The organism is Arthrobacter sp. Soil_C_49 (assembly GCF_057656635.1).
On record NZ_JBDGJZ010000005.1, the window covers coordinates 56702 to 168278 of the forward strand.

The 111577-nt window shown below is 66.0% G+C and carries 105 protein-coding genes, 5 tRNA genes, 1 other RNA gene and 1 riboswitch (2 of these 112 cut by a window edge); of the genes, 36 read left to right on the plus strand and 75 right to left on the minus strand.

Features of this window, described 5'->3' with window-relative positions; translation table 11 throughout:
• Positions 1-173 carry the 5' end (the start) of an Rne/Rng family ribonuclease gene (locus AC3A4Z_RS10155; RefSeq protein WP_498711474.1) on the minus strand. 3244 nt of this gene lie to the left of the window's left edge, so the window shows 173 of its 3417 coding nt (coding positions 1-173); it begins with the start codon at positions 171-173; the stop codon falls past the left edge of the window.
• A gap of 453 nt (positions 174-626) precedes the next feature.
• Here AC3A4Z_RS10155 and AC3A4Z_RS10160 point away from each other — a divergent pair, with 453 nt between their 5' ends.
• Positions 627-1310 (plus strand): vitamin K epoxide reductase family protein, encoded by a 684-nt coding sequence (locus tag AC3A4Z_RS10160; RefSeq protein ID WP_498711475.1) that lies wholly within the window; start codon positions 627-629, stop codon positions 1308-1310.
• 58 nt (positions 1311-1368) lie between these two features.
• Here AC3A4Z_RS10160 and ndk read toward each other — a convergent pair whose 3' ends face one another.
• The 4 genes from ndk to ileS are packed head-to-tail and all read right to left on the minus strand — an operon-like array spanning position 1369 to position 6996.
• The gene (ndk, locus tag AC3A4Z_RS10165) at positions 1369-1788 is read right to left on the minus strand and encodes a nucleoside-diphosphate kinase (protein ID WP_498711476.1); all 420 of its coding nucleotides are present in this window, start codon (positions 1786-1788) and stop codon (positions 1369-1371) included.
• A 54-nt stretch (positions 1789-1842) separates the two neighbouring features.
• Complete coding sequence (locus tag AC3A4Z_RS10170; RefSeq protein WP_498711477.1) at positions 1843-2310, minus strand: DUF4233 domain-containing protein; 468 nt, start codon at positions 2308-2310, stop codon at positions 1843-1845.
• 3 nt (positions 2311-2313) lie between these two features.
• Positions 2314-3669, minus strand: a complete 1356-nt coding sequence (locus AC3A4Z_RS10175; protein ID WP_498711478.1) for a bifunctional folylpolyglutamate synthase/dihydrofolate synthase — start codon at positions 3667-3669, stop codon at positions 2314-2316.
• A gap of 3 nt (positions 3670-3672) precedes the next feature.
• The gene (ileS, locus tag AC3A4Z_RS10180) at positions 3673-6996 is read right to left on the minus strand and encodes an isoleucine--tRNA ligase (RefSeq protein ID WP_498711479.1); all 3324 of its coding nucleotides are present in this window, start codon (positions 6994-6996) and stop codon (positions 3673-3675) included.
• 325 nt (positions 6997-7321) lie between these two features.
• Between ileS and AC3A4Z_RS10185 the strand changes: the two genes are divergently transcribed.
• Complete coding sequence (locus tag AC3A4Z_RS10185; RefSeq protein WP_498711480.1) at positions 7322-8389, plus strand: endonuclease/exonuclease/phosphatase family protein; 1068 nt, start codon at positions 7322-7324, stop codon at positions 8387-8389.
• A gap of 21 nt (positions 8390-8410) precedes the next feature.
• Here AC3A4Z_RS10185 and AC3A4Z_RS10190 read toward each other — a convergent pair whose 3' ends face one another.
• Positions 8411-9169: an SDR family NAD(P)-dependent oxidoreductase gene (locus AC3A4Z_RS10190; protein WP_493968833.1), complete on the minus strand. Its 759-nt coding sequence runs from the start codon at positions 9167-9169 to the stop codon at positions 8411-8413.
• 117 nt (positions 9170-9286) lie between these two features.
• Here AC3A4Z_RS10190 and valS point away from each other — a divergent pair, with 117 nt between their 5' ends.
• The gene (valS, locus tag AC3A4Z_RS10195) at positions 9287-11908 is read left to right on the plus strand and encodes a valine--tRNA ligase (RefSeq protein ID WP_498711481.1); all 2622 of its coding nucleotides are present in this window, start codon (positions 9287-9289) and stop codon (positions 11906-11908) included.
• 364 nt (positions 11909-12272) lie between these two features.
• Here valS and AC3A4Z_RS10200 read toward each other — a convergent pair whose 3' ends face one another.
• The 6 genes from AC3A4Z_RS10200 to AC3A4Z_RS10225 form a co-directional block, all read right to left on the minus strand.
• The gene (locus tag AC3A4Z_RS10200) at positions 12273-12887 is read right to left on the minus strand and encodes a mycothiol-dependent nitroreductase Rv2466c family protein (RefSeq protein ID WP_493968831.1); all 615 of its coding nucleotides are present in this window, start codon (positions 12885-12887) and stop codon (positions 12273-12275) included.
• A gap of 70 nt (positions 12888-12957) precedes the next feature.
• Positions 12958-14238 (minus strand): ATP-dependent Clp protease ATP-binding subunit ClpX, encoded by a 1281-nt coding sequence (gene clpX, locus AC3A4Z_RS10205; protein WP_050054794.1) that lies wholly within the window; start codon positions 14236-14238, stop codon positions 12958-12960.
• Positions 14239-14413: 175 nt separating this feature from the next.
• On the minus strand, positions 14414-15073 hold the full coding sequence (locus AC3A4Z_RS10210; RefSeq protein WP_013601337.1) for an ATP-dependent Clp protease proteolytic subunit: 660 nt from the start codon (positions 15071-15073) through the stop codon (positions 14414-14416).
• A gap of 36 nt (positions 15074-15109) precedes the next feature.
• Positions 15110-15739: an ATP-dependent Clp protease proteolytic subunit gene (locus AC3A4Z_RS10215; RefSeq protein ID WP_050054828.1), complete on the minus strand. Its 630-nt coding sequence runs from the start codon at positions 15737-15739 to the stop codon at positions 15110-15112.
• Between the two features lie 247 nt (positions 15740-15986).
• Positions 15987-17396, minus strand: coding sequence for a trigger factor (gene tig, locus AC3A4Z_RS10220; RefSeq protein ID WP_498711482.1), 1410 nt, complete (start codon positions 17394-17396; stop codon positions 15987-15989).
• Positions 17397-17477: 81 nt separating this feature from the next.
• Positions 17478-17552 (minus strand) — tRNA-Pro (locus tag AC3A4Z_RS10225).
• A 156-nt stretch (positions 17553-17708) separates the two neighbouring features.
• Between AC3A4Z_RS10225 and AC3A4Z_RS10230 the strand changes: the two genes are divergently transcribed.
• Positions 17709-17782 (plus strand) — tRNA-Gly (locus AC3A4Z_RS10230).
• A gap of 93 nt (positions 17783-17875) precedes the next feature.
• On the opposite strand, the gene AC3A4Z_RS10235 is transcribed toward AC3A4Z_RS10230, so the two are convergent.
• The 3 genes from AC3A4Z_RS10235 to AC3A4Z_RS10245 form a co-directional block, all read right to left on the minus strand.
• Positions 17876-18853, minus strand: a complete 978-nt coding sequence (locus tag AC3A4Z_RS10235; RefSeq protein ID WP_498711483.1) for an Fpg/Nei family DNA glycosylase — start codon at positions 18851-18853, stop codon at positions 17876-17878.
• A complete protein-coding gene (locus AC3A4Z_RS10240) occupies positions 18853-19347 on the minus strand; it encodes a ribose-5-phosphate isomerase (protein ID WP_493968828.1) in 495 nt (164 codons plus the stop codon). The genes AC3A4Z_RS10235 and AC3A4Z_RS10240 overlap by 1 nt, the downstream gene beginning before the upstream one ends.
• Positions 19348-19425: 78 nt before the next feature.
• Complete coding sequence (locus tag AC3A4Z_RS10245) at positions 19426-20439, minus strand: hypothetical protein (RefSeq protein WP_498711484.1); 1014 nt, start codon at positions 20437-20439, stop codon at positions 19426-19428.
• A gap of 168 nt (positions 20440-20607) precedes the next feature.
• Here AC3A4Z_RS10245 and pepN point away from each other — a divergent pair, with 168 nt between their 5' ends.
• The gene (gene pepN / locus AC3A4Z_RS10250; protein WP_498711620.1) at positions 20608-23184 is read left to right on the plus strand and encodes an aminopeptidase N; all 2577 of its coding nucleotides are present in this window, start codon (positions 20608-20610) and stop codon (positions 23182-23184) included.
• Complete coding sequence (locus AC3A4Z_RS10255; RefSeq protein ID WP_498711485.1) at positions 23181-23654, plus strand: OsmC family protein; 474 nt, start codon at positions 23181-23183, stop codon at positions 23652-23654. Before pepN ends, AC3A4Z_RS10255 begins: the two co-directional genes overlap by 4 nt.
• A 47-nt stretch (positions 23655-23701) precedes the next feature.
• On the opposite strand, the gene AC3A4Z_RS10260 is transcribed toward AC3A4Z_RS10255, so the two are convergent.
• Complete coding sequence (locus AC3A4Z_RS10260) at positions 23702-24694, minus strand: Rossmann-fold NAD(P)-binding domain-containing protein (RefSeq protein WP_498711486.1); 993 nt, start codon at positions 24692-24694, stop codon at positions 23702-23704.
• 119 nt (positions 24695-24813) lie between these two features.
• Here AC3A4Z_RS10260 and AC3A4Z_RS10265 point away from each other — a divergent pair, with 119 nt between their 5' ends.
• Positions 24814-25503 (plus strand): mechanosensitive ion channel domain-containing protein, encoded by a 690-nt coding sequence (locus AC3A4Z_RS10265; protein ID WP_493968820.1) that lies wholly within the window; start codon positions 24814-24816, stop codon positions 25501-25503.
• A 2-nt stretch (positions 25504-25505) separates the two neighbouring features.
• Positions 25506-25958: a globin gene (locus tag AC3A4Z_RS10270; RefSeq protein ID WP_498711487.1), complete on the plus strand. Its 453-nt coding sequence runs from the start codon at positions 25506-25508 to the stop codon at positions 25956-25958.
• Positions 25959-25985: 27 nt separating this feature from the next.
• Here the strand turns inward: AC3A4Z_RS10270 and AC3A4Z_RS10275 are convergent, their stop codons facing one another.
• Positions 25986-26645 (minus strand): DUF8185 domain-containing protein, encoded by a 660-nt coding sequence (locus AC3A4Z_RS10275; protein WP_498711488.1) that lies wholly within the window; start codon positions 26643-26645, stop codon positions 25986-25988.
• Positions 26646-26708: 63 nt separating this feature from the next.
• Between AC3A4Z_RS10275 and AC3A4Z_RS10280 the strand changes: the two genes are divergently transcribed.
• Complete coding sequence (locus AC3A4Z_RS10280; protein WP_493968817.1) at positions 26709-27689, plus strand: acyl-CoA thioesterase domain-containing protein; 981 nt, start codon at positions 26709-26711, stop codon at positions 27687-27689.
• A gap of 96 nt (positions 27690-27785) precedes the next feature.
• On the opposite strand, the gene ettA is transcribed toward AC3A4Z_RS10280, so the two are convergent.
• From ettA to AC3A4Z_RS10295, 3 genes are all read right to left on the minus strand, one after another.
• Entirely contained in the window at positions 27786-29468 is a 1683-nt protein-coding gene (gene ettA, locus AC3A4Z_RS10285) for an energy-dependent translational throttle protein EttA (protein WP_102975820.1), read from the minus strand.
• 53 nt (positions 29469-29521) lie between these two features.
• Positions 29522-30103, minus strand: coding sequence for a DUF6993 domain-containing protein (locus tag AC3A4Z_RS10290; RefSeq protein ID WP_498711489.1), 582 nt, complete (start codon positions 30101-30103; stop codon positions 29522-29524).
• Between the two features lie 141 nt (positions 30104-30244).
• Entirely contained in the window at positions 30245-30802 is a 558-nt protein-coding gene (locus AC3A4Z_RS10295) for a single-stranded DNA-binding protein (protein ID WP_498711490.1), read from the minus strand.
• Positions 30803-31013: 211 nt separating this feature from the next.
• On the opposite strand from AC3A4Z_RS10295, the gene AC3A4Z_RS10300 reads away from it, so the two are divergent.
• A tRNA-Arg gene (locus AC3A4Z_RS10300) sits at positions 31014-31086 on the plus strand.
• Between the two features lie 110 nt (positions 31087-31196).
• On the opposite strand, the gene AC3A4Z_RS10305 is transcribed toward AC3A4Z_RS10300, so the two are convergent.
• Positions 31197-31319: a hypothetical protein gene (locus AC3A4Z_RS10305; RefSeq protein WP_498711491.1), complete on the minus strand. Its 123-nt coding sequence runs from the start codon at positions 31317-31319 to the stop codon at positions 31197-31199.
• A gap of 79 nt (positions 31320-31398) precedes the next feature.
• Positions 31399-32574, minus strand: a complete 1176-nt coding sequence (locus AC3A4Z_RS10310) for an ROK family protein (protein WP_498711621.1) — start codon at positions 32572-32574, stop codon at positions 31399-31401.
• Between the two features lie 192 nt (positions 32575-32766).
• Between AC3A4Z_RS10310 and xylA the strand changes: the two genes are divergently transcribed.
• A complete protein-coding gene (xylA, locus tag AC3A4Z_RS10315; RefSeq protein ID WP_091422790.1) occupies positions 32767-33954 on the plus strand; it encodes a xylose isomerase in 1188 nt (395 codons plus the stop codon).
• Positions 33955-33956: 2 nt separating this feature from the next.
• Entirely contained in the window at positions 33957-35375 is a 1419-nt protein-coding gene (gene xylB / locus AC3A4Z_RS10320) for a xylulokinase (protein WP_498711492.1), read from the plus strand.
• Between the two features lie 126 nt (positions 35376-35501).
• Here the strand turns inward: xylB and AC3A4Z_RS10325 are convergent, their stop codons facing one another.
• From AC3A4Z_RS10325 to AC3A4Z_RS10335, 3 genes are read right to left on the minus strand one after another with little or no spacing between them, the layout of a single operon-like run.
• The gene (locus AC3A4Z_RS10325; RefSeq protein ID WP_498711493.1) at positions 35502-36341 is read right to left on the minus strand and encodes a sugar phosphate isomerase/epimerase family protein; all 840 of its coding nucleotides are present in this window, start codon (positions 36339-36341) and stop codon (positions 35502-35504) included.
• Positions 36338-37552 carry a dihydrodipicolinate synthase family protein gene (locus tag AC3A4Z_RS10330; RefSeq protein ID WP_498711494.1) on the minus strand — a complete coding sequence of 405 codons (1215 nt, stop codon included), beginning with the start codon at positions 37550-37552 and terminating at the stop codon, positions 36338-36340. Before AC3A4Z_RS10330 ends, AC3A4Z_RS10325 begins: the two co-directional genes overlap by 4 nt.
• Positions 37552-38721, minus strand: coding sequence for a Gfo/Idh/MocA family protein (locus AC3A4Z_RS10335; RefSeq protein ID WP_142064365.1), 1170 nt, complete (start codon positions 38719-38721; stop codon positions 37552-37554). Before AC3A4Z_RS10335 ends, AC3A4Z_RS10330 begins: the two co-directional genes overlap by 1 nt.
• Positions 38722-38892: 171 nt before the next feature.
• Between AC3A4Z_RS10335 and AC3A4Z_RS10340 the strand changes: the two genes are divergently transcribed.
• From AC3A4Z_RS10340 to AC3A4Z_RS10350, 3 genes are read left to right on the plus strand one after another with little or no spacing between them, the layout of a single operon-like run.
• Complete coding sequence (locus AC3A4Z_RS10340; RefSeq protein WP_498711495.1) at positions 38893-40026, plus strand: LacI family DNA-binding transcriptional regulator; 1134 nt, start codon at positions 38893-38895, stop codon at positions 40024-40026.
• A complete protein-coding gene (locus AC3A4Z_RS10345; protein WP_498711496.1) occupies positions 40023-40763 on the plus strand; it encodes an alpha/beta hydrolase in 741 nt (246 codons plus the stop codon). Before AC3A4Z_RS10340 ends, AC3A4Z_RS10345 begins: the two co-directional genes overlap by 4 nt.
• A 40-nt stretch (positions 40764-40803) precedes the next feature.
• A complete protein-coding gene (locus AC3A4Z_RS10350; RefSeq protein ID WP_498711497.1) occupies positions 40804-41487 on the plus strand; it encodes a DNA alkylation repair protein in 684 nt (227 codons plus the stop codon).
• Here AC3A4Z_RS10350 and mptB read toward each other — a convergent pair.
• Complete coding sequence (mptB, locus tag AC3A4Z_RS10355) at positions 41480-43036, minus strand: polyprenol phosphomannose-dependent alpha 1,6 mannosyltransferase MptB (RefSeq protein WP_493968807.1); 1557 nt, start codon at positions 43034-43036, stop codon at positions 41480-41482. The genes AC3A4Z_RS10350 and mptB overlap by 8 nt on opposite strands.
• 153 nt (positions 43037-43189) lie before the next feature.
• Between mptB and orn the strand changes: the two genes are divergently transcribed.
• The 3 genes from orn to def all read left to right on the plus strand — a co-directional run bounded on the left by orn (position 43190) and on the right by def (position 44687).
• A complete protein-coding gene (orn, locus tag AC3A4Z_RS10360; protein WP_498711498.1) occupies positions 43190-43819 on the plus strand; it encodes an oligoribonuclease in 630 nt (209 codons plus the stop codon).
• A 129-nt stretch (positions 43820-43948) separates the two neighbouring features.
• Positions 43949-44021: transfer RNA gene (locus AC3A4Z_RS10365), tRNA-His, on the plus strand.
• A 93-nt stretch (positions 44022-44114) separates the two neighbouring features.
• Positions 44115-44687 (plus strand): peptide deformylase, encoded by a 573-nt coding sequence (def, locus tag AC3A4Z_RS10370; protein ID WP_498711499.1) that lies wholly within the window; start codon positions 44115-44117, stop codon positions 44685-44687.
• Positions 44688-44756: 69 nt separating this feature from the next.
• Here the strand turns inward: def and AC3A4Z_RS10375 are convergent, their stop codons facing one another.
• The 5 genes from AC3A4Z_RS10375 to rnpB all read right to left on the minus strand — a co-directional run bounded on the left by AC3A4Z_RS10375 (position 44757) and on the right by rnpB (position 48665).
• The gene (locus tag AC3A4Z_RS10375) at positions 44757-45554 is read right to left on the minus strand and encodes an HNH endonuclease family protein (RefSeq protein ID WP_498711500.1); all 798 of its coding nucleotides are present in this window, start codon (positions 45552-45554) and stop codon (positions 44757-44759) included.
• A 112-nt stretch (positions 45555-45666) separates the two neighbouring features.
• A complete protein-coding gene (locus AC3A4Z_RS10380) occupies positions 45667-45876 on the minus strand; it encodes a hypothetical protein (protein ID WP_050054769.1) in 210 nt (69 codons plus the stop codon).
• 77 nt (positions 45877-45953) lie between these two features.
• Positions 45954-47432: a glyceraldehyde-3-phosphate dehydrogenase gene (locus AC3A4Z_RS10385; RefSeq protein ID WP_142064385.1), complete on the minus strand. Its 1479-nt coding sequence runs from the start codon at positions 47430-47432 to the stop codon at positions 45954-45956.
• A gap of 253 nt (positions 47433-47685) precedes the next feature.
• On the minus strand, positions 47686-48228 hold the full coding sequence (locus AC3A4Z_RS10390; protein WP_498711501.1) for a TspO/MBR family protein: 543 nt from the start codon (positions 48226-48228) through the stop codon (positions 47686-47688).
• Positions 48229-48273: 45 nt separating this feature from the next.
• An RNA gene (rnpB, locus tag AC3A4Z_RS10395) (RNase P RNA component class A) lies at positions 48274-48665 on the minus strand.
• 55 nt (positions 48666-48720) lie between these two features.
• Between rnpB and AC3A4Z_RS10400 the strand changes: the two genes are divergently transcribed.
• A complete protein-coding gene (locus tag AC3A4Z_RS10400; RefSeq protein ID WP_498711502.1) occupies positions 48721-49485 on the plus strand; it encodes a YaaA family protein in 765 nt (254 codons plus the stop codon).
• Positions 49486-49519: 34 nt separating this feature from the next.
• On the opposite strand, the gene AC3A4Z_RS10405 is transcribed toward AC3A4Z_RS10400, so the two are convergent.
• Complete coding sequence (locus tag AC3A4Z_RS10405) at positions 49520-50257, minus strand: zinc ribbon domain-containing protein (RefSeq protein WP_498711503.1); 738 nt, start codon at positions 50255-50257, stop codon at positions 49520-49522.
• 100 nt (positions 50258-50357) lie between these two features.
• Positions 50358-51296: a Nif3-like dinuclear metal center hexameric protein gene (locus tag AC3A4Z_RS10410; protein WP_498711504.1), complete on the minus strand. Its 939-nt coding sequence runs from the start codon at positions 51294-51296 to the stop codon at positions 50358-50360.
• Positions 51297-51397: 101 nt separating this feature from the next.
• Between AC3A4Z_RS10410 and msrA the strand changes: the two genes are divergently transcribed.
• The 3 genes from msrA (at position 51398) to epsC (ending at position 53548) form a co-directional block, all read left to right on the plus strand.
• Positions 51398-51922 (plus strand): peptide-methionine (S)-S-oxide reductase MsrA, encoded by a 525-nt coding sequence (gene msrA, locus AC3A4Z_RS10415; protein ID WP_498711505.1) that lies wholly within the window; start codon positions 51398-51400, stop codon positions 51920-51922.
• 65 nt (positions 51923-51987) lie between these two features.
• Entirely contained in the window at positions 51988-52923 is a 936-nt protein-coding gene (gene cysK, locus AC3A4Z_RS10420) for a cysteine synthase A (protein WP_091422743.1), read from the plus strand.
• A 40-nt stretch (positions 52924-52963) separates the two neighbouring features.
• Positions 52964-53548, plus strand: coding sequence for a serine O-acetyltransferase EpsC (gene epsC, locus AC3A4Z_RS10425; protein ID WP_493958004.1), 585 nt, complete (start codon positions 52964-52966; stop codon positions 53546-53548).
• A 151-nt stretch (positions 53549-53699) separates the two neighbouring features.
• Here epsC and gnd read toward each other — a convergent pair whose 3' ends face one another.
• The gene (gnd, locus tag AC3A4Z_RS10430) at positions 53700-55136 is read right to left on the minus strand and encodes an NADP-dependent phosphogluconate dehydrogenase (RefSeq protein WP_493968799.1); all 1437 of its coding nucleotides are present in this window, start codon (positions 55134-55136) and stop codon (positions 53700-53702) included.
• Positions 55137-55335: 199 nt separating this feature from the next.
• Between gnd and AC3A4Z_RS10435 the strand changes: the two genes are divergently transcribed.
• Both AC3A4Z_RS10435 and AC3A4Z_RS10440 read left to right on the plus strand, forming a co-directional pair.
• A complete protein-coding gene (locus tag AC3A4Z_RS10435) occupies positions 55336-56061 on the plus strand; it encodes a FadR/GntR family transcriptional regulator (protein ID WP_050054759.1) in 726 nt (241 codons plus the stop codon).
• 125 nt (positions 56062-56186) lie between these two features.
• Entirely contained in the window at positions 56187-57239 is a 1053-nt protein-coding gene (locus tag AC3A4Z_RS10440) for a D-2-hydroxyacid dehydrogenase (RefSeq protein WP_498711506.1), read from the plus strand.
• Positions 57240-57309: 70 nt separating this feature from the next.
• Here the strand turns inward: AC3A4Z_RS10440 and AC3A4Z_RS10445 are convergent, their stop codons facing one another.
• The 7 genes from AC3A4Z_RS10445 to AC3A4Z_RS10475 form a co-directional block, all read right to left on the minus strand.
• Positions 57310-58656 carry an MFS transporter gene (locus AC3A4Z_RS10445; RefSeq protein WP_498711507.1) on the minus strand — a complete coding sequence of 449 codons (1347 nt, stop codon included), beginning with the start codon at positions 58654-58656 and terminating at the stop codon, positions 57310-57312.
• Between the two features lie 149 nt (positions 58657-58805).
• Positions 58806-59603 (minus strand): IclR family transcriptional regulator domain-containing protein, encoded by a 798-nt coding sequence (locus AC3A4Z_RS10450; RefSeq protein ID WP_493968797.1) that lies wholly within the window; start codon positions 59601-59603, stop codon positions 58806-58808.
• 285 nt (positions 59604-59888) lie between these two features.
• Positions 59889-60179, minus strand: a complete 291-nt coding sequence (locus AC3A4Z_RS10455; RefSeq protein ID WP_498711508.1) for a hypothetical protein — start codon at positions 60177-60179, stop codon at positions 59889-59891.
• A gap of 102 nt (positions 60180-60281) precedes the next feature.
• Positions 60282-60354 (minus strand) — tRNA-Val (locus AC3A4Z_RS10460).
• A 109-nt stretch (positions 60355-60463) separates the two neighbouring features.
• Entirely contained in the window at positions 60464-61384 is a 921-nt protein-coding gene (locus AC3A4Z_RS10465) for a Sir2 family NAD-dependent protein deacetylase (RefSeq protein WP_498711509.1), read from the minus strand.
• Positions 61385-61390: 6 nt separating this feature from the next.
• On the minus strand, positions 61391-61885 hold the full coding sequence (locus AC3A4Z_RS10470; RefSeq protein WP_493968794.1) for a redoxin domain-containing protein: 495 nt from the start codon (positions 61883-61885) through the stop codon (positions 61391-61393).
• Entirely contained in the window at positions 61882-62301 is a 420-nt protein-coding gene (locus tag AC3A4Z_RS10475; RefSeq protein ID WP_493969278.1) for a DUF3052 family protein, read from the minus strand. The genes AC3A4Z_RS10470 and AC3A4Z_RS10475 overlap by 4 nt, the downstream gene beginning before the upstream one ends.
• A gap of 425 nt (positions 62302-62726) precedes the next feature.
• Here AC3A4Z_RS10475 and aceE point away from each other — a divergent pair, with 425 nt between their 5' ends.
• The 6 genes from aceE to AC3A4Z_RS10505 all read left to right on the plus strand — a co-directional run bounded on the left by aceE (position 62727) and on the right by AC3A4Z_RS10505 (position 70725).
• The gene (gene aceE, locus AC3A4Z_RS10480; RefSeq protein ID WP_498711510.1) at positions 62727-65468 is read left to right on the plus strand and encodes a pyruvate dehydrogenase (acetyl-transferring), homodimeric type; all 2742 of its coding nucleotides are present in this window, start codon (positions 62727-62729) and stop codon (positions 65466-65468) included.
• Between the two features lie 212 nt (positions 65469-65680).
• Positions 65681-66925 carry a helix-turn-helix domain-containing protein gene (locus AC3A4Z_RS10485; RefSeq protein WP_493970204.1) on the plus strand — a complete coding sequence of 415 codons (1245 nt, stop codon included), beginning with the start codon at positions 65681-65683 and terminating at the stop codon, positions 66923-66925.
• A gap of 88 nt (positions 66926-67013) precedes the next feature.
• Positions 67014-67943 carry an ACP S-malonyltransferase gene (locus AC3A4Z_RS10490; protein WP_498711511.1) on the plus strand — a complete coding sequence of 310 codons (930 nt, stop codon included), beginning with the start codon at positions 67014-67016 and terminating at the stop codon, positions 67941-67943.
• The gene (locus AC3A4Z_RS10495; RefSeq protein WP_498711512.1) at positions 67940-69001 is read left to right on the plus strand and encodes a beta-ketoacyl-ACP synthase III; all 1062 of its coding nucleotides are present in this window, start codon (positions 67940-67942) and stop codon (positions 68999-69001) included. The genes AC3A4Z_RS10490 and AC3A4Z_RS10495 overlap by 4 nt, the downstream gene beginning before the upstream one ends.
• Before the next feature lie 81 nt (positions 69002-69082).
• Positions 69083-69328, plus strand: a complete 246-nt coding sequence (locus AC3A4Z_RS10500; protein WP_009359314.1) for an acyl carrier protein — start codon at positions 69083-69085, stop codon at positions 69326-69328.
• Positions 69329-69489: 161 nt separating this feature from the next.
• Positions 69490-70725 carry a beta-ketoacyl-[acyl-carrier-protein] synthase family protein gene (locus tag AC3A4Z_RS10505; RefSeq protein WP_498711513.1) on the plus strand — a complete coding sequence of 412 codons (1236 nt, stop codon included), beginning with the start codon at positions 69490-69492 and terminating at the stop codon, positions 70723-70725.
• A gap of 138 nt (positions 70726-70863) precedes the next feature.
• Here the strand turns inward: AC3A4Z_RS10505 and AC3A4Z_RS10510 are convergent, their stop codons facing one another.
• From AC3A4Z_RS10510 to AC3A4Z_RS10590, 17 genes are all read right to left on the minus strand, one after another.
• Positions 70864-71367, minus strand: coding sequence for a DUF3145 domain-containing protein (locus AC3A4Z_RS10510; RefSeq protein ID WP_041652118.1), 504 nt, complete (start codon positions 71365-71367; stop codon positions 70864-70866).
• Between the two features lie 256 nt (positions 71368-71623).
• The gene (locus AC3A4Z_RS10515; protein WP_498711514.1) at positions 71624-72550 is read right to left on the minus strand and encodes a tyrosine recombinase XerC; all 927 of its coding nucleotides are present in this window, start codon (positions 72548-72550) and stop codon (positions 71624-71626) included.
• A gap of 54 nt (positions 72551-72604) precedes the next feature.
• Positions 72605-73804: a DNA-processing protein DprA gene (gene dprA / locus AC3A4Z_RS10520; protein ID WP_498711516.1), complete on the minus strand. Its 1200-nt coding sequence runs from the start codon at positions 73802-73804 to the stop codon at positions 72605-72607.
• Positions 73801-75345: a YifB family Mg chelatase-like AAA ATPase gene (locus AC3A4Z_RS10525; protein ID WP_498711517.1), complete on the minus strand. Its 1545-nt coding sequence runs from the start codon at positions 75343-75345 to the stop codon at positions 73801-73803. The genes dprA and AC3A4Z_RS10525 overlap by 4 nt, the downstream gene beginning before the upstream one ends.
• Positions 75346-75702 (minus strand): YraN family protein, encoded by a 357-nt coding sequence (locus AC3A4Z_RS10530; protein WP_050054746.1) that lies wholly within the window; start codon positions 75700-75702, stop codon positions 75346-75348. It abuts the gene before it with no gap.
• 123 nt (positions 75703-75825) lie between these two features.
• Positions 75826-76152 carry a DUF2469 domain-containing protein gene (locus AC3A4Z_RS10535; protein WP_050054745.1) on the minus strand — a complete coding sequence of 109 codons (327 nt, stop codon included), beginning with the start codon at positions 76150-76152 and terminating at the stop codon, positions 75826-75828.
• Positions 76153-76245: 93 nt separating this feature from the next.
• Positions 76246-77079 (minus strand): ribonuclease HII, encoded by an 834-nt coding sequence (gene rnhB / locus AC3A4Z_RS10540; RefSeq protein WP_498711518.1) that lies wholly within the window; start codon positions 77077-77079, stop codon positions 76246-76248.
• Positions 77080-77081: 2 nt separating this feature from the next.
• Positions 77082-77906, minus strand: a complete 825-nt coding sequence (gene lepB / locus AC3A4Z_RS10545) for a signal peptidase I (RefSeq protein WP_498711519.1) — start codon at positions 77904-77906, stop codon at positions 77082-77084.
• Positions 77907-78584 carry a signal peptidase I gene (gene lepB, locus AC3A4Z_RS10550; RefSeq protein WP_498711520.1) on the minus strand — a complete coding sequence of 226 codons (678 nt, stop codon included), beginning with the start codon at positions 78582-78584 and terminating at the stop codon, positions 77907-77909.
• Positions 78585-78667: 83 nt separating this feature from the next.
• Entirely contained in the window at positions 78668-79027 is a 360-nt protein-coding gene (gene rplS, locus AC3A4Z_RS10555; protein ID WP_050054723.1) for a 50S ribosomal protein L19, read from the minus strand.
• Positions 79028-79276: 249 nt separating this feature from the next.
• Positions 79277-80089, minus strand: coding sequence for a tRNA (guanosine(37)-N1)-methyltransferase TrmD (gene trmD, locus AC3A4Z_RS10560; protein ID WP_498711521.1), 813 nt, complete (start codon positions 80087-80089; stop codon positions 79277-79279).
• Positions 80090-80635: a ribosome maturation factor RimM gene (rimM, locus tag AC3A4Z_RS10565; RefSeq protein WP_498711522.1), complete on the minus strand. Its 546-nt coding sequence runs from the start codon at positions 80633-80635 to the stop codon at positions 80090-80092.
• Between the two features lie 113 nt (positions 80636-80748).
• Positions 80749-80991: an RNA-binding protein gene (locus AC3A4Z_RS10570; RefSeq protein ID WP_013601399.1), complete on the minus strand. Its 243-nt coding sequence runs from the start codon at positions 80989-80991 to the stop codon at positions 80749-80751.
• A gap of 1 nt (position 80992) precedes the next feature.
• Positions 80993-81415: a 30S ribosomal protein S16 gene (gene rpsP / locus AC3A4Z_RS10575; protein WP_104998279.1), complete on the minus strand. Its 423-nt coding sequence runs from the start codon at positions 81413-81415 to the stop codon at positions 80993-80995.
• A 195-nt stretch (positions 81416-81610) separates the two neighbouring features.
• Positions 81611-82051, minus strand: a complete 441-nt coding sequence (locus AC3A4Z_RS10580; RefSeq protein WP_498711622.1) for a hypothetical protein — start codon at positions 82049-82051, stop codon at positions 81611-81613.
• Positions 82052-82192: 141 nt separating this feature from the next.
• Positions 82193-83068, minus strand: a complete 876-nt coding sequence (locus tag AC3A4Z_RS10585) for a VOC family protein (protein WP_498711523.1) — start codon at positions 83066-83068, stop codon at positions 82193-82195.
• A 106-nt stretch (positions 83069-83174) separates the two neighbouring features.
• Entirely contained in the window at positions 83175-84257 is a 1083-nt protein-coding gene (locus tag AC3A4Z_RS10590; RefSeq protein WP_498711524.1) for an amidohydrolase family protein, read from the minus strand.
• Positions 84258-84337: 80 nt separating this feature from the next.
• A riboswitch (TPP riboswitch) is annotated at positions 84338-84445 on the plus strand.
• Here AC3A4Z_RS10590 and thiC point away from each other — a divergent pair.
• Positions 84440-86266 (plus strand): phosphomethylpyrimidine synthase ThiC, encoded by a 1827-nt coding sequence (thiC, locus tag AC3A4Z_RS10595; RefSeq protein ID WP_498711525.1) that lies wholly within the window; start codon positions 84440-84442, stop codon positions 86264-86266. Its footprint overlaps the riboswitch before it by 6 nt.
• A 4-nt stretch (positions 86267-86270) precedes the next feature.
• On the opposite strand, the gene AC3A4Z_RS10600 is transcribed toward thiC, so the two are convergent.
• Positions 86271-87005: an alpha/beta hydrolase gene (locus tag AC3A4Z_RS10600; protein WP_498711526.1), complete on the minus strand. Its 735-nt coding sequence runs from the start codon at positions 87003-87005 to the stop codon at positions 86271-86273.
• Positions 87006-87121: 116 nt separating this feature from the next.
• The gene (gene ffh / locus AC3A4Z_RS10605) at positions 87122-88723 is read right to left on the minus strand and encodes a signal recognition particle protein (RefSeq protein WP_498711527.1); all 1602 of its coding nucleotides are present in this window, start codon (positions 88721-88723) and stop codon (positions 87122-87124) included.
• Positions 88724-88806: 83 nt separating this feature from the next.
• Between ffh and AC3A4Z_RS10610 the strand changes: the two genes are divergently transcribed.
• Complete coding sequence (locus AC3A4Z_RS10610; RefSeq protein WP_498711528.1) at positions 88807-90210, plus strand: glucose-6-phosphate dehydrogenase; 1404 nt, start codon at positions 88807-88809, stop codon at positions 90208-90210.
• Positions 90211-90326: 116 nt separating this feature from the next.
• Here the strand turns inward: AC3A4Z_RS10610 and AC3A4Z_RS10615 are convergent, their stop codons facing one another.
• Both AC3A4Z_RS10615 and AC3A4Z_RS10620 read right to left on the minus strand, forming a co-directional pair.
• Positions 90327-90665, minus strand: a complete 339-nt coding sequence (locus AC3A4Z_RS10615; RefSeq protein ID WP_015937412.1) for a P-II family nitrogen regulator — start codon at positions 90663-90665, stop codon at positions 90327-90329.
• Positions 90662-92020 carry an ammonium transporter gene (locus AC3A4Z_RS10620; protein ID WP_493970185.1) on the minus strand — a complete coding sequence of 453 codons (1359 nt, stop codon included), beginning with the start codon at positions 92018-92020 and terminating at the stop codon, positions 90662-90664. Before AC3A4Z_RS10620 ends, AC3A4Z_RS10615 begins: the two co-directional genes overlap by 4 nt.
• A 226-nt stretch (positions 92021-92246) precedes the next feature.
• Here AC3A4Z_RS10620 and AC3A4Z_RS10625 point away from each other — a divergent pair, with 226 nt between their 5' ends.
• Positions 92247-93488, plus strand: coding sequence for an MFS transporter (locus AC3A4Z_RS10625; RefSeq protein WP_498711529.1), 1242 nt, complete (start codon positions 92247-92249; stop codon positions 93486-93488).
• A 15-nt stretch (positions 93489-93503) separates the two neighbouring features.
• Here the strand turns inward: AC3A4Z_RS10625 and ftsY are convergent, their stop codons facing one another.
• From ftsY to coaD, 9 genes are all read right to left on the minus strand, one after another.
• The gene (gene ftsY / locus AC3A4Z_RS10630) at positions 93504-94709 is read right to left on the minus strand and encodes a signal recognition particle-docking protein FtsY (RefSeq protein ID WP_493970183.1); all 1206 of its coding nucleotides are present in this window, start codon (positions 94707-94709) and stop codon (positions 93504-93506) included.
• A gap of 72 nt (positions 94710-94781) precedes the next feature.
• Entirely contained in the window at positions 94782-98369 is a 3588-nt protein-coding gene (gene smc / locus AC3A4Z_RS10635) for a chromosome segregation protein SMC (RefSeq protein ID WP_498711530.1), read from the minus strand.
• Between the two features lie 134 nt (positions 98370-98503).
• Positions 98504-99601, minus strand: a complete 1098-nt coding sequence (locus AC3A4Z_RS10640; RefSeq protein WP_498711531.1) for a TolB-like translocation protein — start codon at positions 99599-99601, stop codon at positions 98504-98506.
• A gap of 11 nt (positions 99602-99612) precedes the next feature.
• Positions 99613-100896, minus strand: a complete 1284-nt coding sequence (locus AC3A4Z_RS10645; protein WP_498711532.1) for an MFS transporter — start codon at positions 100894-100896, stop codon at positions 99613-99615.
• 131 nt (positions 100897-101027) lie between these two features.
• The gene (gene mutM, locus AC3A4Z_RS10650; RefSeq protein WP_498711533.1) at positions 101028-101996 is read right to left on the minus strand and encodes a bifunctional DNA-formamidopyrimidine glycosylase/DNA-(apurinic or apyrimidinic site) lyase; all 969 of its coding nucleotides are present in this window, start codon (positions 101994-101996) and stop codon (positions 101028-101030) included.
• Between the two features lie 5 nt (positions 101997-102001).
• Positions 102002-102730, minus strand: a complete 729-nt coding sequence (rnc, locus tag AC3A4Z_RS10655; protein WP_493970178.1) for a ribonuclease III — start codon at positions 102728-102730, stop codon at positions 102002-102004.
• Positions 102731-102751: 21 nt separating this feature from the next.
• A complete protein-coding gene (rpmF, locus tag AC3A4Z_RS10660; RefSeq protein WP_009356569.1) occupies positions 102752-102955 on the minus strand; it encodes a 50S ribosomal protein L32 in 204 nt (67 codons plus the stop codon).
• A gap of 36 nt (positions 102956-102991) precedes the next feature.
• A complete protein-coding gene (locus AC3A4Z_RS10665; RefSeq protein WP_083435371.1) occupies positions 102992-103516 on the minus strand; it encodes a YceD family protein in 525 nt (174 codons plus the stop codon).
• A 123-nt stretch (positions 103517-103639) separates the two neighbouring features.
• On the minus strand, positions 103640-104140 hold the full coding sequence (coaD, locus tag AC3A4Z_RS10670) for a pantetheine-phosphate adenylyltransferase (protein ID WP_493970177.1): 501 nt from the start codon (positions 104138-104140) through the stop codon (positions 103640-103642).
• A gap of 43 nt (positions 104141-104183) precedes the next feature.
• On the opposite strand from coaD, the gene AC3A4Z_RS10675 reads away from it, so the two are divergent.
• Both AC3A4Z_RS10675 and AC3A4Z_RS10680 read left to right on the plus strand, forming a co-directional pair.
• Entirely contained in the window at positions 104184-105413 is a 1230-nt protein-coding gene (locus AC3A4Z_RS10675) for an aminotransferase class I/II-fold pyridoxal phosphate-dependent enzyme (protein ID WP_498711534.1), read from the plus strand.
• Positions 105413-106201 carry a spermidine synthase gene (locus AC3A4Z_RS10680; protein ID WP_498711535.1) on the plus strand — a complete coding sequence of 263 codons (789 nt, stop codon included), beginning with the start codon at positions 105413-105415 and terminating at the stop codon, positions 106199-106201. Before AC3A4Z_RS10675 ends, AC3A4Z_RS10680 begins: the two co-directional genes overlap by 1 nt.
• A 23-nt stretch (positions 106202-106224) precedes the next feature.
• On the opposite strand, the gene rsmD is transcribed toward AC3A4Z_RS10680, so the two are convergent.
• The 4 genes from rsmD to thiL are packed head-to-tail and all read right to left on the minus strand — an operon-like array spanning position 106225 to position 111206.
• Positions 106225-106857, minus strand: a complete 633-nt coding sequence (rsmD, locus tag AC3A4Z_RS10685; RefSeq protein WP_498711536.1) for a 16S rRNA (guanine(966)-N(2))-methyltransferase RsmD — start codon at positions 106855-106857, stop codon at positions 106225-106227.
• Positions 106858-106896: 39 nt separating this feature from the next.
• A complete protein-coding gene (locus tag AC3A4Z_RS10690) occupies positions 106897-109161 on the minus strand; it encodes an ATP-dependent DNA helicase RecG (RefSeq protein ID WP_498711537.1) in 2265 nt (754 codons plus the stop codon).
• Positions 109151-110137 (minus strand): DAK2 domain-containing protein, encoded by a 987-nt coding sequence (locus AC3A4Z_RS10695; protein ID WP_498711538.1) that lies wholly within the window; start codon positions 110135-110137, stop codon positions 109151-109153. The genes AC3A4Z_RS10690 and AC3A4Z_RS10695 overlap by 11 nt, the downstream gene beginning before the upstream one ends.
• A gap of 22 nt (positions 110138-110159) precedes the next feature.
• Entirely contained in the window at positions 110160-111206 is a 1047-nt protein-coding gene (gene thiL / locus AC3A4Z_RS10700) for a thiamine-phosphate kinase (protein WP_498711539.1), read from the minus strand.
• 91 nt (positions 111207-111297) lie between these two features.
• Between thiL and AC3A4Z_RS10705 the strand changes: the two genes are divergently transcribed.
• On the plus strand, positions 111298-111577 hold the 5' portion of the coding sequence (locus tag AC3A4Z_RS10705; protein ID WP_498711540.1) for a DUF3515 domain-containing protein. 224 nt of this gene lie beyond the right edge of the window; only the first 280 of its 504 coding nucleotides appear in the window; it begins with the start codon at positions 111298-111300; the stop codon falls past the right edge of the window.

Below are 111577 nucleotides of genomic sequence, written 5' to 3' on the forward strand. Positions count from 1 at the left end.
TTGGCCTCGGGAGCGTCGGCTTCTCCGGCATCAGGGACCGGGATCAGGGCGTCATCGGCTTTGGGTGCCGCTTTCCGCCGGGTCCTGGTGGCTTTCTTGGGCGGGGCCTCGGCCTCTGCGGCCTCCGTGGCCGGTGCGTCCTCGTTAACGGCTGGAACTTGTTCATTATCCATATGTGGCAACACTCCTGCCCCTGACGTACCGCCACATCCGGCACCCATTGGGGCACATATTGTCAAAACCCGCAGGCATTGACAGAAGTCAAGTGGATACCCCCAGGTTCGCACCGGCAGTGGGGTGCGGCAGCCCGTGGGGGCCGGCAGGATGTTCTAAAAACCCGTTGTTCTACATGCCACAACCAGGTGCCGCCCAATGGAGTCGCGGGAGACCGCCTCGGTGGAACCGATGCCTGCCCTGCTCATCATTGGCGGTCTTGGGAACAAACCACCGGACCGGAGTCCGAATGTGGTTCGGCTTCCAGCCACGTTCATTCTCTCACACCCGGAGTAAATCGCTGCGGAAGCCGGGCGTGCGCCGTCGGCCCGGGCCCGGCGCCTGGAAGGCCCTTCCAGCCTCCGGCGTTACAATCAGGGCAAGGAGCACCGGATGAAAAGGACGCCACAGCCATGCCCAGCATCTCCCCCCTCAGCGGTACCCCTGCGCCGGAACGGAGCCTGGCCCAGGACAGCGGCCCCGCTGCCCGGACAGCGGGAACTGTTCCGCCCATGACCCGGAACCGGCCCTTCGGCTGGCTGCTGGTGATCACGGGGATCATCGGCTGGCTCGCCTCCGGAACCCTTGTCCTGGAAAAACTCGAGGTCCTGAAGGACCCCAACCACGTCACCGTGTGCGACGTAAACCCGTGGATCTCCTGCGGCCAGGTGATGCAGACATGGCAGAGTTCCCTGTTTGGCTTCCCCAACATGTTCATCGGCATCGTCGCTTTCGCCATCATCATCACGGTAGGCATGGCCCTGCTCGCCGGGGCAACGTTCGCCCGCTGGTACTGGCTGGGGCTCCAGGCAGGCGTCACCCTTGGCTTCGCTTTCGTGGTGTGGCTGTGGTCCCAGGCCCTCTATGACATCCACGTACTGTGCCCGTTCTGCATGATCGTGTGGGCCGCCATGATTCCGCTCTTTGTCTGGGTGACCATCCGGAACATCACCGCCGGGGTGATCCCGGTGCCCGCGAACGCAGCCCGGGTCCTGGGCGACTCCGGCTGGATCATCACCGCGCTGCTCTACGTGGCCGTCATCGCCACCATCTTCTTCGCCTTCATCCAGGTCTTCGCGGGAACCTCCGGGTTCTAAGCCACACGCAAAAGCCCCCGTTTCACGAAACGGGGGCTTTTGTTTGCGCTGCGGGCTGTCAGCCCTGGAACCAGATCTTGATTTCACGCTCGGCGGAGTCCGTGGAATCGGAGCCGTGCACCAGGTTCTGCTGGACCTTCACGCCCCAGTCGCGGCCGAAGTCGCCACGGATGGTGCCGGGGGCTGCGGTGGTGGGGTCGGTGGTGCCGGCGAGGGAGCGGAAACCCTCAATGACGCGGTGGCCCTCAAAGATGGCTGCCACTACCGGGCCGCTGAGCATAAATTCCACCAGGGGCTCGTAGAAGGGCTTGCCCACGTGCTCCTCGTAGTGCTGTTCGAGCAGTTCGCGGGTGGCGTCCACCTTCTTCAGCTCCGCCAGGGTGTAGCCCTTGGCTTCGATCCGGGCCAGGATGGCGCCGGTCAGGTTGCGGGCGACGCCGTCGGGCTTAATCAGGACGAGGGTGCGCTCAATAGTCACAACTGCTCCAATGCGTTGGTATGGGTTTCGGGGACAAGTCTACGGGGACCGGCGTCAGGTGGACTGGGGCTGCTGGTCCGGCCCGGCGGCCTGGTCCGGATGGGTTGCTTCCCATTCGGCCTGTTCGCGGGCACGCTGGCCGGCTTCCCGGTCCAGCCGGATGCCTGTGCGGATTCCGTACCACCAGGCAAGGGCGAACAGTGCTCCTACCAGGAACATGGCCGGCTCGAAGATGCCGGTGAGGATCAGGACGAGCTGCAGGATCCAGCCCAGGCCGACGCCCCAGGGCTTGCTGAGGAAGGCGCAAGCCACGATCATCACCACGCTCAGGGTGATGCCCACGCCCAGGATCAGGGCCGGGGGAAATTCCCCGCGGCGCAGTCCAAACACCGCCAGGGTGGCGAAGAACATCACGAATGCTTCCAGCAGCAGCACGGTGGACGCGAACATAACCTTCGTGGAGCGGCGCTTCTTGGGCATCCCCGGCCGCCACTCACGCTGGGCCTTGGTCAGTTTGGCCACGGCCTACGCCTCCGTCTTTCCGAGCAGGATCCGGGCTTCAGCCACCAGCGTGATGGAACCGGTCACCAACACGGCGCCGGACAGGTCATCGTTGGCTTCCGCGCGTTCCACGGCCCATTCCAGGGCGTCGTCGAGCTTCTCGGCGACGTGCACGTTGTCCTCGCCGAAGCCAAGGTCAATGGCCAGTTCAGCCAGTTCGGCCGCCGGAACCGCCCGCGGGGAATTCGACTGCGTGAAGCAGTATTCCTCCGCCAGGCCGCCCAGGGATTCCTTGAGCTGGCGGAGTACCTCCTCGGCGTCTTTTTCCTTCAAGACCCCCACCACCGGAACGAGGCGGGTGAACGTGAAAGCCTCCTGCAGGGCCGCCGCGGACGCTTTGATGCCGTCCGGATTGTGGGCGGCGTCCACCACGATGGTGGGTGCCGTGCGGACCACTTCGAGCCGGCCGGGTGAGGTGGCCGCGGCGAACCCTTCCTGCAGCACGTCGAAGCCGAGTTCCTTTCCGCCGAAGAAGGCCTCCAGGGCTGCCACCGCTACGGCCGCGTTCTGTGCCTGGTGGGCTCCGTGCAGCGGCACGAGAAGGTCCGGGTAACGGCCCGCGATGCCCTGGATGCTGACCATCTGGCCGCCCACGGCCACGGTCCGCGACTCGACGCCGAACTCCACCCCTTCGAACTTGAAGGGAACGCCGACGTCCTTGGCCTTCTCGAGCAGGACTTGCGCCGCGTCAAGGGGCTGGGCGGCGCTGATGAGGTAGCCGCCGGGCTTGATGATCCCGGCCTTTTCGTGGGCGATGTCTTCGGTGGTGTCACCCAGCAGGTCCGTGTGGTCCAGGGAGATGGGCGTGACCACCGAAACCTGTCCGTCCCCCACATTGGTGGCGTCCGTGATGCCGCCGAGTCCCACTTCGATGACCGCCACGTTGACGGGCTGGTCGGCGAAGATGGCGAAGCCGAGGATCGTGAGGCATTCGAAATACGTCAGCCGGGGCTGCCCCTCAGCCTCGAGTTCCGAGTCCACAATCTGCAGGTAGGGCCGGATCTCGTCCCAGATCCGCACGAAGGTCTCATCCGAAACCGGGTGGCCGTCGATGCTGATCCGTTCGGTGACCTTGGACAGGTGCGGGCTGGTGTACCGGCCGGTGCTCAGGCCGTGGGCCCGCAACACCGATTCGATCATGCGGGCCGTGGAGGTCTTGCCGTTGGTCCCGGTCACGTGGATGATCGGGTACGCCTTGTTGGGCTCCCCCAGCACATCCATCGCCCGGAACAGCGGGGCAAGCCGCGGCTCCATCTTGTTTTCCGGCGCCCGGCCGAGCAGCTCGGCGTAGACGCTCTCTACGGAAAATTCGTCAGTCATGGATCAGGCCTCTACTTTTTCGACGGCGACAACCGGTTCGGCGGCGTCCGTTGGTTCTGCCGTGAGGTCCACGGTGAGGGTCTCGCCTTTTACCAGGTCCGCGTTGGCCAGCAGGGCGTCGACGACGTTCTGCCGGGCGCTGACGGAGGTCCGGATCCGGTCGCTGACATTCAGTCCGGCGTCCTTGCGTGCCTGCTGGATGGACCTGACCATGTCCCGGGCCAGGCCTTCGGCCTCCAGCTCGGGGGTGACCTCGGTGTTGAGCACAACGAAGCCGCCGCCGGGGAGGACCGCCACGGAGGCGGACCCGCCGTCGTTCTCTGCCACCACTGTTTCCAGCGTGTATTCCTGCGGTTCCAGCTGGAGCCCGCCCGCGGTGACTACACCGGCGTCGGAGACTGACCAGTCACCGGATTTGGAGCCCTTGATGGCGGCCTGGACGTTCTTGCCCAGGCGCGGACCTGCGGCGCGTGCGTTGACCACGAGTTTCTGCTGGATCCCGAACTCCTCAGGGGAGGCCGTGGCGGCGTCCAGGAGGCGGACCGAGCGGAGGTTGAGTTCGTCCGCGACGACGGCGGCGAAGCCACCCAGCGCATCGGCGCCCGGTGCCACCACGGTCAGTTCCTGCAGGGGCAGGCGCACGCGCAGGTTCGCTGCCTTCCGCAGGGAGGAGCCCGTGGAACAGATCTGCTGGACCTTGTCCATGGCCTGTACCAAATCCGGGTTTGCCGGGAACAGGTCCGCTTCGGGCCAGTCGGCCAGGTGCACGGAGCGGCCGCCGGTGAGGCCGCGCCAGATTTCCTCGGACACCAGGGGCAGGAGGGACGCCGCCACCCGGGTGACCGTCTCCAGCGCGGTGAACAGAGCGTCGAAGGCGTCCCGGTCCTCGTCGAAGAACCGCTGCCGGCTCCGGCGGACGTACCAGTTGGTGAGCATGTCCAGGTAGCTGCGCAGTTCATCGCAGGCGCCGGAGATGTCGTAGGTGTCCAGCTGCTCCGTCATGTTCCGGACCAGCTCGCCGGTGTTGGCAAGCAGGTACTGGTCCAGCGTGTCCGCATAGCCGTCATAGCGCAGCGTGGCGTCGTAGCCGGCGCCGCCGTTGGCAGCATTCGTGTAGAGCGTGAAGAAGCTGTACACGTTCCACAGCGGCAGGATGACCTGGCGGACGCCGTCGCGGATGCCCTGCTCGGTGACCACCAGGTTGCCGCCGCGCAGGATGGGGCTGGACATCAGGAACCAGCGCATGGCGTCGGAGCCGTCGCGGTCCAGCACCTCGGAAACATCCGGGTAGTTGCGCAGGCTCTTGGACATCTTCTGCCCGTCCGAGCCGAGCACGATGCCGTGGCTGATCACATTGCGGAAGGCGGGCCGGTCAAACAGGGCCGTGGAGAGGATGTGCAGCATGTAGAACCAGCCGCGGGTCTGGCCGATGTACTCCACGATGAAGTCGGCGGGGTTGTGCGTATCGAACCAGGCTTCGTTCTGGAACGGGTAGTGCACCTGGCCGTAAGGCATGGAGCCCGAGTCGAACCAGACGTCGAGCACGTCCTCCACGCGGCGCATCACCGACTGGCCCTCTTCCGGGGTGCGGGGATCGTCCGGGTTGGGCCTGGTGAGTTCATCGATGAAGGGGCGGTGCAGGTCCACCTGGCCGTCGTTGTTCAGCGGCAGCCGGCCGAAGTCCGCCTCGATCTCCGCGAGCGAGCCGTAGACATCGGTGCGGGGGTATTCGGGATCGCTGGACTGCCAGACGGGGATGGGGCTGCCCCAGTAGCGGTTGCGGCTGATGGACCAGTCACGGGCGTTTTCCAGCCACTTGCCGAACTGGCCGTCCTTGACGTTGCCCGGGATCCAGTTGATCTCCTGGTTCAGTTCGGACATCCGGTCCTTGAACTTGGTGACTTCCACGTACCAGGAGGACACGGCGCGGTAGATCAGCGGGTTGCGGCAGCGCCAGCAGTGCGGGTAGCTGTGCTCGTAGCTGGCCTGGCGGACCAGGCGGCCCTGGGCGCGCAGTACCTGGGTGATGGGCTTGTTGGCCTCGAAGACCTGCAGCCCCACGATGTCGTGCAGGTCGCCGTGCTTGAACAGCGGCAGGAACCTGGCGCCCTCGTCCACGGAGAGGATCACCGGGATGCCGGCTTCCTCGCAGACCTTCTGGTCGTCTTCACCGTAGGCGGGAGCCTGGTGGACGATGCCGGTGCCGTCGGTGGTGGTGACGTAGTCGGCCACGAGGATCCGCCAGGCGTTCTCCATGCCGTATTTTTCGTTGTCGCTGAAGTCCTGCCACAGCGGCTGGTAGGCCAGGCCTTCCAGCTCGGTGCCGGTGTGGGTGGAGACGACGGCGGCCTGCGCGGCATCGAAATCGTCGTACCCGAGGTCCTTGGCGTAGCTGGCCAGCAGGTCGGCGGCCAGCAGGAAGCTGCCGCTGACCGGGGCATCCGGGGAGGCGGCCTTGATGCCGTTGGGTCCGGCCGGGAGCACGGCGTAGGTGATGGCAGGCCCGACGGCGAGCGCGGCGTTCGTCGGCAGGGTCCAGGGCGTGGTGGTCCAGGCGAGGGCCTGGACACCGGCCAGCTGCCGGGACAGTTCCGACTCCCCGGCAAGCAGGGGGAAGGTCACCGTGACGGTCTGGTCCTGGCGGTTCTTGTAGACGTCGTCATCCATGCGCAGCTCATGGTTGGACAGCGGCGTCTCGTCCTTCCAGCAGTAGGGCAGCACGCGGTAGCCGTTGTAGGTCAGTCCCTTTTCGTGCAGCTGCTTGAATGCCCAGAGGACAGACTCCATGTACTCGACGTTGAGGGTCTTGTAGTCGTTGTCGAAGTCCACCCAGCGTGCCTGGCGGGTGACATAGTTGCGCCATTCGTCGGCGTACTTCATCACGGAAGCGCGGCAGGCGTCGTTGAACTTGTCGATGCCCATGGCTTCGATCTGGGTCTTGTCCGTCATGCCGAGCTGCTTCATGGCTTCCAGCTCCGCGGGCAGGCCATGGGTGTCCCAGCCGAAGCGGCGCTCCACACGCTTGCCGCGCTGGGTCTGGTAGCGGCCCACGAGGTCCTTGGCGTACCCCGTCAGCAGGTGGCCATAGTGCGGCAGGCCGTTGGCGAACGGCGGGCCGTCGTAGAACACGAACTCGTTACTGCCCGGTTCCCCGCCGGGGGCGTCGGCGCTGCGCTGGTCGATGCTGGCCTGGAAGGTGCCGTCCTGGTCCCAGTACTTGAGGATGCGCTCTTCGATTTCCGGGAACCTCACGGAGGCGGACACGCCTGTGCGCTGGCCGGAGGAGGTGCCATTGGCGGAGGCTGAGGCCTTGGGGTAATACGTCATTCTCGACATCCTGGGTTGAGCTTGGCGAACTGCCGGCTTGCGCCTTTCGTTCCGTTCAGGATGCGAGGACGGCTGCCGTGTTGTCCTCCCGGACTCCACGCCCACCGCGGTACCACCTCACTTACCGGCGCTGCCGGCTCCCTGGGGAACCGTCCTGCTCCGGCCGCTCATTGACTGCTGTGACGGGCTTACCCGTCCGGTTCTACTGGCGCCGTCCGCACGTGCGGCGGTTGGCGTGTTCTTCCGGAAGCTCGCCGGTGATAGCCGGGTCATAGCCGTACCCGAGTCTACTATTTCCACGGCCCGGCCACCAATAATGGAGCGTATGCAGAAGAACCGGGCCGGACAGCGTGGCGGAGGGCATTCACGCCGCGGTTCCTGGTGGCTGGTGATGGCTGCCGTGCTGTCCGTGCCGGGTGCGGTCCTGGTGGCGCTTCGCCTGGTTCCCTGGGACATCGGGACCCCCTGGATCCAGCTTTTGTCCTTCTTTCCTGCGGCGCTGATGACGACGGCGGCCGCGCTGGCTGGCGCCGTCGTGGCGGTCTGTCTCCGTCCCGGCACCGCACGGTCACTGGTGGCCGCGCTGGCTGCGGCAGTGCTCGTGGTCCAGTTCGGCCTGGTGCTGGAACGGATCATCCCTGCTGCCGGGACACACAATCCGCAGTCCGCAGCCGTGCCGGCCCGTCAACCGGCCAAGAACGCACTGCCCGGGAAACAGACGCTTACAGTGATGGCGGTGAACGTGGGTTCCACGGGCATCGACGCAGCGGCCCTGCTGGCGGAGGTGAAAAGCCGGAGCGTCGACGTACTGGCCCTGCCCGAGCTTGCCCCGCAGGGACTGGAGGAGCTGGACAACGCCGGCCTGGCATCCGTGCTTCCTGGCCGGGCCCTGGACGTGGACTGGGCCGGCACCGGAAGCGCACTGTTCGCGCGGTTTCCGCTGGAGCAGGCTGAACGGGTGCCCGGTTCGGTGTTTTACCAGAGCCGGGCCGTGGGTGTGATCCCGGGGTCCTCCGCAGGAGTCCAGCTGACCGCGGTCCATATCGACTCCCCCCGGCCGGGTCATACCCCCATGTGGCGGGCGGAACTGCGGCAGCTGGGGGAACTGTGGCGGGCCGCGCCGGAACGTGAACCCGCTATCCTGCTCGGGGACTTCAACGCGAGCGCGGACCACCGCGAATTCCGGGACCTGCTCGCCCGGGGACTGACCGATGCGGCACAGACCGCCGGCAAGGGCCTGACCCCCACGTGGCCGGCGAATTCGCCGGTGCCCGCCTTCGCAGCCCTGGACCATGTGCTGGTCAGCCAGGGAATAGAGGTGACGGACTTCGACGTCGTGACCCTGCCCGGAACCGACCACGCCGCGGTAGTGGCCCGCCTGGCACTTCCCTGAAAGCGGGCTCTGCCGTGAAAGTCAGCCCTTGCGGATCAGCTTGTGGTTGGCGGCCTGCGCCACCGGGCGGATCACAATCTGGTCCAGGTTCACGTGGTGCGGGGCATTGACGGCGTACCGGACCACGTCCGCCACGTCGTCGGCGGTGAGCGGTTTTTCCACTCCCTGGTACACCTTTTGGGCGGCCTGCCGGTCACCAAGCCTGTTCAGCGCGAATTCCTCCGTGTAGACCAGCCCGGGAGCCACCTCGATGACCCGGACGTTGTTTTCGGCTTCCTCCAGCCGCAGCGCCCCGGTCATGGCGTGCTGGGCGAACTTGGCCGCGTTGTAGCCGCCCCCGCCTTCATAGGCTGCCAGACCCGCGGTGGAGGTCAGGTTCAGCACGGTCCCCTCGCCGTGGGCGCGGAGCATGGGCAGGAACGCCCGGGTGAGCTTCATGGTGCCCAGCACATTGACCCGGTACATCCATTCCCAGTCCTCGGTGCTGGCCCCGCCCACGGTATCGGCGCCCCGCGCGCCGCCGGCAATGTTGATCAGCGTGTCGATGCCCCCCGCTTCGGTGACCCGGGCAAGGAGCCGGGACACGTCGTCGTCCGCGGAAATATCGGCGGGAATTCCGACGGCGCCGGTCTCGGCTTCCAGCGCGGCGAGCCGCTCCGCGCGGCGGGCCACGGCAAAAACTGTCCAGCCTTCCGCCGCCAGGGCGCGGACGGTTGCCTCGCCGATTCCGCTGCTCGCGCCGGTCACCAAAGCTGCTTTTTTCTGGAAGTCCGAAGTCATGGCACCACACTAACCTTCCCTGCCGCGAGACCACCCCGGCGTGTTTCCCCGGATGAACGGACGCTTCCAGCCTGCTGCCGGGCAGTCGGACACGCGTGGCCATGAAACAATTGGCAGATGGCTGAAGACAAACAGGGTACAGACACGCCCAATACCGCCCCCATCAACGTTCCGGACAAGCCGGCCCTCGAAGGCCTCGAAGCTGCCTTGACGCAGCGCTGGCTTGCCGAGGGGACCTACAAGTTCAACCCGGACACCACCCGGGAGCAGGTCTACTCGATCGACACTCCCCCGCCCACCGCCTCCGGATCGCTGCATGTAGGACACATGTTCTCCTACACGCAGACCGACGTGCTGGCCCGCTACCAGCGCATGACCGGCAAAAACGTCTTCTACCCGATGGGCTGGGACGACAACGGCCTGCCCACCGAACGCCGGGTGCAGAACTACTACGGTGTGCGCTGCGACCCTGCCATCCCGTACAACCCGGACTACCGTCCCCCGGCACAGCCTGCCAAGAACCAGCGGGATTTCGACGTGGTCTCCCGCCGGAACTTCATCGAGCTGTGCGAAGAGCTGGCTGTCGAGGACGAGAAGGTCTTCGAGAACCTTTTCCAGACGCTTGGCCTGTCCGTGGACTGGGAACTGACGTACCGCACCATCGACGACAACTCCAGGGCGGTGTCGCAGCGCGCGTTCCTTGCCAACCTGGCCGCCGGTGACGCCTACATGGCCGAGGCGCCCACCCTCTGGGACGTAACGTTCCGAACCGCGGTGGCCCAGGCCGAGCTCGAGGACCGTGAGGTGCCCGGCGCCTACTACCGCTACCCGTTCTTCACCGAGGACGGCGAGCGGATCTACATCGAGACCACGCGTCCCGAACTGCTGGCCGCCTGCGCCGCCCTGGTGGCGAACCCCGACGACGAACGGTACCAGCCGCTGTTCGGCAAGAAGGTCACGTCCCCCGTTTTCGGCGTCGAGGTTGAAGTCAAGGCCCACCCGCTCGCCAAGGCCGACAAGGGCTCCGGCATTGCCATGGTGTGTACCTTCGGCGACCTGACCGACGTCACCTGGTGGCGCGAACTTCAGCTGCCCACCCGCGCCATCGTGGGCCGGGACGGCAGGATCGTCAGCGAGGCGCCCGAGTGGATCACCACGGACATCGGCCGTGAAGCCTTCGCTGCCATTGCGGGCAAGACCGTCTTCAGCGCCAAGGAGGAGGTGGTGAAGCTCCTCACCGCCGCCGACCTGCTGGACGGCGAGCCGAAGAAGATCATGCACCCCGTGAACTTTTACGAAAAGGGCGACAAGCCCCTCGAGGTTGTCACGTCCCGCCAGTGGTATATCCGCAACGGCGGCAGGGACGAGGACCGCCGCGAGCGGCTCATCGCCCGCGGCCAGGAGATCGACTTCCACCCCGCTTTCATGCGCTCGCGCTACGAGAACTGGATCTCCGGCCTGAACGGTGACTGGCTGGTATCGCGTCAGCGCTTCTTCGGTGTGCCCATCCCGGTCTGGTACCCGCTGGACGCCGACGGCAACCCGGACTACGACTCCCCCATTGTGCCCTCGGATGAGCAGCTCCCCGTTGACCCGGCGGCGGACGCCGCTCCGGGCTTCGACGAGGCGCAGCGCGATGTCCCCAACGGGTTCACCGGCGACGCCGACATCCTGGACACCTGGGCCACGTCCTCACTGACGCCGAACATCGTGGGCGGCTGGAAGCGCGACGAGGAACTCTTCGCCAAGGTGTTCCCGTTTGATGTCCGCCCGCAGGGCCACGACATCATCCGGACCTGGCTCTTCTCCTCGGTGGTCCGTGCCGATGCCCTGGAGAACAGCGCGCCGTGGAAGCATGCCGCCATTTCCGGCTGGATCCTGGACCCGGACCGCAAGAAGATGTCCAAGTCCAAGGGCAACGTGGTGGTGCCCACCGATGTGCTGGAGGAATACGGCTCCGACGCTGTCCGCTACTGGGCCGCCTCGGCGAAGCTCGGGGCAGATACTGCCTACGAGATCGCACAGATGAAGATCGGCCGGCGCCTGGCCATCAAGCTGCTGAACGCCTCGAAGTTCGTGCTGAACCTCGGCGCCACCGAGGCTTCGGTGCTGTCCGGTGACCTCTCGGTGCTGTCCAATCCGCTGGACCGCGCAGTCCTCGCCCAGCTCGCCGAGGTTGTGGCGCAGTCCACCAAGGCGTTCGAGAACTACGACTACGCCCGGGCACTGCAGATCACCGAAAGCTTCTTCTGGCAGTTCACCGACGACTACGTGGAACTCATCAAGGACCGGGCCTACGGCGCCGCCGGCGAAGCCGAACAGGCTTCCGTCCTCGCAGCACTGGCCACCAGCCTGGATACCCTGCTGCGGCTGTTCGCACCGTTCCTGCCCTTCGCCACCGAAGAGGTCTGGGGCTGGTGGCGGAACGGTTCGGTCCACCGCGCCCAGTGGCCCGCCCCGCTGGATGTACCGGGCGGCGACACCACCATGCTCGCCACCGTGGGTGTTGCCCTCAGCGGCGTCCGCAAGGCCAAGTCCGAGGCCAAGGTCAAGCAGCGCACGGAGGTCCTGTCCGCCACCATCACGGCGTCGGAGGCCCTGACCACGCAACTGAAGGCGGGCCTCGCGGACCTGAAAGCGGCGTCGAACGCCCGCGAGATCACGCTCGTGGTGGGGGACGGCGAACTGACCGTCAGCGACGTGGCCCTGGCCGCCACCGAAGAGCCCGCACAGGCCTAAACAGGCAGCGCCCTGTTTCAGGGCGCTGCCTGTTTCAGGGCAAAGGGGAAGCCCCATCAGCGTTTTGCCGTTGGTGGGGCTTCGACTTTTCGGCCATCCGGTGACGTCTTTGATGGTCTGGCAAGATCCTAGGAAATTTCAGGTCTTCCTACCTCGTCACTGGTAGCTTGTATCCGGCTTTGCCGATGGCTGCGTCAAATACATATCACTGAATCTTCGGTTCCTGCGTCCCTCTTCTTTCGAAGGGGGTAAGAACCATCATTGTCCTGCCGGTCCGGATGCGCAAGAGCCCCGGCGGAACTACAAGCGAGTAGTTCTACCGGGGCTCTTCGGCTTTCCTGCCGGAGGGCCGGCACGCTGTGGTTCAGCTGAACTCAGGGCGTTCTGTGCGGCTGCGCTTCAACTCGAAGAAGTGCGGATAGGAGGCCAGGGCCGTGGTGGCGTCCCACAGCTTGCCGGCCTCTTCCCCGCGCGGGATCCGTGTGAGGACGGGGCCGAAGAAGGCGGTTCCGTTGAAGGCCACCACGGGTGTTCCCACATCCTGGCCCACCAGCGAGATGCCTTCCTCGTGGCTGGCACGCAACTTCTCGTCGAAGGCGTCGGTGGTGGCCGCTTCAGCCAGCGAGGCGGGGAGGCCGCACTCGGCAAGGGCCTTGGTGATGACCAGGGCCCGGTCCTTCTCACCGCGCTCGTGGATCAGGGTGCCCATGGCGTCATAAAGGGCCTTCACCGTTTCCTGGCCGTGTTCCTGCTGTGCCGCGATGATTACGCGGACCATGCCCCAGGCGTTGTCCATGGACTCGCGGTAGGCGGGTTCCAGGTCGCGGCCCTCGTTGAGGACGGCAAGGCTCATTACGTGCCACACCGTTTCGATGTCGCGGACGTCCTCCACTTCACCGATCCAGCGCGAGGTGATCCAGGCGAACGGGCACAGCGGGTCAAACCAGAAATCGGCCTTGTTCCGTGCAGTCTCAGTCATAGGGGTTGCTCCTAGGTGCAGGCGGCTGCGCAGGGGGCAGCCGCGTCTGACGGTGTGTTGCGGAAGGTTTTCAGGCAGACTTGCGCCGCTTGGTGACGTGCGGGATGACGGTGGGCTCCGCCCCGCGGAGAACCACGTCCTCGGTGATCACCACGCTGGCCACGTCTTCGCGGCTGGGGAGATCGAACATCACCGGGAGAAGGACTTCCTCCATGATGGCCCGCAGGCCCCGGGCACCGGTGCCGCGCTCCAGCGCCTGCTCCGCAATGGCGTCGAGGGCGGTGTCGTCAAAGACCAGTTCCACGCCGTCGATCTGGAACATCTTCTGGTACTGCTTCACCAGGGCGTTCTTGGGTGTGGAGAGGATCTGGATCAACGCGTCCCGGTCCAGGTTGGACACGGTGGTGATCACGGGGAGCCGGCCGATAAATTCCGGGATGAGCCCGAACTTCAGCAGGTCCTCCGGCATCACTTCGCCGTAGGAGTCGATCTTTTTGCTGGCCTCGTTGAGGGGCGCGCCGAAGCCGATCCCCTTCCGGCCGGACCTGGAACCGATGATCTCCTCGAGGCCGGCGAAGGCACCGGCCACGATGAACAGGACGTTGGTGGTGTCGATCTGGATGAATTCCTGGTGCGGGTGCTTCCGGCCGCCCTGGGGCGGGACGGAGGCAACAGTGCCTTCCAGGATTTTCAGGAGCGCCTGCTGGACGCCCTCACCCGAGACGTCGCGGGTGATGGACGGGTTTTCGCTCTTGCGGGAAATCTTGTCGATCTCGTCGATGTAGATAATGCCTTGTTCGGCCTTCTTGACGTCGTAGTCCGCGGCCTGGATGAGCTTGAGCAGGATGTTCTCCACATCCTCGCCCACGTACCCGGCCTCGGTCAGGGCCGTTGCATCGGCCACGGCGAACGGAACGTTCAGGCGGCGGGCCAGTGTCTGGGCCAGGTAGGTCTTTCCGCAGCCGGTGGGACCGATGAGGAGGATGTTGGACTTGGCGATTTCGACGTCGTCGTGGTGGCCGCCCTCGGCCAGGCTTCCCGACTTGGGTGCGTGGCCTGCCTGGATCCGCTTGTAGTGGTTGTAGACGGCCACAGCGAGGGAGCGCTTGGCCGGCTCCTGGCCGATGACGTATTCCTGCAGGAAGTCGAAGATCTCCCGCGGCTTGGGCAGTTCGAAGCTGCCCAGATCGGCAACTTCGGCAAGTTCCTCTTCGATGATTTCGTTGCAAAGCTCAATGCACTCATCACAGATGTAGACACCGGGCCCGGCAATGAGCTTGCGCACCTGCTTCTGGCTCTTTCCGCAGAAAGAGCACTTCAGCAGATCCGTGCTCTCGCCAATCCGAGCCATATGTGAACCCCTTAGTATCTTGCTGCCAGGCAGCCTTGCACCGTTGCTGGAATCTCCACCAGCCTGCGTGGGCCGGTTGTGACAACATCCACTCTAGGTCACATTCGCTTCCGAGGGTGGAAGGAAAAGGCCGGTGGAGCCAAATGATTGGCGCCACCGGCGCTTTACTTTACCGCTACCTGGTAATTGCCTGCGGTTTGATCTTGCGGGAATCCAGGACCTGGTCGATCAGGCCGTACACCTGGGCTTCTTCCGCGGTCAGGATCTTGTCACGCTCGATGTCATTGTTGACCTGCTCGGACGTCCGTCCCGAGTGGTGAGCCAGGGTGTCCTCAAGCCAGGACCGCATACGCATGACCTCGGCGGCCTGGATCTCAAGGTCGGAGGCCTGGCCGCCCTGGCCGCCGGAGAGCGCCGGCTGGTGGATCAGGACACGTGCGTTCGGCAGCGCCAGGCGTTTGCCGGGCGTACCGGCAGCCAGCAGGACAGCCGCGGCACTGGCCGCCTGACCGAGGCAGACCGTCTGGATCTCCGGGCGGATGTACTGCATGGTGTCGTAGATCGCCGTCATGGCAGTGAAGGAACCGCCCGGTGAGTTGATGTAGAGGGTGATGTCACGGTCCGGGTCCGTCGATTCCAGCACCAGCAGCTGCGCCATGATGTCGTCAGCGGAGGCGTCGTCCACCTGGACGCCGAGGAAGATGATGCGGTCCTCGAAGAGCTTGGTGTACGGGTCCTGGCGCTTGAAGCCGTAGGGCGTGCGCTCCTCGAACTGGGGCAGGACGTAGCGGCTGGACGGAAGATTACCGGCGGACCACCCGAAGTTGTAGTTCATTTTTATTGCTCCTGATCTGAGTGTTCTTGTGCCGGTCTAGTTCGCGGAGGGGGTCTCGCCCGTGGCGCCGTTGCTGTTCGAAGTTCCGCCGCCGCCGGCAACCGAGCCGGCGTGGGCGGCGATCTTGTCGAAGAAGCCGTATTCAAGGGCTTCGGTGGCCGTGAACCACTTGTCACGGTCGTTGTCCTTGAGGATGGTGTCCACGGTCTGGCCGGTCTGTTCAGCCGTCAGCTCCGCCATAACCTTCTTCATGTGCAGGATGAGCTCCGCCTGGATCTTGATGTCCGAGGCGGTGCCGCCGATGCCGCCGGAGGGCTGGTGCATCAGGACGCGTGCGTTGGGGGTGGCGTAGCGCTTGCCCTTGGTGCCCGAGGAGAGCAGGAACTGCCCCATCGAGGCGGCGAGGCCGGTGGCGACGGTGACGACGTCGTTCGGGATGAACTGCATGGTGTCGTAGATGGCCATGCCTGCGGTGACTGAGCCGCCCGGGGAGTTGATGTAAAGGTAGATGTCCTTTTCCGGGTTCTCGGCGGACAGGAGCAGCAGCTGCGAGCAGATGGCGTTGGCGTTCTCGTCACGCACCTCTGAGCCCAGCCAGATGATCCGCTCCTTGAGGAGGCGGTTGTAGATGTAGTTGTCCTGGGCTGCAGGATCGACAGTTGCCATCCGGGGGGCCTCTGAGTGCTGTGACATGTGTACTTACCTCTCACTGGTGACGGTGACATCACTGAAAATCTCTACTTGGACACTAACCGGTTTCACCGACGTTTTGTTCGCGTGCCGTGGGCTGTTCGCTGACGGCGCACGATCGGCAGGCCCCCGGAGGGAGATGCTGTGGGGCTACGCCGGCGCAAAGCAAACGGCCCCCGGATCCTGGGATCCGGGGGCCGTTCAATCATGATTTACAGCGCGGCTAGGCTTTGGCCTCTGCCTTGTCTTCCTCGCCGGCAGCCTCGGGTGCTTCAGCTGCTGCTTCCCCGGCCTCCACTGCGGGAGCTTCCTCTGCCTCTGCGGCGGGAGCTTCCTCTTCGCCGCCGGGGCGGACGAAGTCGCTGAGGTCAACGGTGTTGCCTTCAGTGTCGGTTACCGTGGCCTGGCCAAGGACAACAGCCAGGGCCTTGCGGCGGCGTACCTCTGAGACCATCATGGGGACCTGGCCGCTCTGATCGATGATCTGGGCGAACTGGTTGGGGTCCATGCCGTACTGGCTGGCCGTGCTGACGATGTAGTCGATCAGCTCGTTCTGGCTGACGTTGACTTCTTCCTTCTCCGCGATGGCGTCAAGGATGATTTCGTTCTGGAAGGCGCGGGCGGTGTTGGCGCGGACCTCTTCACGGTGTTCCTCGGTGTCGTGCTCGCCTTCACCGTGGCCGTTGCCCTCCTTGAAGTGGGCTTCGAGCTGCTCTTCGACGACGGAGTCCGGAACCGGAACCTCCACCAGCTCAACGAGCTTGTCCAGGACCTTGTCGCGGGCCTCGACGCCCTGCTCAACAACCTTGGAATCGGCGGCCTGCTTGGCGAGGTCCTCGCGGAGCTCGGCAAGGGTGTCGAATTCGGAAGCGAGCTGGGCGAAGTCGTCGTCCGCCTCGGGGAGTTCGCGCTCCTTGACGGCCTTCACGACCACCTTGACCTGGGCTGCTTCACCGGCGTGGTCGCCACCAACCAGCGTGGTGTTGAAGATGGCGTCTTCGTCGGCGCTCAGGCCGGTGACGGCTTCGTCGAGGCCTTCGAGCATGGTGCCGGCACCAACCTGGTAGGACAGGCCGGCAGCGGAGTCAACGTCTTCGCCGTCGATGCTGGCGGTGATGTCGATGGTGAGGAAGTCACCGTCAGCAGCGGGACGGTCAACCGGCTTCAGCGTGCCGAAGCGGCCGCGCAGTTCGTCCAGGGCCTTGTCCACGTCCTCGTCGGAGGACTGCGCAGCGGCAACCTCGACCTGGATGCCGGCGTAGTCCGGAAGCTCGATCTCGGGGCGGACGTCAACCTCGGCGGCGAACTTCAGGCCACCGTCAGTGGCGGAGGGGTCCGGAACCTCAGTGATCTCCACCTCGGGACGGCTCAGGGGGCGGATGCCGGATTCCTGAACGGCAGCCTGGTACCAGCCGTTAAGGCCTTCGTTGATGGCCGTCTCCAGGACGTAGCCGCGGCCGACGCGCTGGTCGATGAGCTTTGCGGGGACCTTGCCCTTACGGAAGCCAGGGACCTGGATCTGCGAAGCAACGGTCTTGTAGGCCGAGTCGATGCTGGGCTTCAATTCCTCAAAGGGGACCTCAACATTGAGCTTGACCCGCGTGGGGGTGAGGTTCTCGACAGCGCTCTTCACGGTCTAAGTACTCCTGGGATTGTGGGATGGGTTTCTGCAAACGCAATGTTTTGTCCAGGCCGAGAGGTCCGGGCCGCAGAGTCGGGGTGACAGGATTTGAACCTGCGACTTCCTGCTCCCAAAGCAGGCGCTCTAGCCAAGCTGAGCTACACCCCGTAAGTGCACAGGCAAGTCTACGGTGATACGCGCCGTCTTTGCACATTTGACACGTAGCCCATGGATTAGGTTTAGTTATATCCGGCTTGAACAGCCAGCCCGAAGTTCCCACCTTCCAATGCCTGCAGTACTAGGCTTGGAGATGGATCTTCCTTCGGGGACGTAGCTTAATGGTAAAGCCTCAGTCTTCCAAACTGATTACGCGGGTTCGATTCCCGTCGTCCCCTCCAGGATGAAAGGCCCCTCTCCCGAGGGGCCTTTCGCGTTAAGCCGCAGACACAGTGGGGCGTTCCGGCACTCCCCTGAAACGGGCGTGGCCGTGCCTAGGACGACTGCTGGCAGTACGGGCACCAGTAGAGCTTCCGGCCCACCAGTTCTGCCATCAGTACCGTGGTCCGGCAGACACGGCAGGGCAGCCCGTGACGTTTGTAGACAAAATGGGCGTCCTCACGGGACGGGTACGTTTCGGTCCTGACGACGGCGGGACTTGCCGCAGCCGGCTTCGCCACCGGGGTGCGCGCATTGGCTTTCCCGTTGGCACCTGTTCCGTTGCCCGTCCAGTACCGCGGCGTGGTGGTGATGATCCGGCCGTCGGCCACGCCGTCGTTCATCACGGAGACGACGTCGCGCCACAGCTTGCGTGCCTCGGTGTCCGGAACGTCGGCGCCCGGCAGCCAGGGGTCCAGCCGCCGCCGGAAGAGGACTTCGGCGCGGTACACATTTCCCACGCCGGCAATGACTTTCTGGTCCATCAGCAGCGCGGCCAGCGGTGTTGTGCGGCTTTGCAGGTTGGCGGCAAACCGGCCGGCGTCTCCCCGCCGGTTCCGCAGCGGGTCCGGACCCAGGCGGCGGAGCACGGCTTCTGCCTCCGCGGCGGTGATGGTTTCGCAGGTGGTGGCCCCGCGCAGGTCCGCCCAGCCGTTGGTGCCCACCAGCCGGACACGCACTGCTCCAACAGGCTCGGGGGGACCCGCGTAGGGGCGGCCGCCGTCGCCGTCGTCGAAGCTCTCCTGCTCCCCCACCCGGCGCGGCGCTCCGATGCTTGATGACCCGGCAAAGGTGCTGTCCCCGCCGAAGCTCCACGCTCCGTAGAGGCCCAGGTGGACGTGCAGCACCAAGGAGTGGTCAAAGTGCAGGAACAGGTGCTTCCCGTGGGAATCCGCGGCAACAAGGACATGCCCGTCAAGGAGCGCCGCTCCCCCGGCGAACCGGCCCTGCGGACTGGAGACTGCCAGCCGCTGGCCGCCGAAGACGTCCGAGAACTGCCGCGCCAGGCGCCGGAGTGTATGCCCTTCCGGCACTACTCGATGACCTCACCGGTTGTTTCGTAGGCGGCGATCTTGCCGATGCGGCGCACGTGCCGCTCATCGTTGCTGAACGGCTCGGCCAGGAATGCCTCGATCAGCTCCGTTGCTTCCTCCACGGTGTGCTGGCGGCCGCCCACGGCCACAACGTTGGCGTCATTGTGCTCGCGGGCCAGGGTGGCCGTCGAGTGGTTCCAGGCCAGGGCCGCGCGCACACCCTTCACTTTGTTGGCAGCAATCTGCTCGCCGTTTCCGGATCCGCCCAGCACGATGCCCAGGGCATGGATGCCGGCCTGCTGGTCCGCGACCACGGCCAGTGCGGCATTGATGCAGAACGACGGGTAGTCATCCTGGGCGTCGTAGACCTTGGGACCGTGGTCCACCACCTCATACCCCTTGGCAGTCAGGTGGGTGACGAGGTGGGCGCTGAGTTCCATGCCTGCGTGGTCGGTGGCGATGTGGACCCGCGGGAAGGCAGGGGAAGAAGTCACGAGCAGAATCCGTTCGGTGGGCGCTGGCGGCCGGCACGGACGGTGCAGGCCGGGGTCAGGACAACACGGACAAGGATACTAGGACTCAGGCTGGCCTGCCGCGGATTCTCCGCCGCCCCGCGCCCTCGCCGCGACCCTGGTCAGGACCTCGGCCAGCCGTGCGGCCGAGTCCTGGCTCCCGCCGCTTACCGCGAGCCGCTGCCCGTTGGTCTTCTTAACGACGACGGCGGGGCCGCTGCTGACGAGCATGGCCGCGGTTCCGCTGTGGTGCCGGTAGCCCCACCCGCCGAAGTCGGCAGCGCGGATGTCGGCCGCGCTGGCTGCGGAAATCGCCCCCGCGGGCACGTCCATCACCGGCACCACGCCGGCCAGCAGCACCCGGAGGCCTCGCCGGTCCGCTTTAATCCGGGCAAACAGGAACGCAGCGCCAATAACTGCCAGGACCACAAGCAGGGCTCCAAGCCACGGCACGGCAATGGCGATCAGCGCGGCAGGGAACAACGAAGCGATACCGATCATCACAAAGACGGAGCTGCGGGCATGGACCCAGAGACGGATGCTGTCCCGTGACAGGTCCGGATCCAGTTCCCTGGCAATGGCCAGCTGCAGGGCCCGGTCGTCATCGGGCGACCATTGCTGGTCCGCTTTGTAGACCATGGCGATGGTCACACCCAACGACACGGCGGCCCCGCTGCCCAGCGCGAGCACGGTCATGTCCACCCTGGATTCCCGGGCGTCTGCCAGCCCGGTCTGGCCGATCAGCCCGGCAGCAAGGGCGCTGGTGAGAAAGAGCGTCAGGAACAGTCCGGCCCCCATCATGATCCGCCGCATCATGACCGGCCGCCTGACCGGAAGGGCCTGGGACAGCACCAGCCAGCCGGCAGCCACAATCATCAACGCCCCGCCCGTGACGTAGGCGGCGAAGGGCGCGAAGGAGGCACCGCCGTCGGCCGTCCACCGGATGGCGAGCGGCTCAGGAAGGTCCGGCCGAATCAGGAAGGCGGTCACCACGAAGGCGACCGCGACCATCACCGGGAACCCCGCGACGAAACGCAGGGCCCTGGTGTCCACCGACTCCATGAACTTGCCCATGTTTAAACGCTACTCCCGACGCCCGCCGCTGACTTCCCACTTCCCTGACGTACCCACTGTGAGCCGCGCTACTTGTAGCCGCGAAGGAATGCAAGAATGAACGAATGTCCCGCTGGGCACCGCCAGCGGGCAGCCGCCAATCTTTCGAAAGGCCCCACTTTGCCTGGTTTGAACCTGACGCGCGCTGAAGCCAGCGGGCGTGCCGAACTGATCACCGTCGAGTCCTACGATGTCAGCCTGGACCTGACCCGGGGCGGGAAGGTCTTCGGCAGCACCACCACGGTGAAGTTCAGTGCCAGGTCCGGGTCCTCCACTTTCATTGACGCGGTCACCTCTGCCGTCCACAGCGTCACGCTCAACGGCCGCGGCCTTGACCCTTCCGCGGTCTCCGACGGCGTGCGGATCCAGCTTCCGGAGCTGGCGGAGCACAATGAACTCACGGTGGTTGCGGATGCCCCGTACATGAACACCGGCGAGGGACTGCACCGCTTCGTGGACCCGGTGGACAACGAGGTCTACCTGTACACGCAGTTCGAAGTTCCCGATTCGCGGCGGATGTTCGCCGTGTTCGAGCAGCCGGACCTGAAGGCCACCTTCGCCTTCACCGTGACGGCCCCTTCGCACTGGGACGTCATCTCCAACTCCCCCACCCCCGCACCGGTGGAGACCACGCCCGGGGAGGACGGCGGTGCCCGGTCCGTCTGGTCGTTCTCCCCCACCCCGCGGCTGTCCTCCTATGTCACGGCCCTGATCGCCGGTCCGTACCAGTCCGTGCGCAGCGAGGTCACCAGCTCCGACGGGCGGGTGATCCCGTTGGGGGTTTTTGCGCGGAAGTCGCTGATGCAGTACCTGGATGCAGAGAACATTTTTGAGCTGACCCGTCAGGGCTTCGGATTCTTTGAAGCGCAGTTCGGCTGCCCTTACCCGTTCGAGAAGTATGACCAGCTGTTCGTCCCGGAGTTCAACGCCGGCGCGATGGAAAATGCCGGCGCCGTCACCATCCTCGAGGGCTACGTCTTCCGCAGCAAGGTGACCGGTGCCCAGATTGAACGCCGTGCCATCACCGTGCTGCACGAGCTCGCGCACATGTGGTTCGGCGACCTCGTAACTATGCGCTGGTGGAACGATCTGTGGCTCAACGAGTCCTTCGCGGAGTACATGTCCCACCTTGCCGCCGTCGAGGCCACCTCGTTCACCAGCGCCTGGACCACCTTCGCCTCCGTGGAAAAGTCGTGGGCCTACCGCCAGGACCAGCTGCCCACCACGCATCCCATTTTCGCCGAGATCAACGATCTCCAGGACGTCGAGGTGAACTTCGACGGCATCACGTACGCGAAGGGCGCTTCCGTGCTCCGCCAGCTGGTGGCGTGGGTTGGGCCGGAGCAGTTTATGGCCGGCGTGCGGGAGTACTTTGCCAAGCACTCCTGGCAGAACACTGAGCTGGGCGACCTCCTGGTGGAGCTGGAGAAGGCCAGCGGACGCGACCTCGATGTGTGGGGACGGCAATGGCTTGAGACAGCCGGGGTCAACACCCTCAAACCGGAGCTGGAGGTGGACGGCGAGGGCAAGCTCACCTCCTTCGCCATTGTGCAGTCCGCCGTTGAAGAGTGGCCCACCATCCGTCCGCACCGGCTGGCCGTGGGGTTCTACAACCTCACTGGCGGCAAGCTGGAGCGGGTGCACCGCGAGGAGCTTGATGTCGACGGCGAACGAACCGAAGTGCCCGCGCTGGCGGGCCTGGCCCAGCCGGACCTCATCCTCGTCAATGACGACGACCTCGCCTACGCCAAGGTGCGGCTGGACGAAAAGTCGCTGGCCACCGCCACCGCGCACCTGAAGGACTTCAGCCACAGCCTGCCGCGTACCCTCGTGTGGAACTCTGCGTGGGACGCCGCCCGCGACGGCGAGACCCCGGCCCGGCGGTACGTGGAGCTGATCCTGGCCAACGTGGCTGCCGAGTCGGATTCCTCGGTGATCCTGGTCCAGCTGCGCCAGCTGGCCACCACCCTGAATTTCTATGTGGCCGAGGAGCACCGGCAGGCGACTGCAGTGGCTGCCGCGGACAAGCTGTGGGAGCTGGCCGCCGAAGTGCCGGGCGGCTCCGACGCCCAGCTGCAGTTCGTGAAGTCCTTTGCGCTGCTGGCCTCCAGCGGTCCCCAGCTGGACCAGGTTGCGGGCCTCCTCGACGGCTCGCTCGTCCTGGACGGCCTGACCGTTGACCAGGACCTGCGGTGGGAGCTGGTCACGTCACTCGTGGCCGGCGGCCGGCTGGGCCAGGACGGCATCGACGCCGAGCTCGAACGGGACAACACCTCGAGCGGGCAAAATGCAGCGGCCCAGGCGAAGGCCGCCGTCCCCACGCCGGAGGCCAAAGCTGCGGCCTGGGAATCGATCGTGGAGAAGGGCGAGCTGTCCAACGCCCTTCAGGGCTCGGCGGTCAACGGCTTCATGCGGGTCCTGGACCGGTCCCTGCTGGAACCGTACGCCGAGAAGTATTTCCGGGCGGTACCGGGGATCATGGAGACCCGGACGCACGCACTGGCCCAGCAGATCGTCGTCGGGCTCTACCCCTCCCTGCTGACCACCCAGGCCATCGTGGACCGGACGGACGGCTTCCTGGCGTCGCTTCCGCCCGAAAGCGCCGCGCTGCGGCGGCTCATGCTGGAAAACCGCGACGGCGTTGCCCGGGCCTTGCGCGCCCGTGCGGCTGACGTCCTTCCCGGCGAAGCAGTTCCTGCAGTATGAGCCTCAGTGAGCACCGCTACGCCCTGACGGTCCAGTGGACCGGGAATCTGGGCGAGGGCACGTCGTCCTACCGCGGCTACTCCCGGGACCACGACGTGCTCATCCCCGGCCTGCCGGTCATCAAGGGCTCGGCTGATCCCACCTTCCACGGGGATCGGGAGCGCTACAACCCTGAACAGCTGCTCCTGGCCGCCCTGGCCCAGTGCCACATGCTCTCCTACCTGCACGTGGCCGTGAAGCACGGCGTGGTGGTGACCGACTACCGCGACGACGCCTCCGGGCTGCTGCGCCTGAACCGGGACGGCAGCGGGCAGTTCGAAAGTGTCACGCTGCGCCCGAAGGTGACGGTTGCGGACGGGAGCCAGGCGGACCTCGCCGCCCGGCTGCACCACGAAGCGAACCAGGTCTGCTTCATCGCCCGCAGCGTGAACTTCCCCGTGGAACACGCGCCGGAGACGTTGGTTGGCTGAGCCGACCCCCTGGCTTTGGCGGTCTCCTGCCTGAGCGGCCTCCTCGCTTAGGCAGTCTCCCGCAGGGCGCCGAGCAGGCGCCCCTCTGTTTCCGGTGACAGCCCGGCCTTCCGGGGCCTGTCCAGTCCGCGTTCACGTTCGTCGGCCAACGTGTCGGCCAGTGTCTCCTGCCAGGGCCGGAGCCGCAGGCCGGCGTCAACCGCCGCCTGGTTACTGCGGGCCATAAAGCCCTCATGCCCCGGCGGGAGCCAGAGCGGCAGGGAATCCGGGCCCGCCCAGTAGCCCACGCCCTGGTCCGCCAGCCAGTCCACCGGAGCGGGCACCACGTCGCCGGCGTGGCCTGCTGCCTGCCGCGCGGCGTCGAAGTACCGGCCGAAGGGGACTTGATCTCCCAGCGCATTCATAGCGCCGGTGACGCCCCGCTCCGCTGCCAGCAGGAGCCAGGCCGCGAGATCCCGGACGTCGATTACCTGCGTCGGGGCGCTGTCGATTGCCGGCACAAGGACGGGGTTCCCGTCCCTGGCAAAACGCGCAGGCCAGTAGCCGTAACGGTCCGAACCGTCCCCCGGGCCGCCAATGAGGCCAGCCCGGCAAAGATGGGCTTTGCCGCCGGCGGCCCGAAGCGTTGCCTCCTCAATCGCGACTTTCGACTCGCCGTAGTTTTCGGGTGTGGAAGGCGTACCCCGGCCAAGCGCGGGAAGCAGAGCGGAATCCTCCCCCGCGCCGGGAACGGAAGCATCAGCATAGACGGAGCAGCTGGAGACGAATGTCCAGTGCGCTGCCCGCTGGGCGAGGGCCTCCAGGGCCTCCGAGGCCGGCACCGGATCACGGGCGACCTCGATGACCGCGTCCCAGTCGCCTGTGGCTCCGGCATACGCCTCCCCGCCCGTTGAACGGTCGGCTTTCAACCAGGCCGCTCCACGCGGCGGCCCGGCCACGGATCCGCGGGCCAAGCACGTGACATCATGCCCGGCCGCCACAGCCTGGCGGGCGATTTCTGCGGACAGGAAGGCGGTTCCGCCAAGGACAAGAATGCGCATGCCGCCACGGTACGGCGCTAGGGTTGAAGGAGAACAGAGCCTTCCGCGCCGGGCTTAACCGGTGCGCGGCATCCGCATCCCGGCTGCAGCCGGGGAACCCCCAGGAGTTTTTCCCCCTTATGGTCAGCACGTTGTCGCTTCTTCCCCCCGCCGCCAGTGATCCGGACGGTATCAACATCACCGGCATCGTGATCAGCCTCGGCGTGGGCGTCACGGTGTGGCTGGCTGCCACCTTCGTCATTTCCCGCATCACCCGGCAAGTGGCTTCCGGCAGCAGCCTCTTCAAGAAGCCCACCTTCAAATGGGTGGCGCCCGCGCTGCGGGCCCTGGACCACGAACGGCGGGTACAGCGCGCCGAAACCATCGGATCCCTATTGAACAGCGTGGTGGGCGTGCTGGTAGTGATCATTACCGGCATGTACGTGCTGCAGAACCTGGACATCAACATCGCACCGCTGCTCACCAGCGTGGGCATCCTGGGTGTGGCCATCGGTTTCGGCGCCCAGCAGCTGATCCGCGACTTCCTGGCCGGAATTTTTATTACCATTGAAGACCAGTACGGCATCGGCGACGTGATTGAGACCAGCGAGGTTGTTGGTGTGGTGGAGTCCATGGGCCTGCGCATCACCCGGGTACGCTCCGACGACGGCGCCATCTGGTACCTCCGCAACGGCGAGATCCTCCGCGTCGGCAACCGGTCCCAGGGCAACTACGTGCCCTTGCACGAGTCACCCGACGGGACCACGGACCAGGGCAGCGACCACGGCGCCGCCGAAACCAAGAAGACTGAGCAGAAAGCCGGAGAGTAGCGATGACCACCCCCATCGAACCCCAGCGCCCGCGCCAGCTGATGCAGAACGATCCGTTCAGCCAGCCCGGCTACACCGATAACTTCTATGACGCCGTCGGCGGCCACGAAACGTTCGTGAAGCTGATCGATGTCTTCTACGACGGCGTGGCAGCAGATCCGCTGCTGCGCCCCATGTACCCGGAAGAGGACCTGGCGCCGGCCAAGCGCCGTTTCCTGATGTTTCTTGAGCAGTATTGGGGCGGTCCCACCACGTACGGGGAAGAGCGCGGCCATCCCCGGCTCCGCATGCGCCACATGCCGTTCCAGGTGACTCCCGAAGCCAAGGACCGCTGGCTGTTCCACATGCGGGCAGCCGTGGACGCACTCGAACTGCCGCCGCTGTATGAAGGAACCCTGTGGGACTACATGGAGCGTGCCGCCCTGTCGATGGTGAACAGCCCGGCCGGGCAGTGAGCCGCGGCCGCTAAAAGAGTTTTGCTCTTAGAGCAGTCCGCTTCCCGTCCGCGCCAGGACATGCCCGCGCGGACCGCTCAGCCGGAACCAGCGCCCCGTGCGGTAGAGCTTCTGGTCGCCGTCGCCAAGGAAACCAAGGGCCAGCGCCGCGAAAGCAGCCCCTGCCGGCAGTCCTGTTTCATCGAGTTCCCGGCCCCAGACGGCGGCCCGGGCGTTGTTGACGATCAGCGCGCCGGGTTTGTCCGGCACAATTCCCGCCACTTCCGCGATGCCGGCCTCAGCGGCCTTGCGGAGGACGGCGTCGCTGCGGGGCCCCATCAGCTCCCACCCACTCCTGGGAGCGCCCACCCCGGTCCAGGACTCGGTGACGGTGGACGGCGGAACCGGCAGCTCGACGTCGTCCTCCCCCGCCCTGGCAAGGCGGTCCAGCACTGCGGCCAGGGGAACGGTAACGTCGGTGCCGGACGGTTCCGCCAGTGCCATGGTGCGCAGCCCCAGGATGGTGGGAGTCGCTTCACCGAGCACGCGCGGCCGCAGCACGCAGACGTATGCGGCGAGAACGGAACCTGCCGCCTGAAGCCGGATGGCGCCGTCGTCGATTGCTTTTGCCCGCGTGGCGAAGGTCTTCAAATCAGCGAGGTCGCGGGGGTCGGCGAAACGGAAGGACGAGGTGAGTAGATCAGACACACCAAGAACACTACCGGCTGGACCTTTGTTGAGCAGTGCCGGGGTGCCGTCTAGAGTCAAACCATGACTGAAGCCGACGCCGGACTCCTCGCCCTCCCCAGCGAAGACCCCACCCTTTCGCTCATTTCCCTGCTCGACCTTGGAGAGCTTGAGGGTGCCCGCACGGATGAGGACATCTTCCTGGGCCCGTCCCAGCAGCAGCCGCACCACCGGGTGTTCGGCGGGCAGGTGCTGGCTCAGTCACTCATCGCCGCCATCAGGACCGTGGCCGCGGACCGTTTTGTGCATTCGATGCACGGCTACTTCCTGCGCCCCGGGGATGCGAACAAGCCCATTACCTTCGGTGTCCAGCGCCTCCGGGACGGCAGGTCCTTCTCGGCCCGCCGCGTGCATGCCTACCAGGAAGGCGTTCCCATCCTGTCGATGATCGCTTCATTCCAGGGCGAGGACGAAGGCATTGAGCACGAATCCGTGATGCCCGGCGGGATTCCTGATCCGGAATCGCTGCCCACCACAGCTGACCTGCTGGGCAAGTTTGACCACCCTGTAGCGCGGCACTGGGCGTATGAACGGCCCTTCGACATCCGGCACGTTGATCCGCCGCTGTATGTGTCGGCAAAGGGCGAGCGGGAAGCACGCAACGCCGTGTGGATGAAGACCTTCGGCCCTATGCCGGACAACCCCAACCTGCACCGCGCGGCGCTGGCCTACGCGAGCGACTACACCCTGCTGGAGTCCATCCTGCGGCGGCACGGCCTGAGCTGGATCACCCCGGGGATGAATGTCGCCAGCCTCGACCACGCCATGTGGTGGCACCGCCCGGCACGGGTGGACGAATGGCTGCTGTATGTGCAGGAATCCCCCAGCGCGCAGGGTGCCCGCGGGCTCGCCACCGGCAAGATCTTCAACCAGGCGGGCCAGCACGTGGCGTCGGTGGCCCAGGAAGGGATGGTCCGCGTGCCCACCGACCTGAAGAACAAAGTGGTGGGTGCCTTCCAGTCCAAAGTCATGGAGCACCAGATCCGCAAGGCGGCCAAGGAGTAGCTCCTGGCTTGTTTGCGCCTGTTACCGGGGGCAGAACGCCAACAGGCCGGCACCCTTCCGGGTGCCGGCCTGTTGTTTTTCGCCTTACCGCGGCTTCTAGTCGCGGGTGAGGCGGCGGTGCGTGACGCGGTGCGGTTTGGCCGCATCCGGGCCGAGCCGCTCCACCTTGTTCTCCTCGTAGGATTCGAAGTTGCCCTCGAACCAGTACCACTTGGAGGGGTTCTCCTCGTCACCTTCGTACGCGAGGATGTGGGTGGCCACCCGGTCCAGGAACCACCGGTCGTGCGAGACCACCACGGCGCAGCCCGGGAACTCCAGCAGCGCGTTTTCAAGGCTGCTGAGGGTTTCGACGTCGAGGTCGTTGGTGGGCTCATCGAGGAGGAGCAGGTTGCCGCCCTGCTTGAGGGTGAGGGCGAGGTTCAGTCGGTTGCGCTCACCGCCGGAGAGCACGCCGGCCTTCTTCTGCTGGTCAGGGCCCTTGAAGCCAAAAGCGGCAACGTAGGCACGGGACGGCATTTCGACGTGGCCCACCTGGATGAAGTCCAGGCCGTCCGACACAACTTCCCACAGCGTCTTATTGGGGTCGATGCCCCCACGGCTCTGGTCAGCGTATGAGATCTTGACCGAATCGCCGATCTTCAGGTCACCGCCGTCAAGCGGTTCCAGTCCCACGATGGTCTTGAAAAGCGTGGTCTTGCCGACACCGTTGGGGCCGATGACGCCCACGATGCCGTTGCGGGGCAGGCTGAAGGACAGGCCGTCGATCAGGGTCCTGTCTTCGAAGCCCTTCTGCAGGTTCTTGGCCTCAAGCACCAGGCCGCCCAGGCGCGGTCCCGGCGGGATCTGGATCTCTTCGAAGTCCAGCTTGCGGGTCCGGTCAGCCTCGGCAGCCATTTCCTCGTACCGTGCCAGGCGGGCTTTGGACTTGGTCTGGCGGCCCTTCGCGTTGGACCGCACCCACTCGAGTTCCTCGGAAAGACGCTTGGCCTGCTTGGCGTCCTTCTTGCCCTGGATCTCCAGGCGGGCGCGCTTCTTCTCCAGGTAGGTGGAGTAGTTGCCCTCGTACGGGTAGAGGTGGCCGCGGTCCACCTCGGCGATCCATTCAGCCACGTGGTCCAGGAAGTAACGGTCGTGGGTGACGGCCAGGACGGCGCCGGCGTAGGAGGAGAGGTGCTGTTCGAGCCACAGCACGCTTTCAGCGTCCAGGTGGTTGGTGGGCTCGTCCAGGAGCAGCAGGTCCGGCTTCTGCAGGAGCAGCTTGCACAGGGCTACGCGGCGGCGCTCACCACCGGAGAGGTTGGTGACGTCGGCGTCGGCCGGCGGGCAGCGGAGCGCGTCCATGGCCTGTTCCAGCTGGGAGTCCAGGTCCCAGGCGTCGGCAGCGTCTATGGCTTCCTGCAGCTGGCCCATTTCCTCAAGGAGGGTGTCGTAGTCAGCATCGGGGCTGGCCATTTCCTCGGAAATTTCGTTGAAGCGCTGGATCTTGCCGTAGATCTCGCCCACGCCCTCCTGGACGTTGCCCAGGACGGTTTTTTCTTCGTTCAGGGGTGGCTCCTGGAGCAGGATGCCCACCGAGTAGCCGGGGCTGAGCCGGGCCTCACCGTTGGAGGGGGTGTCCAGTCCGGCCATGATCTTCAGGATGGTGGACTTACCGGCACCGTTCGGGCCCACAACACCGATCTTGGCGCCGGGAAAGAAGGACATGCTTACGTCGTCAAGAATGAGTTTTTCGCCAACGGCTTTTCGGGCCTTGGTCATTGTGTAGATAAATTCCGCCATGGTTCCAAATCTAGTGGGTCAGGGGGCATATCTCACATTCGGTGCAGCAACGGTCAGGAGCCTACAAAGCACTTGCCGCTGGCGAGTACCTGCAGGACTGTTACCGTGACTGCGCCGTCCCGGACCTGGCCGATGACGCAGTCCTTTCCTTGAAGCACGGCCGCTTCGATCGCATCGGCTTCGAGGCCGGTGGGGGTACGGCTCTGCGATACCTGCAACGCCGCCGGCGCAATTCCCGCCCCGGTAAGGGCGTCCGTCACCTGGGCTGTGGCCGGCTTCGGTGAGGCCGCAGCCAGCCGCCCCAGCGCATCGGTCACGGTCTTTGTCACCGTTTCGGTAGCTGCGGCCTCCGCTGCCGCGGTGGTGGATGCCCCGGAAGCTCCCGGTTCCGCGGCTGGGCTTTCAGTTGCTGCCGGGCCTGCACCGGCTGATGCCGTGGGTGCTGCCGCGGTAGCCTGCTCCGATGCGCCCGGCTGCAGCTGCGGTGTTCCGCCAACACAGCCCGATAAACCCGCCATCATCGCTGCGGCCGCCGCTGCAATGGACAGATAGCGTGCGGCGGTGGGCCAGACAGCTTTGCGATGGGCAGCTGCACCGGCTGGGGTCTTCTGCCGGTGGTCAGGGGTAAGCCGCATGGTGCCATTCTGCCACGCCTCCAAAGGCCAGCTTTCCGCCCCGGGTTTCATGACCTTGGCGGACAGGGGTGCAGCCGGGGGGTGCTGCGACCCTGTCCGCCAAGGAGCCTGGGGAGCCGAGGGGCGTTGACAGGGGCATCCTCAAACCGGGGAGTCGGCGAGCTCCCCCGTTTCCAGGTCGAGGGCCAGCAGGTCGCCGTTGGCGTCCTCGACATAGGCGGCAGCCGAATCTCCGCCGTCACCGGCGTCATCGCTGTCTTCCGGTTCGTCGAAAGGGCCTTCCGGCCCGGCCTGGCGGCTGGCGTCAAGGGGTGGCTCCGGTTCCACGAGCGAGAGGAGCGGCTTCTTGGAGGACCGGGTGAAGTTGGCCGTCCCCAACGTGAGGTCATGCCCAACGGCGTCAGCATCGATGGTGTGCGAGTAATAGACCCGTCCATCCCTTTCCCAGCTGCGGATCCTCAGTGTGCCCACCACGATGACGGGCTGGCCTTTCCGGATGCTGCAGCCCATGTTGCCGGCCAGATGGCGGTAACCCTGGACGGTGAACCAGTTGGTGTGGCCATCCACCCACTGGCCGTCCTTGTCACGCCGACGCGAGTTGGAAGCGATCCGGAATTCGGCGGTGGCCACTCCCCCCGGTGTTGTGCCGCTGGTGATGTCGGTGGCAACAAAGCCCTTGATGGTTATGGTGTCGTTCATCTCTACGTCCTGTCTCCAATGATTCTGCCCTAGCAGGCAAGACCAGCATGGGCTTCCCGCAATCGGCCGGCGAGGCAGGCGGCCGCCTATGTGCAAAACCCCGGCCTGCGGCTGCCTGTGGAGGATGAGTGGGTGCCACGCACAACAATGACGGCGCCCGGACGGCGGGCAATGTAAACTTTTTGAGGCGCCGGAATTCGCCTCCGGAACTGCCTCAGTAGCTCAGGGGATAGAGCAGCGGCCTTCTAATCCGCCGGTCGGGGGTTCGATTCCCTCCTGGGGCACACAGAAGAGCGGTCCTGACCAGCGAATACGCTGGTCAGGACCGCCTTGTTTTGCGTTCGGCCCAGCCGACTATGTACCGCCCGAATCATGTCCGGATGCGGTGGCGGACTTAATCCCGTTGAGTGGCAGCGTCGTCCTCATCTTCGTCGCCTGGGTCGTCGTGGACCTTTCTCGGGATCTTGCCCTCAACGTCGGCGGGAACAGGCGGATCCTTCTCGTCATCAGCAGACATGGCGCCAAGTCTAGAGGCCGGGGACACAAAGCGGCGGCACAGCAGCCCCAGGTGATGGCGCAACCACGGGTTGCGGGCCCTACGACTGCAGCTGGTGGGGCGCTTCCACCAGCGAACGGACCACACTTCCGGCGGCGCCCAGAAGCGCCGCGCCCTCCCCTACGGCTGCAGTGGTGATGTGTTCCGGCTGGATCTTTCCCGGTGCGTATTTGGCCAGGCTTTCCACCAGCGACGGCCGCAGCCACCGTTCCAGGACAGCGAAGTGGCCCCCGAGCACTACCGCCCCGATGTTCACCACCCGGGCCGTCGAAGCAACTGCCACCGCGAGCGCCCGTCCTGCACGTTCTACGGCCCGTAACGCATCGGACTCCTCCCCGGCGAGAGCCGCTACCAGCGCGGACATGCTCTCCGACCTCGTCCCGGCCTTGCCTGCGATACCGGCGGCGGAGAAGATGGCATCCTGGCCGGCGACGGTTTCCAGGCAGCCCGTTCCCCCGCACGAGCAGGGGCTGCCCCCGGGGTCGACCACAATATGGCCCACTTCGCCGGCGTGGCCCTCCGGGCCAGTGAAAAGCTCCGATCTGATGACCAGTCCGCCACCTACACCCACCTCACCAGACACGTAGAGGAAGTCATGCCGTCCGGCGGGGCCGCGGGCCAGTTCGGCAAGGGCAGCAGCATTGGCTTCGTTGAAGAGGGTGATCCCCAGGGGCAGTCGGGGCATCAGGCGGCCCAGGTGGAGTTTGATGTCCTGCCAGCCCAGGTTGGGTGCCGCGATGACAATGGAGTTGCCGGCGTCAACAAGGCCTGGAACGGCAAGTCCCCCGCCGAGGAGCTCCACGCCCTTTTCCATTGCCGCCGTCCGCACCTCGGCGGCAAGGTCAGCGAGCGCAGCCATTACCGGCGCGCTTTCACTGTCCCGGTTGTCGCGCTCCCGGACCTCCTGCACCAGCACGGCACCGGAAAGATCCGTCACGCCCGCCGCAATGTAATCCACGTTGATTTCCATCCCGATCACGCCGCGGGCCGGGTTCAGCTCCAGCCCCACTCCCGGCCGGCCGCGCTCCCCCTGGGGGTTGAGCCCAATTTCCCGCAGGATGCCGGCGTCGAGAAGGTCCAGGACGATGCTGGACACGGAAGCCTTGGTCAGGCCCGTAGATGCGGCTATCTGCGCCCGTGTCAGATGGAATCCGGGGGGCGACTGCGCCACCCTGCCGAGGACCAGGGCGAGGTTGCTCCTGCGCACGTCGCCCATGTTTCCCGGCGCCCCGGCGTCGGACAGGGCAGGTGCTGGTGCCGTGTTCGCCACGCCCGCCTCCTCCGAAAAAACCGGGCCTTCCGAACCTGCCCGCTGCTATTGACCCTAGCCTAATGCCGCCTATATAGTTCAAGCGATAAACTAAGTGGCCGGGAAAGACCGCGCCACGACTGACTGCAAGGACGCATGATGACTCTTTCCCCCACCCCTGCTGATAAGTTCACTTTTGGTCTTTGGACTGTGGGCTGGACCGGTGCAGACCCGTTCGGGGTCGCTACCCGGGCGGCCCTGGATCCGGTGGAGGCGGTGCACCGGCTGGCTGAGCTTGGCGCGTACGGCATCACCTTCCATGACAACGACCTGGTGCCGTTTGATGCCACCGCCTCGGAGCGGGAGCTGATCCTGAAGAACTTCAAGGCTGCCCTGGCCGAGACGGGCCTGAAGGTGCCGATGGTGACCACCAACCTGTTCAGCCACCCGGTGTTCAAGGACGGCGGCTTCACCTCCAACGACCGCTCCATCCGACGCTTCGCGCTGTCCAAGGTGCTGCGCAATATCGATTCCGCCGCGGAGTTCGGCGCCGAGACGTTTGTGATGTGGGGCGGGCGTGAGGGCAGCGAATACGACGGTTCCAAGGACCTGGCCGCCGCGCTGGACCGGATGAAGGAAGGCGTGGACACCGCCGCGGCCTACATCAAGGACAAGGGCTACAACCTGCGGATCGCACTTGAGCCCAAGCCGAACGAGCCCCGCGGCGATATCTTCCTGCCCACCGTGGGCCACGGCCTGGCGTTCATCGCCCAGCTCGAACACGGCGACATTGTGGGCCTGAACCCCGAAACCGGGCACGAGCAGATGGCCGGGCTGAACTTCACCCACGGCATCGCCCAGGCCCTGTGGGCCGGCAAGCTGTTCCATATCGACCTCAACGGCCAGCGCGGCATCAAGTACGACCAGGACCTCGTCTTCGGCCACGGCGATTTGACCAGCGCGTTCTTCACGGTGGACCTGCTCGAAAACGGCTTCCCCAACGGCGGCCCCCGCTACGAGGGCCCGCGCCACTTCGATTACAAGCCCTCCCGCACCGACGGCTACGACGGCGTCTGGGAATCAGCCAAAGCCAACATGGCCACCTACCTGCTCCTCAAAGAACGCGCCCTGGCCTTCCGCGCCGACCCCGAAGTCCAGGCCGCCCTCGCGGCCTCCGGCGTCGGCGAACTCGCAGAACCCACCCTGGCCGCCGGCGAAACCACGGCCGACCTGCTCAACGACGCCGCAGCGTTCGAGGACTTCGACGCCGACAAGGCCGCCGAACGCTCCTTCGCGTTCGTCCGCCTCAACCAGCTCGCCATCGAACACCTCCTCAACGCCCGCTGACCATGGCGCTGGTAGCAGGAATCGACAGCTCCACCCAGTCCTGCAAAGTGGTGATCCGCGATGCGGATACGGGGGCACTGGTCCGCCAGGGCAGGGCCAGCCATCCGGATGGCACTGAAGTCCACCCCGATCACTGGTGGGACGCCCTGCAGGAAGCGATAGAGCAGGCGGGCGGGCTGACCGACGTGGCCGCGGTCTCCGTGGGCGGGCAGCAGCACGGCATGGTCTGCCTGGACCGGGACGGCCGCGTCATCCGCCCGGCCCTGCTCTGGAACGACACACGCAGTGCCGCCGCGGCCGAAGACCTGATCAGGTCCGCAGGCGACGGCGACACTGCCGCCGGCGCGCGCTACTGGGCCGGTGCCACAGGCACCGTCCCGGTGGCTTCGCTGACGCTGACCAAGCTGCACTGGCTGGCCGCTAATGAGCCGGAGAACGCGGCGAAAGTGGCCGCGGTGTGCCTGCCGCATGACTGGCTGACGTGGCGGCTGCACGGACACGGTCCGGATAGTGGTCCGGGCAATCTTGAGGCCCTGGCCACCGACCGTTCCGACGCGTCCGGCACCGGCTACTATTCAACGGCGGCCGGCACGTACCTGCCTGAGGTCCTGGAGTCTTCCCTGGGGCACGTTCCGCTGCTGCCCGAGGTGCTGGGTCCGCTGGAGGTCGCAGGCAAGACTGCGGACGGTGCCCTCCTGGCAGCGGGAGCCGGGGATAACGCGGCGGCGGCGCTGGGTGTGGGTGCCGGCGTCGGGGATGTGGTGATGTCCCTGGGGACGTCGGGAACGGTCTTTGCCGTCTCGGACACTCCCGCCGCCGACCAGTCGGGACTGGTGGCAGGGTTTGCTGATGCTTCCGGGCATTACCTGCCGCTCGTGTGCACCCTCAATGCCACCCGCATTTTTGACGCCACCGCGGCCCTGCTCGGCGTCAGCCTCGACGGGTTCAACGAGCTGGCGTTGTCCGCGGAAGCCGGCGCCGGGGGCCTTACCCTCGTGCCCTATTTCGACGGCGAACGCACTCCGAACCTGCCGGACGCCACCGGTTCCCTGCATGGCATCACCCGCGCCAACTACACGCCGGCGAACCTGGCGCTTGCCGCCGTCGAGGGCGTGGTCTGCTCCCTGGCGGATGGGCTGGCCGCCCTGCAGCAGCAAGGCGTGGAGGCACGGCGGATCATCCTCGTGGGCGGCGGGGCACAGTCCGCCGCCGTCCAGTCGGCGGCGGCCCGGCTGCTGGGAATCAGCATCACCGTTCCCCGACCCGGCGAATACGTGGCCGACGGCGCAGCCCGCCAGGCCGCCGCGGCGCTCACCGGACAATTTCCGCAGTGGGCGCTGGACGCCGTCGACCTTCCTCCCGGAAAGGACGACGGCGGGGTGCTGGCACGTTACCGCCGGTACGCCGGCATGTCCGCCTAGTACCTGCAGACAACCGGAAACGGAAGGACCCGGACCGCGAGCGCGGTCCGGGTCTTTTCGTTTGGGGCGCAGGCTCCTGGCAGCCATGTTGGGAAAGCGTGGCAGGAGCCCGCGGTCTATCTCAGGTCAGGCGAACGGGAGTACAAGCTCCGCGTAGCGCTCCTTGACTGTGGCCAGGACAGTGTTGCCGTCCGTGTCCCAGATGCCCTGATTGAAGATCTCGACTTCGATGTCCCCGGTATAACCTGCATCGCGCACCCAGGTGCCGATGGTGGCGAAGTCCACCACGCCGTCGCCCATGTACCCGCGGGACAGCAGCGGATCGGCGGCGATGGGCATGTTGAAGTCGCACACCTGGTAGGAGGCGATGCGGTTTTCCCGGCCCGCGCGCTCAATCTGCGCTTTCAGCTCGGGATCCCACCAGACATGGAAGGTGTCCACGGCGACGCCCACCGTGGAGGCGTCGAACGGCGCTGCAAGGTCCAGCGCCTGCCCCAGGGTGGAGATCAGGGCACGGTCCGCAGCGTACATCGGGTGCAGCGGCTCCAGGACCAGGCGGACGCTGTGTTCCTCGGCGAAGGGAACGAGGTCCGCGAGGCGGTCCGCAACGCGCTGGCGTGCTGCCACCACGTCCTTCTCCCCCGGCGCCAGGCCGCCCACCACCAGGAACAGTTCTTTGGTGTCCAGCGCAACGGCTTCGAGGATGGCGGCCCGGTTGTCGGCCAGGGCAGCCGCCTGCCCCTCGGCGTCGGGTGCGGTGAGGAACCCGCCGCGGCACAAGGACGAGACCCGGAGTCCGGCATCCTTGATCAGACGCGCGGCCTTGTCCAGGCCGGCTTCCTCCACCCGGTCCCGCCAGGGGCCGATCGAGGGAATGCCGGCGTTGACGCAGCCTTCAACGACCTGGGCGAGCGTCCACTTCTTGGTGGTGGCGCTGTTGATGGAGAGGCGCGAGAAGTCGCTCACACGCCCACCCCGTTGATCCGCAGGTAATCGGACATCCGGAAGGCAGCCAGTGCCGGATCCCGCAGGAGTCCGGCCTGGTCCGCCAGTTCGAAGGTCTTGGCCAGGTGGCAGACGGAGCGGCCGGAGTGCAGGCCGCCCACCATCTGGAAGCCGGGCTGCTTGCCGTTGAGCCAGGACATAAACGCAATCCCGGTCTTGTAGTAGAACGTGGGGGCGCTGAAGATGTGCTTGCCCAGCTCGCGGGTGGAGTCGAGGATCTCGCGGGCCTTGACGGCGTTGCCGGCGTCGTAGTTCTGCAGGGCCACCGACGCGGCGGGGTAGATCGCCGCGAAGATGCCCAGCAGGGCGTCGGAGTGGTGGCTGCCGTCGCCGTCGATCAGTTCGGGGTAGTTGAAGTCGTCGCCGGTGTAGAGGCGGACGCCTTCGGGGAGGGCGGCTCGGAGGGCCACCTCGTGGCTGGCGTCGAGCAGCGAGACTTTGACGCCGTCCACCTTGGCCGCGTTGTCCTTGATGAGGCCAAGGAAGGTGTCCGTGGCGGTTGCTACATGGTCCGAGCCCCAGTAGCCGGCCAGGGCGGGATCGAACATGGTGCCCAGCCAGTGCAGGATCACCGGCTGCTCCACCTCCTGCAACAGGGTGGAGTACACGTTCAGGTAGTCTTCCGGGCCGCGGGCGACCTTGGCCAGTGCGCGCGAGGCCATGATGATGACTTTGGGTCCGGCTTCGCTGATGACGGCGATCTGCTCACGGTATGCCTCGAGGACTGCTTTGAGGCCGGCCTCGCCCGCGGGCAGGGAGTCGATGTCCAGCTGGTCCGTGCCGGCGCCGCAAGATACGAGGTCACGGACCGACTTGCCGGCCGTTGCTGCGTTGCCGGACGAAACCACCGAGGCGGCCTCTACTCCGGTGCGCTTGATGAGCTGCTGGGTGGCTGCCCAGTCAAGGCCCATGCCGCGCTGGGCGGTGTCCATGGCGTCGGCAACGCCCAGTCCGTAGGACCAGAGCTCGTGGCGGTAGGCCATGGTGGCATCCCAGTCGAGGCGGGCGGGGGCACCGGGGGTGTTGTCCGCCAGGACCTCGGGGATGACGTGCGCGGCGGCGTAAGCGCGGCGGGCGGTCAGCGGTGCGGCGGGGCGCGCCCATGTGGTGCCGCCCTGCAGGCGGTACTCCCTGGTGCCGCCGTCGTGGGAGGGAAGAATGAGTGAGGTCATTAGAGGGTGATCTCCGGGATGTCGATGGTGCGGCGTTCGTCGTTGGACTGCAGGCCGAGCTCGGCAAGCTGGACGCCGCGGGCTGCGGACAGCAGGCCGAAGCGGTGTTCGCGGCCGGCCACGACGTCGCGGAGGAACTCTTCCCACTGGAGCTTGAAGCCGTTGTCCAGCTCAGCGTTGGCGGGCACTTCCTGCCACTGGTCGCGGAAGGATTCGGTGACCGGAAGGTCCGGGTTCCAGACCGGCTTCGGGGTGTGGGCGCGCTGCTGGGCGACGCACTTGTTCAGGCCGGCGACGGCGGAGCCATGCGTGCCGTCCACCTGGAATTCCACGAGCTCGTCGCGGTAGACGCGGACGGCCCAGGAGGAGTTGATCTGGCCGACGACGTCGTCGCCGCCGGGGGTCTCAAGCTCGAAGATGCCGTAGGAGGCGTCGTCGGCCGTGGCCTTGTACTCCTTGCCGGCTTCGTCCCAGCGGGCGGGGATGTGGGTGGCGGTCTTGGCGTTGACGCTCTTGACCTTGCCGATGATGCCTTCGAGGACGTAGTTCCAGTGGCAGAACATGTCCGTGGTCATTCCGCCGCCGTCTTCCTTGCGGTAGTTCCAGGACGGGCGCTGGGCGGCCTGGATGTCGCCCTCGAAGACCCAGTAGCCGAATTCGCCGCGGATGGAGAGGATGCGGCCGAAGAAGCCTTCGTCCACCAGCCGGCGGAGCTTGACCAGGCCGGGCAGGTACAGCTTGTCGTGGACAACGCCGGCGGTGACTCCGGCTTCCTTGCCGATGCGGGCCAGCTCAATGGCTTCCTCGAGAGTTTCGGCCGTGGGCTTTTCGGTGAAGATGTGCTTGCCGGCCTGCATGGCCTTCTTGAGGGTGGCGGCGCGGAGGCTGGTCATGGAGGCGTCGAAAACGACGTCGACCGTGGGGTCGTTGATCACGGCGTCCAGGTCGGTGCTCCACTCCGAGACTTTGTGCTTTTCGGCCAGTTCGCGGATCTTGGCTTCGTTGCGGCCCACCAGGATGGGCTCAACCTGGATGCGGGTGCCGTCCTCCAGGGTGAAGCCGCCGGCGTCCCGGATGGGGAGGATGGAGCGCAGCAGATGCTGGCGGTAACCCATCCGGCCGGTGATGCCGTTCATGGCGATGCGGATTGTTTTTGTCTCGAAGCCCATAAGTCCTCCACGGTGAGTGAGCAGTTGTTCTCAAGCTGATTGGGAAAGCGCATTCCCTCTACGTCAATGATGCACCTCCGGAGTCTCATTGGCAAGCGCTTTCCAGCGGAGGCTCAAAACTGCCATAATGTGATTACGCCTATTGACCAACAAAGCCGATCAGGAGACGCTGTGGCTGCAAGTACCCTTACCGAGGTGGCGCGGCTGGCCGGAGTGTCTCCTGCCACCGCGAGCCGGGTCCTCAATGGTTCCGCGCGAAAGCCCGGGCAGGACATTGCGGACCGGGTCCGCCAGGCTGCGGACTCGCTGGGATACATTCCCAACGCGCAGGCCCAGGGCTTGGCTAAGTCCAGCTCGGGGCTGATCGGACTGATCGTCCACGACATCGCCGACCCGTACTTTGCCGCCATCGCCCGCGGCGTCCAGGAAGCCGCGCGTGAGCAGCGGAAGATGGTGCTGCTCGCCACCACGGGCGGAGCCCCGGCTGAGGAGAAGGAAGCAGTTGCGGCTTTCGCAGCGCGCCGTGCTGATTCAATCGTGATTGCAGGCTCCCGCTCTTCGCAGCCGGAAAACCAGGAAGGCAACGCGGAACTGGCGGCTGAACTGGACCGGTACTGCCGGAACGGCGGCCGGGTAGCGGTGGTGGGCCACCCTGTGGTGGGCGCGACAGCACCGGAGGGCTACCACGTGCTGGCCGTACCAAACCAGGAACTCGCGGCAGCGCTGGCGGGCAAACTCGCCTCAGGCCGGGACGGTGATTTTGTGATCATCGGCGGACCGGAGGGACTCTTCACCTCCGACGACCGGATCCGCGGCTTCCAGGAAGGCCTGGCAGCCGCCGGACGCAAACCGGCGGATATCTTCCGCACAGCATTCAACCGTGCCGGCGGCTACGAAGCCGGCCTCAAGCTGGCTGACCTGATCAAGGCCCGGCAGGCAAAGGACGGGAAGGGAGCTGCCGGCAGCAAGCTCTGCATCTTTGCCGTCAATGACGTGATGGCCATCGGCGCCACGGCCGCCCTCCGTTCGCAGGGACTCCGGATCCCGCGCGATGCCACCATCGCCGGCTTTGACGACATCGAGACTCTCCGCGATTTCCGTCCCGCGCTGTCGACGGTGCGCCTCCCCCTGGAAGAGATCGGACGCCAGGCCACCCGCGCCACGGCTCCCGGCGCGGCCGGTGCCCGCGAGGACACTACCGGCGAAGACGGTGCCGGTTCCGGGCAGGCAGGGCCCGACGGCGGGCGGCAGCAGGCCATCACCGGCGAAGTCACGCTGCGGCGCAGCACGGAGACGGCCGCATGACGGTGGCGCTGCAGCTGACCGCCGTGCCCTCCCGGGCAGGCGGATCCGGGAACAGGCCGGCCGTCCTGGTCCTCCCCGGCGGCGGCTACGGCCGCCAGGCAGACCACGAGGCGGAGCCCGTCGCCGAATGGCTGGCAGGGCTGGGCATCCACGCCTTCGTCCTGCGTTACCGCGTCGCCCCGGACCGGCATCCGGCGCCGCTTGAGGATGCCAAGCAGGCAATGCTCCGGATCCGGGGCGGTTCCCACGGGCTGTCGGTGGACCCCCGGCGCGTGGGCGTGCTCGGGTTTTCCGCCGGCGGGCACCTCGCAGCGACACTGTCCACGGCAGTGGCCACCGGCAGCGCCGAACTGGACGTCCCGGCGGCAGTCCCGGACCTGACGGTGCTCTGCTATCCGGTGGTGTCCTATACCCAAGCCGTACACCAGGGCTCCGTGGACAACCTCCTGGGCGAGTCGCCGTCGGCAGACCTCCTGACCGAACTGTCCGCTGAGCTGCAGGTCACCACCGAAACGCCGCCCGCGTTCGTCTGGCATACGGCAGATGATGCCGCTGTGCCCGTCAGCCACAGCCTGGGCTACACCGCGGCCCTGCTCAACGCCGGTGTCCCCGCCGAATTGCACGTCTTCCCCGAGGGCCGCCACGGGCTGGGCCTGGCGGACGAGCAACCTGGAGCGGACCAGTGGCCCGCCCTCTGCGCCGGCTGGCTGGACCGCGCAGGCTGGACCCAGGCTTAGCCCGCCTCATCAGGAACAGAGCCGTGGCTAGAGTTGCAGCATGGTGAACCGGGAACTCGTTGACCTCATCCGCAGCGAACTCCGCGGCCACGCTGATCCCGTACGTGCCGCGGGTGCGCAGGCGTACATGAAATCGGCCATGCCCTCGCTCGGCGTCCGCGTGCCGGAGGTGCGCCGGCTGAGCGCTGCGGCTGCTCGCCGCCACCCCTTCGCGTCCGCGGACCAGCTCCGGGCAACGGTCCTGGAATTGTGGCGTACCGCCGGATTCCGGGAGGAGCGGTATGCCGCCATTGACCTGACGGCGGGCAGGCTGGTGGCCGCGGATCTGCAGATGCTCCCGGTTTACGAGGAGATCATCCGCCAAGGGGCGTGGTGGGATTTTGCGGACGGCGTGGCCGGCCGGATCTGTGCTCTGTTGCAGGCCCACCGGCCGGAAATGACGGCCGTTATTCTGGGCTGGAGCACAGACCCCGACTTCTGGATCAGGCGCGCCTCCCTCACAGCGCAGCTCAAAGCCAAGGCCGGCACCGATCCCGAACTCCTCCGCCGCGTCATCGAAGCTAACCTGGCGGACCCCGAATTTTTTATCCGGAAAGCGATCGGCTGGGCCTTGCGGGAATACGCCAAGACCGCGCCGCAGTGGGTGACGGACTTTGTGGCCGGACACGAGGGAAGCCTCAGCCCGCTGTCCCGCCGTGAGGCACTGAAGAACCTGGCTAAATGACAGGCCGTTCGAGCACCGGATCGCCGGTCTTCCGGAAGAGGGTCCGGGTGCGGGGATCCCAGAAGATGAGGTAGAGGCCGAACAGCAGCCCGGTGACGGCAGCAGCAACCCGGGCCAGGGCAAGCGCCAGCCCAAGGTCCGCCGTCTGAAGATAGGGGAAGACTTCCAGCTGGTCGGAAATGGCGTAGATCATAAAGAACGAGACCACAAAGTAGAGGGCCTTGACCTGCCAGTCGTTCCGGATGCCGGTGACGGCGAACAGCGGAATAAGCCACACCACGTACCAGGACTGGATCATGGGTGCGAGGACCACGATCGCGGCAAACGCAAGGGTGAGGCGCCGGATCAGGCGGTCATGCTCTCCCCGGAAAATCTGCCAGGCGACCACGCCCACCGCCAGCAGCTTCCCGGCGTCGAACACCCAGTCCGCGAGGACCAACCCGTCCAGCCCGAAGGCGTTGGCCAGGGAGGCCACCACCATGCCGATCAGGCCGACCGGCGCGTACCAGATGTAGATGCTGCCCGGGGCGGACAGCCCGTTGATCCAGCCAAAGCCGAACCCGTTCACCAGGCTCATCAGCACCAGGATCCCCAGGCTCAGGCCTGCCGTCAGCCCCCAGAAGGCGAACTTCCGCAGCCACCCGGCGTTTTTCCCTGCCCAGAGGAGTCCAATGAAGGGCAGGAAAACGATGGTGATGGGCTTGACGGCGATGGACAGCGTCACGAGGACAATGCCGCGGACCACCCGGCGGGTGGCGGAGTAGTAGAGGCCTGCCAGGGCCAGCCCGATCATCAGGGCATCGTTGTGGACGCTGGCAATGAAGTTGGTCAGGAACAGCGGGTTGGCCGCCGTCAGCCAAAGGGCCCGGTTCGGATTGACTCCGTGCAGCTCGGCGAGTTTGGGTACATAGATCACGCACAGCACCACGCCGGCCAGCGCCACCAACCTGAACAGCATCACGCTGGCTTCAGGCTGGACATTGGTGGACCACACCACAAACTGTTCAATCCACAGGAACAGCTGGCCATAGGGAACGGGGGCTTCGGTCCACATTTTGTCCGCGCCCAGCTGGAAGTAATTGGAAAGTGCCGAGATGCCGTTCTCGTAGGGGTTGAAGCCCTCCACCATCAGGCGGCCCTGCCCGATATAGGCGTACACGTCCCTGCTGAACAGCGGGACGCTGAACATCATGGGCAGCCCCCAGGCCACCACGGCCATCAGTGTCGCCTGCCGCGCCTGGTCGCCCCAGACCCGGATGCGCTGGCCAAGCCGCAGCCACGCGCGGACCAGGAGCATCCCGCCCACCGCCAGCAGGATGATGGACAGCGCAACGCCGGCAGCTTCGGCCCGCATCCAGATGAACAGCGGCATCCTGCGGAGTTCGGAAACGGGGGCCAGCCAGCCCACTCCCAGCGACCCGATCATCATGAACAGCGAGCCCACGAATCCGGCGAGGAGCGGAGAGCGGGGATTATCGACGTCGGCCCCGTCTGCCGGAGCAGATTCCGCGGCCGCAAGCTCCCCCGCTGCAGGCACAGGCGCCGTCATCTCAGGATGGTCCAATCTTTTGCGTTTGCGCGATTCTGCCCGGCGGGCTGCATGGCCGGCACAAGCGGGTTACAACGACAGCAAGTGGTCCCGCCGCGTACCGAAATCCTAGCACCGGCAGGCACTGCGGAGGTGTAACGGTAGGCTGGTCCGGTGCCTATATCTAACGAACGAATCGTCTGGATCGACTGCGAAATGACCGGCCTGGACATCAAAAACGATGCCCTGATCGAGGTTGCCGCACTGGTCACCGATTCGGAACTGAACATCCTCGGCGACGGCGTGGACGTCGTGATCAAACCGGATGACACCGCCCTGGCCCAGATGAACGACTTCGTCCGGGACATGCACACCAAATCCGGCCTGCTCAAGGAACTGCCCCACGGCATCACCATGGCGGAAGCCGAGGCTGCGGTGATGGAATACATCTCCAAGTGGGTGCCGGATCCCCGCAAGGCCCCGCTGGGCGGCAACTCGGTGGGAACGGACCGCGTCTTCCTGTCCCGCGATATGCCGGCCGTGGTGGAGCACCTGCACTACCGCGTGATCGACGTCAGCACCATCAAGGAACTGTCCCGCCGCTGGTTCGCCAGGGCCTACTTCCAGTCACCGGCCAAAAAGGGCGGCCACCGGGCCCTGGGTGACATCAAGGATTCCATTGACGAACTGCGCTACTACCGCGAAGCGGTCTTCGTGCCGACACCCGGTCCGGACAGCGCCACGGCCCAGCGGATCGCGAAGCGCATCACCGGTTCCGCGGACGGGCAGCAGGAAGAAGCGTAATCTGCGCCACGTTTGCCGGAAATTTCGGTGAAATCGGCAAAAGTGGACGAAGCACCCCTGAAGAGCAGGTAAACTATTTGAGTTGCCTTTCCAGAGAGCCGGTTGGCCGGTAAATCTGCAGGGCGCATGGTGGGCTTAGCTCAGTTGGCAGAGCGCCTGGTTGTGGTCCAGGAGGTCGCGGGTTCAACCCCCGTAGCTCACCCTCACAGTAAGGAGGCCGTACCGGATATCCGGTGCGGCCTCCTTTGTTTTGCATCAATTGCTTCTGCACTGGATACCGCCGGAGGACCGCGAGATGACTGTTCTGCCAATCACCGTCTGGGGAGAGCCCGTACTTCACCGCAGGGCAGCCGAAGTTGAAGTCTTCGACGACGAGCTGCGGACCCTGATTGCGGACATGTTCGAAACCAATGATGCCGCCAACGGCGTGGGCCTTGCCGCCCCGCAGGTGGGCGTCGGCAAGAGGATCTTCGTGTACAAGTACGCCAATGACGACGGCGCGCCGCCCACCGGCGTGCTGGTGAACCCCGTCCTGACGTTGTCTAAGATCTCCGGCGCCGTCCCTGATCCGGACGAGGAGGAAGAAGGCTGCCTGTCCTTCCCCGGCCCGGTGTATCCCCTCAAACGGGCCGAATGGGCGCGCGTTGAGGGTTTTGACGGCTACGGCCAGCCAGTGAAATTTGAGGCCACGGGCTGGTTCGCCCGGGTCATCCAGCACGAGTATGACCACCTGGACGGGAAGCTGTACGTCAACCGCCTCATGGACCGCTATGCGCGCAAGGCGCTGAAGCAGGCCAAGAAGAGCGGCTGGGGAGTTCCCGGGCTGACATGGATGCCGGGTGTGGACCCGGATCCCTTCGGGCATTAGGCACGACGGCGGGAGGCCGCCTTGCCTCGTTTACCCGCCCCCGGGGACGGTCGGGAATGCTGCCCGGGCCTAGCGGGCTGACACCGTACGCTGTTCGGGGCAGGACCCGAGGACGCGCTTCATCGCTTCCTTCTCCGCTTCCGTGACCCAGAGCCCATAGGCTGCCTTGACGGAGATCTGGCGTGCTACATAGTGGCAGCGGATCGAGCTGTTTTTCGGCAGCCAGGTGGCGGCGTCGCCCGCGCTCTTCTGCTGGTTCGCCGGGCCGTCGGCTGCGATGAGGTTAAGCGGATCATTGGCCAGGCTCTGCCGCTGGGAGGCCGTCAGCCCTTGGGCGCCCTTTTGCCACGCGTCCCCCAGTGCCACCACGTGGTCAATCTGGACCGCACGGCTGCTGTCGGAGCCACGCCGGAAGTCCACGAACTGCCCTGTATACGGCTCTTGGAAGGAGCCTGCTGCCACCCGGCACTTGGAGCCGTCGACGAAGACCACGCCTGCCAGGTCGCGCCGAAGGATGTCATTGCGGGTATCGCAGCCGTTCCGGTCAACGTCCTGCCAGGCCTGGCCGAACGCTTCGCGGTTGTACGAGTTCTTGGCGGCACGTCCTTTGACGGCCAGGCCGTCCAGGGCGGAGAGTGCGGTGCCTTCGGGCACGGCATGCACCGGCACTACGGGTTTCATCCAGGCCGGATCAAACACCGGCGCCTCGGCGGGCCCGGACGCGGCCGGCTCCGCTACGGCGAACTGGCCGGCGGTAAAGAACCAGAGCAGGGCTGCGAGGACTGAGACCGCAGCCAGGGCGAGAACTGCCCATGCCTGCCGGGAACGACGGCGGGCACGCCGGTAGGCGGACCAGCTTACGGTCATCGGGCTTCGGCCCGTCCGGTACGCTCATGCACCAGACGAGCCTAGGACACCCGCCCGCCGTCCCTGCAGATATCCACACTGTGGAGGGCGGGTGCAAGGTCGCACCGGCCGGTTACTGCTCCCGCATCACCCGCCGGAGGTCCTCCTCGGCAATGGCCAGGAGACCCTCAAGCTGCCGCACCCGGTCCGCGCTGACGTCGCCGGTGGCGTGACCCGCGCGGGCACCCTCCAGCAGCCGTACGGCTTCTTTGTGGTTGGCCTTGGCCACATCCAGGGCGTGTTCCAGGGTGGTTTCGTGCTCAAGCGTCGATTCTTTATCCATGGCACAAGTGTGGTCCCGTTTCCCGGCTGATTCCAGCGAATCAGCCGGGAAATCCCTGGAGACCCGGGCAGTTGTGCCTAGACGGCGATTGCCGCCAGGGCCGAGGCAGTTTCCTTGGCCGGGAAGGAGGGCGGGTTGACCCCGGCCATTTCCTCCATCACGCGGACCACCTGGCAGCTGTAACCGAACTCGTTGTCGTACCAGACGTAGAGCACCAGGTTCTTCTCGTTCGAGATGGTGGCAAGGCCATCCACGATGCCCGCACGGCGGGAACCGACGAAGTCCGTGGAAACAACCTCGGGCGAGTCGATGTAGTCGATCTGCTTGCGCAGGTCCGAGTGCAGCGACATCTCCCGCAGGTATTCGTTGACCTCGTCCTTGGTGGTTCCGTTTTCCAGGCTCAGGTTCAGGATGGCCAGCGAAACGTCCGGGGTGGGGACGCGGATGGAGCTGCCGGTGAGCTTGCCCAGCAGTTCGGGCAGGGCCTTGGCCACGGCCTTGGCTGCGCCGGTCTCGGTGATCACCATGTTCAGCGCGGCCGAGCGTCCGCGCCGGTCGCCCTTGTGGAAGTTGTCGATCAGGTTCTGGTCATTGGTGAAGGAGTGGACGGTCTCGACATGGCCGTGGACCACGCCGAACTTGTCGTTGATAGCCTTCAGGACCGGGGTGATGGCGTTCGTGGTGCAGGAGGCTGCGGACACAATCTGGTCCGTGTCCTCGATAGTGCGGTGGTTGATGCCGTGGACGATGTTCTTCAGTTCGCCCTTGCCCGGGGCGGTCAGCAGCACCCGCGCCACGCCCTTGCTCTGCAGGTGCTGGGACAGGCCTTCGGCGTCGCGCCAGCGGCCGGTGTTGTCCACCACGAGCGCGTTGTTGATGCCGTAGGCGGTGTAGTCGATGGTGGCGGGGTTGTCTGAGTAGATGACCTGGACCTGGACGCCGTTGGCGGTGATGGTGTTGGCTGCCTCGTCCACGCGGATGGTGCCTTCGAAGGAGCCGTGGACGGAGTCGCGGCGCAGCAGGCTGGCGCGCTTGGACAGGTCGTTGTCCGAGCCTCTGCGGACCACGATGGCCCGCAGCCGGAGGCCGTGGCCGCCGCCCGCCTTTTCGATCAGGAGGCGGGCCAGGAGGCGGCCGATGCGGCCGAAGCCGTAGAGCACAACGTCGGTGCTGGTGCGGTCGTCGCCGCCGCGCTTGCCCACAATCTCGGCCAGCTCTTCGCGAAGGAACTCCTCCAGGGTGGCGTCGCCGCCTTCTTCCTTAAACTTCTGGTTCAGCCGGGCGATGTCGATCGCCGCCGCACCCAGCTCCAGCCCCGCCAGGGTGTTCAACAGCGGAGCCGTCTCCTCCAGCAGCAGTTCGTCCTTGCTCATCCTGCGCGCGAAGCGGTGCGCCTTAAGGATGTTCATGGTGGACTTATTGATCAGGCTGCGACCGTGGATGCTGGTAACCACGTTGTTTTCGCGGTACAGCCGGCCGATCACCGGAATCATGGCCTCGGCGAGGGCCTCGCGGCCCATCCACGTATCAAGACAAGAATCTGAAGTCTGGCTCACAGAAATACCTTCCTCGGTTCAGCCGCGTACGTCCTCGTACACGGATGTCGGCCACCTGATGGTGTCCAGGGGCGCCGGCACCTGCGGGGTTGTTCCCCAGGCGCCTGGATCATATGCAAAAGAAAACCGCCGGCTGCAAACGCAACTTTCGGCGGAAGAACTCCTGCGTCCGCTATCCATTCTAATTTGGCAGACCGCCCGCGGGCGGCTCAAGCCGCGTGAAATCACTCACACAGGACTTGAGGTGTGCCGCTCAATTGTGCAGGGCCGAATAGAGGTTGAGGCTTGCGGAGAAGACCACCCACGACAGATAAGGCAGCACCAGCAGCCCCGCCCAGGTATGGACCGGGCCGGCGTCCATCACCAGCAGCGCCAGGACACATGCCAGGGCAAAGATGACGGCGAAGGCGAGCCACAGGGCAACGGAACCGAGCATGGGGTACATGGCGAAGAACATAAACGGCCAGGCCAGGTTCAGCAGCAACTGCAGTCCGTAGGACCGCAGGAGGCGGCCGGCCAGGGCTCCCTTGCGCCACACCAGCCATCCGGACAGGCCGATGCAGGCATACAGTCCGATCCACACGGTACGGAACATCCATCCGGCAGGCATCCACGGCGCCTTCGTTGAACTGGCGAACCAGCCGTTGGAGTGCAGGATGATCGGGACGGAAGCGAGCATGCAGACAGCAAACGAGAGGGACAGGAACCCGGCCAGCGCCAGCACTTGCCTGCCGGTTGAAGGGCCGGGCCGTCCGGTTGCTGCGGAGGCGGATTGTCCATCAGTATTCGCGGGCACGGTTCAGCATCCCCAACACAGCTTCCAAGGTCAAACCGGACTAAGTGGATGGGTTGACCGATACGCCGGGTTCTGTGCTCCCGCCCCGTTGCCGGTGCGGGAGTAGCGGCCATCCATCTACGAACGCCGTTGCCGGCGCCCTCCAGCGGCCTACCCGGACACTCGGGCGAGCAGCCCTCGAACGTGCCCTGTCTGGCCTTGCTCCGGGTGGGGTTTACCTAGCCTTCCCGGTCACCCGGGAAGCTGGTGGTCTCTTACACCACCGTTTCACCCTTGCCTGTTTCGTGCCGCTTTCAAACCGGCGCGACCCAGGCGGTCTGTTTTCTGTGGCACTGGCCTGCGGGTTACCCCGAGTGGGCGTTACCCACCACCCTGCTCTATGGAGCCCGGACGTTCCTCGAGCCACTTTCGTGACGCGCGGCCGCCTGGTCAACCCATCCGGTTCCAGTCTACCGGCGACGGGTTGCTTTCCTGCGCCGGTAGGATCGGACGGTGCTGATTCTGCTGCCCCCTTCCGAAGGCAAGACACCGGCGGTCCGCGGATCCGCCGTCGACTGGCCTTCCCTCAGCTTCCCGCAACTGAACACCTACCGCGCCAAAGTGCTGGACGCGCTCGGTACGGTAAGCGCCCACGAGGACGCCCTCGCGCTGCTGGGCGTCGGAGCGTCACTGAAGGACGACGTCGAGCGCAACACCCGGCTCCACGCGGAACCGGCCGCACCCGCCCACCGCATCTACTCCGGGGTGCTGTACGACGCCCTGGGCTACAAAAGCCTCACCGCGGCGCAGCGGCGCAAGGCGGACGAAGCGGTACTGGTGATTTCCGCACTGTGGGGCGCCATCCGCTTCGGCGACAGTGTGCCCGCCTACCGGCTGTCCATGGGCACTGCCCTGCCCGACGTCGGCCGCCTCGCCTCGTTCTGGAAGCCGCAGCTCTCCGAGGCGCTGGCGGAGTCCGCCGCCGGGCACCTGCTGGTGGACTGCCGGTCCAGTACCTATGCAGCGGCTTGGGCTCCCCCGGCCGCCCAAACGGTCATGGTCAATGTCTTCACCGAGGTCGACGGAGTCCGGAAGGTGGTCAGCCATTTCGCCAAGCACACCCGGGGCGAACTGGCCCGGCACCTGCTGGTGCGGCGGGGCAAGGCGCCCGCGATGCCGTCGGACCTCCTGAAGGCAGCCCGCGAAAAGTGGGAGGCCGAACTGGTGGAGGGTTCGGCACGGAAACCGCACGCGCTGAACATCATCCTGCCGGGCTGACTCCCCCCGCCTCCCCAGCCGGGTAGCGCCTGGGTCAGGCCCATTCCTCCGAACGGACCAGGATGGCGCCGGAGTCCGGGCAAAAGACTATGTCGTCGGCCGCCGCGGCCTTGATCTCGGCGAGGTCGCCGGGGCTCAGCTTCATTCCCGAAGCCTCGGACGTGCCGTGGAAGAGCCGGGCCGCGCCAACACCACGCTTGGCCAGAGTCTTTTCGTAAACGGCGAGCATTCCCGCGTCGATCCCGGCCGCGAATTCGGCGCGACGGCTCCGCAGGCCGGCAGCTTCCGCCTCCACCTCAACCAGCTCGGCATCGAGCTCAGCCCGGATACCGCCGAACGACCCCTGGATGTCGTCCACGATGGCCTGCTGTGCCGCCTGCTTGGCGCGCAGCGAGTCGAGCCGCTCGAGGACTTCGAGTTCCACGTCCTCAAGGTCCGAGCGGCGCTTGTTGAGGGAGGCGATGTCCTTCTGCAGGGCAACGAGGTCCTTGGACAGGCCCGTGCCGCTGTTCAGCCTGGCCTCGTCCCTTTCGATGCGGGAGGCAACCTGTTCCACATCCGCCTCGGCGCGCTTCAGTTCAGCCTCGGCGTCGTGCACGGCCACCTTGGCGGCGCCCAGCTCACCGTTGGCAACGGAAAGGGCGGCTTCAAGATCCTTGATCCGCGGATCGTTCTCCAGTGTGCGGCGGCGGTTTGACAGCGACTTGAGCCGGGCGTCCAGCGCCTGCAGCTCAAGCAACTTCAACTGTTCCGCCGGTGCTGCCTTCGCCACTGTTACCTCCGATTGATCCCTTCCGGCCGGAGCCGGGCACCGTACCGGCGCTTCCTAGACTCTAGCGCCTGGCAGCTCCCCTCGCGCCGCCTGGTCCGGCTCAGCCCGGAGTCAGGATGAAGTCCCAGGGATCACTGTTGGTGGTGCTGACCTGGATCTCCACCTCATGTCCCTGGTCAGCGAGCACGTTGCCCAGGGCTGCAGCCGCGGCAGGCAGCCACAACCACTCGCTGGCGAAATGCGAGACGTCCACCAGGTAGGGCCGGCCGTTCAGTGCAGCCTCGCGGGCCTCCGACGCCGGGTGGTGGCGCAGGTCCGCAGTGACGTAAACGTCCGCGTTGCTGGCGCGCACCTCGTTGAACAGTGAGTCCCCGGCACCGCCGCAGACGGCAATCCGCCGCACCAGGCCGTCCTTGTCACCTGAAACGCGTACTCCCCCGGCCACCGAGGGCAGGATCCCGAAGACCCGGGCCGCGAAATCACCCAGGGTCATGGCATCCGCCAGGTCCCCCACACGGCCGATCCCTTCTTCCGGCAGGCCGTTGGCGGCAACGGTGAGCGGGGCCACGTCCTGCAGACCCAAGGCGTCCGCGAGGACATCGGAAACGCCGCCGACGGCGGAATCACCGTTGGTATGGACGGTGAGGAGTGCGGTGCCGGACTCGATGAGCCGGTGGATGGCGCGGCCTTTGGGCGTGGTGGCGGCCACCGTGGTGACACCCTTCAGCAGCAGTGGATGGTGGGTGATCAGGAGCTCTGCACCCCATGCCACGGCCTCTTCGATGACTTCCAGGGTGGGATCCACGGCAAACATGACGCGCGTGACCGGCGCGGCTGGGTGCCCTGCCACCAGGCCCACCTCGTCCCAGTTTTCCGCCAGGGACTCCGGCCACAGTTCCTCCACCGCCAGGAGCAGTTCAGCCAAGGTGGGAGCCTGGGGCTGCCCGGCCACTGCCTCCCCGCCGGAAGGGGCGCCGCCGTCGAGCTTTTCGCCGTCGCGTTTCTCCTGGCCGGTAACGTCAGTGTCCACAGGTTCCATAGTCTTAGTTTTACCCCATCACACCGTCCGGGCTCCGCCTTTGACGCATACCTGCGGGATGGCCGGGGAATCATCCGGGGCCGCCAACCATTGAAGAGGTCATGAAAACTTTTGTTTTAGGCGGAGGCTGCTTCTGGTGCCTTGACGCCGTCTACCGGAAGACCAGGGGCGTCAGCGCCGTCGTATCCGGCTACACGGGGGGCCACGATCCAAACCCGGACTACTACTCGGTCTGCAACGGCACCACCGGACATGCCGAAGTGGTGGCAGTGACGTTCGACGAGGACATCATCCCCGCGGAAGTCATCCTGGATATGTTCTTTGCCCTGCACGACCCCACTACCCTCAACCGCCAGGGGTACGACGTGGGGACGCAGTACCGGTCATCCATGTTCTACGAAACCACCGAAGAGAAGATCCTGTTCGAGGAAGCCATCGAACGCAACCAGGCTTTGTGGGCGAATCCCATCGTCACCGAAGTCAGCCGGCTCCCGCGGTTTTACGTTGCCGAGGAGTTCCACCAGAACTACTACGCCAAGCATCCGGAGCAGGGGTACTGCCAGGTGATCATCAACCCCAAGCTCGCAAAGGCCAGGAAATATTACTCTGCATGGCTTAACGCTTAGCGGGTGTTACGCGGCCTCGTTAGGCTGACCTCAGTATTCACCCCTAACCAGATAGGCGTATCTACATGGCACGGATTTATGACGACGTGACGCAGCTCGTCGGCGGGACCCCGCTGGTCAAGCTCAACCGGCTCAGCGAGGGGCTGGATGCCACCGTTGCCGTCAAGCTCGAGTTCTACAACCCGGCTAACAGCGTGAAGGACCGCATCGGTGTGGCCATCGTGGACGCAGCAGAGAAGTCCGGTGCCCTGAAGCCCGGCGGAACCATCGTGGAAGGCACCTCCGGCAACACGGGCATCGCCCTGGCCATGGTGGGCGCTGCCCGCGGCTACAAGGTCATCCTCACCATGCCGGAGACCATGTCCACCGAGCGCCGTGTCATGCTGCGTGCCTTTGGTGCCGAGATTGTGCTGACCCCGGGTTCCGAGGGCATGCGCGGTGCCGTGGAGAAGGCCCAGGAAATTGTGGCCAACACCGAGAACTCCATCTGGGCCCAGCAGTTCGCCAACGAGGCCAACCCGGAAATCCACCGCACCACCACGGCCGAGGAAATCTGGGCCGACACCGAAGGCCAGGTTGACATCTTCGTCGCGGGCATCGGCACCGGCGGAACCGTCACCGGCGTCGGCCAGGTCCTGAAGGAACGCAAGCCCGGCGTGCAGATCGTTGCGATCGAACCCAAGGACTCCGCCATCCTCAACGGCGGCGCTCCCGGCCCGCACAAGATCCAGGGCATCGGCGCCAACTTTGTGCCCGAAATCCTGGACACCAACGTCTACGACGAGGTCCTGGACGCCACCCTCGAGGACTCCGTCCGCGTCGCCCGCGAGCTCGGCGTCAAGGAAGGCATCCTGGGCGGCATCTCCTCCGGCGCCATCGTCTGGGGCGCCCTGGAACTGGCCAAGCGCCCGGAGAACGCGGGCAAGCTGATCGTTGCAGTGGTCTGCGACTTCGGCGAGCGTTACATCTCCACTGTGCTGTATGACGACATCCGCGGCTGATTAGAGCCGCCCTCCGCCCGTTTCCTGTAGAAAGAACTTTGTGGGCTTTTTCGCAAGACTGAAGGAAGACCTCGACGCCGCCCGGTCCCACGACCCGGCGGCGCGAGGTTCTTTTGAGAACTTTTTCGCTTATTCCGGCCTCCACGCCATCTGGATCCACCGGCTGACGCACCGCCTGTGGCAGAATCCGGCGCTCCGGTTCCCGGCCCGCCTCCTGTCCCAGCTGGGCCGGTCCTGGACCGGTATCGAGATCCATCCCGGCGCCACCATAGGCCGCAGGTTCTTCATCGACCACGGCATGGGCGTGGTGATCGGCGAGACCGCGGAGATCGGCGAGGACGTGATGATCTACCACGGCGTGACGCTGGGCGGCCGCTCCCTGGCCAAGATCAAACGGCACCCCACCATCGGGGACCGCGTCACCATCGGCGCCGGGGCCAAGATCCTGGGGCCGATCACCATCGGCCGCGACAGTGCCGTTGGTGCCAACGCGGTGGTGGTTAAGGACGCGCCGCCCGAATCGATTGTGACCGGTATCCCTGCCAAGTGGCGCCACCGGGACGCCCAGCGGGAAACCAAGCCCGCCGTGGACCCGGCGGAATACGACATCGAATACCGCATCTAGGCCCGATTCGGCCAACCCGGCAAAAGGCCCGGGCCTGCTGCCAATGCGGCAGCGGTCCCGGGCCTTTTGTGTTGTCGCCGCAGAGAAAACGGCCGGCAGTTCCCGAAAGAATCCCGGGACCTGCCGGCCGTTCGCTTGCGCGGCGCGGACGTTAGTGCGTGTCCACTGCTTCGATTTCGGACTTGTCCTCGCCCCAGAGGGTGTGGAACGTGCCCTCGGCGTCAACACGGCCGTAAGTGTGGGCACCGAAGAGGTCGCGCTGGCCCTGGATCAGGGCGGCGGCAACGCGCTTGCGGCGCAGGCCGTCGTAGTAGGCAAGCGAGGAGGAGAACACCGGAACCGGGATGCCCAGCTGGACGGCGGTGGCAACAACACGGCGCCAGGCGGGCAGTGCGTCGGCGATGGCTTTGGTGAAGGCCGGGGCGAACAGCAGGTTCGCGGGCTTCTCGTCAGCAGCGTAGGCCTTGGTGATGTCCTTGAGCAGTTCGGCGCGGATGATGCAGCCGGCGCGCCACAGGGAAGCGATTTCGTCCAGCTTCAGGTCCCAGCCGTATTCCTTGGCGGCGGAGGTGAGCATGTCCAGGCCCTGGGCGTAGGAGACCAGCTTGGAGGCGTACAGTGCCTGCCGGACGTCCTCAACGAAGGTCTCCGGGATTTCCACGGATGCTTCGTTGCCGGCCAGCAGTTCCTGGCCGAGCTTGCGCTGGCCCGCCTGGGAAGACAGGGCGCGGGCGAACACGGATTCGGCGATGCCGGAGACAGGAGAGCCGAGTTCCAGTGCGGAGATGACCGTCCAGCGGCCGGTTCCCTTCTGGCCCGCGGCGTCCACCACGACGTCGACGAAGGGCTTGCCGGTCTTGGCGTCAACGTGGCCCAGGACCTCGGCGGAGATTTCGATCAGGAAGGAGGACAGCTCGCCCTTGTTCCACTCGGTGAAGATCTTGGACTGCTCGGCCGGCTCGATGCCTGCACCGGAGCGCAGCAGGTCGAAGGCTTCGCCGATGACCTGCATGTCGGCGTATTCGATGCCGTTGTGCACCATTTTGACGAAGTGGCCGGCGCCGTCGGTTCCCACCCAGGCGCAGCACGGTTCGCCGTCCACCTTGGCGGAGATCTTTTCCAGCAGCGGGCCGAGGGCCTTGTAGGACTCCTTGGAACCGCCGGGCATGATGGACGGGCCGTTCAGTGCGCCTTCCTCGCCGCCGGATACGCCGACGCCTACAAAGTGCAGGTCCTTCTTGGCCAGCGCGGCTTCGCGGCGGCGGGTGTCCTCGTAGTGGGAGTTGCCGGCGTCGATGATGATGTCACCGGCTTCCAGCAGCGGCTCCAGCTGTTCGATGACGGAGTCAACGGGCTTGCCGGCCTTGACCATGATCAGCACACGGCGGGGCTTCTCCAGGGAGTCCACGAGCTCCTGCAGGGTTTCGGTCCGGACGAAGTCACCCTCGGAGCCGTACCGTTCGAGCAGGGCGTCGGTTTTCTCCACTGACCGGTTGTGTAGTGCGACCGTGAAGCCGTTCCGTGCGAGGTTGCGGGCCAGGTTGGCACCCATGACGGCAAGGCCGGTGACACCGATGTGTGCAGACATCAAAACTCCAATTCATACTGTGCGATGGATGTGCAGGGGCTCCCTTGGCGGAAGCACAGTTGCAGACCGGGGGTCTGAATAAAGCATATATATTCGGGCGGTCACAAAAAAGTAACGCCCACCTATTGGAACCCTTTGTGTCTTCGCCCGTCCACCAGAAAAGGCAGTCCGGGCGGGCAGTCCCACTAGGCTTGATTCCATGACCACCAGCCTGCACCACCGTGCCATCGAGAATCTTGGCACCCGTATTGTCTCGGGCAACCTGCCCGCGGGACACGTGATGCTGGCCGAGCAGCTGGAGGTTGAACTGAAGGTTTCGCGGTCCGTCATCCGCGAGGCGGTGCGTGTCCTGCAGTCCTTGGGCCTGGTGGAAACCACCAAGCGGGTAGGCATCAGGGTGCTGCCGCCCAGCCGCTGGAATCCTTTTGACCCGCAGGTCATCCGGTGGCGCCTGGCCAGTGACGCCCGCGGGGCCCAGCTGCGTTCACTGGCTGAGCTGCGCGCCGCCGTCGAACCCGCGGCCGCGGAGCTCGCCGCCCAGAACGCGCCGGCACCGCTGCGCCTCGAGCTGGTGGACGTTGCCTATGCAATGCGCGACGCCGGGCACAACGGTGAGGTGCCACGCTTCCTGGAGCTGGACATCCAGTTCCATTCCCTGCTGCTCTCCGGCTCCGGCAATGAGATGTTCGCCAACCTGATGGGCCAGGTGGCCGAGACATTGACGGGACGCACGGTTCATGGGCTCATGCCGGACCACCCGCACGAGGCTGCCCTGCAGTGGCACGTTGATGTGGCAGAGGCCATTTCCCGTGGGGACAGCGCGGCGGCACGCGACGCCTCCGACCGGATCATGCGCAGGACCATGTCCCAGATGTCGGATACGTGGACGGAGCAGCCGCGGGTCTTTATCCCCGTGCGGCGCTGACCAAGCGGGAGTGGCACGGGTCCATCAGCCCCAGGCCGGCGAAGCCTTCCGTTCGTTCCGCATGCGTCGGCCTCCCGGGGCAAGAGTTGTTCACTATCCTTGCCTCTATTCAGTATGATGAACAGATGACCTCTCCCCTTACTGTGGCCATTGCCGTCCCGCTCGAAGCTGAGCTGGTGGACCGCATCCGCGCCGTCGACCCTTCCGTCACCGTTCTGTACGAGCCCGAACTGCTGCCGCCGGAGCGGTACCCTGCCGACCACGCCGGTGATCCTGCATTCCAGCGGTCGCCGGAGCAGGAGGAACGCTACTGGGCCATGGTCAACCAGGCACAGGTCCTTTACGGCATGCCCAACGAAAGCCCCGCGGGCCTTGCCCGCGTTGCACGCGAAAACCCGCACCTCCAGTGGGTGCACGCCATGGCGGCGGGAGCCGGCGGGGCAGTCAAGGCCTCCGGACTCGATCAGGAAATGCTCCAGAAGTTTAAAGTGACCACCTCCGCCGGAGTCCACGCCCTTCCGCTGGCCGAATTCGCCACAATGGGAATCCTCAACGGCTTCAAGCGCACTGCGGAGCTGGTTCGCGACCAGGGAGCCAAACTCTGGCCTGAGCTGCGCACCCCCACCCGGCTGGTGAGTGGTTCCACGCTGGTAGTCGCCGGCCTCGGCGAGATCGGTATGGAAACAGCCCGCCTTGCGCGCGCCCTCGGCATGAAAGTCAGCGGCACCAAACGAACGGTGGAACGGCTGGAAGGGATCGACGAGGTTGCCACCAATGACAGTCTCCCGGCCCTCCTGGCCACGGCAGATGCCGTGGTCAACACACTGCCGGGGACGCCCTACACGGAAAAACTCTTTGACCGCGGGGTTTTTGCCGCCATGAAGCCGGGCACCGTGTTCGTCAACGTGGGCAGGGGAACCGTGGTGGATGAGGAAGCCCTGCTCGAAGCACTGGACAGCGGCCAGGTCTCCTACGCCTGCCTGGACGTCTTCGCAGTGGAGCCGCTCCCCCAGGACAGCCCGCTCTGGAGCCACCCCAATGTGCTGGTCTCGCCGCACACATCCGCCCTCAGCGCAGCGGAAAACCGCCTGATCGCCGAACGGTTCTGCGGCAACCTCCGTATCTTCCTCGAGGGCGGCGAACTCCCCCACCTCGTGGACACGGTGCACTTCTACTAAACCTGGCCGGACGCACGAAAGGGCGGCTTACCCACCGGGGAAGCCGCCCTCTTTGTGTGGAAAGCCTGGCCTAGCTGGCGTCCTCCACCAGCACCAGGTCCCGGCCCACGGTTTCGGGAGTGAAGAATGTGGCCACAAAGGAGATCGAGGCCAGCACCAGGGAGTAGATGGCGGGAACCAGCCATGAGTGGTTGGTGGCGGCCAGGAGGGCCACACCGATCATGGGGGCAAAACCTCCGGCCAGCACGGCGGAGAGTTCCCGGCTCAGCGCAACGCCGGTGAACCGGTGCTGGGAGCCGAACAGTTCCGGCAGCAGGGCGCACTGGGGGCCGAGCATTGACTGCACGCCCAGGGCAATGCCCACCACCATCACCACCCAGACGAGGGTGACGTTGCCCAAGGTCACCAGGTAGAACGCCGGAAGCGCGATAACCGCCTGGAACAGGGCGCCGTACCTATAAACGGGGACGCGGCCAAAACGGTCGGAGAGGGCACCGAACGTGACCACCATGACCGCGGCAAAAGCGGCAGCGATCAGCAGGCCCGTGGGGCCGATGAACTTGTCGCCAGCGAAGACGCCGGCAGGCATGCTGATGAACGACACCAGGAGGGCGGAGTAGATGGAGGAGTTACCGTTCTCGCCCATCCGCAGGCCAATGCCCACCAGGACGTTCTTCTTTGAGTGCTTCCAGATCTGGCCCACCGGGTTCTTCACCACGGCCTTGTGCTTCTCCAGCTCCTGGAAGACCGGGGTCTCCTTCAGGCGGAGGCGGATAAAGACGGCGATCACAATCAGGATGAAGCTCGCCAGGAAGGGCACCCGCCACAGCCAGCCCTGCAGGACGGACTTGTCCGCCAGCGCCATCAGGGCAAAGGTGCCGGCCCCCAGGAGCGTGCCCAGCTGGATGCCGACGAACGGCAGGGAAGCGAAGAACCCGCGACGCCGGCGCGGGGCGACTTCGGAGATCAGCGTGGTGGCTCCGGCCTGCTCGGCGCCAGCCCCGAGGCCCTGGATGATGCGCAGGGTTACCAGGAGGACCGCGCCCAGCATGCCCGCCTGCTCGAACGTGGGCAGCAGTCCGATGGCGAAGCTCGCCATGCCCATGAGGCCCATCGTGAGGATCAGGACCATCTTCCGTCCAAACCTGTCGCCGATGTAACCGAAGACCACACCGCCGAACGGCCGGGCGGCGAAGCCCACGCCATAGGTGGCAAAGGAGGCTATGACGGCCCCGCTCTCGCCCAGCGGGGCGAAAAACAGCGGCCCGAAGATCAGCGCGGAAGCCAGGCCGTAAATGTAAAAGTCGTAGTACTCCAGTGCGGAGCCGACGGAACTGGCAAGAGTTGCCCTTCGCAGCTGGTCCGGTTCGACGACGGCGCCGTCCGCGGCCTGCGGTGCTTTAGTACGAGTTGTCACAAGAACTCCCTCATCACACTCCAGGCCCCCGTTGGCCTGGTGGGTCAGCGACGGCACGTGTTGTGCCGATCACTATATTGAACAGAGTACAGTAAGTTGAACAGCGAGCAAATGCACCGGGCAGATTCTTTTGTGCCGACTCCCGGCCTTCAGCCCATGGGATTACCGAGGGACCGGGCCAGCTCCCGGAGTTCCTTGACCATCTGGGACCCCTGCTCTTCGGTGTAGGTTGCCTTCAACGCTGTTACGGAAAGGCCCAGGCTGGGACCGTGGGCACCCCTGGTGGGCACGGACACTCCAAGGCACACCACGCCCGTGGTGGATTCCTCGTCCTCGAAGGCGTAGCCCTGCTCGCGGATGATCCGCAGCTGGGACTTGAGCTCCGCTCCGGTCCGGAGGGACTTTGGCGTCATAACAGGCAGCTCGGCGTCGTCGGGGAACATGGTGTCGAGGTCGTGGTCACGCAGCCGGGCGATCAAGGCCTTGCCCACCGCGCACAGCGAGACCGGCATCTTGTCGCCGATGTTGGACGTCAGCCTGACGGCCGGGTGGCCCTCGTAGCGGGCAAGGTAAATGACGTTCGTTCCATCCAGCATGGCAATCCGGACGGTTTCCCTGGACAGGGTGGGAGCCTGTTCGCAGTACCGGTAGAACTCCTGCACCTCATCCAGCCGGCTCAGGTAGGCCGCGCCGAGTTCCACGAGCTTGCGGCCCAGGGTGAACTCGGCGCCCTGCCGGCTGATGAGGCGGGCCTCCTCGAGCGCCAGCAGGAGGTTGGACGTGGAGGACTTGGGGATTCCCAGTTCGCGGGCGAGATCACTGAGGGTCAGCCTCCCGCCCGCCGATGCGGCGAGGGCGTCCAGCACGGCGGCTGCACGGGTGACGGCGGGCGCCGGTGAGGCGCTTCCCAGGCCGTCAGAGGATCGGGAGTTGCGGGAATCGGCCATGATTCTCCTTATATAGGCGCCTGCGGGGGCTGTTCATTCTGCTGAACACTAACCATCATAATGGCTCAGATCCCCAGGGGCCGCGGCCTTCCACCGCCTCCCCTGGGATGCTTCGACACACTTTCCGGACAGCTTCGTGTTTCCGGCAGTTCACGGTATATTCATCTCAGGCCCTCCACCGCGGCATCCCCCAATAGTCGCGGTGGAGGGTTTTCCAATGCCCGTGGCCCGGCAGAAGCCTCCCGCAGGGACTTGCGGCCGCAGGCCAACGGGCCGGAACCGCTATCAGGCGGCGTCCGCGACGGACTCCCGCAGCCGCCATCCGCCGCCAAGGCCATCCCGCTCCAGCAGCATGGTTGTCAGGGCAGAGCCGCTGTTGCCTCCGAGCCTTACCTGGACCTGGAAGACCTCCACGTCCACGCGGCTTAGGCCTTTGGGCATCCTCCGGTTGACTTCCCACCAGTTAACGCGCTCGAACCACCGCACTGGCTCGGCACCCACGGCCCATACCCTCCCGTTGCTGATGACTGCCGTTGGCATGCCGTTGCTTTCCGTCCGCACCATCACATGTTCCATACCTGAAAGCTATGTCCGGGCACCGACATTTCCCGACGGGTCCGCGGGAACGAAAAAACCCTGTTGTTTCCGCCGTGGGGCGGAAACAACAGGGTTTCCAAGTGGGTCCTACCGGGATCGAACCGATGACATCCACGGTGTAAACGTGGCGCTCTACCAGCTGAGCTAAAGACCCGAAGCTGTTGAATCCGGCGCTTCAGCGCCGCAACCAACGAACATAGACTCTACCCGACCCATGCCTCCAAACGCGAATCGGCGCTGCATCCGAGCGTCCCGGTCCCGCCTTAGAGCGGCGGAAGCCCGGCGGCAAGCCAGGCCAGGGATTCGCTGACACCCGCCTCCAGTTTGATGGTGGCCTTGTCGTCACCCCGGGTGTCCCCACGGTTGATGATAATCACGGGCTTTCCATCCTTGGCGGCGTGCCGGACGAAACGCAGCCCGCTCATCACCGTCAGCGACGAACCTGCGGCTACCAGGGCGTCCGCGTCGTCGACCATCCGGTATGACCGTTCAACCCGGTCCTTGGGTACGTTCTCGCCAAAGTAGACAAAGTCGGGTTTGAGGGTTCCGCCGCAGGCAGGGCAGACCGCAACAACAAAGCTGCTGATCAGCTCCTGGTCCTCGACAGTGGCATCCGCGTCCGGGGCCATCTCCACCAGGCCCGCCTCCTCGGCGCGGGACAGGAAATCCGGGTTAAGCTCCTCCAGCACTCCTGCCAGGAGGCGCCTGGAGTAGGTGCGGCGGCACGCCAGGCACACCACCTGGTCATACCTGCCATGCAGGTCCACCACGTTCACGCTGCCCGCGACCTCATGCAGCCGGTCAACGTTCTGGGTGATCAGCCCGGTGAGGTAGCCGCGCCGCTCCAGTTCGGCAGCAGCATAATGGCCCTGGTTCGGATCGGCATGGCGCAGATGGGACCAGCCGATGTGGTTCCGGGCCCAGTAGCGCTGGCGGTTGGCCGGGTCCTTGACGAACTCCTGGTAGGTCATGGGTCTACGGGGCGGCGATCCCGGCCCGCGGTAGTCCGGGATCCCCGAGTCCGTGCTCAGTCCCGCCCCGGTGAGCAGCGCAAACCGCCTGCCGGCCAGGACGTCCCGGATCCGGAGCAGGATCTCCAGTTCCCCGTCAGAGGGACTGGCTGCAGCCACCGGGGGCATACTGGCAAAGCCTGTCAGCCCTACCCCCGCCCGCTGCTGCGCCATGAAAGCTCAGTCCCGCCCCAGGCCTGCCAGTGCGGCACGGTATTCCTGGAAGTCCCGGGCCTGGCCGCGCGGGTTCACTACCGAATACCGGATCACTCCGGCCGCGTCGATGATGAAGGTGCCCCGTTGGGCCATCCCGCTGTCCGGGTCAAAGACCCCGTAGGCGCGTGCCACCCCACCGTGCGGCCAGAAATCGGCCAGCAGGTCGAAGGTGTAGCCTTCCTGGGCGGCATAAGCACGCAGGCTGAACTTGCTGTCAACGGAGACGGCCAAAACCGTGGCGTCAGCAGCTTCGAACAGCGCCAGGTTGTCCCGTATCTCACAGAGCTCGCCGGTGCAGATGCCCGAAAACGCAAACGGGTAGAAAACCAGGACCACGTTCCCGCCGCGGAAGGATGACAGCCGGACGGGCTCACCGTATTGGTTGGCGAGCTCGAAGTCTGGGGCTTGCCCGCCCAGGGCGGGCACAGCTACTGGGGCAGCGCCAAGCGCTGCCGTCACTTGTTTTTCCTGCTGACCAGGCGGACGGCGCTCCAGTCCTTCGAAACGCCTGCCGAGGTTGTGACGTGCAGGCCGGCTGTCGGGGCAGCTTCCTGGATGTCTGCCGGTGAGACATACCCGTCCCGCCCGGACTTCGGGGTGAGGACCCAGACCACGCCGTTTTCACCCAGGGTGGTCAGCGAATCCATCAGGCTGTCCACCAGGTCCCCGTCACCGTCGCGCCACCAGAAGATGACGGCATCCGCCACGTCGTGATCGTCCTCATCCAGCAACTCGGAACCGGTGAGGTCCTCAATATCGTCACGCAAGTCGAAATCGACGTCATCGTCGTAACCGAACTCCTGAATCAGATCCCCGTTCTTGAAACCCAATTTTTCCGCCACATTTACCGAAGTGGCGGCGTCGGCCTCGCTCACGTGTTCCTCCAATGCCTCATGCATGCTGTGCGCATAGTGATTTCCATTACTCCCAAGCCAACACCCTTTGTGCCTGCGCTTCAAGCTGCAGCCCCCTGAGCTCGGCATATTCTGCGTCACACCGGGACGGGCAGCACGCGTCGCAGCGGCTTTTCGTCACACAACCAGTATGACGGCGAAATACAACAGAGCCGCCCACGCCGCGGCTACGCATCGCGCTGAGGTGAGAGTTAGAGTGGCAGGTGACAACTATGCCTGCGGGGCAACAACCCTGTAACTCCATTGCAGACGTAGGAATGCTAGGACCCTGCCCGGCACACATGACCGGGCTGTTGTAACCGATACGTCGCACACGGCGTATATACGCCGGGCGGTCACCCTGCCCGGCCTGAGTGCGCCTCAATGCGCGCAAAGAGAGGTTGGACGTGGCTGCAGGAGAAGATACCTCCCATATCCTCAGCGGGTTGACTAACCAGCTGCCTGATCGTGATCCGGAAGAGACCGCCGAGTGGGTTGAGTCCCTGGATTCGTTGATCAGGGAACAGGGCACCGAGCGTGCCCAATACATCATGCGGAGCCTGCTGCAGCGCGCGGGTGCGCAGAGCGTGGGCGTGCCGATGGTGACCACCACCGATTACGTGAACACCATCCCGGCGGACCAGGAAGCGCAGTTCCCGGGCAACGAGGAATACGAGCGCCGGTACCGGGCGTACATGCGGTGGAACGCCGCGGTGATGGTCCACCGGTCCCAGCGGCCCAACATCGGGGTAGGCGGGCACATCTCCACCTACGCCGGTGCTGCGACCCTGTACGAGGTGGGCTTCAACCACTTCTTCCGCGGCAAGGACCACCCCGGCGGCGGGGACCAGGTCTTCTTCCAGGGCCACGCCTCCCCCGGCATGTACGCGAGGGCGTTTATGGAAGGCCGGCTCTCCGAGGAGGACCTGGACGGGTTCCGGCAGGAAAAATCCCGCGCCGGCCACGCCCTGTCCTCCTACCCGCACCCGCGGCTGATGCCGCAGTTCTGGGAATTCCCCACCGTGTCCATGGGCATCGGGCCGATGAACGCGATCTACCAGGCCCAGTCCAACCGGTACCTGCACAACCGGGGCCTGAAAGACACCAGTGACCAGCAGGTCTGGGCGTTCCTGGGCGACGGCGAAATGGACGAGCCCGAATCCCGCGGCCTGCTCCAGCTCGCCGCGAACGAGAACCTGGACAACCTGAACTTCGTGATCAACTGCAACCTCCAGCGCCTGGACGGGCCGGTACGCGGCAACGGCAAGATCATGCAGGAACTCGAAGCGTTCTTCCGCGGCGCGGGCTGGAACGTCATCAAGGTCGTCTGGGGCCGGGAATGGGATGACCTGCTGGCCCGCGACACCGACGGGTCACTGGTAAAGATCATGAACGAAACCCCCGACGGGGACTACCAGACCTACAAGGCCGAATCCGGCGGGTTCGTCCGCGAACACTTCTTCGGCAAGGACCCCCGCACCAAAGACCTCGTCGCGGACCTCACCGATGACCAGATCTGGAACCTCAAACGCGGCGGCCACGACTACCGCAAGGTCTACGCCGCCTACAAGGCCGCCACCGAGTTCAAGGGCAAACCCACCGTCATCCTGGCAAAGACCGTCAAGGGCTACGGACTCGGACCCCACTTCGAGGGCCGCAACGCGACCCACCAGATGAAAAAACTCACCCTCGACGACCTCAAGAAGTTCCGCGACCACCTGCGGATCCCGGTCACGGATGAGCAGCTTGAAAAAGACCCGTACCAGCCGCCGTACTACCACCCCGGTACGGACGCTCCGGAAATCCAGTACATGCTGGAACGCCGTGCCGCGCTGGGCGGAGCAGTACCCGAGCGCCGCAGCAAGCACGCCCAGATCACCCTGCCGGACGCCAAGTCCTATGAGGTGGCCAAGCGCGGCTCCGGCAAGCAGCAGGCCGCCACCACCATGGCGTTCGTGCGGTTGCTCAAGGACCTGATGCGGGACAAGGAGTTCGGCAAGCACATCGCCCCGATCATCCCGGATGAGGCACGCACCTTCGGTATGGATGCGTTCTTCCCGACGGCGAAGATCTACAACCCGAAGGGGCAGAACTACCTGTCCGTGGACCGGGACCTGGTCCTGGCCTACAAGGAATCCGCCCAGGGCCAGCTGATCCACCCCGGCATCAACGAAGCCGGCGCCGTGGCAGCGTTCACCGCCGCCGGCACCGCCTACGCCACCCACGGCGTACCCCTGGTCCCGGTCTACGTGTTCTACTCCATGTTCGGCTTCCAGCGCACCGGCGACGCCTTCTGGGCAGCAGCAGACCAAATGGCCCGCGGCTTCATCATCGGCGCCACCGCAGGACGGACCACCCTCACCGGCGAAGGCCTCCAGCACGCCGACGGCCACTCCCCGCTCCTGGCCTCCACCAACCCGGCAGTGGTCACCTACGACCCCGCCTACGGCTACGAAATGGGCCACATCATCCGCGACGGCCTCGAACGGATGTACGGGCCGGACTCGGAAGACCGCAACCTCATGTACTACCTCACCGTGTACAACGAGCCGATCACCCAGCCCGCCGAACCCGAAGAGCTGGACGTCGAAGGCGTCATCAAGGGCATCTATCTGCTCGCCCCGGCAAAGATCGACGGTCCCCGGACCCAGATCCTCGCCTCGGGTGTGTCGGTGCCGTGGGCCCTGGAGGCACAGCAGCTCCTGGCCGATGACTGGGGCGTTTCCGCGGACGTGTGGTCCGTGACCTCCTGGAACGAACTGCGCCGCGACGGCCTCGCCGCCGAAGAGGAAGCCTTCCTCAATCCCGGCCAGCCCGCCCGCGTCCCGTTCGTCACCAAACAGCTCGAAGGCGCCACCGGCCCCGTCGTCGCGGTGTCGGACTACATGAAGGCCGTCCCGGACCAGATCCGCCAGTTCGTGCCCAACGAATTCGCCACCCTCGGCGCCGACGGGTTCGGCTTCTCCGACACCCGCGCCGCAGCCCGCCGCTTCTTCAAGATCGACATCCACTCCATCGTGGTGCGGTCGCTGGAGATGCTGGCGCGCCGCGGTGAAGTTGATCCCCAGGCTCCGGCCAAGGCGATCGACAAGTACCGGCTGCACAATGTGAACGCCGGTACCACCGGCAACGCCGGCGGCGAGGCCTAGCCTTACTGCCCGGTTTTTGGACAGGTACGGGGACACATAGTCGCGGTACCTGTCCGAAAACCTTCAGGCAAGCAAAGAACGACGGCGGCTCCCACCAAATGGCGGGGGCCGCCGTCGTCTGTCCTGCAGGGAACCTGCTGTGACGCACAACTATCCGGATTGTAGCCTTCGCACAAATGGAGCTTGCAGGGCAGGGGCCGTATGCTCAAAGAATGCCAGCACCAGCTACACCGTCCGCGAAGCGCAAACCGTCCCTGCCCGGGGTCACTCCGGAGAAGTCCGAAACCCTGAAGAAACTGCGCGCCAACGTTGGCCAGCTGTCCACCACCACCATGCGGGAGCTGGAAAAATCCCTGCCCTGGTACAGCCGGCTCAGCTCGGATGAACGCTCCGCCCTCGGCATGGTCGCGCAGAACGGGATTGCGGCATTTGTGACCTGGTATGAGCGCCCGAGTTCACCCTCGTGGATCCTCACCGACGTCTTTGGCACCGCGCCCACGGAATTGACCCGCTCCATCAGCCTGCAGAAAGCACTGCAGCTGATCCGGATCGTGGTGGAAGTCGTCGAAGACCAAGTCCCCGTGATCGCCCCCGAAGCTGACCAGCCGTCCCTGCGCGAGGCAGTACTCCGCTACTCCCGCGAGGTGGCCTTCGCCGCCGCTGACGTCTATGCGCGGGCGGCGGAATCCCGCGGTTCCTGGGACACCCGGCTGGAAGCCCTGATCGTGGACGCCATTTTGCGCGGCGAAAACACTGACGCCCTGCGCTCCAGGATCGCCGCGCTGGGCTGGAAAGCACAGGAACGCTTCACCGTGATGGTGGGCAATTCCCCCTCAGAACCAAGCGCCAGTTACGTCAGCGAACTGCGCCGGATGGCAGGCCGGTACGCGGAGGATGCGCTGGTGGGCATCCAGGGCGACCGGCTGATCCTGATCCTCGGCGGGGTGCAGGACCGGGAAACCGCCTACGTGAAGCTCAGCGATATGTTCGCCCCAGGACCCGTCGTGTACGGCCCGGAGGCCAGTTCCCTGCTGGAGGCCAGCGGTTCAGCCCAGTCCGCGTTTGCCGGCCTCACGGCTGCCCGTGCCTGGCCTGCCGCCCCGCGGCCCGTTGCCGCCGATGACCTCCTTCCCGAGCGGGTCATTTCCGGTGACGACGCTGCCCGCCGCTCGCTGGTCAAAAACATTTACCGGCCGCTTTTGGCAGCATCCAACGGGCTGGTGGAAACCCTCGGAACCTACCTGGAACTGGGCCATTCCCTGGAGGCAACGGCCCGGGAACTCTTCGTGCACGCCAACACCGTCAGGTACCGGCTGAAGCGGGTTTGTGACGTCACTGGCTGGGATCCGCTCCTGCCGCGCGAGGCGTTTGTCCTGCAGGCGGCCCTCGTGGTGGGCCGTCTTTCCGCCCCGCCCAAAGCTGCCGCGGAGCGCCACCCGTCCCGGAACCAGCCCTGAGGCGTTGTAGACTTCCTACAACCTGACCCTCTGAGCTTGGTGCGGACAAACACCGCTCAATCACACAGTAATTTGGAAAGCTGGTTACGTGCTTGCAATAGTCTGCCCTGGACAGGGCTCGCAAACCCCGGGTTTTCTGGCCCCCTGGCTGGAACTGCCCCCGGTGGCAGGCCAGCTGGCCGCCCTGAGCGACATCGCAGGCATTGACCTGATCGCGCACGGGACCACCTCGGACGAGGAAACCATCAAGGACACTGCCGTGGCGCAGCCCCTGATTGTTGCCGCCGGCCTCGTCGCCGCCGCGTCCCTCTTCGACGTCGAACTGAACTCCCTGCCGGTCATCCTGGCCGGACACTCCGTTGGTGAAATCACGGCATCGGCTCTTGCCGGAGTCCTCACCGAGCAGGAAGCCATGACCTTCGTCCGCGAGCGTGCCAACAGCATGGCGGCCGCCGCGTCCGTCACTCCCACCGGCATGAGCGCCGTGGTGGGCGGGGACCCGGAAGAGGTCCTGGCCGCCATCAAAGCAGCAGGCGCCACCCCCGCAAACGTCAACGGCGCAGGCCAGACCGTAGCCGCCGGAACCTTCGAGCAGCTCAAGGCCCTGGCGGACAACCCGCCGGCCAAGGCGCGCGTCATTCCGCTGAAGGTGGCCGGCGCTTTCCACACCAGCCACATGTCACCGGCGGTCAGCACCCTCAAAGCCCTGGAGCCGCAGCTGAAGCCGCAGGCACCGAAGGTACCCCTCCTGTCCAATTACGACGGCGGAGAGGTCACCGACGGAGGCGCCGCCGTCGAAAGCCTGATTGCCCAGGTGTCCCGCCCCGTCCGCTGGGACCTCTGCATGGAAGCCCTTGTCCAGCGCGGCGTCACCGGCGTCATCGAGCTGGCTCCCGCCGGCACCCTTGCCGGCCTGGCCAAGCGCGGCATGCCGGGCGTCAAGACCGTTGCGGTCAAGACACCTGATGACCTTTCCGCCGCCCTGGCGCTTTTCGCAGAACTGGAGGGCAACGCGTGAGCGTTCCTACGCTGAAGCAGGCTCCTCTTCAGGAGCACACCCGGATCCTGGGGCTCGGCGCCTACCGCCCTGACGTGATCGTCACCAACGAAGACGTCTGCCAGTGGATCGACTCCTCGGACGAATGGATCCGCCAGCGCACCGGGATCATCACCCGGCACCGCGCCTCCGCTGACGTCAGCGTCATCGACATGGCCGAGGGCGCTGCCCGCGAAGCGATGGAAAAAGCCGGGATCACGGGCTCGGACCTGGGCGCGGTCATCGTCTCCACGGTCACGCACCCGTACGCGACGCCGTCGGCTGCTGCCAGCCTGGCGGACCGCTTGGGCGCCACCCCTGCCCCCGCCTTCGACATCTCGGCCGCCTGCGCCGGCTACTGCTACGGCATCGCCCAGGGTGACGCGCTGGTGCGCTCCGGAACCGCCAAGTACGTGCTCGTGGTCGGCGCCGAAAAGCTTTCGGACGTTATTGATAACCGGGAACGCACCATCTCGTTCCTGCTCGGGGACGGTGCAGGCGCCGTCGTTATTGGCCCCTCCGAGACTCCCGGCATCGCGCCCTCAGTATGGGGCTCGGACGGGAGCAAGTGGGACGCCATCGGCATGACCCGGTCCATGCTGGACGTCCGCGACCTCGGCATGGCTGCCCGGCAGTCCGACTCCACCGGCGACCTCGCCCTGCTTGAAGAGGCCCAGGAGCTCTACCCGACGCTGCGCCAGGACGGCCAGACGGTCTTCCGGTGGGCTGTCTGGGAGATGGCGAAGGTGGCCCAGCAGGCCCTTGAGGCGGCCGGTGTGGCCGCTGAGGACTTGGTGGCTTTTATCCCCCACCAGGCCAACATGCGCATCATCGACGAGATGGTGAAGAAGCTGAAGCTGCCGGAGACCGTTACAGTGGCACGGGACATTGCCGATGCAGGGAACACCTCTGCGGCGTCCATTCCGCTGGCTACGCACCGCCTGCTGGCGGAGAAGCCTGAACTGAGCGGCGGGCTGGCCCTGCAGATCGGTTTCGGCGCCGGGCTGGTCTTCGGCGCCCAGGTAGTTGTCCTTCCCTAGAAGCGCCCCCAACAGGCCGCAACCGCGTCCTGAACCATTTCCGGCAGTACTTGCCGGCAATACAAGAAAAGGAGCCATCATATGGCTAGCAACGAAGAGATCCTGGCCGGCCTGGCTGAAATCGTGAACGAGGAAACCGGCCTGGCCCCCGAGGCTGTGGAGCTGGACAAGTCCTTTACCGAGGACCTGGACATCGACTCCATCTCCATGATGACCATCGTGGTCAACGCTGAAGAGAAGTTCGGCGTGCGCATCCCGGACGAAGAGGTCAAGAACCTCAAGACCGTCGGCGACGCCGTCAGCTTCATCGCCGGAGCACAGGCCTAATTCCAGGCTTTCGCCGTACTACGGCTTGGCGGGGCTGCCGGTCCGGATGACCGGACCGGCAGCCCGCCGCATTTCCCGGCACCTTGCGTGTGCAAGAGTGCCGACCATCAAAACGCGGGACCCTCCGGCAGACGGATTCCCACCGACGAAAGAGTGATCCCATGACACGCAAAGTAGTCATTACCGGTCTGGGTGCCACCACACCCATCGGCGGCGATGTACCCACGATGTGGAACAACGCGCTCAAGGGGGTCTCCGGTGCCCGCACCCTGGAGGACGACTGGGTAGCCAAGTACGAACTGCCCGTCCACTTCGCAGCCCGCTGCAGCACCCCGGCCCTGGACGTGCTGAGCCGTGTTGAGGCAAAGCGGATGGACCCCTCCACCCAGTTCGGCGTTATCGCAGCGCGCGAGGCCTGGGCCGACTCGGGCATCACCGAATTCGATAAAGACCGGCTGGCTGTGGCTTTCGCCACCGGTATCGGCGGGGTTTGGACCCTGCTGGACGCCTGGGACACCCTGAAGGAAAAGGGCCCCCGCCGTGTTCTCCCCATGACCGTTCCGATGCTGATGCCCAACGGCGTTGCTGCGGCGGTCAGCCTGGACCTTGGCGCCCGCGCCGGTGCCCACACCCCCGTTTCCGCCTGCGCCTCAGGCACCGAGGCGCTGCACCTGGGCCTGGACCTGATCCGCTCCGGCAAGGCAGACGTGGTGATGTGCGGCGGCGCCGAAGCCGCCATCCACCCGATGCCGCTGGCCGCATTCGCCTCCATGCAGGCACTGTCCCGCCGCAACGACGACCCCCAGGGCGCCTCACGCCCGTACGACACCGCCCGCGACGGGTTTGTGATGGGCGAGGGCGCCGGCGCCCTGGTCCTGGAGGCTGAGGAACACGCCCTGGCCCGTGGAGCCCGGATCTACGGTGAACTCGCCGGCACATCCGTTACTGCCGATGCGTACCACATCACCGCCCCCGACCCCGCAGGCCTTGGTGCCACCCGCGCACTGAAGGCAGCGATGTTCGACGGCCGGATCCAGGCCGAGGACGTGGTACACGTGAACGCGCATGCCACCTCCACTCCCGTGGGAGACAAGCCCGAATACACGGCACTGCGTGCTGCCCTGGGCAACCACGTGGACAACGTGGCTGTATCTGCCACCAAGTCCCAGATGGGCCACCTCCTGGGTGCGTCAGGTGCAGTTGAGGCGGTCCTCACCGTGCTGGCCGTCTACGAGCGGAAGGCTCCGGTGACGATCAACCTTGAGAACCAGGACCCGGAGATCCCGCTCGACGTGGTGACGTCCGCCAGGGACCTGCCTGCCGGCAGCATCGTGGCGCTGAGCAACTCCTTCGGCTTCGGCGGCCACAACGCCGTGGTCGCCGTCCGCAGCATCTAGATCAGTCCGGGGTCCACTCCCCGGCACCAACAGGAGGCCCCGCCAGCTGGCGGGGCCTCCTGTTTTGCTATGGAAATTGCTGGGTGTTTTGCAGGGTTGACGACGGCGGCGCCGGGCCGCGCGGTACAGCCGCGGCGGTCAGCCCACCTGGTGGAGCCAGCGGACGGGCGCGCCTTCGGCGGCGTGCCGGAAGGGTTCGAGTTCCTCATCCCAGGCCTCGCCGAGGGCCAGCGACAATTCGTGGTAGACAGCGGCAGGATCGCCCGCGCCGGATTCGTAGGCGTAGCGGATCCGGTCTTCAGAAACCATGATGTTGCCATGGACGTCGGTGACCGCATGGAAAATGCCGAGCTCGGGGGTGTGCGACCACCGGCCGCCATCCACGCCCTGGCTCGGTTCCTCGGTGACCTCATAGCGGAGGTGTGCCCAGCCCCGGAGGGACGAGGCAAGCTTCGATCCCGTCCCGGGAGCACCGGTCCAGGACAGCTCAGCCCGGAACATTCCGGGCGCAGCAGGCTGGGGGGTCCACTCAAGATCCGTCCGCTTGTCCACGACGGAGCCGATGGCCCACTCAACGTGAGGGCACAAAGCAGTAGGGGCTGAGTGAACAAACAGCACACCGCGGGTCATTGCAACAGACATTCCATCCTCCATAGCTCTAGGTACGTCTTCCCCAACGACCTCTGCCTGGATGGAACAGCCGTGCCCTGCACTGCGGCCCGTGTTCCCTGCCTCGATATTCAACTGTTCAGATTAAGCAGTGTCCGCCACTTGCGGGTCCGCTGGAAGCAATGGAGCTTCAAGCGAGACTTGAAAGTTGCCGGACGTGACTCTTATTGTGCCGTACGCTGCCTAATTACGCCAGTGCGATTCCCCGCCTGATCCACGCAGTCCAGGGTCACGCCCTGGGATGTGCCTGCTGGTAGCTTTTGCGCAGCCTGTCTACCGAGACGTGGGTGTAGATCTGGGTGGTGGCAAGGCTGCTGTGGCCCAGGATCTCCTGCACGGCCCGCAGGTCCGCGCCGCCGTCCAGCAGGTGTGTGGCTGCCGAGTGCCGGAGGGCGTGCGGGCCCGAAGCCGACGTGTCACCCAGCGCCTCGAACAGCGCATTGACCAGCGACCGGACCTGCCGCTGGTCCATTCGGCCGCCGCGCGCACCCAGGAAGAGAGCGGAGCCGCTGCTATGGCGGACGAGCTTCGGCCGGCCCCGCCGGAGCCAGTCATCCAATGCCAGCGCTGCGGGGACGCCATAGGGGACGGTGCGTTCCTTGTTGCCTTTGCCGATGACACGCAGCGTGCGCCGGTCAGTGTCCAGGTCGTCGACGTCGAGGCCCGTGAGCTCCCCGACGCGGACCCCCGTTGCGTAGAGGAGTTCGACGATCGCCCTGTCGCGCAGGGGCAGGGGTTGCCCCTCCCCGGCAGCTTCCTCCAGCTTGGCCAGCAGCCGGGCCAGTTGCTGGGAATGCAGAACGCCGGGCAGGGAGTGCTCCCGCTTGGGTGCCTTAAGCCGGAGGGCAGGGTCCGCCGGGATATGTTCTTCCCTCAGGGCCCATGCCGTAAAAGCACGTGCAGTGGCGGCCCGGCGTGCCAGGGTGGAGCGTGCAACTCCTGCCTGGCTCTGCACTCCCAACCACCGCCGAAGAGTGCCCAGTTCAAGGTCCGCCGGCCGGGCTGCACCCTCGGATGCGGCATGGGAGAGCAGGCTGCGCAGGTCGCCCTCATAGGCGCGCAACGTGTGCTGCGACAGGGCCCGCTCCCCCGTCAGGTACTTCACGAAGTCGCTCAGCGCCTGGCTCAGCTCCCGCGGCAATTCCTGGTTCTCCATCCTCCTACTGTCTCAGGTGTTGCCGCAGACCGGGCGCCCGGACACGATCCCCGGTCAGCCGGATGCCTTCCCACGTTTCCAGCCTCCCCGCTCGGACACGGCCAGCCCGAGCAGCCCCAGCCGGCCGAGCCCCGCCCGCACTGATTCCGGCCCAAGCCCGGCCACGGAACAGAGCTTCTCCACAGACGTTGTGGACCGCAGTGGCAGCGCATCCAGGAGAATCAGGTCTTCCAGGGTGAGCCCGTCCTGGACTTGGGTTCCGCTGTGGCGTTGTTCCGGAAGGCCGGATCCGCTGGGCGATGCAAGCTCGGCGATTTCGGCGGCGTCGGTGACACACACGGCGCCGCCGTCGCGAAGGAGCCGGTGGCAGCCGGCCGAGTTGGCGCTGTTCACCGAGCCCGGGACTGCGCCCACGGCTCGTCCCAGCGTCTCGGCGTGGTGGGCGGTGTTCAGGGCTCCTGACCGCCACCGCGCTTCGACCACCACCGTCACCGCGGACAGGGCAGCGATGAGCCTGTTCCGTTGCAGGAAACGGTAGCGGGTGGGCGCCGAGCCCGGGGGGACTTCCGCAATTACGGCACCCTGGTTGCAGACGGCGCGGAGGAGGTCCTCGTTGCCTGACGGGTAGAAGCGGTCAACACCGCCGGCCATCACGGCGATGGTGGGCACCGCTGTCGAAGCGCCGGCAAGCGCGGCGCGGTGGGCGTGTGCGTCAATGCCATAGGCACCGCCGGACACGATGGTGAAGCCCCGTTGCGCCAAAGAGTAAGCCATGTCGCCTGTTACCGATGCACCGTAGCTGGTGCTGTCCCGCGACCCGACGAGCGCTATGCACTTATCCGCTCCGGGAAGGAGTTGCTCCTGTCCCCGCCACCACAGGGCGATGGGTTCCTGGATCCCCAGGTCGGCCAGCTGGGGAGGCCACAACTCGTCCGAGGGGATGATCAAGCGGCCGCCGAGGCGGGCCATCGTGGCGAGGTCCCGCTCCGGGGCCAGGTCCGGGATCCGGGGCTGCCAGCGCTTCAGGGCGGCGGCCATCCCGGACCAACTGGTTGCGGATCCGCTGTCCGTGAGGAGTGCGGTGATTTCGTGCTCCAGTCCGGCTCCGGCAGCAACCTGTCCCGTGGCAATCCGCAGCGCATCCGGTGCGCCGCAGATCCGCACCAGTGCCAGGCCTGCGGAATCCTGGGGTTCCATCAGCCGGGCAAGAGCAGCGCGGGCCAGCCTCTCCGGATCCATCCCGGCCGCGTTCATGCTGCCACCGCCGCGGCCTGGCGCAACCCGAGGGCCTGCCCGATATCGTTGACGTCCGGCCGTTCCCGATATCCAAGATCCGCCATGGTCCAGGCCAGCCGCAGAACCCGGTCGTAGCCGCGGGCGGTGAGGACGCCACGCTCCAGCGAATGGTCGAGGATGCGGGTGGAAACCGCTGGAAGCCGGAGTTCCCCGCGCAGCACGCGGCCGGGTACCTGGGCATTTGTCTCCAGGCCGAAGGGCTGCAGCCGTTCCAGCTGCCGCACGCGCGCGTCGCGGACCCGGGCGGCAACAGACGCCGTGTCTTCCTCGGCGCCTCCCTGGCCGAACTCCGCAAGGGAAACCCTGTCCACCTGGAGCTGGATATCCACCCGGTCCAGGAGCGGCCCGGACATCCTGGCCAGATACCGCCGCCGCATCACCGGCGTACAGGTACAGTCCAGTCCCTTCCCGGACGCCTTGCCGCACGGACAAGGGTTGGCGGCGAGGACCAGCTGAAAGCGGGCAGGATAGGCAGCGGTGCCGGCGGAGCGGTGAATCACCAGCTCACCGCTCTCCAAAGGCTGGCGCAACGCGTCCAGGACCCGGCGTTCATACTCGGGGGCTTCGTCCAGGAAGAGCACGCCCCGATGGGCACGGGAGGCGGCCCCGGGCCTGGGCAGGCCTGACCCGCCACCGATGATCGCGGCGGCGGTAGCCGAGTGGTGCGGGCTTTCGAACGGCGGCCGGCGCAGCAGCTGGGCCGAGGAGGACGGCAGGCCGCAGAGCGAATGGATGGCGGTGACCTCCATGGCCTCGTGGTCGGCAAGGTCCGGCAACAGTCCGGGAAGGCGTTCGGCCAGCATGGTTTTGCCTGCACCCGGCGGCCCCATCAGGAGAAGGTGGTGTGCGCCGGCTGCTGCCACTTCGAGGGCCCGCCTGGCATCGCCCTGCCCCGAAACATCAGCCATGTCCGGGCAGCTTCCGTACTCCTCCTGTTCGTCGGCTGGAAGCTCCGGATCATCCGGTTCGAAATCCAGGGCAAGCTCCTGCGGGTCCGCGCCAAAGTCGAGGGCCAGCCGGGCGAGCGTGCGATAGCCACTGACATTGGCCCCGGGAACCAGGGCAGCCTCAGCCAGGTTGGCTTGGGCCACCACGATGTCCGGATAGCCCGCCTGTACCGACGCCATCACGGCGGGCAGGATGCCGCGGACCGGGCGCAGCCTGCCGTCAAGCCCCAGCTCCGCGATAAAGACTGTTCTCCCCGTCGGCTTGATGTCGTTCGCGGCCCGCAGCACTGCCATGGTGACGGCCAGGTCAAACCCGGAACCCCGTTTCGGCAGGGAGGCGGGAATGAGGTTGGCGGTGATCTTCCGGCGGCTCAGGGGAATGCCGGAATTCTTCGCCGCCGAGCGGATCCGCTCCTTGGCTTCGTTCAACGAGGCATCCGGCAGCCCAAGAAGGATAAAAGCAGGAAGGGTTTGCCCGATGTCGGCCTCGACCTCCACGATGTAGCCGTTCAGCCCCACCAGGGCGATGGAGTAGGTTCTGCCCAGGGACATTCACCCCACCCCCTTGAGGTGCTCCACCAAAGGTTCGCCGCCGCCATCGTCCAGGACGGCGATGACGTCCACGCGGCGCAGCGGCATGCGCAGCTCCCGGTCCCGGCACCACGCGGAGCCTAGCCTGTGCAGGCGGGCGAGCTTCTCAGGGCCCACCGCTTCGAAAGGGTGGCCGTAATCGAGGGATCGGCGGGTCTTTACTTCGGCGATGACCAGGGCATCGCCGTCCAGGGCCACGATGTCGATTTCGCCTTCGGTGCAGCGCCAGTTGCGCTCCACCACCAGCATGCCGAGGGATTCCAGATAGCCGGCGGCAAGGTCCTCGCCGCGGCGGCCCAACAGGTCTTTTGATTTCATTTCTACCTCCGCAACCAGCCTGCGGCGGTGCGGTTGCGGAGGTAAGGGAGCTTTTCCCGTATGTGCACAAAGGAGCTGCCCGGGGCGGCTGTGCAGGATAAGTGCCCGGCACCCCGTCAGGCACTACTGGCCCATGTCAACGTCCTTGGGCAGGGCGAGTTCCTCGTTGCGCGGAAGTTCTTCCACGTTGACGTCCTTGAACGTGAGGACCCGGACACTCTTGACGAACCGCGCGGAGCGGTACACGTCCCACACCCAGGCGTCCTGGAGGGTCAGATCGAAGTAAACTTCGCCATCGGCGCTGCGGGCCTGGAGGTCCACGTGGTTGGCCAGGTAGAAGCGCCGTTCGGTCTCGACAACGTAGCTGAACAGTCCGACGACGTCGCGGTATTCACGGTAGAGCTGCAGCTCCATGTCGGTCTCATAGTTTTCAAGATCCTCAGCACTCATGGTTCCATCTTGCACCATGTCCGGCGCCGCTGGCGCCCGCGCTGTGGATGGGAGGCAGTCTTTCAAGCCATCACCGAGCCTCCGCTGCGGGGCTTAGTCTTCGACGCCGGGTCCGTCGCCGGCGTCGCCGTCCGGCCGGTCGTCCTGCACGCCCTCCAGCAACTCGCCGCCCAGCAGCCGCCAGCTCACCCGGTGGTAAGGGGTTGGGCCTGCCGCACGGAGGACGTCCCGGTGCGAAACGGTGGCGTAGCCCTTGTTGATGTCCCAGCCGAAGTCCGGGTACTCGCTATGCAGTTGCCGCATCATACGGTCGCGCTCCACCTTCGCGATCACGCTCGCGGCCGCGACGCTCAGGCACTGCATGTCGGCTTTGATTTTGGTGTGCACGGGGGCGTCGCAAACGGCTTCCAGCACCGGCTCATCGAAGAGGGACAGCTGTTCTGCCGGCGACAACCAGTTGTGGCTGCCATCCAGGAGCACCATGTCCGGGGTCACGCCGGCAGCAAGGATCTCCTGCCACGCACGGGTTCCGGCCAGGCGCAGCGCAGCTATGATGCCAACGGAATCAATCTCCTGCGCCGAGGCGTGCCCCACGGCAGATGCAACACTCCACCGGCGGACCAGCGGCTCAAGCCGTTCCCGTTCAGCGGGGCTGAGGAGTTTGCTGTCCTTCACTCCGGCCAGCGGCCGCTGGCGCTCCACATCCACGACGGCAATGCCGACGCTGACGGGACCGGCCAGGGCCCCGCGGCCCACCTCGTCCACCCCGGCGACGAGGCGCACCCCCTGTGCCTTGAACGTCCGTTCGTGCCGCAAGGTGGGCGCCTTCACGGGACGGGCCACCTTCGCGGCGCCGGCCCGTGCCTTCGCCGCGCCGGCCTTTGCGGGGCTGGCCTTTACCGGGCTGGCTTTGACTACCGGGGGCATGGTCAGGGTGCCGCCGGAACGTTCCGGAACACGTCCGGGTAGTTGTCCAGGGCGGTGATCCGGCTCAGGGGCCAGGCGATGACGGCGGCCTTGCCTTCAAGGTCGGCGAGGTCGATGAAGCCGCCGTCCGCATCCATGTGGGCGCGCGAGTCTGCGGAGTGGTTCCGGTTGTCGCCCATCACCCACACCTTGCCTTCGGGGACAGTGATATCGAAGTTGCGGACCTGCGGGACCTCAGCGGAGTTGATGTACTTTTCGTCGATGGCGGTCCCGTTAATGGTCAGTTTACCGCCGTCGTCACAGCAGACCACGTGGTCCCCGGGCAGCCCGATGACCCTCTTGACCAGGTGTTGCTCCGAGTTGTCCGGCAGGAGGCCAACAAACGTCAGGCCGTCCCGCACCCAGGTGAACGGACCATCGGATTTCTCCGGCGCGGCCGGCAGCCAGCCCTTCGTGTCGCGGAAAACCACAACGTCCCCACGGGTCAGCGAGAAGGGTTCGGGGACCAGGAGATTAACAAAAATCCGGTCATCAACGTCCAGGGTGTTGACCATGGATTCAGAAGGAATGAAGAAGGCCCGGAACAGGAAGGTTTTGATCAGGAAGGAGAGCACCACGGCGATGACCACAACGGTGGCTATTTCCTTCAGCCAGGCGAGCACCTGGCTTCCACCGGTCTGTTCGTCGGCGGCCTTGGCCTCGGCGCGGCTGCCTGCGGCAGGAGCTGGCGCTTCAGGACCCGCAGCTGCTTCCGGTGCAGCACTGGCCGGGGAATCCGGGGCGCCGTCTGGACGCGGCTCGGGGGTCCGCGGGTGGTTCTCGGGCATCTACTGTCCGTTCTCTGTAATTGGCCCTGCCGCTGCCGGCCGAGGTACTGCAGCAAATCTATCAAGCGGCCAGACAATCTGGACCGGCCTGCCTGTCACCCTGTCCAGCGGCACCATCCCGCCACCGGGGGCACCCAGCAGGCTCCGGGAGTCAGCGGACACGGACCGGTGGTCGCCCAGCAGCCACAACCGCCCCGCAGGCACCTCTGCGCTGAACTTTTGGGTGCTCGGGAGATCGCCGGGAAAGATGTAGGGCTCGTCCAGCGGCTGGCCGTTGACGGTGATTTTCCCGCCGGCGTCGCAGCAGACCACGGTGTCCCCCGGGAGCCCGACGACGCGTTTGACATAGGTGGTGTCGCTGCCCGTGAGGCCAAGCCATTGGGTGATGGCCGCGGCAGTATCCACCAGTGCGCCCTTGCCGCTGTTGAGCGGTGCGAAGGTGCCCCGGCCGTCAAAGACCACGATGTCCCCGCGCCGGATGGGTTCGGTGTTGAAGTCAGTGCGCGAGACGAGGATGCGGTCCCCGCCCTGCAGGAGCGGTTCCATGGATTCGGACGGAATGTAGTAGACGTCCAGCCAGAGTGAGCGGACCAGCCCGCTGACCGCCAGGGCCAGCACAAAGGCCAGGAACACAAAACGCCAGCCCGTTTTTGGGGGCTGGCGTTTTGTCTGGTCCATAAGTCCGTATCCTGGGCGCTGGTGCATGGCTCCGGCGCTGGCCGGGTACGGCTGCGGCCCTGCCTGGGTAGGTCCGGTAGGACTTACTTGGCGGTGCTGAAGTCGCGCTTTTCCTTGATCTTCGCAGCCTTGCCGCGCAGTGCGCGCATGTAGTAAAGCTTGGCGCGGCGGACGTCACCCTTGGTGACGACCTCGATCTTTTCGATGATCGGGGAGTGTACCGGGAAGGTACGCTCCACGCCGACACCGAAGGACACCTTGCGGACGGTGAAGGTCTCGCGGACGCCCTCGCCCTGGCGGCCCAGGACGAAGCCCTGGAATACCTGGACACGGGTGTTCTTGCCTTCGATGATGTTCACGTGAACCTTGAGGGTGTCACCTGCGCGGAACGCGGGAACATCGGTGCGCAGCGAGGCTGCATCTACGGAATCGAGAATATGCATAATTGCACTCCTGGTGAACGCCACGGGTCATTCACTTTGGGTCACGGCAGCCAAGCCCGGACGCTGATGGCGCACCGGAGATTGCTGCCGAAAGTTTAGTAGTCCGGCCGCTTCACTGATTGATGCGGCCGGTTGTCTTAGCTGTTGGTTGCGCTCCCCCTGTGGCAGGTGCGGACCCAGCAGACACAAGGACTAATTTTGCCACAGTCCGCGGCGGACAGCCAATCCTGCGGGCCGAAGGAGTTCGGGTCAGCCCTGTTGTCCGTCCGGGTGGGCGGGGCGGCGCTGCAGGCGCCCGTCGACGACGTCGTACCCGAGGTCCTGCAGTGCAGTGCGGTCGGCGCGGGGCAGCTTTCCGGCGTCGAACGCTTCGAGCAGGTCCGGCCGGCGTTCCGACGTCCGGCGGAATTGTTCGTGCCGGCGCCACTGCGCGATCTTTCCGTGGTTGCCGCTGAGCAGGACGGCCGGCACTTCCCGCTCCCGCCAGACGGAGGGCTTGGTGTACACGGGGTATTCCAGCAGCCCGTCGGAGTGTGACTCCTCGACCAGTGATTCCGGATTACCCACGACGCCGGGCAGGAGCCTGCCGATGGCCTCGACCATGGCCAGGACGGCGACCTCACCGCCGTTCAGGACGTAATCGCCGAGACTGACGGGCCGGACGGTGAAGTGCTCGTGGGCCCATTCGATGACCCGCTCATCGATGCCCTCATAGCGTCCGCAGGCGAACGCCAGGTGCTCCTGTTCGGCCAGTTCGTAGGCCAGGGCCTGGGTGAACCGCTCCCCCGCCGGCGACGGGACAATCAGTACCGGCCTGCCTGCACCCTCGGGGCGTCCTTCGGCGATCGAGGACAGGGCCTGCGCCCAGGGCTCGGGCTTCATGACCATGCCCGCGCCGCCCCCGTACGGAGTGTCATCCACGGTCCGGTGCCTGTCGGTGGTGAAGGCACGCAGGTCGTGGACGTGCAGGTCCAGCAACCCGTCCTGGCGGGCCTTGCCGATCAGGGAAAGCTCCAGCGGTGCCAGGTACTCCGGGAAAATACTGACGACGTCGATCCGCATTTAGGCTTTTCTTTCCGGATCGGTGCCGGCGTCCTGGTCCGTGTTGAGCTCGAACAGGCCGTCCGGCGGGGTGAGGAGCACGAACCCTTCCCCGATGTTGACCTCGGGAACGATCTGTTCAACGAAGGGGATGAGGATCTCTTCCCCGCCCGGGGTGGTGACCACCAGCAGATCCTGGACCGGCATGGTGTTCAGCGCGGCAACCTTGCCCACCACCTGCGATCCCACCCTGGCCTCGAGACCCACGAGCTCGTGCTCGTACCAGCCTTCGTCGTCGTCCTCGTCGAGTTCTTCGGTTTCAATGAAGAGCTTCGCCCCGCGCAGGGTTTCCGCGTCATTGCGGGTTTCGATTTCCTCGAAGCCGAGGAGCAGGATGTCCTTGTTCCAGCGGGCGCTGCTGACGGTCAGCGGGCCGGCAGAGGCCGGTTCGACCACAAATTCGGTGCCCGGTACGAACCGGTCTCCAGGGGCGTCGGTCAGGACCTGGACCGTAACTTCCCCGCGGATGCCGTGGGGTTTGCCGATTCGTGCCACCTGAAGCTGCATGTGTTCCTCTGTTCGATGTGTCTGTTCCGTGTGGTCCGGGGGTGCCGGTGAAAGCACTCCGGCCCCTCCACCATGGGTGGAGGGGCCGGAGCAAAGCTGATGTTGCCGAGCGCTCAGCGGCGGCGGTCGGTGTCGACGACGTCGACCCTTACCGGCTCGCCGCCGGCCAGGGCTGCCACAACGGTGCGCAGTGCGCGTGCCGTGCGGCCCTGGCGGCCGATCACCCTTCCGAGGTCGTCCTGGTGAACGCGCACCTCGAGGGTATCCCCGCGGCGGTTGCTCTTGGAGCTGACCTTGACGTCATCCGGGGAATCGACGATTCCCCGGACCAGGTGTTCCAGCGCTTCTGCCAGCAATTTACTCAGCCTCGGTGGTCTCTGCTTCGGCTTCGGCCGGTGCCTCGGCTGCGTCAGACTTGGAGGCCTTCTTGGTGATGGCTTCCGGGATGATCACAGAACCCTTTTCGGGGGCAACGAAGGCAGCCTTCTCAGACTTGGTCTTCAGGGTGCCTTCCTGGCCCGGCAGGCCCTTGAACTTCTGCCAGTCACCGGTGATCTTCAGGATCGCGGCAACCTGCTCGGACGGCTGGGCGCCGACGGACAGCCAGTACTGCGCACGCTCGGAGTTGACCTCGATGTATGAGGGCTCTTCGGTGGGGTGGTACTTGCCGATTTCCTCGATGGCGCGGCCGTCACGCTTGGTGCGTGAGTCAGCGACGACGATGCGGTAGTACGGTGCGCGCATTTTGCCAAAGCGCTTAAGGCGAATCTTTACGGCCACTTTTGTGGTCACTCCTGTTTCAGAAAAGGGGGTGAGCCCGGCGTTCTGCACCCGTGGGGCGGGCCGTACTTGCGGGTTCGAAGGACAGGATCCGGACGCGGAGAGAGGGGCCACGCAGATCGAGTACCTGTCTATTGTGCCAGATGAGCGCCCGGATTTCGACTTGACACCCCGCCCGCCGATTGCGGGCGGGAACTAGGAAGTCCAGACGTAGAGGCCACTGCGTTCCGAGTCGTCGATGCCGCCGGCAAGTTCAGCCAACTGCTGGACGTAGGTCCGGGCCTGGGCCGAGTCGAAAGGCATGTCCTCCTGGGCCGCCCACCGTTCGGCGACGTCATCCAGGACGTTGCCTTCCCCTTCGGTTTCGTAGGTCAGCAGGTCCGCGAGCGCGCGGACCATGGCCGGAGGTACCGCCAGGAGCGAATCGCTGGCCACGTCCACCATGGTCAGCTCATAGTCCGCTCCGCCGGCGTGCACGGCTGCGCCGGCAAACTCCCCGAGCTGCTCGACTTCAAAGTCGCTGATGTCAGGGATCCGCAGGGCGTGGGCAGCCGGCTGGCTGCCGCCCTGGTCCAGCATCCCGGCGCGCTTCAGCGCACCCGCATGGTCAGCGACAAAGATCTCGGTGAAGCCCATGGGAATTACCCTCATTCCGTTGACGGTTCGGTCACTGGGGCGGGCAGCGCCTGCCGCCCCGGCCGTTGGGCTTCAGCCTAGTACAGGCCGGCCCGCCCCTGGCGCGGCAACGCCTGCCGGGCGCGGGTCCCGCGGGGCATATCAGCGGACCGTGACCCGGATGTTGTTGCGCCAGGGATCCTCGAAACGGAGTTCAGCGCCGGTGTGGTGGGAAGGCACCCCGGCGACCTTCAGCCGGTCAGCCAGCGCCCCGACGTCGTCCCCGGCCGGAACCTCGATGAGCACTTCGCCCAGGCCCAGCGTGTCCTTGCGCGGGCCGGCGCCGCGGCTGTTCCAGACGTTCATGGCCATGTGGTGGTGGTAGCGGCCGGCGGAGACAAAGAGTGCCTGCCCGTGCCAGCCGGCCGTTTTCTCGAACCCGAGGATGCCCACGTAGAAGTCACGCGCCAGCTGGACGTCGCCTACCTGGAGGTGGACGTGGCCCACCCCGGCAACAGTTCCGCGCTGGCGCTCCAGCGATTCCTCGGTGAGGTGCTGCTCCAGGTAGCGCTGCGGCGGCAGGGCCAGGCTGTCCATCACCACATCGGTGCCGTTCCAGGACCAGTTGCTGCGCGGGCGGTCCCAGTAGAGCTCAATGCCGTTGCCTTCGGGATCGTTGAAGTAGAAAGCCTCGCTGACGAGGTGGTCGGCGCTGCCTGTGAAGGAGCGCGGCTCGAACCGGGCGGCCGTGGCGATGGTGGCGGCGAGGTCGGCCTGGTTTTCAAAGAGCAGCGCTGTGTGGAAGAGGCCGGCCTCGCCCCTGCCGGGCAGGTTCAGCCCGGGGGCGGGCGCAAGATGGACCAGCGGCTTCCGGAGCCGGCCGAGGTACAGGCCGCCGTCCTGTTCGGTGATGACCTCGAGGCCGAGGGCGCGCTGGTAGTAGTCGGTCATGACCTTCATGTCGCCCACCTTGAGCATCACGGTGCCCATGGTGAGGTCGGCAGGAAGAAGATCCTGGGTGGCGGCTTCTGCAGTCATTGTGAAAACTCCCGGTACTGTGGCCCGTCGGGTTGGTGGGCCTGTCACTGTTAAAATTACTTGAAGCTTCAATTTATTCCAAGTGGTTTCCGGGCCTTCGCCTGGGTCAGCGCACGACGTGCCCTTCCAGCACCACATGGGCCGGCTCCTGCACGGTTTGCAGAACCCGGCGCGGGTCCTCCCGGCACAGGACGACGTCGGCCCGGGCACCTTCCTCGAGCACGTCAGCGCCCAGCCACTTCCGGGCGCCCCAGCACGCGGCGTCGAGGGCGGCGGGTGCGGGCAGTCCGGCGTGGTGGAGGGCCAGGATTTCGTCCCCGATCCTGCCGTGCCTGATGACGCTGCCCGCGTCCGTGCCGGCGTAGATCTTCACCCCGGCTTCGAAGGCCTCCAGCACCCGTTCCGCGCGCCGTTCCCACAGGGCGCGCATATGGGCGGCGTACCGGGGGAACTTGGGCTCGGCCTGCGCAGCGATGTCCGGGAAAGTGGCGATGTTGATGAGGGTGGGCACGATGGGAACATCCTGCTCCACGAACCGTGGAATGTGCCGTGGCAGCAGTCCCGTGGCATGTTCGATGCAGTCGATGTCCGCGTCCAGCATCTGGTCCAGGGTCTCTTCGGCGAAGCAGTGCGCGGTGACCCGCGCGCCTTCATCGTGCACCGCCCGGACGGCGTCCTTGACGACGGCGGCGGGAAACGACGGCGCCAGGTCACCGGCGCCGCGGTCTATCCAGTCCCCCACGAGCTTGACCCAGCCGTCGCCGTCGCGCGCCTGCTTCCGGACGGCCTCCACCAGGCCGTCGGGTTCCACTTCCTCAGCGAAGCCGCGGAGGTACCGGCGGGTCCTGGCCACGTGCCTCCCGGCACGGATGAGCACCGGCGCCGCACGACTCCCCTGGAGGAAGCGGGTGTCTACGGGGGAACCCGCATCCCTGACCAGCAGAGTGCCCGCTTCCAGGTCGGTCCGTGCTTGCTCTTCCGCCGTCGCTTCATCGACGGCGCCCCCGGTTCCCAGGCCGATGTGGCAATGGGCGTCAGCAAAACCCGGCAGCACCCAGCCGTCCAAAATTCTGGCCGGTTCCGCCGCCGGCCGACGGAACGTGAGCCTGCCGCCAACGGACCAGAGCCCGCGTACCTCGGTGTCCGGCCCGGTCAGCACGGCGCCGTTGAACTGGATGGTTTCTGCCATGGATCTTCCTCTCTTTCCCGCCCGAAAGGCTAGCACCGCCGGATATGACACAGGCAGTCCAACGAGCTGTGGTAGCTTCTTGGTGACCACACGGGTGCCCTTGCAGGGGCTGAGATCGGGCTGATGCAGCCTGCGACCGTTGAACCTGTCCGGGTAATGCCGGCGAAGGAAGTGAGTATTCCTTGAGTACATCAAATGCACAGCTTAACCCTGCCCAAAATCCGTCCGGCGCAACGGCGGGTGGCCAGGTCCAGCCTCCGGTCACGCAGTCGCTGAAGTCCCATTCCCTGGCGTTCGTCCAGGACGCGGCGGCCGGAATCCGGGTGCCGGTCACGGAAATTGAGCTGGCGGATTCACCGAACGGCCAGCCGAACGGACCGTTCCGTGTCTACCGCACCGCCGGTCCGGGGAGTAATCCCGTCCGCGGCCTCACGCCGTTCCGCGCGGAGTGGATTGAAGCACGCGGGGACACCGAAAAGTACAGCGGGCGCGGGCGGAACCTGCTCGACGACGGCCGTTCTGCCGTCCGCCGCGGGGCGGCGAGCGCCGAGTGGAAGGGCGCGCGGCCGGTGCCCCGCCGCGCCGTCGACGGCAAAACCGTCACGCAGATGCACTACGCACGGCAGGGCGTGATCACCCCGGAGATGCGGTTCGTGGCACTGCGGGAGAACTGCGACGTGGAGCTGGTCCGCAGTGAAGTGGCTGCCGGCCGGGCCATCATTCCGAACAACATCAACCACCCGGAGTCCGAGCCGATGATCATCGGCAAGGCGTTCCTGGTGAAGATCAACGCGAACATCGGAAACTCGGCGGTCACCAGTTCGATCGCCGAGGAGGTGGACAAGCTGCAGTGGGCCACCCAGTGGGGCGCGGACACGGTGATGGACCTTTCCACCGGCGACGACATCCACACCACGAGGGAATGGATCATCCGCAACTCCCCCGTGCCGATCGGGACCGTCCCCATCTACCAGGCACTTGAGAAGGTCAACGGGGAAGCAAACGCACTGACATGGGAGATTTTCCGCGACACCGTCATTGAGCAGTGCGAACAGGGTGTGGATTACATGACCATCCACGCTGGCGTCCTGCTCCGGTACGTTCCCCTGACGGCCAACCGGGTAACGGGCATCGTGTCCCGCGGCGGTTCGATCATGGCCGGCTGGTGCCTGGCGCATCACCAGGAAAACTTCCTCTACACGCACTTCGACGAGCTCTGCGAAATCTTTGCCAAGTACGACGTCGCCTTTTCCCTGGGGGACGGGCTGCGGCCGGGGGCGACGGCGGACGCCAATGATGCGGCACAGTTCGCCGAACTGGATACGCTGGCCGAGCTCACGCAGCGGGCGTGGGAATACGACGTGCAGGTGATGGTGGAAGGCCCCGGGCACATCCCGTTCCACCTGGTGAGGGAGAACGTCGAGCGCCAGCAGGAACTGTGCAAGGGTGCCCCGTTCTACACCCTGGGTCCGCTGGTCACCGACGTGGCGCCCGGCTATGACCACATCACCTCGGCCATCGGCGCCACGGAGATCGCCCGCTACGGTACCGCCATGCTCTGCTACGTCACCCCCAAGGAACACCTGGGCCTGCCCAACAAGGACGACGTCAAGACCGGGGTGATCACCTACAAGATCGCGGCCCACGCGGCAGACCTCGCCAAGGGCCACCCCGGCGCGCACGAACGCGATGACGCCCTGTCCAAGGCGCGGTTCGAGTTCCGCTGGCGCGACCAGTTTGCGTTGTCCCTGGACCCGGTGACGGCCGAGGCATTCCATGACGAGACACTGCCTGCCGAGCCGGCCAAGACGGCGCACTTCTGTTCCATGTGCGGCCCCAAGTTCTGCTCCATGCGGATCAGCCAGGACATCCGGGATGAGTATGGTTCCGCAGCGGCACAGGCGGCACTGGCCGATGCCGCAGCGGGCATGCGGGGCAAGAGCGAGGAGTTCCTGGCGGCCGGCGGCAAGGTCTACCTGCCGGAGCTGAGCGTCCCCTCCGGCAGCTGACGCCTCAGGACGCCCAGGGTGCCTGCACCGTGCCCACGTCGCGGATGAAGGACCTGATGATACGGTCCCCCTCCACGGAATCGTGGGGCCGGTGCCCTCCCGCCGCTGTGCGGTGCAGGGCGCCGGTCTCCCGCAGGTATCCGGCGATCTCCTCGTAGAGCGGTTCCCATCCCCCGGTGAGGACCAGGGTGGGCACGCCGGGAACGATGTGCAGCGGGGCTTCCCAGGCGGGGGCCTGCAGCCGGAGCCGCCTGGCGGAACGTTTCTCCTCGGCTGTGGCCGGCTGCTGCAGGTCGGTGGCGTAGACGCGCCGGACGAACTCGCGCTGGAAGTCCTGGTCGCTCATCTGGTGCCGGGCGTCGAAGAGCGGCTGCATGAGGCCGATGTGGGCCGCTGTGGCCGGAAGTTCGGCGGTCAGCGACAGGCAGGCCGGTTCCACCAGCGTCAGGGAAAAGACCAGGTCAGGGCGTTCGACGGCGGCCAGCATGGCCGCGATGGCGCCTTGGGAATGTGCCACGACATGCCCTCCGGCGGCGCCCCGGCCGTCGTCGGCCAGCGACCGCAGCACAATCCTGGCGTCCTCCTCGAAGGAGGATTCAACCGGCTCAGCCACCGGGTCATAGCCGTGGCGGCGGAGGAACAATGCGTCGTAGGACAGTGCCATTCCGTGCTGGCGCGGCCAGGCGGCGGAGCCGAAACTGCCGGCGCCGTGCACGAACACTACCCTCTGCTTGAACATGACCCAACCCTATTCCACGGCACTGACTTCCCCCGGGAACCATCCCAAGTGAGTAGCGCCAAGTGTCGTTATGAACCGTCAAAACGACACTTGGCGCTACTTGGTTGGGACAGCGGCTACTTGCCGAGGAACTTGTCGAAGCCCTTGGGCAGGTTCAGCTGCGACGGATCGAAGTCGCCGGACTGCTGGCCGAACGCGGCGCCGGTGGGCAGGGCCTTGGCAGCGTTGGCGCGCCGGGCCTCGGCGTCCTTGCGCTCCTGGGCAGCCTTCGCCGGGTTGCCGGACTTGGCCTTCTTTTTGGGGGCATTCTTGGCGTTCTTGCGGGCGCCACCGCCGGCCCCGGGCATGCCCGGCATCCCGGGCATGCCCGGCATCCCGGGCATGCCCGGCATGCCGCCCTGGGCCATCTTCTTCATCATCTTCTGGGCCTGCGCAAAACGCTCCAGCAGGCCGTTCACCTCGGAAACGTGCACGCCGGAACCGCGCGCGATGCGGGCGCGGCGTGAACCGTTGATGATCTTCGGGGCCAGGCGCTCGTGCGGCGTCATGGACCGGACAATGGCTTCCACACGGTCAATTTCCCGCTCGTCGAACTGCTCGAGCTGCTGGCGGATGTTCTGCGCGCCGGGCATCATCATGAGCATCTTCTTCATGGAACCCATGTTGCGGATCTGCTGCATCTGGGCGAGGAAGTCCTCGAGGGTGAAGTCCTCCTGGTCGGCGAATTTCTTCGCCATCCGGGCAGCTTCGTCCTTGTCCCAGGACTTCTCTGCCTGCTCGATGAGCGTCAGGACGTCGCCCATGTCCAGGATGCGCGAAGCCATCCGGTCCGGGTGGAAGAGCTCGAAATCGTCCAGGCCTTCACCGGTGGACGCAAACATCACGGGCTTGCCGGTGACCGACGCGACCGAGAGGGCCGCACCGCCGCGGGCGTCGCCGTCGAGCTTGGACAGCACGATGCCGGTGAAGTTGACGCCCTCGTCGAACGCGAGCGCGGTGTTCACGGCGTCCTGGCCGATCATCGAGTCAATAACGAACAGGACTTCGTTGGGCACGATGGCGCGGCGGATCTGGCGTGCCTGCTCCATCATGTCCGCGTCGACGCCGAGGCGCCCGGCGGTGTCCACGATGACAACGTCGTGCAGCTTCTGGCGGGCTTCCTCAACACCGGCACGGGCCACCTCCACCGGGTCCCCTGCCGGGTGCTCCAGTTCGGAGGACGTGGCACCCGGGTGCGGCGCGAAGACGGGTACCTTGGCCCGCTGGCCCACCACCTGGAGCTGGGTGACAGCGTTGGGGCGCTGCAGGTCACAGGCAACCAGCATGGGGCTGTGCCCCTGGGACTTCAGCCACTTGGACAGCTTGCCGGCCAGGGTGGTCTTACCGGCGCCCTGGAGGCCGGCCAGCATGATGATGGTGGGGCCGTTCTTGGCCAGGCGGATCCGGCGGGTCTCGCCGCCCAGGATCTCCACGAGTTCCTCGTTGACGATCTTGACGATCTGCTGGCTCGGGTTCAGCGCGCCCGAAACTTCGGCGCCCAGGGCGCGTTCGCGGACCCGGCTGGTGAATTCACGGACTACGGGAACGGCAACGTCCGCGTCCAGGAGGGCGCGGCGGATCTCCCGCACTGTGGCATCAACATCGGCCTCAGTGAGGCGGCCTTTGCCGCGGAGATTTTTGAAGGTTGCTGTCAACCGGTCAGAGAGTGAATTGAACACGTGCCGTGCACTTCTTTCAGTGGATGATCGGGACTCGACTATCTAGGGTACCAAGCCGGCCCGCAAGGTGGCATGCTGGCGAAATGACGAGCCAAACAACTGTAAAAACCCTGCTCATCCTCGGCGCTTCCGGAGACCTCACCGGCCGGCTGCTCCTGCCGGGCCTCGCACGCCTCGTGGCAACGGGCCGGGCGGCAGGGCTGCGGCTGGTGGGGGCAGGCTCGGATCCCTGGACTCCGGAGCAATGGCGGGACAGGGTGCATCAGTCCTTTGCCGGGTCGGCGGAGTCCGCGGGCCCCGAGGGACAACGCGCCCTGGCGGACCTGGAAAAGGAGACGGTCTACCACCAGCTTGATGTCACCGCCGACGGCGCCCTGGCCTCGCTGCTCGCCACCCTGGAGGGTCCCACGGCGGTCTATTTCGCGCTGCCGCCGCGGATCAGCCAGTTGGCCTGCGAGACGCTCCGCCCGGAGCAGGTTCCGGCCGGCACCCGGCTGGTGATGGAAAAGCCGTTCGGTTCCAGTGAGGAATCCGCCCGTTCACTGAACCAGACCCTGGTGCGCCTGGTCCCGGAGGACCACATCCACCGCGTGGACCACTTCCTCGGCAAGGCCACGGTGCTGAACATCCTGGGCCTTCGCTTCGCCAACAACTTCCTGGAGCCGGTCTGGAACCGGCATCACGTGGAAAAGGTGGAGATCATCTTCGACGAAGACCTCGCGCTCGAGGGCCGGGCCCGCTATTACGACGGAGCGGGCGCACTGCGGGACATGATCCAGAGCCACCTCCTCCAGATCATGGCCCTGATGGCCATGGAACCGCCGTCGACCATCAGCGAACGGGACCTGCGCGACGCCGTCTCCACGGTCCTGCGCGCCAGCAGCGTCCCCGCTCCCGACACCGGGTCCACGCACCGGGCGCGCTATACGGCCGGCACGGTAGGAGGCAAAGAGGTGCCGGATTACGCAAAGGAGGAGGGCGTGGACGCCTCCCGCGGAACCGAAACCCTCGCCCAGATCCAGGTGGGGATTGATAACTGGCGCTGGAAGGGCGTCCCGTTTATCCTGCGCTCCGGCAAGGCGCTGGGTGTAAAGCGCAAGGAGGCTGTGGTGACGTTCCGGCCCGTCCCCCACCTGCCCAAGGGCTTTACGGGCGTGGATTCGCCCAACCAGCTGCGGATCGGCTTCGGGCCGGACACCCTCGAGTTCGACGTGGACGTGAACGGTCCGGGCGAAATCCTCAGCCTGTCCCGGATCACCCTGGAGGCGGAGCTGAGCGCTTCCGAACTCCTGCCCTACGGCGAAGTCCTTGAGGGTGTGCTCGCCGGCGATCCGCTGCTTTCCGTCCGGGGCGACACCGCAGAAGACTGCTGGCGGATCGTGGAGCCCGTGCTGAAGGCCTGGCAGCAGGACACCGTACCCATGGAGGAGTACGACGCCGGATCTGCCGGTCCGGCGGGCTGGTCCAGTACGGCACGGGCAGAGTAGGCCGGCGCCGGCAGCGTGCCGGCTTTGCAGGTCAACAAAAGAGCGGGCAGGAAACCATTCGGTTCCCTGCCCGCTCTTTTGTTGCCTTACCAGTCAGCCGTGGAAGGTGCGGCTGCTTAGATGGCGGCGACTCCGCGTTCCCCGGTGCGGACCCGGACTGCTTCGAAGACGTCCATGGTCCAGACCTTTCCGTCACCTGCCCTGCCCGTGTTCGAGCTGGCGATGATAACGTCCAGGATGTCATCGGCCTGCTCGTCCGTGGCCAGGACTTCCACCCGGATCTTGGGCAGCAGGTCCACGTTGTACTCGGCTCCGCGGTAGACCTCGGTGTAGCCGCGCTGCCGGCCGTAGCCGCTGGCCGCGCTGACCGTCAGGCCCTGTACACCGTAGGCTTCCAGTCCTTCCCGGATGGCTTCGAGCTTTTCCGGCCTGACGATTGCGGTGATCAGTTTCATGCCCCCACGCTTTCCTTGCCTGTTGCTGATTCCTTCTTCGGTGCAGCGGCCGCTTCGGCAGCCTGTGCGCCTTCCTGCTGGCTCTTGCCGGTGATCATGTCGTGCAGCGGCTGGAAGCTTCCGCCGTGTCCGCTTACGCCGAACTCGTAGGCGGTCTCGGCGTGCAGGCTGAGGTCCACACCCACCGTTTCCTGTTCCTGCGAGACCCGGAAGCCCATGGTCTTGTGGATGGCCAGGGCGATGATCGCGGTGAGGATGGCGGAGTAGGCAATGGCGATTCCGGCTGCTGCGAGCTGTGCCCACATCTGGGTCATACCGCCGCCGTAGAACAGGCCGCCGCCGACGCCGTCGGTGGGAAGTGCGATGAAGCCCAGGGCAACGGTGCCGATGATGCCGGAGACGAGGTGGACGCCGACGACGTCCAGTGAGTCATCGAAGCCCCAGCGGAACTTGAGTCCCACGGCCAGGGCAGAGGCCACGCCGGCGACCACGCCGAGGCCGAGGGCACCGACGGGGCTGACGTTGGCGCAGGCGGGGGTGATCGCCACGAGGCCGGCAACTACGCCGGAGGCCGCGCCCAGGGAGGTGGGGTGGCCGTCGCGGATGCGCTCGGTGACCAGCCAGCCGAGCATGGCTGCGGCGGGAGCCGCGAGGGTGTTGATCCAGATGAGGCCGCCCTGTTCAGCCGTGGTGGCAGCGCCGCCGTTGAAACCGAACCAGCCGAACCAGAGGATAGCGGCTCCCAGCATGACGAACGGGATGTTGTGCGGGCGGTGGTTCGGGTCCTTGCCGAAGCCCTTGCGGTTGCCGATGATGAGGACCAGTACCAGTGCCGCGACGCCTGCGTTGATGTGCACCACGGTGCCGCCGGCGAAGTCGATGGCCGGTCCAAGTGCCTGGCCCACTGCGCCTTCGGGGCCGAACAGTCCGCCGCCCCACACCATGTAGGCCAGCGGGCAGTACACCAGCGTGACCCAGACGGGGACGAACACGGTCCAGGCGCCGAACTTCGCGCGGTCCGCGATGGCGCCGCTGATCAGTGCGACGGTGATGATGGCGAAGGTGGCTGCGTAGCCGACCTTGATCAGGCCGTCAGGAGTATCGATCCCTTCGAGGCCGAAGGTGGCGAAGGGATTGCCCACGATCTGCAGGAAGCCTTCGCCGGAGCTCATGGATGCACCCCACAGAACCCAGACAACGCCGACCATGCCGATGGAGATGAAGCTCATCATCATCATGTTCAGTGCGGCCTTGGCACGGGTCATGCCGCCATAGAAAAATGCCAGACCTGGTGTCATGAACAGCACAAGCGCTGCCGCCACCATGATCCAAACGTGACCTGCGGTAAGTTCCATGGTGCACGTCCTCTCTCATCGAATCTTGCGGAGTCCTCCGCCTGCCAACGCCTTTTTGCGTCCTGTAAAGAGTGTGTCGTCGGCGTGTTTCGCCCGCGGAGGATTTAGATTGCCGGCCTGTTACAACAACCTCTAGGAAGTAAATGGTGCATATCGCGCTTGTTACGGTTGTGTTTCATCGATCCCGCCGGTCCCCGGCCCTCCCCAATGCAAGGAACTGCGCACCATGACGGCAGCACCCCGCGAAAGCGGCGCCACTTCAAGGTTCCTGGCCCGCCTTCGGCCTCAGCGGGACCCGCTGCCGCGGGACATCAAGGTGATGCTCGCCGCCGCGTTCCTGATTGCGCTTGGATTCGGGCTTGTTGCGCCCGTATTGCCACAGTTCGCCACTACCTTCGGGGTGGGCAACACCGAGGCGTCGGTGATCGTTGCCATCTTCGCGTTCATGCGGCTGGTGTTTGCCCCCGCCGGCGGAAGCCTGATCGGCAAAGTCGGCGAACGGCCCGTCTACGTGGCGGGGCTGCTGATCGTGGCCCTGTCCACGGCGGCTTGTGCTTTTGCCCAGAATTACTGGCAGCTGCTGCTCTTCCGCGGGCTCGGGGGCGCAGGTTCGGTGATGTTCACGGTGGCGTCCATGGCCCTGGTGATACGGCTGGCACCGCCGGAAAGCCGGGGCCGGGTCTCCGGGGCCTACGCGTCGGCGTTCCTTGTTGGCAATGTGTGCGGTCCCATTGTGGGCGGGCTGCTGGCCGGGTTCGGCCTGCGGATTCCGTTCCTGGCGTATGCCGCGGCGCTGATTGTTGCCGCGCTGGTGGTGCAGACGCAGCTGAGCCACCAGCGCCGCGGGTCGGCGCAGGCGCAGCAGCGGGCACCGGAGATGAAGTTCGGGGAGGCGCTGGGAACGGGGTCTTACCGGGCTGCGCTTGCCTCCAGCTTCGCGAACGGATGGGCCACGTTCGGCGTACGGATGGCCACGGTTCCGCTGTTGGCGGCCGCCGTGTTCGGGGCGGGGCCTGAGGCTGCGGGGCTGGCGCTGGCCGTTTTCGCCGCCGGCAACGCCGCGGCGCTGACCTTCTCCGGGCGCCTGGCGGACAGCATGGGGCGCAGGCCCATGATGATCGCGGGGTTGCTGGTGGCGGCCGCCGCCACGGCCGGCATCGGCTTCGCCGACCAGCTCCTGTGGTTCCTGGCCGCTTCGGCGCTGGCCGGCGTCGGCTCCGGGCTGTTCGGGCCGGCGCAGCAGGCCGCTGTCGCAGACGTGATCGGCAACGAACGGTCAGGGGGCAAGGTGCTGGCTGTGTACCAGATGGTGTCCGACGTCGGCGCGATCGTTGGCCCGGTCCTGGCCGGCGTGCTGGCGGACCGTTGGGGGTATGGCTGGGCTTTTGGGGTCACCGGCGGCGTCATGCTGGTTGCAGCGGGCGCCTGGTTCGGTACCAGGGAGACCCTCAAGCCCGGCAAGGCGTGAGGATCTCCGGCGGGACTAGTTCAACAGGGCGTCCACAAACGCTTCAGGCTCGAAGGGTGCGAGGTCGTCAGCGCCTTCGCCCAGTCCGATGAGCTTGACCGGAACGCCCAGTGACTTCTGGATGGCGACCACGATGCCGCCCTTGGCCGTGCCGTCCAGCTTGGTGAGGACGATGCCCGTGATGTTGACCACCTCGGAGAAGACGCGTGCCTGGTTGAGCCCGTTCTGGCCGGTGGTGGCGTCCAGCACCAGGAGGACCTCGTCCACCTCGGCCAGCTTTTCCACCACGCGCTTGACCTTCCCGAGCTCGTCCATAAGGCCAACCTTGTTCTGGAGCCGGCCGGCGGTGTCGATCATGACAACGTCCACCTCCTGGTCGATCCCCGCCTTGACCGCCTCGTAGGCAACCGAGGCGGGGTCTGCGCCGTCGATGTCCGATTTCACGGTGGGGACTCCCACGCGCTGGCCCCAGGTTGCCAGCTGTTCGGCGGCTGCAGCACGGAACGTGTCGGCCGCGCCGAGCAGGACGTCCTTGTCCTCCGCCACGAGGACACGGGCGAGCTTGCCCACCGTGGTGGTCTTGCCGACGCCGTTCACGCCCACCACCATCATCACGGCAGGTTTGTCGGCGTGGCGCTGGACGTTCAGCGTGCGGTCCATGGTGGGATCCACGAGCTTGATGAGTTCCTCACGGAGCAGCACCTTGACCTGCTCGGGCGTCCGGGTGCCCAGCACCTTGACGCGCTCACGCAGGGCATCAACCAGCTGCATGGTGGGTTCGGTGCCAAGGTCGGCCAGCAGGAGGGTTTCCTCTACTTCGTCCCAGACGTTTTCGTCGATCTTGTCGCTGGACAGCAGGGCCAGGAGCCCCTTGCCCATGATGTTGTTGGAGCGGACCAGCCGTTCGCGCAGGCGCATGAGCCGGCCGGCCACAGGCAGCGGCGTCTCCACCGGGATGACTTCCAGCCCCGCCGCATCGTCCGGGACCGTGGTGGTGTCCAGCTCCTCCAGGTCCACGGTGCCGGCCGGCGTGCCACCGGTGGTGGCCGGCCCGTCCTCGACGGCCGTGCTGCCGCCCCGGGGCAGTACGGGATCGTTGGCATCACGGGTGCCCGGGTACTGGTTGATGTTTTTCCGCGTCTTGAGCAGGACCGGAATCAGCCCGCCAATAACCGCCAAGGCAGCAACAATGGACAAAATTATGGGGAGGATGTCATTCACTCCCCTAGCTTCTCACACGCGCCTCACGCGTGATTGACGCCTGAGGCACGCAAGGTCCACCGCCGCCCGCGCCTATACCTCTGCTCCCAGGCGCTGGCTGATCACGGTGGAGACGCCGTCGCCCCTCATGGTCACGCCGTAGAGCGCGTCCGCGACCTCCATGGTCCGTTTCTGGTGCGTGATGACAATGAGCTGGCTGGATTCCCGGAGCTCCTCAAAGATGGTGATCAGCCGGCCCAGGTTGGTGTCGTCCAGCGCAGCCTCCACCTCGTCCATGACATAGAACGGCGACGGGCGCGCCTTGAAAATGGCCACCAGCAGGGCGACGGCGGTCAGCGAGCGCTCACCGCCGGACAGGAGCGACAGCCGCTTGATCTTCTTGCCGGCAGGGCGGGCCTCCACTTCGATGCCGGTGGTGAGCATGTCCCCGGGATCAGTGAGGACCAGGCGGCCCTCGCCGCCGGGAAAAAGCCTGGCGAAAACCCGGATGAACTGCGCCTGGGTGTCTTCGAAAGCTTCGGTGAAGACCCGCTGGACGCGGTCATCCACTTCCTTGATGATGTCCAGCAGGTCCTTCCGGCTGGCTTTCAGGTCCTCCAACTGCGTGCTGAGGAACTGGTGGCGCTCCTCGAGCGCGGCGAATTCCTCCAGGGCCAGGGGGTTCACGCGGCCCAGGCTGGCCAGATCGCGTTCGGCTTTGCGGAGCCGTTTTTCCTGTTCCTCGCGGACGTAGGGCTTTCCCTTAACAATTTCGGTTCCGCCGGCATCCACCGGGGCGCGCAGGGCAGCCCACTTGTCGCCGGTTTCTTCGGCCGGCACCGGGACGGGAACGTCGGGCCCGAAGTCCGCCACCAGGGCGTCCGGGGTGATGCCAAGTTCATCAATGGAGCGGCTTTCGAGGGCTTCAATCCGGGCCAGCTGCTGTGCACGGGCCAGCTCATCCCGGTGCACATTGTCCGTGAGCTCGGCCAGTTCCCGCGCGAAGGCATCGTTTGCTGTCCGGAGATGCAGCAGTTCCCGGTCCCGCTGTTCCCGGTTCTCCTCGGCAAGGTCGCGTTCGTGCCGTGCCAGGTCCACGGACACGTCCATGTAGCGCAGGGCGAGTTCGACGGCGGCTGCGACTGCAGCGGCACGTTTCGCCTGGGCGCGGCGCCGGCGGGCGCGTTCCGCTGCTTCCTCGCGGGCGCGGCGCTCCGTGGCCGCCGCGCGCTCCAGTGAGGTAACGCGGTTCTGTGTGGCGGTAAGTTGTTCCTCCGCGCTGCGCAGCGACAGCCGGGCCTCCACCTCGGCGGCCCGGGCCGTTGACGCTGCCGCTGCCAGGGCGTCCCGGTGTTCCGTGGAGGGCTCCTGCTCCAGCGGCGCTTCCTGGGCAGCGGCCAGCCGGGCGGCCACGGCAGCGAGGGCTTCCTCCTCCGCCGCGACGTTGTGCTCGGCCCGTGCCAGCGAGGCAGCCAGCCTCTCGCTTTCACCCACGGCACTGCGCAGGACCGAGTTGAGGTGTCCCAGGCGTTCGGCAACAGCTGCCAGCCGCGCGTCCGATTCATGCAGCCGGTCCAGGGCGGCGTCGGCACGTTCCTGCGCCTCCGTCCGCCTGGCCTCTGCGCCGGCCAGGGCGAACCTGCTCCGTTCCAGCCCGGCGGTGACGTCCGAAAGCTGGCCTTCGGCGTCGTCCACTGCCGCCTGGACTTCCAATAGCGACGGCGCCTTGGCTGAGCCGCCGGCAGCAGACACCGCGGTGAATATGTCCCCGGCCCGGGTCACCGCGGTGATCATGGGATGGGCTGACACCAGCAGGGCCGCTGCCTCGATGTCGGTGACGACGGCAGTGCCCGCCAGCAGGTGCCGCACTGCGGCTGCGGAGCGCCCGGCGTCCTTGACAAGTGCGGCGGCCCAGGCGGCTCCTTCCGGAAGGGACGGCGGCGAGCCGGTTTGGGCTCCGGAGGCGGCACCCGGGGAAGCCAGCAGGAGCGACGCACGCCCGGCGTCGTCATCCTTAAGGACCTGGACCGCGGCTGCCGCTGCCTCCTCGTCACGGACCAGCACGGCTTCCGAAGCCTCCCCCAGTGCCGCTGCTATCGCGGTCTCAAAGCCCGGCTCCACAGTGAGTTCCCCGGCCAGGGTCCCCAGCACACCGGCCACACCTGACTGCAGGACGTGCCCGGCACCGTCTTTCCTGGTGAGGCCAAGCTTCAGGGCGTCAAGGCGCGCCGCCAGGGCGTCACGCTTCCGGATTCCCTCACTGACCGCGGCGGTCAGATCAGAGATTTCCTGCAGCACCGCGTCCAGGGCGTCGCTGGCGGCCTCGTAATCCGCATCAAGGGATTCCTCGCCCTCCTCCACGCCGGCCACCTGGTTTTCGAGCGCCGTGAACTCGGATTGCGCTCGGGCGCGGCGCTCCAGCCCGGCAGCCTGCGATTCCCGCAGCCTGCCCAGCTCGGCCTGCGCGGATTCCACCCGGGAGCGGGCCGCGGCCACCTGTCCGGCCAGGCGCGCCAATCCTTCGCGCCGGTCGGCGGCTGCCCGCAGCACTGCCGTCAGCCGCTTGTCTTCGGCAAGGGCTGCCGCTTCGGCTTCAGCCTTTGCTGCACTGGCCGTCTCGAGGGCGCTGCGTTTGTCCAGGAGGTGGCGTTCGAGTTCGGCGAGCTCCGCGCGGACGCGCGCGGCCTGCCGCTCCAGCTGTTCAGGGTCCCGGCCGGCGGGTGCCGGTTCAGTGGAACCGAGCAGGCGGCTGCGTTCCTGGGCCAGCGATCCGAGGGACCGGAGCCGTTCGCGCGAGGCGGTCAGCCGGTACCAGGTGTCACGTGCGGCGTTCAGTTTCGGCGTTGCCTCCGCAGCCAGCTGCTCCAGGGCAGCCTGCTGCCTTCGGCCAACCTCAAGCTCCTGTTCGACGGCGGCGCGCCGGGTTTTCAGGGCGGCTTCGTCCGCCACGTCCTGTTCCAGGGCTTGCTGCAGCTGGACCAGGTCATCGGCCAAAAGCCTGGCCCGCGCGTCGCGGACGTCGAACTGGACGCGCTGGGCCCTGCGGGCAACCTCAGCCTGTTTGCCCAACGGGGTGAGCTGGCGCCGGATTTCCCCCGTGAGGTCGGTGAGCCGCTGCAGGTTGGCCTGCATGGCCTCCAGCTTGCGCACGGTCCGTTCCTTGCGGCGGCGGTGTTTGAGGATGCCGGCTGCCTCCTCGATGAAGCCGCGGCGGTCCTCCGGGGTGGCGTGCAGGACCCTGTCCAGCTGGCCCTGGCCTACGATGACGTGCATTTCGCGGCCCAGACCGGAATCGGAGAGCAGTTCCTGGATGTCCAGCAGGCGGCAGCTTGCCCCGTTGATCGCATATTCGGACCCGCCCGCGCGGAAGAGCGTGCGCGAGATGGTCACCTCGCTGTACTCGATGGGCAGGGCACCGTCGCTGTTGTCGATGGTCAGCGAGACGTGCGCACGCCCCAGCGGCGGCCGGCCCGAGGTTCCGGCGAAGATGACGTCCTCCATCTTGCCGCCGCGGAGCGTCTTGGCACCCTGTTCGCCCATGACCCAGGCCAGGGCATCCACAACGTTGGACTTGCCGGAGCCGTTCGGGCCCACCACGGCGGTGACGCCGGGCTCGAACTCAAAGGTGGTGGCGGACGCAAAGGACTTGAACCCCCGGACGGTCAGGCTTTTGAGGTGCAAGGCTTTTCGGATCTCCTGGGTGGCGTGGGGCGGATGCTGCTTCCCTGCACCAAATCTACTGCGTTGCGGCGCAATGACCCGGATTTACGGCCGTCTCCGCTCTGCTCGGTTCCTTTAAAAGGGGCGGATAAACATCAGTGGACCACTGCGGGAGACCAGGCGTGCTCGATGAACAGCCGGGGAGCCGCTCCGACTTCGGTGGCAACCGCCCAGACATCGCTGTCCTGGCCGGTGTCATCCCGGGGTACACCGTAAACCACAGTGCTGTTGTCCAGCCATTCGAGCTGGTCGTCAATGTCACGCTCTTCACCCAGGACGGTTTCCATCCCGGATGCGATGTCCAGCACGGCGATGTTCCTGTGCCCCACCAGGGTGCCGGTGGTGCTCTTCTTGAACGCGATCCGGGTTCCGTCAGGTGAAATCGACGGGCATTCGATGCCTGACGCCACTACCGTCAGCGTCCTGGCGTTAAGGTCGCCCCGGACCAGCCAGATATGGCCCTGCGAAGACGCGGTGGCGTAGAAGCCCGCGGGGTCCCCCGGAATGAAGGTGACGCCCCAGATATTCCGGTCGGAAGCCTTGATCCGGGTTCCGTCTGAAATCAGCGAAAACTCTTCCAGGTTGCCGTGGACCGTACCGTCCCTGCCGCGGATAACGGTCTCGGTGGAAAAACCCGCTGAGGCGTAGGAGTGCCCGGCAACAAAAACTGTGGTGCCGATCAGCAAATCATCTCTGCTCAGCCTCGTCCTGCTGGGGATGCCGCCCAGAATCCAGGAATCAAGGCGCTTCAGCGACGAATCGTAGGTTGCTGCCTCGTATTTTGTGGGAATCTCGTTGATGGTCTGAAGACAGCTGACCAGTTCCCTTGAGGCGTAGACGCGGTCACAGGCGTGCCCGCTCAGGGCACGTTCCCCGGAGGGATCGGCCAGGGCAACCGTGGCTGCTTGTCCGTAGCCCTGGCCGGACGCTGTATTGCGGAACATCACAAAAGGCTCCGCAGGCAAGGCCGTGGCCGGGACCACCTTCACCGGTGATGCTGCTTCCTGGCTGGCTTGTTCCTGCTGGAACGCCGAGAGTCCGTAGGCTCCGGCCCCGGCGAGGACCAGGGCGGCCACTGCCAGCAGGAGCACCAGCTGCCGCCGGCCTCCCGCAGGGGGCGCTTCAAGACCGGTGATGCCGGAGTCACTGGAGGCACCGGTGCCGGGATTGCGGCTGTGTGGAGCTGTGTCCATGGTGGTCCTGCTCACAGCGACACTGCCCTTCCGGCCGTGCTGCGAAGGACAAAGGCGGCGGCCGGCACAGCCAAAGCCAGCAGCCCTGCCACGCAGGCAGCTGCTGCGACCGGCCCGAGCAGGTACCAGAGGATGCCGAAGCAGGCAGCGGCCGCCATCCTGCTGATTGCCACTACCGTCTGCGCGGTCCCCAGGGCAGTTCCCAGCCGTTCCGGTGGCGCCAGTTGGCTGACGAGGGCCGACAACACGCCGTCGGTTGCGGCGTAGAACACTCCCAGCAGCAACAGGCAGCCAAGGGTGGCTGCGGTCCCGCCGAGCGGAAGTACCGCCAGCACGTAGCCGGCGAGGAGCGCCACGTGGCCGGCCAAAAAGACCGGGACCCGGCCCCAGCGGTCAGCCAGCCGGCCCAGCGGAACTGCGAATACCAGGAATGCCACGTTCGTTCCCACATAAAGGAGTGGAAACCACTGGACGGCAAAGGCTTCCCGGTGCTGGAGGAGGAGATAGACAAACCCGTCGCCGATGGTGAGCAGGCCGAGCAGCCCTGTGACCGCCACGAGGCGGGCCATGCCCTGTTCCCTGAGGCGCGACCATTTCAGCTGTGACCAGCGGAAAGCGGGCCGGGACGTCCCTCCGGCCTGCCGGGACGTGGGCTTCAATTTGTCCGGCACCACCAGCAGCAACACGGCCACGCCGATGATGGCGAAGGCCAGGGACACTACAAACACCGTGTTGAATCCGTTGGGTATGAGCATCAGGATGAGGAAGGCGATGAGCGGCCCGGCAGCAGCACCGATGTTGTCCAGCATCCGGTGGATCCCGAAGGACCTGGCCAGGTATTCGGGCTGCGCGGCTGCCGAGATCAGGGCGTCGCGGGGAGCCGTCCGGATACCTTTTCCGATCCGGTCACCCGTGACGATTCCGGCGATGACCCAAAAGCCACCGGCGAAAAGGAAACCAGTCCTGGCCGCCATGGACAGCCCGTAGCCGGCCACGGCCACGCGTTTGGGGTGGCCTGTGCGGTCCGAGACCCATCCGGCCCCGATCCGGACAACGGCACTGGCGCCCTGGTTAATACCGTCTATGACACCAAAGGCGATGGTTGACAACCCAAGAAAGCCGGTGACGTAGAGCGGAAGGACGGCGGCAACGGACTCGGACGATATGTCGGTCATCATGCTCACGATGCCGAGCCAGATGATCACCGGCGACAACCTGAAGGCTGTCGGGCCGCGGCTGCCTGTTTCCTGCAGGTCCTGCTGGCCGCCTTTGCGGTCCGACATCGAGATGTACAACGGCTGCCCGTTCCTGTTGTCCGGCAAGGGGGCCATGCGCGGGCGGGCTGCGCCTGGCCTTCACGGACAAAGTTTTGCAGCCGGGTCCACATTGCGGAACCGAAGAATCCGCAGAATATCCGGCCGGCGGACTACCAGCGGCCGTTGCGGGGACGCGGCTGGCACACCGGGCAGGTGTGCGAGGAACGGTTCATGAACTGGTCGCGGCGGATCAGGGCGTGGATTCCCGCAGCGGCACAGCGGTGGCACGGCTGGCCCTCCCGGCCGTAGGCGTTAAGGGACCGGTCAAAGTACCCGGAGGCACCGTTGACGTTCACGTAGAGGGAGTCGAAGCTTGTTCCGCCGGCGGCCAGGGCATCGAGCATCACGTCACGCGCACTGCCCAGCACCCTTTCGGCCTCGGCCCGGCGAAGGGTGTCTGTGGGCCGGGCGAAGTGGAGGCGGGCACGCCACAGCGCTTCGTCGGCGTAGATGTTGCCGATGCCGGAGACAAGGCCCTGGTCCAGCAAAGCCCGTTTCAGGCCGGTTTTGCGTCTGCGCAGACGGCGGTAGAAAAGATCGAACGAGAAGGCGGGGTCCAAGGGATCCCGGGCAATGTGGGCCGCTTCCTCTGCAATCAGCGGAAGGGGTGATTCAGCGAGGCCGCCTGGGCCGCCGTCGTCCGTTGGTACCAGGGAGGTGACGAACAGGCCGCCGAAAATCCGCTGGTCCACGAACCGCAGCTGCCCGGGCATGCCGTCACTGGAGCTAAGCCGGAACCGCACTTTGAGGTGCTTCTCGTCCGGAACATCAGCGTCCTGCATGAGGAGTTGGCCGCTCATGCCAAGGTGGGCCATCAACGCGACGGCGGGCCGCCCGTTACCTGACGGTTCATCAGCGGCGCCGGCGGTTGCGTCCAGAAGCGGCATCCACAGGAATTTGCCGCGCCGCACGACGTCGGCCACGGTGGCGCCTTCGAGGTTCCCGATGAAATCCCCGGCCCCGAGTGCGTGGCGCCGGACTGAGCGTTCATCAAGGACGTCCACACGTTCGATGGTCCGGCCGCGGACCCAGCTCACCAGGCCGCGGCGGACCACCTCAACCTCGGGAAGTTCGGGCACAACGCCTACTTGGCGGCTACGGAGCCGGCGGACTTGCCCCCGGCGCGGGAAGCCGCAGTGCCCGAAAGAGCGCGCCAGGCGTCAGCGGCAGCTTCCTGCTCCGCTTCCTTTTTCGAGTGGCCGGTACCACTGCCGTACGCCGTGCCGCCGATGTGCAGGACTGCGGTAAAAACCCGCGCATGGTCCGGACCGGACCCTTCCACCGCATAGTGGATGGTCCCGAGCTGGCGGCTGGCCGCGAGCTCCTGGATGCTGGTTTTCCAGTCGGTCCCGGCACCCAGGGCAGCGGCGTCCTTCAGCAGGGGCCCGATCAGGCGCATCACCAGCTGGCGGGCCGTCTCGATGTCGTTGGACACGTAGGTGGCTCCGATCAGGGCCTCCATGGTGTCCGCCAGAATGGACGCCTTGTTTTTGCCCTCGGTGAGCTTTTCGCCCTGCCCGAGGTAGATGTAGTCGCCAATGCCCAGGCTGCGCCCGATGCCGGCGAGGGCGCGGGTGCTGACCACGGCCGAGCGGCGCTTCGCGAGATCGCCTTCCGGCAGGTCCGGGTTGTCCCGGTACAGGGCGTCCGTCACCGAGAATCCCAGGATGGAGTCGCCCAGGAATTCCAGCCGCTCGTTGGTGGGGATGCCGCCGTTTTCGTAGGCGTAGGAACGGTGTGTGAGCGCAAGACGAAGCGTCCCGGCGTCAATAGAGACACCGAGACGCTTCAAAAGCTCTTCAGTTGAAGACATCATGTCAGCCTGAGGGGCCGATTAGACGTCCGCGACCTTGCGGCCCTTGTACTCAAGGAACAGCGCGGTGCCGGCCGAATCGGTGACGACCTTCGCCTGGTGCGGCAGGCTGTAGGTAACCTGGCCGTTCTCCACGGTCTTCACCAGGTGGGGGGCGGTCGCCTTCCACTGCGAGCGGCGGGCGCGGGTATTCGAGCGAGACATTTTCCGCTTGGGAACAGCCACGGCTAACTCATTTCTCTCTAGACAAACACGTACAAATCAATTTTGCCGGTCAGGCTTAGCCATATCAGCTAGGGCAGCCCAGCGAGGATCCAAGACCTCGTGGTGGTGCCCCGGCTCGTCTTCCAGGCGAGCTCCGCATTCGGAGCAAAGGCCCTGGCAGTCTTCCCGGCACACCGGCTGGAACGGCAGGTTGGTGACAACCGCGTCCCGCAACACCGGTTCAAGATCGATTACATCGTGCTCGACTCGACGTTGCTCTTCATCATCTTCTTCGTCCGAAAGCTGTACGCCCTCATAGAAGAAAAGTTCTTGCACATTGACCTCAAGGTCATACGCAAGGGGATCCAGGCATCGGCCGCATTCGCCGGTTACTTCGGCAAGTGCGGTTCCGGATACCAGAATTCCTTCGTGTACGGCCTCAAGCCTCAGATCCAGCTCGATATCCGAGCCTTCCTGAACACCAATGAGCGCCACACCAAGATCACCCGGTGCGGGTACATGTTCCTTCAGTGTCCGCATGCTTCCCGGACTGCGTCCGAGGTCCTTGACGTCGAACGCCAGGGGCGAACCAGCATCTCTTTTAATGAGAACTCCTGTTGAACATATGACCGACGTACCATCTTAGCCTGAAGAGCCGCGGGGACTCAAACCAGCCAGCGGGGACCGCCGAAGTACCTGACAAGCCTACCCTCTTGGCTGCTGATCCTCAGCCGACCCGCCCGCGAGCATCCGCCGGTGCACGGATCTGGGGACGTAGTCGGAGACGCTTCCGCCCAGGCCCGCGACTTCCTTGATCAAGGTGGAGGACAGGTGGATGTAGTGGGCCTCGGCCGGCAGGAAGACTGTTTCCACACCGCTTAACTGCCGGTTCATCGTGGCCATGGGCAGCTCGTAGTCGAAGTCGGAGGACGATCTCAGGCCCTTGACGATGGCTGACACACCCCGCTGCCGGCAGTACTCGGCGAGGAGCCCTTCGCCCACGGGTTCCACCACGATGCCCTTGAGCGACGCCAAGGTTTCGCGGGCCATGTCCAGGCGCTCACCCAGTGTGAACCGGTACTTTTTGGCCGGGTTGGTGGACACCGCCACTATTACTTCATCGAACAGGCTGGCCGCCCGGGCAATAACCTCGAGATGGCCGTTGTGGATGGGGTCGAAGGATCCGGGGCAGACAGCGCGTCTCATGCTCCGAACCTACCCCATGGAAAGGCCGGGATACCATGACTGGATGCATCCACCACGGGAAGTTTCCACCCCCCTGGCCCCTGCCCCCTGGCAACGCACCGCGCTTGGTGCCAACCTCCTCGGGCCGGATGGCGGGCTGGGCGTCACGATCTTCGAAGAGATGACCACCCTCGCGGCGCAGACCGGGGCCATTAACCTTGGCCAGGGCTTTCCGGATGAGGACGGTCCGCTGGAAATCAGGGAGGCTGCCCGCGCCGCCATCGCCGCCGGCGTGAACCAGTATGCGCCCGGCAAGGGGATCCTGGAACTGCGGGAAGCCGTGGCGGCCCATCAGCACAGGTTCTATGGCCTGACCCCTGACCCGCAGACCGAGGTCATCGTTACCACCGGCGCCACCGAAGGCATCGCCGCCGCACTGCTGGCCTTTACCGGCCCCGGGGACGAGGTCCTGACCTTCGAGCCGTTCTACGATTCCTACGGTGCAGTGATCGGACTCTCCGGCGCCACCCACGTCACGGCCCCGCTGCTGGCCCCGGATTTTATGCCGGACCTGGCCGCCCTGGAAGCGGCCTTCAGCGGGCGGACCCGGGTGGTGCTGCTTAACAACCCCCACAACCCCACCGGTGCGGTATTTCCCCGGAGCATCCTGCAGCGCGTTGTTGACCTGGCCCGGAAGCATGACTGCCTGATCATCACCGACGAAGTGTACGAACACCTCACCTTCGGCGCCCGCCACGTACCGGTGGCTTCCCTGCCCGGAGCCGCCGACCGCACCATCACCATCTCCTCGGCCGGCAAGACGTTTTCGCTGACGGGCTGGAAGATCGGCTGGGTGACGGGCCCGGAGGAACTTGTATCCGCTGTGCGGACGGTCAAGCAGTTCCTGACCTACAGTTCGGGCACCCCGTTCCAGGCGGCCATTGCCACCGGCCTGGGGCTGCCGGATGCCTTCTACGAGGACGTTGCCGCCACGCTGAAGCGCAAGCGGGACATCCTGAGCGACGGGTTGAGGGCGGCAGGCTTCGACGTCTTCTCCCCGCAGGGTACGTACTTCGTCAACGTCGACACTGCCCCGCTGGGAATCCATGATTCGGTGGACCTCGCCCGCAGGCTGCCCGGCCTGGTGGGCGTTGCCGCCATTCCCGTCCCGGTCTTCTGCCATCCGGAAGGTGCAGAGCGGACGCGCAGCCTGCTTCGCTTTGCCTTCTGCAAAAAGACCGACGTCCTCGAGGAGGCTGCCGTCCGGCTGGCCACCCTTGGCGGACTGGTCTGATGCAGGCAGGCAGCGGGCGGGCAGCGGCCCGGTTCCTGCGCACCAGCGGGCAGCACGCAGCCATCGAGCCGGACGCGTTCACCGAGGGCAGCTACGTGCTGAGTATCGGCGGCGCCGAACAGTCGCACGTGAACCTGGCGCGGCCGGATGAGATCTTCTACGAATACCTGAGGCGGATCGGGCATCTGGTGGACCTGGCGGCTCCCGCGGAAACGCCAATCACGGCGCTGCATCTGGGGGCCGGGGCCCTGACGTTGGCCCGCTATATCCAGTCGACCCGGCCGGGCTCCATCCAGTACGCGGTGGAGCTGGAACGCGAACTGCTTGATTTCGTCCTGCAGCAGCTGCCCCTTCCCGAAGGGGCAAACCTGCACGCGGTCATCGGAGATGCCAGGGATGCGCTGACGGACCTCGAGCCCGGCCTCCTTTTTGACGTGGTCATCCTGGACATCTTCTCCGGGCCCGAGGCACCGGCGCATCTTGCGTGCAGGGAGTTTTACGGCGAGCTGCGGGAACGGCTGGCGCCGGGCGGGCTCCTGATCGTCAATGTGGGGGACGAGCCAGGCCTCACCCTGGTCCGCAGCCAGGTGTCGGCTATGCGGCATGCGATGGCTGACGTCGCCGCCTTTGCTGAAGCCGGCATGTTCGAAGGCCGCTACCCCGGAAACATCATCCTCGCCGGCACCCAAACGGCGTGGCCCGCCGGCTGGTCCGAAGAATTGACCGCCCGGGGCCCGCACCCGGCCAAGGTCCTGGCCGGAGTGGACCTGGACGCCCTCGCGGTCTGAGCAGGCCTCGCCGGGAAGGTTTCCTACAGGCTGTTCCCGTCCACATCCACGCCTTCCGCATCTAAGGCGTCCGGGTCGACGGCGTCGGGGACAAACGGCTCAGCGAACCACAGCCGGGTTTCGCCGTACTTTTTCTCCGCGAACCGCGCCAGCCCGCCCGGCCAGGCAGGCTCCGGCGAGCGGGACGACCTCTCCACCACCACCACGGCCGCCGGCGCCAGGTGCACGGCCAGCTTTTCGAGCACTGCGGCCAAGGCCACCTCCTCCAGCGGATAGGGCGGGTCCAGGAATACCAGGTCCCAGGTTGCGGCGGCATCGGCGCGCTCAAGGAAAGGTTCCACCTTGGACCGGTGGACCGTCACGGCTTTTCGGCCCAGGACCCCGTTGATGAGGTCGGCATTGCGCTGGCATACAGCACTCGCCTTCGCATCGGACTCCACCAGGTCCACGGTTTGGGCTCCCCTGCTGCCGCTCTCCACACCGAGCGATCCCGAACCTGCGTAGAGGTCCAGCACCCTGGCGCCGCTGATGACATCAAAGGCATCAAGGCGCGAGAAGAGCGCTTCTTTGACCCGGTCCGTGGTGGGCCTGGTCAAGGAGCCCGGGACAGCCTGCAGGGGCGTGCCGCCGGCTGCGCCGGAAATGATCCGGCTCACCGGACGCCTCTGCTTCCGCGCATGGTGGGGTCCGCCTTGCTAACCGCGTTCAAGGAACGCCTCCTTTTCGGGGTTGAGGTACTTCTCGATGGCTTCGGCCAGTTCCTGGTGTTCAGCCAGCGAGGGGTCCTGTGACACGATCTGCTGGGCGTCGTCCCTGGCCCGGCTGATGACGGCTTCATGCTCAAGCACACGCAGCAGTCGAAGAGTGGAGCGGCCGCCGGACTGCGAGGCGCCGAGGATGTCGCCTTCGCGGCGGAGCTTGAGGTCCTCCTGGGAAAGCTCGAAACCGTCCGTGGTGGCGGCTACCGCCTCCAGCCGCTTCCGGCTGGGGTGGCCGGGCTCCAGGGCGGTGACCAGCAGGCAGGTTCCGGGCAGCCCGCCCCTGCCCACCCGGCCGCGCAGCTGGTGGAGCTGGGAGATGCCGAACCTGTCGGCGTCGAGGATGACCATCAGCGTGGCGTTGGGGACATCCACGCCCACCTCAATGACGGTAGTGGAGACGAGCAGTTTGACCTGGTTGTCCACGAAGCCGGCCATGGCGGCGGCCTTCACGTCCGGCAACTGCCGCCCGTGCAGCGGGGCCAGGGGGACACCGGCAAATGCCGGCTCGGCCAGGAGATGTTCGACGACGGCGGTCACCGACGCGAGTTCGCGCCCGTTTTCCCCCTCAAGGCCATCGGACAGGTCCGTTTCCTCCGGGCTGAAGTCGCCGTCGTCGTCGGTGCCGATCTTGGGGCAGACGACATACACCTGGTGCCCGTTGTCGATTTCCTCGCGCGAACGGGCCCAGATGCGTCCGGCCCAGGCCGGGTTTTCTGCAAGGCCCACCAAATGGGTGCTGATCGGGGCCCGCCCTGCGGGCAACTCGTCCAGTACGGAAGTTTCGAGGTCCCCGAACACAGTCATGGCCACAGTGCGCGGGATGGGCGTGGCAGTCATGACCAGCAGGTGGGGCGGCTTCCGTGCCTTGGCCCGGAGGGCGTCCCGTTGTTCCACACCGAAGCGGTGCTGCTCATCCACCACGATCAGGCCAAGGTCGTAGAAGCTCACATTGCCGCTCAGCAGGGCATGGGTGCCGATGATGATTCCCGCTGTCCCGGAAGCAGCATCGAGCAGTGCCTGCTTGCGGGCGGCGGCCGGCATGGAACCCGTCAGCAGGGTCACCTGGACGGAGGCGGCGTCCAGCCCGCCGAGCAGACCGTCCGTGGAGAGCGGTCCCAGGGAGCGGCGGATCGACTCGTAGTGCTGGGCGGCAAGGACTTCGGTGGGCGCCAGGAGCGCGGCCTGTCCCCCGGCGTCCACCACCTGCAGCATGGCCCGCAGCGCCACGATGGTCTTGCCGGACCCCACTTCGCCCTGCAGCAGCCGGTTCATCGGGGAGTCGCGCGCAAGTTCGGCCGCCAGGGTCTTGCCGATGGCGGCCTGCCCCGCCGTGAGCGTGAAGGGAAGGTTTGCATCGAAGGCTTCCAGCAGTCCGCCCGGAACCTGCCGCCGGGCGGTGGCTTCCTCCGCAGCCAGCTGTGCCCGGCGCCGGGCCAGGGCGGACTGCAGCACCAGCGCTTCGTGGTAGCGGAGCCGGTCCCGCGCCCGCCGCCAGTCCTCAGCGGATTCGGGCGCGTGAATAAGGCGGTAGGCCTCGGCCACCGGAAGGAACTTTTCACGCCGGGCGACGGCGGCCGGGACGGGATCGGGCAAAGTATCCAGATCAAGGGTTTCCAGCAGCGTGTAGACGGCCTTCTGGATCTTCCAGCTGGGCAGCTTGGCAGTGGCCGGGTACACCGGGATGGGCATGGCGGCCAGCTTTTCCGGGTCCTGGCTGCCCTCGCTGAAAGGATCCTCATCCAGGAGCTGGAAATCCGGGTTGGTGAGGCCCAGTTGGCCTTTGAACTTGGTCACTTTCCCGGAGAACAGGGCCCGGCGTCCCTGCAGGAGGTCGGTTTTTGCTTTAAAACCGTTGAAGAACGTGATTTTGAGGGTGCCGGGGACTTTCCCGCGGTAGTCCGTGCCGCCGACCAGCCGGAGCCCTTGCTGCCCGTCGTCGTCGGACACGATGACGTCCGTGATGGTGCCGCGGCGCGCCTGCATCTTCCGGGTACTGCTGGAGAGCACCCTGGCGATGAGCGTGACCTCCTCGTCGAGGGGAAGCTCGCTGATGGGCGTCAGCTCGCCGCGGCTCATATAGCGGCGCGGGAAGTAGTTCAGCAGCCCGTCAACGGTGGTGATGCCCAGATGCTTCTCAATGACGGTTGCGGATAGCTTTCCGAGCCGCCGTTCCAGCGCAAGATCCAGTTCAGCGGTCATGCCCACTGGAGTTCACTGCATCTGTGTGGGGTTCACGCGGCAGCGCGAGTTCGCTGATACTGAGCTGGGATGGCTCTCCCAGGGCGCGGATAATACTGAGGGCCGGTTCCGGCTCGGGAACGTGCACATGGACCCGCCACCGGTACTTCCCGTCCGCGTCCTCGTTGCCGCCAACCTGGCTCATGATGACGGACTCGCCGATCTCGTCCAGCTGCTGGCGGAGGGTGGCTGCGTGCAGGGGCGAAAGGTTGATGGTGAACATGACTTCAACGCCGTCATCGTCCGGCAGGGCGGTGTGGATGTGGGGATCCGAGACGTCATAGCCATGCAGGCCGTCGAGCAGCTCGCTCTGGAGTTCTTCACCCAGGACCGCTGAGCGGAGGCAATCCAGGATCAGGAGCATTCCCACTCCACCCGCGTCCACCACCCGGGCCGAGGTCAGGGCGTCCAGCTGGTCCTCGGTGCGGATTACGGCAGCCAGGGCACCTTCAACGGCTGCATCCAGGGCAAGGCCCAGGGCGTGGTTGCTGTCGTCACCATTTTGCCCGGCGTCAACTGCGGCAGCGGCCCGTGCCGCTGCCTCCATCACTGAAAGCATGGTTCCCGGGACGGGGTCGCTGAGGGCTGACCACGCCCTGATCTGGGCACGGTTGAGTGCTGCGGCAAGAAGGGTGGACGTCAGCCGGGTGTGGCCCGCCAGAGGTTCAGCCGCGGCGCACAGGAACACGGAAAGCAGGGTTCCCGAGTTTCCGCGGGCCTCCTCCATCGCAGCCTGGCCGGCGGCAGCAAGGACGACGCCGACATCCAGCTGGGCAGGCTGGTCTTCCGCGGCAGCAGCGGACCGGGCGGCCGCACGGACGGTCAGGTACAGGTTGGTACCTGTATCCCCGTCCGCCACCGGGAAGATATTGATGGCGTTGAGGCGGTCGCTGTGGTTTCCAATGACGGTCTCGGCCTTGCTCAACCACCTCTTCATCGCTTGCGCGTTGGCGGCAACCTTAGTGTGCAAAGTGATCCCATCCCCCGGCGTCCGCGTGCCGGCCCGCAATTGTGACGCTCGGGCTTTCATTGCTTCCCAGTGCTTGTACTGAGCCTATCGCAGCGAATCCGGGAGGCAGCTGAACATCAGCAGGGAATGTGGCAAGCAGGCCGTGGTCCTCCCCGCCGTTCAGCACCCATCCGGTGGCGTCAGTTCCCAGCAGCTCCGCGGCAGGCCGCAAGACTTCCCCCAGCACCCGGAGTTGAGCCGGATCCAGATCGAGGGCGGTGCTGCTGGCCGTGGCCATCCGCAATCCATCCCGCAGGAGGCCGTCCGAGACATCGAGCATGGCCGTGGCACCGGCCGCCCGCGCTGCGGGGCCGGCATTCAGCGGTGGCCGCGGCCTGCACTGCAGGTCCAGGAACACCCGCTCACGTTCGCCCAGAGCTTCGACGCTTATGGAGGACTCCAGAAGGGCCAGGCCGGCGGCCGCGTGTCCGGCCGTGCCGGCAAGCGCAAGGACGTCCCCCGGCTGCGCACCGGACCGAAGGACGGCACGGCCGCCGTGGAGGGTGCCGAGCACGGCAGCAGTGACGGAGATTTCCCGGCCGCGCCCCAGGTCGCCTCCTGCCACTGAGCATTCCGTGGCTCCCAGCTCCCTGATCGCCGCCGTTAGACCGTCCGCCAGGTCCTCCACCCAACTGGCAGGTGTCTCCGGTGGAAGGGTCAGGCTCACCACGAGCGACGTGGCGGTGGCTCCCATGGCGTTGATATCGCTCAGGTTCTGCGCCGCGGCCTTCCAGCCGACGTCGAAGCCTGTTGTCCGGTAGCCGTTGGGCCATTCCAGCCGGAAGTCCTGGTCCTGGACTTGCGTGTCGATGCTCACCACGGTCTTACCGTCCGGCGCCGCCACCACTGCAGCGTCGTCTCCCGGCCCCAGCAGCGTGGCCCGGGAGTGGGACCCGGGCATGGACAGACGGGGGAAGATCCGCGCCAGCAATTCGGCTTCGGACAGGGCACCGACGGCTGTGGGCTGGGGGTGGACGGTTAAACGGTTCTCTGGCACGCCACTACGCTACAGCGGACCCCGGACATTGGCGGCCCGCACAGCCGGCACCGTGTCCTGGCCGGCGTGGCGGCGGCGATAGGCTTGGAGTATGCACCGCCCCCACGCTTCCCTGACCGCCCGCGCTGCCAGGACCGCACTGATCGGGGCTTTTGCAGCCCTTTCGCTCGTGGCCTGCGCGCCAGTGGTGGACGTTCCTGCTGCCCAGGACGCGGCCAACCCGGCGTGCGCCCCGATGATGGTGGCGCTGCCTGAGGCCATCGGGGACTCTGCGTTGCGCAAGACGAACAGCCAGGCCACTGCCGCCTGGGGTGATCCCTCGCTGGTGGTCCTGCGCTGCGGCGTGAATGTTCCGGGACCCACCACCGACC

What these genes read in the sequence shown, in the direction of transcription:
- AC3A4Z_RS10160 (WP_498711475.1), top strand. Translation starts at nt 627, where the DNA reads ATGCCCAGCATCTCCCCCCTCAGCGGTACCCCTGCGCCGGAACGGAGC.
- AC3A4Z_RS10175 (WP_498711478.1), bottom strand. Translation starts at nt 3,669, where the DNA reads ATGACTGACGAATTTTCCGTAGAGAGCGTCTACGCCGAGCTGCTCGGC.
- ileS (WP_498711479.1), bottom strand. Translation starts at nt 6,996, where the DNA reads ATGACGTATTACCCCAAGGCCTCAGCCTCCGCCAATGGCACCTCCTCC.
- AC3A4Z_RS10185 (WP_498711480.1), top strand. Translation starts at nt 7,322, where the DNA reads ATGCAGAAGAACCGGGCCGGACAGCGTGGCGGAGGGCATTCACGCCGC.
- AC3A4Z_RS10190 (WP_493968833.1), bottom strand. Translation starts at nt 9,169, where the DNA reads ATGACTTCGGACTTCCAGAAAAAAGCAGCTTTGGTGACCGGCGCGAGC.
- valS (WP_498711481.1), top strand. Translation starts at nt 9,287, where the DNA reads ATGGCTGAAGACAAACAGGGTACAGACACGCCCAATACCGCCCCCATC.
- AC3A4Z_RS10200 (WP_493968831.1), bottom strand. Translation starts at nt 12,887, where the DNA reads ATGACTGAGACTGCACGGAACAAGGCCGATTTCTGGTTTGACCCGCTG.
- clpX (WP_050054794.1), bottom strand. Translation starts at nt 14,238, where the DNA reads ATGGCTCGGATTGGCGAGAGCACGGATCTGCTGAAGTGCTCTTTCTGC.
- AC3A4Z_RS10210 (WP_013601337.1), bottom strand. Translation starts at nt 15,073, where the DNA reads ATGAACTACAACTTCGGGTGGTCCGCCGGTAATCTTCCGTCCAGCCGC.
- AC3A4Z_RS10215 (WP_050054828.1), bottom strand. Translation starts at nt 15,739, where the DNA reads ATGGCAACTGTCGATCCTGCAGCCCAGGACAACTACATCTACAACCGC.
- AC3A4Z_RS10245 (WP_498711484.1), bottom strand. Translation starts at nt 20,439, where the DNA reads ATGGGCAAGTTCATGGAGTCGGTGGACACCAGGGCCCTGCGTTTCGTC.
- AC3A4Z_RS10255 (WP_498711485.1), top strand. Translation starts at nt 23,181, where the DNA reads ATGAGCCTCAGTGAGCACCGCTACGCCCTGACGGTCCAGTGGACCGGG.
- AC3A4Z_RS10260 (WP_498711486.1), bottom strand. Translation starts at nt 24,694, where the DNA reads ATGCGCATTCTTGTCCTTGGCGGAACCGCCTTCCTGTCCGCAGAAATC.
- AC3A4Z_RS10265 (WP_493968820.1), top strand. Translation starts at nt 24,814, where the DNA reads ATGGTCAGCACGTTGTCGCTTCTTCCCCCCGCCGCCAGTGATCCGGAC.
- AC3A4Z_RS10270 (WP_498711487.1), top strand. Translation starts at nt 25,506, where the DNA reads ATGACCACCCCCATCGAACCCCAGCGCCCGCGCCAGCTGATGCAGAAC.
- AC3A4Z_RS10280 (WP_493968817.1), top strand. Translation starts at nt 26,709, where the DNA reads ATGACTGAAGCCGACGCCGGACTCCTCGCCCTCCCCAGCGAAGACCCC.
- ettA (WP_102975820.1), bottom strand. Translation starts at nt 29,468, where the DNA reads ATGGCGGAATTTATCTACACAATGACCAAGGCCCGAAAAGCCGTTGGC.
- AC3A4Z_RS10290 (WP_498711489.1), bottom strand. Translation starts at nt 30,103, where the DNA reads ATGCGGCTTACCCCTGACCACCGGCAGAAGACCCCAGCCGGTGCAGCT.
- AC3A4Z_RS10295 (WP_498711490.1), bottom strand. Translation starts at nt 30,802, where the DNA reads ATGAACGACACCATAACCATCAAGGGCTTTGTTGCCACCGACATCACC.
- AC3A4Z_RS10305 (WP_498711491.1), bottom strand. Translation starts at nt 31,319, where the DNA reads ATGTCTGCTGATGACGAGAAGGATCCGCCTGTTCCCGCCGACGTTGAG.
- AC3A4Z_RS10310 (WP_498711621.1), bottom strand. Translation starts at nt 32,574, where the DNA reads ATGGGCGACGTGCGCAGGAGCAACCTCGCCCTGGTCCTCGGCAGGGTG.
- xylA (WP_091422790.1), top strand. Translation starts at nt 32,767, where the DNA reads ATGACTCTTTCCCCCACCCCTGCTGATAAGTTCACTTTTGGTCTTTGG.
- xylB (WP_498711492.1), top strand. Translation starts at nt 33,957, where the DNA reads ATGGCGCTGGTAGCAGGAATCGACAGCTCCACCCAGTCCTGCAAAGTG.
- AC3A4Z_RS10330 (WP_498711494.1), bottom strand. Translation starts at nt 37,552, where the DNA reads ATGACCTCACTCATTCTTCCCTCCCACGACGGCGGCACCAGGGAGTAC.
- AC3A4Z_RS10335 (WP_142064365.1), bottom strand. Translation starts at nt 38,721, where the DNA reads ATGGGCTTCGAGACAAAAACAATCCGCATCGCCATGAACGGCATCACC.
- AC3A4Z_RS10345 (WP_498711496.1), top strand. Translation starts at nt 40,023, where the DNA reads ATGACGGTGGCGCTGCAGCTGACCGCCGTGCCCTCCCGGGCAGGCGGA.
- AC3A4Z_RS10350 (WP_498711497.1), top strand. Translation starts at nt 40,804, where the DNA reads ATGGTGAACCGGGAACTCGTTGACCTCATCCGCAGCGAACTCCGCGGC.
- mptB (WP_493968807.1), bottom strand. Translation starts at nt 43,036, where the DNA reads ATGACGGCGCCTGTGCCTGCAGCGGGGGAGCTTGCGGCCGCGGAATCT.
- def (WP_498711499.1), top strand. Translation starts at nt 44,115, where the DNA reads ATGACTGTTCTGCCAATCACCGTCTGGGGAGAGCCCGTACTTCACCGC.
- AC3A4Z_RS10375 (WP_498711500.1), bottom strand. Translation starts at nt 45,554, where the DNA reads ATGACCGTAAGCTGGTCCGCCTACCGGCGTGCCCGCCGTCGTTCCCGG.
- AC3A4Z_RS10380 (WP_050054769.1), bottom strand. Translation starts at nt 45,876, where the DNA reads ATGGATAAAGAATCGACGCTTGAGCACGAAACCACCCTGGAACACGCC.
- AC3A4Z_RS10410 (WP_498711504.1), bottom strand. Translation starts at nt 51,296, where the DNA reads ATGGAACCTGTGGACACTGACGTTACCGGCCAGGAGAAACGCGACGGC.
- msrA (WP_498711505.1), top strand. Translation starts at nt 51,398, where the DNA reads ATGAAAACTTTTGTTTTAGGCGGAGGCTGCTTCTGGTGCCTTGACGCC.
- cysK (WP_091422743.1), top strand. Translation starts at nt 51,988, where the DNA reads ATGGCACGGATTTATGACGACGTGACGCAGCTCGTCGGCGGGACCCCG.
- gnd (WP_493968799.1), bottom strand. Translation starts at nt 55,136, where the DNA reads ATGTCTGCACACATCGGTGTCACCGGCCTTGCCGTCATGGGTGCCAAC.
- AC3A4Z_RS10435 (WP_050054759.1), top strand. Translation starts at nt 55,336, where the DNA reads ATGACCACCAGCCTGCACCACCGTGCCATCGAGAATCTTGGCACCCGT.
- AC3A4Z_RS10440 (WP_498711506.1), top strand. Translation starts at nt 56,187, where the DNA reads ATGACCTCTCCCCTTACTGTGGCCATTGCCGTCCCGCTCGAAGCTGAG.
- AC3A4Z_RS10450 (WP_493968797.1), bottom strand. Translation starts at nt 59,603, where the DNA reads ATGGCCGATTCCCGCAACTCCCGATCCTCTGACGGCCTGGGAAGCGCC.
- AC3A4Z_RS10455 (WP_498711508.1), bottom strand. Translation starts at nt 60,179, where the DNA reads ATGGAACATGTGATGGTGCGGACGGAAAGCAACGGCATGCCAACGGCA.
- AC3A4Z_RS10465 (WP_498711509.1), bottom strand. Translation starts at nt 61,384, where the DNA reads ATGGCGCAGCAGCGGGCGGGGGTAGGGCTGACAGGCTTTGCCAGTATG.
- AC3A4Z_RS10485 (WP_493970204.1), top strand. Translation starts at nt 65,681, where the DNA reads ATGCCAGCACCAGCTACACCGTCCGCGAAGCGCAAACCGTCCCTGCCC.
- AC3A4Z_RS10500 (WP_009359314.1), top strand. Translation starts at nt 69,083, where the DNA reads ATGGCTAGCAACGAAGAGATCCTGGCCGGCCTGGCTGAAATCGTGAAC.
- AC3A4Z_RS10505 (WP_498711513.1), top strand. Translation starts at nt 69,490, where the DNA reads ATGACACGCAAAGTAGTCATTACCGGTCTGGGTGCCACCACACCCATC.
- AC3A4Z_RS10510 (WP_041652118.1), bottom strand. Translation starts at nt 71,367, where the DNA reads ATGTCTGTTGCAATGACCCGCGGTGTGCTGTTTGTTCACTCAGCCCCT.
- AC3A4Z_RS10515 (WP_498711514.1), bottom strand. Translation starts at nt 72,550, where the DNA reads ATGGAGAACCAGGAATTGCCGCGGGAGCTGAGCCAGGCGCTGAGCGAC.
- dprA (WP_498711516.1), bottom strand. Translation starts at nt 73,804, where the DNA reads ATGAACGCGGCCGGGATGGATCCGGAGAGGCTGGCCCGCGCTGCTCTT.
- AC3A4Z_RS10525 (WP_498711517.1), bottom strand. Translation starts at nt 75,345, where the DNA reads ATGTCCCTGGGCAGAACCTACTCCATCGCCCTGGTGGGGCTGAACGGC.
- AC3A4Z_RS10530 (WP_050054746.1), bottom strand. Translation starts at nt 75,702, where the DNA reads ATGAAATCAAAAGACCTGTTGGGCCGCCGCGGCGAGGACCTTGCCGCC.
- AC3A4Z_RS10535 (WP_050054745.1), bottom strand. Translation starts at nt 76,152, where the DNA reads ATGAGTGCTGAGGATCTTGAAAACTATGAGACCGACATGGAGCTGCAG.
- rnhB (WP_498711518.1), bottom strand. Translation starts at nt 77,079, where the DNA reads ATGCCCCCGGTAGTCAAAGCCAGCCCGGTAAAGGCCAGCCCCGCAAAG.
- lepB (WP_498711519.1), bottom strand. Translation starts at nt 77,906, where the DNA reads ATGCCCGAGAACCACCCGCGGACCCCCGAGCCGCGTCCAGACGGCGCC.
- lepB (WP_498711520.1), bottom strand. Translation starts at nt 78,584, where the DNA reads ATGGACCAGACAAAACGCCAGCCCCCAAAAACGGGCTGGCGTTTTGTG.
- rplS (WP_050054723.1), bottom strand. Translation starts at nt 79,027, where the DNA reads ATGCATATTCTCGATTCCGTAGATGCAGCCTCGCTGCGCACCGATGTT.
- trmD (WP_498711521.1), bottom strand. Translation starts at nt 80,089, where the DNA reads ATGCGGATCGACGTCGTCAGTATTTTCCCGGAGTACCTGGCACCGCTG.
- rimM (WP_498711522.1), bottom strand. Translation starts at nt 80,635, where the DNA reads ATGCAGCTTCAGGTGGCACGAATCGGCAAACCCCACGGCATCCGCGGG.
- AC3A4Z_RS10580 (WP_498711622.1), bottom strand. Translation starts at nt 82,051, where the DNA reads ATGGGCTTCACCGAGATCTTTGTCGCTGACCATGCGGGTGCGCTGAAG.
- AC3A4Z_RS10585 (WP_498711523.1), bottom strand. Translation starts at nt 83,068, where the DNA reads ATGACTGCAGAAGCCGCCACCCAGGATCTTCTTCCTGCCGACCTCACC.
- AC3A4Z_RS10590 (WP_498711524.1), bottom strand. Translation starts at nt 84,257, where the DNA reads ATGGCAGAAACCATCCAGTTCAACGGCGCCGTGCTGACCGGGCCGGAC.
- AC3A4Z_RS10600 (WP_498711526.1), bottom strand. Translation starts at nt 87,005, where the DNA reads ATGTTCAAGCAGAGGGTAGTGTTCGTGCACGGCGCCGGCAGTTTCGGC.
- AC3A4Z_RS10610 (WP_498711528.1), top strand. Translation starts at nt 88,807, where the DNA reads ATGACGAGCCAAACAACTGTAAAAACCCTGCTCATCCTCGGCGCTTCC.
- AC3A4Z_RS10615 (WP_015937412.1), bottom strand. Translation starts at nt 90,665, where the DNA reads ATGAAACTGATCACCGCAATCGTCAGGCCGGAAAAGCTCGAAGCCATC.
- AC3A4Z_RS10620 (WP_493970185.1), bottom strand. Translation starts at nt 92,020, where the DNA reads ATGGAACTTACCGCAGGTCACGTTTGGATCATGGTGGCGGCAGCGCTT.
- AC3A4Z_RS10625 (WP_498711529.1), top strand. Translation starts at nt 92,247, where the DNA reads ATGACGGCAGCACCCCGCGAAAGCGGCGCCACTTCAAGGTTCCTGGCC.
- AC3A4Z_RS10640 (WP_498711531.1), bottom strand. Translation starts at nt 99,601, where the DNA reads ATGGACACAGCTCCACACAGCCGCAATCCCGGCACCGGTGCCTCCAGT.
- rnc (WP_493970178.1), bottom strand. Translation starts at nt 102,730, where the DNA reads ATGTCTTCAACTGAAGAGCTTTTGAAGCGTCTCGGTGTCTCTATTGAC.
- coaD (WP_493970177.1), bottom strand. Translation starts at nt 104,140, where the DNA reads ATGAGACGCGCTGTCTGCCCCGGATCCTTCGACCCCATCCACAACGGC.
- AC3A4Z_RS10675 (WP_498711534.1), top strand. Translation starts at nt 104,184, where the DNA reads ATGCATCCACCACGGGAAGTTTCCACCCCCCTGGCCCCTGCCCCCTGG.
- AC3A4Z_RS10680 (WP_498711535.1), top strand. Translation starts at nt 105,413, where the DNA reads ATGCAGGCAGGCAGCGGGCGGGCAGCGGCCCGGTTCCTGCGCACCAGC.
- AC3A4Z_RS10690 (WP_498711537.1), bottom strand. Translation starts at nt 109,161, where the DNA reads ATGACCGCTGAACTGGATCTTGCGCTGGAACGGCGGCTCGGAAAGCTA.
- AC3A4Z_RS10695 (WP_498711538.1), bottom strand. Translation starts at nt 110,137, where the DNA reads ATGAAGAGGTGGTTGAGCAAGGCCGAGACCGTCATTGGAAACCACAGC.